The 115,343-nt window shown below is 72.9% G+C and carries 81 protein-coding genes and 4 pseudogenes (2 of these 85 running past the window's edge); 42 read left to right on the top strand and 43 right to left on the bottom strand.

The features are described 5' to 3' along the window. Window positions 1-662, top strand: the 3' portion of a protein-coding gene (locus OHS17_RS04805) for a LysR family transcriptional regulator (protein ID WP_330311194.1). 262 nt of this gene lie to the left of the window's left edge; 662 of the gene's 924 nt are visible here — the last part of the coding sequence; the start codon falls outside the window, past its left edge; its stop codon occupies window positions 660-662. Between the two features lie 13 nt (window positions 663-675). Here OHS17_RS04805 and OHS17_RS04800 read toward each other — a convergent pair. The 3 genes and pseudogenes from OHS17_RS04800 to OHS17_RS04790 all read right to left on the bottom strand — a co-directional run bounded on the left by OHS17_RS04800 (window position 676) and on the right by OHS17_RS04790 (window position 5,153). Continuing rightward, window positions 676-2,813, bottom strand: a pseudogene (locus tag OHS17_RS04800) (prolyl oligopeptidase family serine peptidase). A 68-nt stretch (window positions 2,814-2,881) separates the two neighbouring features. After that, the gene (locus OHS17_RS04795) at window positions 2,882-4,474 is read right to left on the bottom strand and encodes an MDR family MFS transporter (protein ID WP_330311193.1); all 1,593 of its coding nucleotides are present in this window, start codon (window positions 4,472-4,474) and stop codon (window positions 2,882-2,884) included. 76 nt (window positions 4,475-4,550) lie between these two features. Further along, complete coding sequence (locus OHS17_RS04790; RefSeq protein ID WP_073865076.1) at window positions 4,551-5,153, bottom strand: acyl-CoA-like ligand-binding transcription factor; 603 nt, start codon at window positions 5,151-5,153, stop codon at window positions 4,551-4,553. A 127-nt stretch (window positions 5,154-5,280) separates the two neighbouring features. Here OHS17_RS04790 and OHS17_RS04785 point away from each other — a divergent pair, with 127 nt between their 5' ends. Then, complete coding sequence (locus OHS17_RS04785) at window positions 5,281-6,069, top strand: maleylpyruvate isomerase family mycothiol-dependent enzyme (protein ID WP_330311192.1); 789 nt, start codon at window positions 5,281-5,283, stop codon at window positions 6,067-6,069. Between the two features lie 305 nt (window positions 6,070-6,374). Then, on the top strand, window positions 6,375-6,734 hold the full coding sequence (locus OHS17_RS04780) for a DUF1214 domain-containing protein (protein WP_330311191.1): 360 nt from the start codon (window positions 6,375-6,377) through the stop codon (window positions 6,732-6,734). A gap of 10 nt (window positions 6,735-6,744) precedes the next feature. On the opposite strand, the gene OHS17_RS04775 is transcribed toward OHS17_RS04780, so the two are convergent. The 5 genes from OHS17_RS04775 to chvE all read right to left on the bottom strand — a co-directional run bounded on the left by OHS17_RS04775 (window position 6,745) and on the right by chvE (window position 12,903). Next, entirely contained in the window at window positions 6,745-7,854 is a 1,110-nt protein-coding gene (locus OHS17_RS04775; RefSeq protein ID WP_330311190.1) for a DUF1214 domain-containing protein, read from the bottom strand. 38 nt (window positions 7,855-7,892) lie between these two features. Beyond that, window positions 7,893-8,864: a DUF6215 domain-containing protein gene (locus tag OHS17_RS04770; protein WP_330311189.1), complete on the bottom strand. Its 972-nt coding sequence runs from the start codon at window positions 8,862-8,864 to the stop codon at window positions 7,893-7,895. A gap of 93 nt (window positions 8,865-8,957) precedes the next feature. Further along, window positions 8,958-10,205 (bottom strand): multiple monosaccharide ABC transporter permease, encoded by a 1,248-nt coding sequence (gene mmsB / locus OHS17_RS04765; protein ID WP_330311188.1) that lies wholly within the window; start codon window positions 10,203-10,205, stop codon window positions 8,958-8,960. Further along, the gene (gene mmsA / locus OHS17_RS04760; protein ID WP_330315159.1) at window positions 10,202-11,749 is read right to left on the bottom strand and encodes a multiple monosaccharide ABC transporter ATP-binding protein; all 1,548 of its coding nucleotides are present in this window, start codon (window positions 11,747-11,749) and stop codon (window positions 10,202-10,204) included. The genes mmsB and mmsA overlap by 4 nt, the downstream gene beginning before the upstream one ends. A 44-nt stretch (window positions 11,750-11,793) precedes the next feature. Beyond that, entirely contained in the window at window positions 11,794-12,903 is a 1,110-nt protein-coding gene (gene chvE, locus OHS17_RS04755; protein WP_330311187.1) for a multiple monosaccharide ABC transporter substrate-binding protein, read from the bottom strand. Window positions 12,904-13,219: 316 nt separating this feature from the next. Between chvE and araB the strand changes: the two genes are divergently transcribed. From araB to araD, 3 genes are read left to right on the top strand one after another with little or no spacing between them, the layout of a single operon-like run. After that, window positions 13,220-14,926: a ribulokinase gene (gene araB / locus OHS17_RS04750; protein ID WP_330311186.1), complete on the top strand. Its 1,707-nt coding sequence runs from the start codon at window positions 13,220-13,222 to the stop codon at window positions 14,924-14,926. A gap of 43 nt (window positions 14,927-14,969) precedes the next feature. Continuing rightward, complete coding sequence (gene araA, locus OHS17_RS04745; protein WP_073865094.1) at window positions 14,970-16,478, top strand: L-arabinose isomerase; 1,509 nt, start codon at window positions 14,970-14,972, stop codon at window positions 16,476-16,478. Between the two features lie 35 nt (window positions 16,479-16,513). Beyond that, a complete protein-coding gene (araD, locus tag OHS17_RS04740) occupies window positions 16,514-17,221 on the top strand; it encodes an L-ribulose-5-phosphate 4-epimerase AraD (RefSeq protein ID WP_330311185.1) in 708 nt (235 codons plus the stop codon). Here the strand turns inward: araD and OHS17_RS04735 are convergent. Together OHS17_RS04735 and OHS17_RS04730 are read right to left on the bottom strand one after the other, a co-directional pair. Then, window positions 17,218-18,159: pseudogene (locus OHS17_RS04735) on the bottom strand (IS200/IS605 family accessory protein TnpB-related protein); the annotation flags it as partial. The gene araD and the pseudogene OHS17_RS04735 overlap by 4 nt on opposite strands. Window positions 18,160-18,263: 104 nt before the next feature. Beyond that, a complete protein-coding gene (locus tag OHS17_RS04730; RefSeq protein WP_073865095.1) occupies window positions 18,264-19,304 on the bottom strand; it encodes a LacI family DNA-binding transcriptional regulator in 1,041 nt (346 codons plus the stop codon). Between the two features lie 340 nt (window positions 19,305-19,644). Here OHS17_RS04730 and OHS17_RS04725 point away from each other — a divergent pair, with 340 nt between their 5' ends. From OHS17_RS04725 to OHS17_RS04695, 7 genes and pseudogenes are all read left to right on the top strand, one after another. After that, window positions 19,645-20,595: an ABC transporter substrate-binding protein gene (locus OHS17_RS04725; RefSeq protein WP_330315158.1), complete on the top strand. Its 951-nt coding sequence runs from the start codon at window positions 19,645-19,647 to the stop codon at window positions 20,593-20,595. A gap of 67 nt (window positions 20,596-20,662) precedes the next feature. Beyond that, a complete protein-coding gene (locus OHS17_RS04720; protein WP_330311184.1) occupies window positions 20,663-22,210 on the top strand; it encodes a sugar ABC transporter ATP-binding protein in 1,548 nt (515 codons plus the stop codon). Next, the gene (locus tag OHS17_RS04715) at window positions 22,207-23,214 is read left to right on the top strand and encodes an ABC transporter permease (protein WP_330311183.1); all 1,008 of its coding nucleotides are present in this window, start codon (window positions 22,207-22,209) and stop codon (window positions 23,212-23,214) included. Before OHS17_RS04720 ends, OHS17_RS04715 begins: the two co-directional genes overlap by 4 nt. Then, the gene (gene yjfF, locus OHS17_RS04710; RefSeq protein ID WP_330311182.1) at window positions 23,211-24,194 is read left to right on the top strand and encodes a galactofuranose ABC transporter, permease protein YjfF; all 984 of its coding nucleotides are present in this window, start codon (window positions 23,211-23,213) and stop codon (window positions 24,192-24,194) included. Before OHS17_RS04715 ends, yjfF begins: the two co-directional genes overlap by 4 nt. A 113-nt stretch (window positions 24,195-24,307) precedes the next feature. Continuing rightward, window positions 24,308-24,877, top strand: a pseudogene (locus OHS17_RS04705) (beta-L-arabinofuranosidase domain-containing protein); the annotation flags it as partial. Next, a pseudogene (locus tag OHS17_RS04700) lies at window positions 24,849-25,712 on the top strand (NAD-dependent epimerase/dehydratase family protein); the annotation flags it as partial. The pseudogenes OHS17_RS04705 and OHS17_RS04700, both read left to right, overlap by 29 nt. Window positions 25,713-25,820: 108 nt before the next feature. Continuing rightward, entirely contained in the window at window positions 25,821-26,621 is an 801-nt protein-coding gene (locus tag OHS17_RS04695; RefSeq protein WP_330311181.1) for an SAM-dependent methyltransferase, read from the top strand. Window positions 26,622-26,699: 78 nt separating this feature from the next. On the opposite strand, the gene OHS17_RS04690 is transcribed toward OHS17_RS04695, so the two are convergent. From OHS17_RS04690 to eccD, 12 genes are all read right to left on the bottom strand, one after another. After that, window positions 26,700-29,078, bottom strand: a complete 2,379-nt coding sequence (locus OHS17_RS04690) for a glycoside hydrolase family 65 protein (RefSeq protein WP_330311180.1) — start codon at window positions 29,076-29,078, stop codon at window positions 26,700-26,702. Next, window positions 29,075-29,815 carry a beta-phosphoglucomutase family hydrolase gene (locus tag OHS17_RS04685; protein WP_330311179.1) on the bottom strand — a complete coding sequence of 247 codons (741 nt, stop codon included), beginning with the start codon at window positions 29,813-29,815 and terminating at the stop codon, window positions 29,075-29,077. Before OHS17_RS04685 ends, OHS17_RS04690 begins: the two co-directional genes overlap by 4 nt. Window positions 29,816-29,907: 92 nt before the next feature. Beyond that, window positions 29,908-31,008, bottom strand: a complete 1,101-nt coding sequence (locus OHS17_RS04680; RefSeq protein ID WP_330311178.1) for an RICIN domain-containing protein — start codon at window positions 31,006-31,008, stop codon at window positions 29,908-29,910. 66 nt (window positions 31,009-31,074) lie between these two features. Then, complete coding sequence (locus OHS17_RS04675) at window positions 31,075-49,671, bottom strand: hypothetical protein (RefSeq protein ID WP_330311177.1); 18,597 nt, start codon at window positions 49,669-49,671, stop codon at window positions 31,075-31,077. Window positions 49,672-49,689: 18 nt separating this feature from the next. Further along, entirely contained in the window at window positions 49,690-50,058 is a 369-nt protein-coding gene (locus OHS17_RS04670) for a hypothetical protein (RefSeq protein ID WP_161211794.1), read from the bottom strand. Between the two features lie 7 nt (window positions 50,059-50,065). Next, window positions 50,066-50,515 (bottom strand): YbaB/EbfC family nucleoid-associated protein, encoded by a 450-nt coding sequence (locus OHS17_RS04665; protein ID WP_018105147.1) that lies wholly within the window; start codon window positions 50,513-50,515, stop codon window positions 50,066-50,068. Window positions 50,516-50,562: 47 nt separating this feature from the next. Next, complete coding sequence (locus OHS17_RS04660) at window positions 50,563-54,066, bottom strand: AAWKG family protein (protein ID WP_330311176.1); 3,504 nt, start codon at window positions 54,064-54,066, stop codon at window positions 50,563-50,565. Between the two features lie 61 nt (window positions 54,067-54,127). Continuing rightward, window positions 54,128-54,574, bottom strand: coding sequence for a type VII secretion system-associated protein (locus OHS17_RS04655; RefSeq protein ID WP_330311175.1), 447 nt, complete (start codon window positions 54,572-54,574; stop codon window positions 54,128-54,130). Window positions 54,575-54,689: 115 nt separating this feature from the next. Beyond that, window positions 54,690-55,013 carry a WXG100 family type VII secretion target gene (locus OHS17_RS04650; RefSeq protein WP_018105149.1) on the bottom strand — a complete coding sequence of 108 codons (324 nt, stop codon included), beginning with the start codon at window positions 55,011-55,013 and terminating at the stop codon, window positions 54,690-54,692. An 82-nt stretch (window positions 55,014-55,095) separates the two neighbouring features. After that, a complete protein-coding gene (locus OHS17_RS04645) occupies window positions 55,096-55,434 on the bottom strand; it encodes a hypothetical protein (protein ID WP_018522577.1) in 339 nt (112 codons plus the stop codon). Window positions 55,435-55,589: 155 nt separating this feature from the next. Beyond that, complete coding sequence (eccB, locus tag OHS17_RS04640) at window positions 55,590-57,074, bottom strand: type VII secretion protein EccB (RefSeq protein WP_330311174.1); 1,485 nt, start codon at window positions 57,072-57,074, stop codon at window positions 55,590-55,592. A gap of 53 nt (window positions 57,075-57,127) precedes the next feature. Further along, a complete protein-coding gene (eccD, locus tag OHS17_RS04635; RefSeq protein WP_330311173.1) occupies window positions 57,128-58,528 on the bottom strand; it encodes a type VII secretion integral membrane protein EccD in 1,401 nt (466 codons plus the stop codon). 403 nt (window positions 58,529-58,931) lie between these two features. Here eccD and eccCa point away from each other — a divergent pair, with 403 nt between their 5' ends. Then, window positions 58,932-62,867: a type VII secretion protein EccCa gene (eccCa, locus tag OHS17_RS04630; RefSeq protein WP_330315157.1), complete on the top strand. Its 3,936-nt coding sequence runs from the start codon at window positions 58,932-58,934 to the stop codon at window positions 62,865-62,867. A 48-nt stretch (window positions 62,868-62,915) separates the two neighbouring features. Here eccCa and OHS17_RS04625 read toward each other — a convergent pair whose 3' ends face one another. Next, window positions 62,916-64,145 (bottom strand): S8 family serine peptidase, encoded by a 1,230-nt coding sequence (locus OHS17_RS04625; RefSeq protein WP_330311172.1) that lies wholly within the window; start codon window positions 64,143-64,145, stop codon window positions 62,916-62,918. Beyond that, window positions 64,142-67,480 carry a right-handed parallel beta-helix repeat-containing protein gene (locus OHS17_RS04620; protein WP_330311171.1) on the bottom strand — a complete coding sequence of 1,113 codons (3,339 nt, stop codon included), beginning with the start codon at window positions 67,478-67,480 and terminating at the stop codon, window positions 64,142-64,144. The genes OHS17_RS04625 and OHS17_RS04620 overlap by 4 nt, the downstream gene beginning before the upstream one ends. Window positions 67,481-67,677: 197 nt before the next feature. On the opposite strand from OHS17_RS04620, the gene OHS17_RS04615 reads away from it, so the two are divergent. The 10 genes from OHS17_RS04615 to OHS17_RS04570 all read left to right on the top strand — a co-directional run bounded on the left by OHS17_RS04615 (window position 67,678) and on the right by OHS17_RS04570 (window position 76,695). After that, the gene (locus tag OHS17_RS04615; RefSeq protein ID WP_330311170.1) at window positions 67,678-68,763 is read left to right on the top strand and encodes a hypothetical protein; all 1,086 of its coding nucleotides are present in this window, start codon (window positions 67,678-67,680) and stop codon (window positions 68,761-68,763) included. A gap of 554 nt (window positions 68,764-69,317) precedes the next feature. Further along, window positions 69,318-69,743, top strand: a complete 426-nt coding sequence (locus OHS17_RS04610; protein WP_018105157.1) for a hypothetical protein — start codon at window positions 69,318-69,320, stop codon at window positions 69,741-69,743. 108 nt (window positions 69,744-69,851) lie between these two features. After that, window positions 69,852-70,484 carry a PASTA domain-containing protein gene (locus OHS17_RS04605; RefSeq protein WP_330311169.1) on the top strand — a complete coding sequence of 211 codons (633 nt, stop codon included), beginning with the start codon at window positions 69,852-69,854 and terminating at the stop codon, window positions 70,482-70,484. Window positions 70,485-70,642: 158 nt separating this feature from the next. After that, window positions 70,643-71,494 (top strand): HipA family kinase, encoded by an 852-nt coding sequence (locus tag OHS17_RS04600; RefSeq protein WP_330311168.1) that lies wholly within the window; start codon window positions 70,643-70,645, stop codon window positions 71,492-71,494. Then, window positions 71,491-71,874 (top strand): DUF3037 domain-containing protein, encoded by a 384-nt coding sequence (locus OHS17_RS04595; RefSeq protein WP_018105160.1) that lies wholly within the window; start codon window positions 71,491-71,493, stop codon window positions 71,872-71,874. The genes OHS17_RS04600 and OHS17_RS04595 overlap by 4 nt, the downstream gene beginning before the upstream one ends. A 212-nt stretch (window positions 71,875-72,086) precedes the next feature. Then, window positions 72,087-72,848 carry a 3-oxoacyl-ACP reductase FabG gene (fabG, locus tag OHS17_RS04590; protein WP_018105161.1) on the top strand — a complete coding sequence of 254 codons (762 nt, stop codon included), beginning with the start codon at window positions 72,087-72,089 and terminating at the stop codon, window positions 72,846-72,848. A 20-nt stretch (window positions 72,849-72,868) separates the two neighbouring features. Continuing rightward, a complete protein-coding gene (locus OHS17_RS04585; protein WP_161211349.1) occupies window positions 72,869-73,624 on the top strand; it encodes an SDR family oxidoreductase in 756 nt (251 codons plus the stop codon). A gap of 117 nt (window positions 73,625-73,741) precedes the next feature. Continuing rightward, window positions 73,742-75,328 carry an ABC transporter substrate-binding protein gene (locus OHS17_RS04580; RefSeq protein WP_330315156.1) on the top strand — a complete coding sequence of 529 codons (1,587 nt, stop codon included), beginning with the start codon at window positions 73,742-73,744 and terminating at the stop codon, window positions 75,326-75,328. 103 nt (window positions 75,329-75,431) lie between these two features. Next, complete coding sequence (locus OHS17_RS04575; protein WP_330311167.1) at window positions 75,432-76,115, top strand: uracil-DNA glycosylase; 684 nt, start codon at window positions 75,432-75,434, stop codon at window positions 76,113-76,115. A 94-nt stretch (window positions 76,116-76,209) separates the two neighbouring features. Next, window positions 76,210-76,695 carry a hypothetical protein gene (locus OHS17_RS04570; RefSeq protein WP_330311166.1) on the top strand — a complete coding sequence of 162 codons (486 nt, stop codon included), beginning with the start codon at window positions 76,210-76,212 and terminating at the stop codon, window positions 76,693-76,695. A gap of 25 nt (window positions 76,696-76,720) precedes the next feature. Here OHS17_RS04570 and OHS17_RS04565 read toward each other — a convergent pair whose 3' ends face one another. Continuing rightward, entirely contained in the window at window positions 76,721-77,161 is a 441-nt protein-coding gene (locus OHS17_RS04565) for a hypothetical protein (RefSeq protein ID WP_330315155.1), read from the bottom strand. Window positions 77,162-77,283: 122 nt separating this feature from the next. Beyond that, window positions 77,284-77,871: a TetR/AcrR family transcriptional regulator gene (locus OHS17_RS04560; protein WP_330311165.1), complete on the bottom strand. Its 588-nt coding sequence runs from the start codon at window positions 77,869-77,871 to the stop codon at window positions 77,284-77,286. Window positions 77,872-77,964: 93 nt separating this feature from the next. Between OHS17_RS04560 and OHS17_RS04555 the strand changes: the two genes are divergently transcribed. Next, window positions 77,965-79,179 carry an FAD-dependent monooxygenase gene (locus OHS17_RS04555; protein WP_330311164.1) on the top strand — a complete coding sequence of 405 codons (1,215 nt, stop codon included), beginning with the start codon at window positions 77,965-77,967 and terminating at the stop codon, window positions 79,177-79,179. A 19-nt stretch (window positions 79,180-79,198) separates the two neighbouring features. Then, window positions 79,199-80,098, top strand: coding sequence for a Gfo/Idh/MocA family protein (locus OHS17_RS04550; protein ID WP_330311163.1), 900 nt, complete (start codon window positions 79,199-79,201; stop codon window positions 80,096-80,098). Here the strand turns inward: OHS17_RS04550 and lnt are convergent. Both lnt and OHS17_RS04540 read right to left on the bottom strand, forming a co-directional pair. After that, window positions 80,095-81,666 carry an apolipoprotein N-acyltransferase gene (gene lnt / locus OHS17_RS04545; RefSeq protein ID WP_330311162.1) on the bottom strand — a complete coding sequence of 524 codons (1,572 nt, stop codon included), beginning with the start codon at window positions 81,664-81,666 and terminating at the stop codon, window positions 80,095-80,097. The genes OHS17_RS04550 and lnt overlap by 4 nt on opposite strands. A 92-nt stretch (window positions 81,667-81,758) precedes the next feature. Further along, the gene (locus OHS17_RS04540; protein WP_330311161.1) at window positions 81,759-82,628 is read right to left on the bottom strand and encodes a universal stress protein; all 870 of its coding nucleotides are present in this window, start codon (window positions 82,626-82,628) and stop codon (window positions 81,759-81,761) included. A 145-nt stretch (window positions 82,629-82,773) separates the two neighbouring features. Between OHS17_RS04540 and OHS17_RS04535 the strand changes: the two genes are divergently transcribed. After that, window positions 82,774-83,151 (top strand): hypothetical protein, encoded by a 378-nt coding sequence (locus OHS17_RS04535; RefSeq protein WP_330311160.1) that lies wholly within the window; start codon window positions 82,774-82,776, stop codon window positions 83,149-83,151. Between the two features lie 53 nt (window positions 83,152-83,204). On the opposite strand, the gene OHS17_RS04530 is transcribed toward OHS17_RS04535, so the two are convergent. Together OHS17_RS04530 and OHS17_RS04525 are read right to left on the bottom strand one after the other, a co-directional pair. Further along, a complete protein-coding gene (locus OHS17_RS04530) occupies window positions 83,205-84,077 on the bottom strand; it encodes an undecaprenyl-diphosphate phosphatase (protein WP_330311159.1) in 873 nt (290 codons plus the stop codon). A gap of 188 nt (window positions 84,078-84,265) precedes the next feature. Then, complete coding sequence (locus tag OHS17_RS04525; protein ID WP_330311158.1) at window positions 84,266-84,982, bottom strand: TVP38/TMEM64 family protein; 717 nt, start codon at window positions 84,980-84,982, stop codon at window positions 84,266-84,268. Window positions 84,983-85,345: 363 nt separating this feature from the next. Here OHS17_RS04525 and tuf point away from each other — a divergent pair, with 363 nt between their 5' ends. Continuing rightward, the gene (gene tuf / locus OHS17_RS04520; protein WP_018105175.1) at window positions 85,346-86,515 is read left to right on the top strand and encodes an elongation factor Tu; all 1,170 of its coding nucleotides are present in this window, start codon (window positions 85,346-85,348) and stop codon (window positions 86,513-86,515) included. Window positions 86,516-86,594: 79 nt separating this feature from the next. Beyond that, window positions 86,595-87,440, top strand: coding sequence for a spermidine synthase (locus tag OHS17_RS04515; protein ID WP_330311157.1), 846 nt, complete (start codon window positions 86,595-86,597; stop codon window positions 87,438-87,440). Here the strand turns inward: OHS17_RS04515 and OHS17_RS04510 are convergent. Next, on the bottom strand, window positions 87,402-88,715 hold the full coding sequence (locus OHS17_RS04510) for an MFS transporter (protein ID WP_330311156.1): 1,314 nt from the start codon (window positions 88,713-88,715) through the stop codon (window positions 87,402-87,404). The two genes, OHS17_RS04515 and OHS17_RS04510, sit on opposite strands and share 39 nt — an antisense overlap. Window positions 88,716-88,769: 54 nt before the next feature. After that, entirely contained in the window at window positions 88,770-89,867 is a 1,098-nt protein-coding gene (locus tag OHS17_RS04505; protein WP_330311155.1) for a hypothetical protein, read from the bottom strand. 156 nt (window positions 89,868-90,023) lie between these two features. On the opposite strand from OHS17_RS04505, the gene OHS17_RS04500 reads away from it, so the two are divergent. Beyond that, window positions 90,024-90,461 (top strand): DUF4442 domain-containing protein, encoded by a 438-nt coding sequence (locus tag OHS17_RS04500; protein WP_018105179.1) that lies wholly within the window; start codon window positions 90,024-90,026, stop codon window positions 90,459-90,461. 147 nt (window positions 90,462-90,608) lie between these two features. Beyond that, the gene (locus OHS17_RS04495) at window positions 90,609-91,271 is read left to right on the top strand and encodes a DedA family protein (protein WP_330311154.1); all 663 of its coding nucleotides are present in this window, start codon (window positions 90,609-90,611) and stop codon (window positions 91,269-91,271) included. Between the two features lie 7 nt (window positions 91,272-91,278). Here the strand turns inward: OHS17_RS04495 and OHS17_RS04490 are convergent, their stop codons facing one another. After that, window positions 91,279-91,809, bottom strand: a complete 531-nt coding sequence (locus tag OHS17_RS04490; RefSeq protein ID WP_018105181.1) for a gamma carbonic anhydrase family protein — start codon at window positions 91,807-91,809, stop codon at window positions 91,279-91,281. Window positions 91,810-91,948: 139 nt separating this feature from the next. On the opposite strand from OHS17_RS04490, the gene OHS17_RS04485 reads away from it, so the two are divergent. Next, complete coding sequence (locus OHS17_RS04485; protein WP_330311153.1) at window positions 91,949-92,686, top strand: acyltransferase; 738 nt, start codon at window positions 91,949-91,951, stop codon at window positions 92,684-92,686. A gap of 9 nt (window positions 92,687-92,695) precedes the next feature. Here the strand turns inward: OHS17_RS04485 and OHS17_RS04480 are convergent, their stop codons facing one another. After that, a complete protein-coding gene (locus OHS17_RS04480; RefSeq protein ID WP_161211817.1) occupies window positions 92,696-93,562 on the bottom strand; it encodes an EamA family transporter in 867 nt (288 codons plus the stop codon). A 92-nt stretch (window positions 93,563-93,654) separates the two neighbouring features. Between OHS17_RS04480 and OHS17_RS04475 the strand changes: the two genes are divergently transcribed. Together OHS17_RS04475 and OHS17_RS04470 are read left to right on the top strand one after the other, a co-directional pair. Continuing rightward, the gene (locus OHS17_RS04475; protein WP_330311152.1) at window positions 93,655-94,227 is read left to right on the top strand and encodes a helix-turn-helix domain-containing protein; all 573 of its coding nucleotides are present in this window, start codon (window positions 93,655-93,657) and stop codon (window positions 94,225-94,227) included. A gap of 43 nt (window positions 94,228-94,270) precedes the next feature. After that, window positions 94,271-94,843, top strand: a complete 573-nt coding sequence (locus OHS17_RS04470; protein WP_330311151.1) for a YbaK/EbsC family protein — start codon at window positions 94,271-94,273, stop codon at window positions 94,841-94,843. Here OHS17_RS04470 and OHS17_RS04465 read toward each other — a convergent pair. After that, window positions 94,840-95,247: a CoA-binding protein gene (locus OHS17_RS04465; RefSeq protein ID WP_330311150.1), complete on the bottom strand. Its 408-nt coding sequence runs from the start codon at window positions 95,245-95,247 to the stop codon at window positions 94,840-94,842. The two genes, OHS17_RS04470 and OHS17_RS04465, sit on opposite strands and share 4 nt — an antisense overlap. A 59-nt stretch (window positions 95,248-95,306) precedes the next feature. Between OHS17_RS04465 and OHS17_RS04460 the strand changes: the two genes are divergently transcribed. From OHS17_RS04460 to OHS17_RS04450, 3 genes are all read left to right on the top strand, one after another. Beyond that, on the top strand, window positions 95,307-95,933 hold the full coding sequence (locus OHS17_RS04460) for a YigZ family protein (RefSeq protein WP_330311149.1): 627 nt from the start codon (window positions 95,307-95,309) through the stop codon (window positions 95,931-95,933). Window positions 95,934-96,050: 117 nt separating this feature from the next. Further along, on the top strand, window positions 96,051-97,217 hold the full coding sequence (locus OHS17_RS04455; protein ID WP_330311148.1) for an exonuclease SbcCD subunit D: 1,167 nt from the start codon (window positions 96,051-96,053) through the stop codon (window positions 97,215-97,217). After that, complete coding sequence (locus OHS17_RS04450; protein ID WP_330311147.1) at window positions 97,214-100,267, top strand: SMC family ATPase; 3,054 nt, start codon at window positions 97,214-97,216, stop codon at window positions 100,265-100,267. Before OHS17_RS04455 ends, OHS17_RS04450 begins: the two co-directional genes overlap by 4 nt. Here the strand turns inward: OHS17_RS04450 and OHS17_RS04445 are convergent. After that, window positions 100,257-100,703 carry an Lrp/AsnC family transcriptional regulator gene (locus tag OHS17_RS04445; protein ID WP_330311146.1) on the bottom strand — a complete coding sequence of 149 codons (447 nt, stop codon included), beginning with the start codon at window positions 100,701-100,703 and terminating at the stop codon, window positions 100,257-100,259. The genes OHS17_RS04450 and OHS17_RS04445 overlap by 11 nt on opposite strands. Window positions 100,704-100,796: 93 nt before the next feature. Here OHS17_RS04445 and OHS17_RS04440 point away from each other — a divergent pair, with 93 nt between their 5' ends. Then, window positions 100,797-101,285, top strand: a complete 489-nt coding sequence (locus tag OHS17_RS04440; protein ID WP_330311145.1) for a rhodanese-like domain-containing protein — start codon at window positions 100,797-100,799, stop codon at window positions 101,283-101,285. A gap of 46 nt (window positions 101,286-101,331) precedes the next feature. Here OHS17_RS04440 and OHS17_RS04435 read toward each other — a convergent pair whose 3' ends face one another. Both OHS17_RS04435 and OHS17_RS04430 read right to left on the bottom strand, forming a co-directional pair. After that, window positions 101,332-103,017: a DUF885 domain-containing protein gene (locus tag OHS17_RS04435; protein WP_330311144.1), complete on the bottom strand. Its 1,686-nt coding sequence runs from the start codon at window positions 103,015-103,017 to the stop codon at window positions 101,332-101,334. A 38-nt stretch (window positions 103,018-103,055) separates the two neighbouring features. Further along, the gene (locus tag OHS17_RS04430; RefSeq protein ID WP_330311143.1) at window positions 103,056-103,574 is read right to left on the bottom strand and encodes an Lrp/AsnC family transcriptional regulator; all 519 of its coding nucleotides are present in this window, start codon (window positions 103,572-103,574) and stop codon (window positions 103,056-103,058) included. Window positions 103,575-103,633: 59 nt separating this feature from the next. Here OHS17_RS04430 and OHS17_RS04425 point away from each other — a divergent pair, with 59 nt between their 5' ends. Next, window positions 103,634-104,881: a trans-sulfuration enzyme family protein gene (locus tag OHS17_RS04425; protein WP_330311142.1), complete on the top strand. Its 1,248-nt coding sequence runs from the start codon at window positions 103,634-103,636 to the stop codon at window positions 104,879-104,881. Here OHS17_RS04425 and OHS17_RS04420 read toward each other — a convergent pair. From OHS17_RS04420 to pdxR, 4 genes are all read right to left on the bottom strand, one after another. Beyond that, a complete protein-coding gene (locus tag OHS17_RS04420) occupies window positions 104,808-106,202 on the bottom strand; it encodes a GNAT family N-acetyltransferase (RefSeq protein ID WP_443053196.1) in 1,395 nt (464 codons plus the stop codon). The two genes, OHS17_RS04425 and OHS17_RS04420, sit on opposite strands and share 74 nt — an antisense overlap. A 143-nt stretch (window positions 106,203-106,345) precedes the next feature. Further along, window positions 106,346-109,009 carry a DUF7824 domain-containing protein gene (locus OHS17_RS04415; RefSeq protein WP_330311141.1) on the bottom strand — a complete coding sequence of 888 codons (2,664 nt, stop codon included), beginning with the start codon at window positions 109,007-109,009 and terminating at the stop codon, window positions 106,346-106,348. Continuing rightward, complete coding sequence (locus tag OHS17_RS04410; protein WP_330311140.1) at window positions 109,006-110,379, bottom strand: SWIM zinc finger family protein; 1,374 nt, start codon at window positions 110,377-110,379, stop codon at window positions 109,006-109,008. Before OHS17_RS04410 ends, OHS17_RS04415 begins: the two co-directional genes overlap by 4 nt. Window positions 110,380-110,434: 55 nt before the next feature. Then, window positions 110,435-111,883 carry a MocR-like pyridoxine biosynthesis transcription factor PdxR gene (pdxR, locus tag OHS17_RS04405; protein WP_330311139.1) on the bottom strand — a complete coding sequence of 483 codons (1,449 nt, stop codon included), beginning with the start codon at window positions 111,881-111,883 and terminating at the stop codon, window positions 110,435-110,437. A gap of 47 nt (window positions 111,884-111,930) precedes the next feature. On the opposite strand from pdxR, the gene OHS17_RS04400 reads away from it, so the two are divergent. Together OHS17_RS04400 and OHS17_RS04395 are read left to right on the top strand one after the other, a co-directional pair. After that, a complete protein-coding gene (locus OHS17_RS04400; protein WP_330311138.1) occupies window positions 111,931-112,902 on the top strand; it encodes a DMT family transporter in 972 nt (323 codons plus the stop codon). Between the two features lie 152 nt (window positions 112,903-113,054). Next, window positions 113,055-113,825, top strand: coding sequence for a GntR family transcriptional regulator (locus OHS17_RS04395; protein ID WP_330311137.1), 771 nt, complete (start codon window positions 113,055-113,057; stop codon window positions 113,823-113,825). A gap of 36 nt (window positions 113,826-113,861) precedes the next feature. Here the strand turns inward: OHS17_RS04395 and OHS17_RS04390 are convergent, their stop codons facing one another. Then, entirely contained in the window at window positions 113,862-115,019 is a 1,158-nt protein-coding gene (locus tag OHS17_RS04390; RefSeq protein ID WP_330311136.1) for an ROK family protein, read from the bottom strand. A gap of 281 nt (window positions 115,020-115,300) precedes the next feature. Between OHS17_RS04390 and OHS17_RS04385 the strand changes: the two genes are divergently transcribed. Further along, a protein-coding gene (locus OHS17_RS04385; protein ID WP_330311135.1) for a hypothetical protein crosses the window boundary here: on the top strand, window positions 115,301-115,343 show its 5' portion. Its footprint extends 392 nt past the window's final position; only the first 43 of its 435 coding nucleotides appear in the window; the start codon lies at window positions 115,301-115,303; the stop codon falls past the right edge of the window.

Raw genomic sequence — 115,343 nt, 5'->3', positions numbered from 1 at the left:
GCGAGGTCGTGGGGGAGATCCGGCTCGGCGCGTTCCCCACGGCCGCGCGCGGCCTCTTCCCCGCCACGCTGCTCGCCCTGCGCACCGGCCACCCCGAACTGCGGGTGCGCACCCTGGAACTGGAGCCGGAGGCGGGAATCCGGGCGGTGCTCCGGGGCGACATCGATCTCGCCGTGGTCCTGGACTGGAGCAACAAGCGGCTCCCGGTGCCCGGTGGGCTGACCCGGGCCGAACTGCTGGACGACGCCCCGGACATCGCCATGCCGTCGGACCATCCGCTCGCCGACCGGTCCGAAGTGGACCTGGAGGACTTCGCGGACGACGACTGGGTGTCCTGGCCCGAGGGTGAGTTCTGCTACGACTGGCTGATGTTCACGCTCCGCTCCAAGGGCATCGAACCGCGCATCGCCCACCTCGCGGGCGAGCACCACACGCAACTCGCCCTGATCGCCGCCGGGATGGGAGTGTGCGTCGCGCCCCGGCTGGGGCGGGGGCCGGTGCCCGACGGGGTGCGGCTGGTGCCGGTGCGCCAGCTGATGCGCCGCCATGTCCACGCGGTGTGGCGGACGGACGCGGACCGGCGGCCCTCGGTCCGCGCGGCGGTCGCGGCACTGCGCGAGGCGGGGCGGGAACTGGACGACCCCATGGGGCCGGAAAGCTGACCCCACCCGGCCGTCAGCCCCCCAACGACCTCCGCAGGAAGTCCAGCTCAAGCCGGAGCAGCCCGCTCGCCGTGCGGTCCCGGCCCACCAGGTGACCGGCTCCGGACAGCGGGAGCACCGTGTGCGGGCGGCCGCGGCGAGCAGGGTCGAGGAGAGGCGCAGCGTGTGGGCCACGGTGACGTTGTCGTCGCCGAGCCCGTGCACCAGCATCAGCGGCCGGGTCAGCGAAGCGGCCTCGTCCAGCAGCGAGTTGCGGTCGTAGTTCTCCGGCAGCACGTCCGGGTGGCCCAGGAACCGCTCCTCCCAGTGGGTGTCGTAGAGCCGCCGGTCCGCCGGGGCCGCGCCCGCCACCGCCGCGTGGAAGACCTCCGGGTGCCGGAGAACCGCCGCTGCCGCCAGATACCCGCTGAACGACCAGCCGCGCATCGCCACCCGGGTCAGGTCCAGCTCGGGGCGGTCGGCGGCCACCGCGTGCAGGGCGTCGATCTGGTCATCGAGGACGGCCGTCAGGCGGTCGCCGTGCACCGACTTCTCCCACGCCTCGCCGCGCCCGGGCGTCCCCCGCCCGTCCGTGACGAGCACGGCGAACCCCTGCTCCGCGAACCACTGGGCCACCGCCGTCCACCACGTCCGCACCTTCAGCACGACCTGCATGCCGTGACCGGCGTACGGGCTCAGCAGCACCGGCAGCGGTCCGTCGCCCGGCGCGTGCCAGGACGGCAGATAGAGGCGGCTGCGCAGCTCGCGCGCGCCGAGGCTCAGGGCCAGGGGACGCGGGACGACGAGCGGTTCCTCGGCCAGGACGGCGATGCGCCCCGCCTCCACGCCGTCCCGGAGCACGGTCACCGTATGGCCGTCCGGCGTCCGGCTGTCGAGGACCACCACCGGGCCCCCGACCGCCGCGGTGTGCACACCGGGCATGCCGGAGACCCGGACCAGGCCGCCCCCGGCCGTGTCGTACGACCAGACGTGGACCTCGGTGGGCTCGTCGCCGCCCGTGAAGTACACCCGCCCGTCCGCCGCCCCCAGCACCTCGCGCACCTCCAGGCCCGGGGGCGTCGGAGCGCCGCCGAGGTCCAGGCCCTGGGTGTCGCCGCCGGGGTGCGCGGGTACGACGAGCGCGCCGGACGGCAGGCGCAGCGGAGTGCCCGGGCGCAGGGCCACCCAGGCCGGGTCGTGTGCGCGGTGCACGGTCGTCGTGTCCCCGGTCGCCTCGTCCACCGCGAGGACGTGCACGGAGCGCTGGTCCCGGGTCTGTACGGAGACCAGGGGACCCCGGTCGTCCCAGCCCGCCGCCACCACGTACTCGAACGCCCGGTCCGTCCAGGCGGCTTCGGGGTGCCCGTCGCCCGCCGCCTCGGGGAGCCGGACCGGGATGCGCTCGCCGGAGAGACGCACGAGGTGCAGCGAGACCTTCGCGTTGGGGGTCCCGGCGGCCGGGTACGCCAGCTCGCGGGGCGGCCGTTCGGGGTGCGCCGGGTCGGTGAGGTAGCGGCGCCGGACGCCGGAGGTGTCGGTGCGGGCGACCAGGAGGGCGTCGCCGCGCGGGGACCACCAGTAGCCGCGCGTACGGCCGATGGACTCCTGCGACACGTAGTCGGACAGGCCGTACGTGAGGTGCGCGCCGTCGGGTCCGGCGAGGGCGCGGTCGCCGGTGCCGTCCGCCCGTACCGTACGCAGCGCGCCGCCGGAGACGTACGCGATCAGCGAGCCGTCGGGGGAGGGGCGGGGGTCCACGGCGGGACCGGCCGTCGGCAGGCGGCGGGGGGCGGAGCCGTCGGTGGGGGCGAGCCAGAGGGTGCCCGCGAGGGCGAGGACCGCCAGGCGCACCGAGGCGTCCGTGGCGTACGAGACCACGCCGGACGACGTCTCATGGGCGCGTTCGCGCCGGGCCCGTTCCTCCGGCGGGACCTCGCCGGGGTCCTCCTCCGCGAAGCCCGGCCCGAGCGGGTCGGCGAGCATCCGCTCCGCGCCGTCCTCGTACAGCCAGAGGCGGCTCACCGGGTCGGTGCCCGAGGTGCCCCGGACGAAGAGGAGCCGCTCGCCGTCGGGGGAGACGGTGAACTGCCGGGGCACGCCCAGCGAGAAGCGCCGGGTGCGGGCGAACTGGTCGGGGAACGGGTCGTCGGGCGAGGGGGAGGGGGCTGTCATCTCGACACCATGACAGGTGGTGCGGCGGGTAAGCCGTCCGGGGCCCGGCGGGCCCCGGACGGCCGCCGTCAGTGCGCGGCGGGCTGGGCCGCCGCGGTTTCCTCCGCGAGGCGCTCCATGCCGCTCTGGGTGCGCAGCGGCTTCTCCTTGATGAAGAGCACCGCGACGAGCGCCAGGAACGCGAAGGGGGCGCCGATCAGGAAGACGTCGGCGGTGGCGACGCCGTACGCGTTCTCCACGATGACGCGCGCCGGCTCCGGCAGCTTGCTGAGTTCGGGGACACCGCCGCCGGTGCCGCCCCCGGCCGCCCCGCCGAAGCCCTTCTTCAGCTCCTCGGCCACCCGGTGGCCGAGGACCGCGCCGAGCGCGCTCGTACCGATGGCGCCGCCGAGGCTGCGGAAGAACGACAGGACCGAGGTGGCCGCGCCGAGTTCGGAGGCGGGCACGTCGTTCTGGGCGGCCAGCACGAGGTTCTGCATCAGCATGCCGACGCCGACGCCGAGGACCACCATGTAGACGCTGAGCAGGCCGAACGACGAGTCGGCGCCGATCGTGGAGAGCAGCCCCATGCCCGCGGTCATGATGACGCCGCCCGCGATGAGGAAGCCCTTCCACTTGCCCCGGGAGGAGATGATCTGGCCGGCCACGGTCGTCGAGACCATCAGGCCGAGGATCATCGGCAGGCTCATCAGCCCCGCGATCGTCGGGGACTTGCCCAGCGAGATCTGGAAGTACTGGGAGAGGAACACCGTGCCGCCGAACATGGCGACACCGACCAGCAGGCTCGCCACGGTCGTCAGCGCGACCGTGCGGTTGCGGAAGATGTCCAGCGGGATGATCGGCTCCGCCACCCGGGACTCCACCCACACCGCGGTGGCCAGGAGGATCACACCGGCGGAGACGAGCGCGGCGGTCTGCCAGGACGCCCAGTCGAAGCGGTTGCCCGCGAGGGTCACCCACAGCAGCAGCGAGCTGACCCCGCTCATGATGAGGACGGCGCCGACGTAGTCGATCCTCACCTCGCGGCGGATCGTGGGCAGTTTCAGGGTCAGCTGGAGCAGCACGATCGCGAGCAGTGCGAACGGCACGCCGATGAAGAAGCACCAGCGCCAGCCCAGCCAGGAGGTGTCCACCAGGACCCCGCCGATCAGCGGGCCCGCGACCGTGCCGACGGCGAAGACGGCGCCGAAGATGCCGGAGTAGCGGCCGAGTTCGCGCGGCGGGATGATCGCCGCCATCACGACTTGGGCGAGCGCGGTGAGACCGCCCGCGCCGATGCCCTGCACGACACGGCTGACGATGAGCAGCCCGACGCTGTGCGAGAAGCCCGCGACGAGCGAGCCGACGACGAACATCGACAGCGAGAGCTGGATGAGCAGCTTCTTGTCGTACAGATCGGAGAGCTTGCCCCAGATCGGCACGGTCGCCGTCATGGCGAGGAGTTCGGCGGTGACGACCCAGGTGTACGAGGACTGGGTGCCGTGCAGGTCGGCGATGATCCGGGGCAGGGCGTTGGAGACGACCGTCGAGGCCAGGATGGCGACGAACATGCCGGCCATCAGGCCCGACATGGCCTGGAGTATCTGGCGGCGCGTCATGCCTGACGCGGTCCCCTCGGTCGTACCGGCGGCGCCGGTTTCGGGTGTGACGGCAGCGGTCATCGGCTGACGTTCCTCATTCTCTGGTGACTGGCTCCGCGCCCAGTGGTACGGGCACGGAGGGTGGTGCGGTGGGGGCTCAGCCCTTCAGACCGGCGGCCAGCGAGGCGAACGCCTCGCGGTACAGGCTCTGGAAGGTACGGGTACGGCCCGTGGCCACCCAGACCTCGACGGCGGCCCGCACGGCGGCGACGGCCACGTGCGCGAGGAGCCGGGGATACAGGTCGGTCTCGGGGTCCTGGCCGAGGCGTTCGGCGACGACGGCGACCATGGCGGTCTCGTCGGCGCCCCGGGCGGCCAGGAAGTTGGGGAGCAGGGCCGGGCTCTTCTTCAGCACCTCCAGCTGGAGCTCCCAGCGCTCGTGGTCCTCCTCGATGGAGGCGAGCTCCTGGGCGATGGCCTCGCTGAGGGCGTCGAGCGCGGTGAGGTGCTCGGGGGCGTTGAGCACGGCCCGGCGGGTCCGCTCGGCGTTCTCCTGGGCGGGGCGCGTGATCGCGTCCTCCAGGCACGGGAAGTAGTTGAAGAACGTGCGCACGGAGACGCCGACCGCCTCCGTGACCGCTTCCACGGTCACGTGCTCGAAGCCCCGGTCCGCGGCCATGCGCAGGGCCGCGCCCGCCAGGGCGTCACGCGTGGCGCGCTTCTTGCGTTCACGCAGCCCCAGGGGCGGATCGTCGCTCATGAAAGTGCATGCTATGCAATTTTGCAGACTGGGCAAAATTCCGAACGGGCACGGTCCGGCGTGGGGTCGGGGGCGCGGGCGCGTAATCCGGTGTCCGGTGCGTGGATCTTGGTGATAGGCATTCCCGGTGACCTCACCTCATGACTTCCCCTCCCTGCTGCGGCTCATCGACGAGCGGTCCGCGGCCTTTCGTGCCGCGATAGCCTCCGCGCCAGGCTTCGACGCGCCCGTGCCGGGCTGCCCCGGCTGGAATCTGTACGACCTCGCCCAGCACCTGGGCGGCGGTGACCGCTACTGGGCCGACATCCTCAAGGCCGGCCCCGCCGCCGCCCCGCCCGCCGAGGCCCTGGCCGCCCGCGCCGCCCTCGTCGCGCCGCGCGACCCGGAAGCGCTGGTGGCCTGGCTCGCCGAGTCCACGGGGCAACTGCTCGACACGCTCCGGGACGCGGGTCCGGAGCACGGCTGCTGGACCTGGTGGCCGGCGGGCCGGACGCCGCAGAACGCCTGGGGTGTCGCCCGCCACCGGGTGCAGGAGAGCGCGGTGCACACGTACGACGCCCAGTGCGCCCTGGGTGCACCGGAGCCGCTGCCGGAGGCGGTGGGGCTCGACGGTGTCGAGGAGTTCCTGTTCACCTGCGTCGCGACGCCGAGCCCCTGGCCGCATGCGCCGGCGGCCTTCGACTTCCACGCCTCCGAGGGCCGCTCCTGGCGCCTCGTGGTCGACGCCGACGGCGCCCGCCCCGACCGCATTCCCGCGCCCACCGCCGAGGGCGCCGGCACGGCCGGGGTGGCCGCCCGGGGTCCGGCCGGCGACCTGGTCCTCTATCTGTACGACCGGATCCCGGCGGACGCCCTGCGGATCGAGGGGGACGGGAAGCTGTTCGACCTGCTGCGGGACTGGGAGCCGGAGGCTTAGGGGGCGGCGCCTCGGCTCAGCCCTCCGTCCTGACGAAGTCGCCCGGCTTGTAGCGGCGGGCGAAGAACGCCTGCTCGGGGCCGTACCAGCGGATGAGGGAGAACCAGCCGCGGCCGGGGACGGTCCTGATCCAGTTCCGGGCCTCCTGCGGGCGGTCCGGGCCGATGTGGAGGGTACGGAACTCCTCGTCCAGCAGCGTGTGCCAGAAGTCGTCCTGGGTGGTCTTGGCGTGGGCGACCCACTGCCGGTCCTCCCACCACAGGGCGCCGCAAGGCCGGCTTCCTCGCTCTACTGGCTGGGCGCGCGTGACGCCGACGGGGCTTGGCTGGACGGCTCCCCGTACGTACCGGCTGCGCGTCCCGGGCCCGGTCCCGGCCGGCCTCTTCTGGTCGCTGACCGTCTACGACAGCGAGACCCGCTCCCAGGTGGTGACCGGCCAGGGGCGGGCGGCGATGCGCTCCCTGTACGAGAAGCCCGCGCCGGACCTCGACGGCACCGTGGACCTGTACGTCGGCCCGACCCCGCCCGCCGGACAGGAGGAACGCTGGCTGCGGACCGTCCCCGGCCGGGGCTGGTTCGCCTACTTCCGGATCTACGGGCCCGCCGAGCCGGCCTTCGACGGCAGCTGGCGGCCCGGCGACTTCGAAACGGTGACGTCCGCCTGACCGGCCCGCGTCAGCCGGCCGTCCTGGTGACGGCCGGCGGGCGCCAGGTGCCGTCCACGACCGGCTGCTCGGGCCAGTACGCCCGCAGGTACAGCGAGAAGCGCCCTTCAGGGGCCGGCAGCCAGTTCGCGCTGGGCCCGTCGACGGGCGGACGCGCACCCGCGTACAGGGTCAGCGAGCCGTCGTCCCCGTAGACCAGGCTCTTGTTCTTCGTCCCCAGCGAATACCGGTTCAGCTCGTTGGGGTGGAAGAAGTGGTGCTCGTTGTAGAGCGTCACCGACCAGAAGCCCTTCACCGGGGGCAGCGAACCGGCGGGAAAGGTGACCGCGTAGCCGTGCTCACCGGTGAGCAGTTCGCCGCCCGCGTCGCAGTCCTGGTAGAAGTACGCGGTCTCCCGGGGCGTGTTGACGAAGATGTTGGCCCGGGCCATCGCCGTACGGCTCAGGTAGTCCCCGCCGAAGGCCGCCCCGTTGCGCTGGGTGGTCCAGTGGTGGTCCAGCGGCACCCCGATGTTGCGGAACTCGAACAGCTCACGCATCAGGGTGCCGTCCGCGTCGATCGCCGTGTCCCGCAGGACGTCGGCCGCCCCGGGATTGCGCGCCGCCTCGTCCACCAGCGAGCGCAGCACTCCGTACAGGGCGTCCTCGCCGGGGCGCGGCGGCACCTCGTCCAGGATCGCGGGCAGCAGGTCGAAGAACACGGCCGGATCGACCCACTTCGTCTCCTGCTCGCCCCCGGTCGCGTCGCCGGCGGCGTACGACGGAGCCTGGGACCAGTCCGTGGTCCGTGGCTCCCCGGTGAACTCGGCGAGCGGATAGGCCATGATCCGGTTCACCAGCGGCTGGATCGCGGCCCGGTCCTCGTCGGTGTCGTTCAGGAAGACACGCGGGATGCAGACGGCGATCCGGGTGTCGAACCGGAAGACGCCCGCGATGCCGTCCGGGACCTGGCCGTCCCACTCCACGGGCGCCAGCAGATAGCATCCGGGCTTCGTGCCGTACGGCGCACCGAGCGGCGCGAAGGAGTCGGTGCGCTGGTCGACGGACTGGTACACCCAGAACCGGTCCCCGAAGTCGGGCACCTGCACCACCGAGGGCCCGCGCCGGGCGGAGGACGTCATGGCTCCACGGTAGGAACGCCACTCCGGTGGCTCACAGCTCAGCTGGGCTGTCCGGGGAGCGTCGGGAGGATCTTCTCCACGATGCCGAGGATGACGTCGTCCTCGGGCAGGACCGCCCCGGACTTGCTCCACACCGTGAAGTCGAAGGTGCCTCCCGGGTCCTTGCGGTCGAGGGCCACGGTCAGCGTCCTCGCCAGGGGGCCCTCCGTGGCGGTGCTGCTGGATCCCCCGCCCCCGATGCGGAACTGCATGAGGTGGTCCGAGGTGAAGACCGCGGGCCGGCCGAGGACCTTGTCCTGCTTGTGGTCCAGGGTCTGGGGCGCCAGCACCTTCGCGTACAGGGCGATCGTCATGTGGTTGTACGTGGCCGAGAACTCCACGGTGTAGGTGTCGAACTGGACCCGGGCCTCCGGCTCGGCGACCTTGTCGGCGGTCAGGGACGCGGTGCCGCTGTTGCCGTACGCCACCAGCGGCGTTTCACCGGGGGTACCGAGGAGGTCCGCCAGGTCGGAGCGGTTGAGCGCCTTGCACAGGTCGTCGCCGGTCACCGCCCCCGGCGTCAGGGCGTACGCCTTCGGCAGCTTCTTCCCGGCGGCGTGGTCCGAGCAGGTGGCGGGCTTCCGGGAGGTGGCGGTGGCGTCCCCCGTGACGCGGGGAGCCAGCCACACCGCGCCCACGAGGGCCCCGACCAGGGCCAGGGCCACGAAGACCTGCACCGCGGCGTTGGGCTCCTTCTGCTGCGGAGCCGCCGGGCCGCCGACGGGGCGCGGCTGCACCTGTGGCGCCGGGGCGCCGGCCGCCCCCCTGCGGGCGCGCCAGGCGTGGCGCACCGTACGGATGCGGAACGCGGTGACGGCGAGGAGGGCCACGCCGAGACCGGCCATGATCCACCGGGATTCCGATTCGGTGACGGCGTTGAGCACCATGCCTACGCCGAAGAGGGAACCGCCCAGGATGAGCAGGGGTTCGCGTACCCAGAAGGGCAGAACGCGGAGTATGAGACCGAGCATCCGGTGATCTCAGCAGAGCGTGATCATCTGCGCAATGGACTTCCGGGAATGGTTGGTGCCGCCGGCCCGGCGGCACCAACCATTCCCCGCGGGTCAGGCGCCCGCCCTCCGCTTGTTCCACACGTCGAAGCCGACCGCCGCGAGCAGCACCAGGCCCTTGATGACCTGCTGCCAGTCGGTGCCGACCCCGACCAGGTTCATCCCGTTGTTGAGCACACCGAGGACCAGGCCGCCGATGATGGCCCCCAGCACGGTGCCCACACCGCCGCTCATGGACGCACCACCGATGAACGCGGCGGCGATGGCCTCCAGTTCGAAGTTCACCCCCGCCTTCGGCGAGGCCGCGTTGAAGCGTGCCGCGAAGACGAGACCGGCCAGTGCGGCGAGCATCCCCATGTTGAGGAAGACCGCGAAGGTCACCTTCCGGTCCTTGACCCCGGACAGCTTCGCCGCGGGCAGGTTGCCGCCGATCGCGTACACATGGCGGCCGATCACCGCGTTCCGCATGACGTAGCCGAAGCCGACCAGCAGCACGGCCAGGATCAGCAGCACCACCGGCGCGCCCTTGTAGCTCGCCAGCAGCAGCGTCGTGACCAGCACGGCGGCGAGCAGCGCCGTCACCTTCAGGGCGAACAGGCCCGTGGGCAGGGTGTCCAGCGTGAACTCCTGCTGGCGCCGGCGATCCCGCAGCTCCTGGAACACGATGTACCCGGCCAGTCCCAGGCCCAGCAGCAGGGTGATGTTGTGGTAGTTCGTCTCCGGCCCCACCTCGGGCAGGAAGCCGTTGGCGACCCGCTGCATGCCCTCCGGGAACGGGCCGAGCGTCTGCCCCTTGAGGAAGATCTCCGTCAGCCCCCGGAACAGCAGCATGCCCGCGAGCGTCACGATGAACGAGGGGATGCCGACGTACGCGATGAAGAAGCCCTGGAGCGCTCCCGCGACGGCCCCGAGCAGCAGGGTGAGGACCACGGCGACCGGCCAGGCCACATGGTGCTCGACCATGAGCACCGCCCCGACGCCCCCGACCAGCGCCATCAGGGAGCCCACCGACAGGTCGATGTGCCCCGAGATGATGACGATCATCATGCCGATGGCCAGGATCAGGATGTAGCTGTTCTGGAGCACCAGGTTGGAGACGTTGCGCGGCAGCAGCAGGTCGCCGCCCGTCCAGATCTGGAACAGGAGCACGATCAGGCCGAGCGCGAAGAGCATGCCGTACTGGCGCATGTTCCGCCGTACACCGTCCAGGAGCATCCGGACGACCGGGACTCCCGTCGGCGGTGACCCGCCCTCGCCGGAGGGCGGGGTGGCCTTCGTGTGGGTGCTGACGTCGGTGCTCATGCCTGGTGTCCTTCGGGTGGAACGGGGGTGGTGTCCTGGGTCATGTGCCGCATCAGCACTTCCTGGGTGGCGTCCGCGCGCGCGACCTCACCGGTCAGCCGCCCGGCGGCCATGGTGTACACGCGGTCGCACATGCCGAGCAGTTCGGGCAGCTCGGAGGAGATGAAGAGGACCGCCTTGCCCTCGGCGGCGAGCCGGTCGATCACGGTGTAGATCTCGAACTTGGCGCCCACGTCCACACCGCGCGTGGGCTCGTCCAGGATGAGGACGTCCGGACCGGTGAGGATCCACTTGCTGAGGACGACCTTCTGCTGGTTGCCGCCGGAGAGCCGGCCGACCGGTTCGAGGACGTTCGGCGTCTTGATGTTCATGCTCCGCCGGTACCGCTCGGCCACCTTGCGTTCCTCGTGGCCGTCCACCACCCCGCGCCGGGCGAGGGTGCCCAGCGAGGCGAGCGAGATGTTGCGGCCCACCGAGTCCCCGAGGTCGAGACCGTAGTGCTTGCGGTCCTCGGTGACGTACGCGATGCCGTGGGCGACCGCCTCGGGCACCGTACGGGTACGCACCTCGCGGCCGTCCCTCAGCACGGAACCCCGCTCGTAATGCCCGTACGAGCGCCCGAAGACGCTCATCGCGAGCTCGGTCCGGCCCGCGCCCATGAGCCCGGCGATGCCCACGATCTCGCCGCGCCGGACCTGGAGCGAGACGCCGTCGACCACCTTGCGGGTGCGGTCGAGCGGATGGCGCACCGTCCAGTCCCGGACCTCCAGGGCGGGCCGGGCGTCGGTCTCGCCGGTGTACGGGGTGCGGTCGGGGAAGCGGCTGTCGAGGTCCCGGCCCACCATGCCGCGGATGATGCGTTCCTCGGTGGTGGCCGGGTCGTTGACGTCCAGGGTCTCGATGGACCGCCCGTCGCGCAGGATGGTGACGGAGTCGGCGATCCGGGCGATCTCGTTCAGCTTGTGCGAGATGATGATCGAGGTGATGCCCTGGTCCTTCAGCTCCCGCATCAGCCGCAGCAGCTTCGCGCTGTCCTCGTCGTTGAGCGCGGCGGTGGGCTCGTCCAGGATCAGCAGCCGGACGTCCTTCGCCAGCGCCTTCGCGATCTCCACCAACTGCTGCTTGCCCACACCGATGTCGGCGACCCGGGTCTCCGGATGGTCGTCCAGGCCGACCCGCTTGAGCAGCGCGGACGCCCGGCGCAGCGACTCGCGCCAGTCGATGATCCCGCGCCGGGCCGGTTCGTTGCCCAGGAAGACGTTCTCGGCGATCGACAGGTGCGGGACGAGCGCGAGTTCCTGGTGGATGATGACGATCCCGCGCTGCTCGCTGGCCCGGATGTCCTTGAAGCGGCACGGTTCGCCGTCGAAGAGGATTTCGCCCTCGTACGAGCCGTGCGGATGGACGCCGGAGAGCACCTTCATGAGCGTCGACTTGCCGGCACCGTTCTCCCCGCACAGGGCGTGCACCTCGCCGCGCCGCACGGACAGGGTCACATCGGAGAGCGCCCGGACACCGGGGAACGTCTTGACGATGGACCGCATGTCGAGGACCGGGCCGGGTGCGGCGGGGGATTCGGGCGCGGCGGTCACCCGAGCTCCTTGGCGTCGATGTAGCCGGAGTCGACCAGGACCTTCCGGTAGTTCGACTTGTCGACGCTGACCGGGTCGAGCAGGAAGGCGGGCACGACCTTCTTGCCGTTGTTGTACGTCGTTTCGTCGTTGACCTCGGGCTTCTTGCCGTTGAGGACCGCGGTCACCATGTCCGCCGCGACCTGGGCCAGCGCCCGGGTGTCCTTGTAGACGGTCTGGGTCTGCTGGCCCGCGATGATCGACTTCACCGAGGCGACCTCCGCGTCCTGGCCGGTGACGACCGGGAGCGGCTTGGCCTTGCTCCCGTAGTCGTCGGACTTCAGGGCCGACAGGATGCCGATGGAGATGCCGTCGTACGGAGAGAGCACCGCGTCGACGTGTGCGGTGGAGTACGCGGAGGTGAGCAGGTCGTCCATGCGCTTCTGCGCGGTGCCGCCGTCCCAGCGCAGCGTGGTGACCTGGTTGAGCCGGGTCTGCTTGGAGCGTACGACGAGCTGCTTCTTGTCGAAGTAGGGCTTCAGTACCTTCATGGCGCCGTTGAAGAAGTACTTGGTGTTGTTGTCGTCGTTGGACCCGGCGAACAGCTCGATGTTGAACGGGCCCTTCTTCGCGCCGTCCTTCAGTCCCAGCTTGTCGACGATGTACGTGGCCTGGAGCTCGCCGACCTTCTCGTTGTCGAAGGAGGCGTAGTAGTCGACGTGCGGGGAGCCCAGGATGAGCCGGTCGTACGAGATCACGGGGATGTCGGCGTCCGCGGCCTGTTGGAGGACGTTGGACAGGGCCTCGCCGTTGATGGCGGCCACGACCAGGGCGTCGACGCCCTGCGTGATCATGTTCTCGATCTGGGCGACTTGCTGGTCGGGGTCGTCCTCCCCGTACTGGAGCGTGGTCGCGAATCCGGCCTTCTTCAGGCTCGCCGTCATGTTCTTGCCGTCGGCGATCCACCGCTCGGAGGACTTGGTGGGCATGGCGATGCCGATGGTGAGGTCCTTCTTGTCCTTCCCCTCCTGGCTGCCCCCTTCACTGTTCTGTCCGCAGGCGGTGAGGAGCAGGGCGCAGCCGGTGGTCACCGCCACGAGGGCGGACGCGGCTCGGAAGTTCTTCATGGGCATTACCTGACAATCCCGTCGTGCGGCGGCCTTGGTGGAGCTCGATTGTTAGCGCTCGCATCAACCCCGTGCAAGGGGCCTCCACGTCTTTTCTTGTGTCGGCGCACGGCCGTAACCGGAGGAAAGGGAGGTAATCGTGGCGCATCCCGCAGGTTCAACCCGCTGGCCGCGCTACGCGCGGGGCCGGGTGGCGCCGCCGGGCCGGACCGGAATGACAAAAGTGCACGCAACCCTTGCCCCCAGGGATTGTGAGCGCTAACAATCAACGGGGGCCGTCGGCGCCCCGTTCACCCCTGACGAGAGAGACCGCATCGTGACGCCACACGCCTCCTCCGGCCCCGTCGACCGTCACCATCCCGACGCCTGCACGGTCGGGGTGGACTTCGGCACCCTGTCCGGGCGCGCCGTGGTGGTCAGGGTCCGCGACGGCGCCGAACTCGGCTCGGCGGTCCACGACTACCGCCACGCCGTCATCGAGGACCGCCTCCCGCTCACCGGCGTACCGCTGCCCCCCGACTGGGCGTTGCAGCACCCCGAGGACTGGCGCGACGTGCTCCGCACCGCGGTCCCGGCGGCGGTCGAGGCCGCCGGGGTCGACCCCGCCCGCGTCATCGGCATCGCCACCGACTTCACCGCCTGCACGGTCCTGCCGGCCACCGCGGAGGGCGTCCCGCTCGCCCTGCTCCCCGAGTGGGCCGATCGCCCGCACGCCTGGCCGAAGCTGTGGAAGCACCACGCCGCGCAGGAGCAGGCCGACCGCATCAACGCCCTCGCGCACGCCCGGGGCGAGACGTGGATCAGCCGGTACGGGGGCCGGATCTCCTCCGAGTGGCAGTTCGCCAAGGCCCTCCAGGTGCTGGAGGAGGACCCCGCGGTCTACGCCGCCTGCGCCCGCTGGATCGAGGCGGCCGACTGGATCGTCTGGCAGCTCACCGGCGCCGAATCGCGCAACACCTGCACCGCCGGCTACAAGGGGATCCACCAGGACGGGGCCTACCCCTCACCCGAGTATCTCGGCCGGCTCCACCCGGACTTCGCGGACTTCCCCGCCACCCGCCTCGACCACCCGCTCGCACCCCTGGGCTCCCGCGTCGGCGGGCTCAGCGGCCGCGCCGCCGGGTGGACGGGCCTGCCCGAGGGCATCGCCGTCGCCGCGGGCAACGTCGACGCGCATGTGGCGGCCCCCGCCGCCGGAGCCGTCGAGAACGGGCGGCTGCTCGCCATCATGGGCACCTCCACCTGCCACGTGCTCAACGGCGCCACCCTCGCCGACGTCCCCGGCATCTGCGGCGTGGTCGAGGGCGGCATCGTGGCGGGCGCCTACGGCTACGAGGCAGGGCAGAGCGCGGTCGGCGACATCTTCGCCTGGTGGCTCCGGCAGGGCGTACCGGACGACTACCGCACCGAGGCCAGGGACGCAGGGGAGGACCTGCACCAGCTGCTGACCCGCAAGGCCGCCGGACAACCGGTCGGGGCGCACGGACTGGTCGCCCTGGACTGGATGAACGGCAACCGTTCCACCCTCGTCGACCACCACCTCTCCGGGGTCGTCGCGGGGCTCACCCTCGACACCCGCCCCGAGGACGTCTACCTCGCCCTCCTCGAATCCACCGCGTACGGCACCCGGGTGATCGTGGAGGCGTTCGAGAACGGCGGAATCCCCGTCGAGGAGTTCATCGTCACCGGCGGCCTGAAGAAGAACGCCCTCCTCATGCAGATCTACGCCGACGTCCTGCGCCGCCCCGTCTCCCTCGGCACCTCCGAGCAGGGGCCCGCCCTCGGCTCCGCCATCCACGCCGCCGTCGCCGCGGGCGCCCACCCGGACGTCCGGACCGCCGCCGCCGCGATGGGCAGCGTCCAGCGGCACGCGTACACCCCGGACCCCGCCCGCGCGGACGCCTACGACGCGCTGTTCCGCGAATACCGCGCCCTGCACGACCACTTCGGCACCGGCGCCGACCTCCTCCTGCACCGCCTGCGCCGCATCCGCAACGCCGCGCGCACCACGACCGCCGGCTGACCGGCAAGAACCCTTTTCCCGCACAACGAGGAGCACACCCGACATGACGCTCGCCCAGCCCGACCGCGAGATCTGGTTTCTCACCGGCAGCCAGGCCCTCTACGGCGACGAGACCCTGGCCCAGGTCGCCGACCAGTCACGCGTCATCCGCGACACCCTCGCGGACCAGCCGCAGATGACGGTGCGCGTGGTCTGGAAGCCCGTCCTCACCGACGCGGCCGCCATCCGCCGGGTCTGTCTCGACGCCAACGCCGACGACCGGTGCATCGGCCTCATCGCCTGGATGCACACCTTCTCCCCGGCCAAGATGTGGATCGCCGGCCTCGACGCGCTCAGCAAACCCCTGCTCCACCTGCACACCCAGGCCAACCGCCAACTTCCCTGGTCCACCATCGACATGGACTTCATGAACCTGAACCAGGCCGCCCACGGCGACCGCGAGTTCGGCTTCGTGCAGACCCGCCTCGGCGTCCCCCGCAAGACCGTCGCCGGCCATGTCACCACCCCCGAGGTGACCGACCGCATCGCCGGCTGGGCGCGTGCCGCCGTCGGCCGCGCCGAACTCGCCGGACTCAAACTCGCCCGGTTCGGCGACAACATGCGCGACGTCGCCGTCACCGAGGGCGACAAGGTCGAGGCCCAGCTGCGGTTCGGCGTCTCGGTCAACACCTACGGCGTCAACGACCTGGTCACCGCAGTCGACGCCGCCGACGAGGACACCGTCACCGCGCTCGTCAAGGAGTACCAGGACCTCTACGCCCTCGCCCCCGAGCTGCGGCCGGGCGGCGAACGCCACGACTCCCTGCGCTACGCCGCCCGCATCGAGGCCGGGCTGCGCGCCTTCCTCACCGAGGGCGGCTTCCGCGCCTTCACCACGAACTTCGAGGATCTCGGCGGCCTGCGCCAGCTGCCCGGGCTCGCCGTCCAGCGCCTGATGGCCGACGGCTACGGCTTCGGCGGCGAGGGCGACTGGAAGACCTCCGTCCTGCTGCGCACCCTCAAGGCCATGGCGCACGGACGGCCCGGCGGCACCTCGTTCATGGAGGACTACACCTACGACCTCACGCCGGGCCAGGAGCTCATCCTCGGCGCACACATGCTGGAGGTCTGCCCCTCGCTCACCACGGCGACCCCCAGCTGCGAGATCCACCCGCTCTCCATCGGCGGCCGGGAGGACCCGGTCCGGCTGGTCTTCGACGCGGCCCCCGGGCCCGCCGTCGTCATCGGGCTCGCGGACATGGGCGACCGCTTCCGGCTCGTCGCCAACCACATCGACGTCGTCACCCCGCCGGAGCCGCTGCCCGCACTGCCGGTCGCCCGCGCCGTGTGGCGGCCCAGCCCCGATCTGCGTACCTCCACCGAGGCATGGCTGACGGCCGGAGCACCGCACCACACCGTCCTCACCACCGCACTCGGCGGCGAGGAGCTGGAAGACCTCGCCGAGATGCTGCGCACCGAACTCGCCGTCATCGACCGGGACACCACCATCCGGCGGTTCACCCGCGAACTGCGCTGGAACCAGGCGTACCACCGGCTGGCCCAGAGCCTGTGACCGCCGCCGACACCTCCACCAGGACGGAGCCCCCCGTGGCCGGGACCGTATCGAACGAGCTGCGTCGAGAAGTGCTCGAAGCCAACCTCCGCATCCCCCTGGCCGGGCTCGCCACCCTCACCTGGGGCAACGTGAGCGGCGTCGACCGGGAGGCCGGTGTCTTCGTCATCAAGCCGTCCGGGGTCTCCTACGACGCGCTGGGCGCCGACGACCTCGTCGTCGTCTCGCTGGCCGACGGAAGCGTCGTGGAGGGGCGGCTGCGCCCGTCCACCGACACCGAGACGCACCGCAGCCTCTACCTGGCCTTCCCGTCGATCGGCGGGGTGACGCACACCCACTCCACCCATGCGGTCGCCTTCGCGCAGGCCAGGCGCCCGATCCCGGTGCTCGGCACCACCCACGCCGACACCTTCAACGGGCCCGTCCCGGTCACCGCCGCGCTGACACCCGAGCAGTGCGCCAAGGACTACGAGTACAACACCGGGCAGGTCATCGTGGACCTCCTGGAGGGCGACGACACCCGGGCCGGGGAGGTTCCCGGCGCCCTGGTCGCCCATCACGGCCCGTTCACCTGGGGCGCCGACGCCACCAAGTCCCTGGAGCACGCCATCATCTGCGAGGCGGTCGCGGAGATGGCCCTGCACACCATCGCCCTGGGCACGGTGGAACCCCCGCAGCACCTGCTGGACCGCCACTTCACCCGTAAGCACGGTCCTGACGCGTACTACGGCAACCGTTCCTAGCCAGTGTGCATGAGTGAGTCCTGGACCCACTGATGTGTTCTGGGCGCATCCCGAACGGTGTTGGATGCGCCGGGTCGCCGCTTTCGCATCCCGCTCGGTGGCGCGCCTCCGGGGGCGTGGTCCGTTGCGGGTGGGCGGGTTCCCTCACGCCCTCGTGCACCTGATGCGGTCTGGACGGTCCGATGCCCCGCACGACCACTCCGGTCGTGTGGGGGCGGTGTCGTCCGACGCCGGATCGGGTGTCCGAGGGCGCGTCTCCCGATCGCGATACCGGCGGCATCGTGACGGGACATCTTCCGGTGCGGGGTGGCCAGCGGCTTCTGCCAGTGCTGAGCACCCCACCGTGAGGTGTAGGCGGGGTCGACCGCGATGATCGGGAGACCGTGTTCGGCGGCCATGGAGACGAGGCGGGCCTTGAGCTTGCCGGTGGGCATGCCGGAGATCAGCTGCCGGAAACGCTTTCGGCGGCCGTGCTTCTCCCGGGTCTTCTCCGCGCTGAAGTCGAGGTCTTCGATGGCGATCGCGGTGACGCGGGTCTGGCGGGCCCAGTGCAGGAGGCGGGGTGAGGGCGTGGCGGAGCTGCACGTCACGGTGTGCGGTGGTTCCGCCGAGGTCGTACGGGAAGCGGTGGGGTTCGCCGACGTCAGGTACCAGCGGTCCCGGCCGGTGTCGTCATGGATGCGGTGGGCGACAGCACGGTTGCCTTCGACGCGGTCGGCCCACTCCCCACCCCGGTGCGCGAACGCCACCGTTGCGGTGAGGGCGTAGCGGCCGTGCAAGGAGTTGGCCAAGTGAGCCAGAGGGGCGGGCAGTTTGATGCTGACCTGGCCTTCCGGGGTGACGCGGATCGTTTCGTTGCCGTACCGCTTGCCCGACTCACCGTCCGCCCCCAGGAACCACCGCTCCGCCTCGCACTCATTCGACCCCGAAGCATCCGTTCCCACCCTCACCCACCGCACCGCCCGACTCACACACAGGCGCTACAACTCACTCATGCACACTTCGAAGACAATGGCTCACCACCCCGGGGCCGCGTGAGCCTTCAGCGGCCGGCGGGCGGCCGCACGCTCTCCCGGCGGACGAGCTCCGGGGTGATGACGGGCTGCGCGCCCTTCGTCTCGGCACCGTTGATCAGCCCGAGCAGGAGGTCGAGCGTCGTGGTGGCGACCGCGCCGAAGTCCTGGCGCACGGTGGTCAGCGGCGGCGAGTAGAACGCCGACTCGGGCACGTCGTCGAACCCGGCGATGCTCACCTGGTCCGGGACCGAACGCCCCCGCTCGGTCATGGCGCGCAGGGCGCCCAGCGCCTGGTGGTCGTTGGCCGCGAACACCGCGGTGACCTCCGGCATCCGGGCCAGCATCTGCCCCGCCCGGTACCCGGAGGCGGCGGACCAGTCGCCCGTGCTGACCGGCGGCACCTCCGCCCCGGCCTCCTGGAGCGCCCGGCGCCACCCGCGGATGCGGCCCGCCGCGTCGAACCAGTCCGGCGGGCCCGAGATGTGCCACACGGTCTCGTGGCCCGCCTCCAGCAGGTGCTTCGTGGCCTCGTACGCGCCCTGCTCCTGGTCGACGGCCACCATCGGCGCGCCGCGCTCGGGGTCGCCGTCGATGGTGACCAGGGGGACCTCGGCGGGCACCCCGGCCAGCGCGGCGTCGGCCGAGGCGGTGGGCGCGATGACCACGATCCCGGCCACGCGCTCGTCGCGGTGGCGCTCGACGGCGGCGGTGATCGAGGACTGCCCCAGCTCGGGCACCCGGTGCACGCTGACCGCGAAGCCCTGGCGGGCGGCGGCGATCTCGAACGCGGCCAGGAGCGAGGAGGGTCCGTACAGCGTGGAGTTCTGCGCGATCACGCCGATCAGCTGCGAGCGGCCCGTCACCAGGGCGCGCGCCGCGCGGTTGGGCCGGTAGCCCAGCTCCTTCACCGCCGCCAGCACTCGCAGCCGGGTCTGCTCGCGGACGTTGGGGTGGCTGTTGAGTACCCGGGACACCGTCTGATGCGACACGCCCGCGAGCCGTGCGACATCGGTCATCGCCGGTTCCCGCACCACTGGACTCGTCACCGTGGCGTCCTCCACACCCATCTCCTCCTGACGGTGACCGCCCCGCCCCGACGGTCCGCCGGCGGCCGTGAGTGATCCGCGTTGAACGTTCAATCTACGCCCCGGCCACGGTGCGGCCCCCGCGGTGCGGGCTCCCACCGCCCCGCCGAGGCCGGCCCCCGTCAGCCTCCGAGCCCATAGTGAGCGCTAACAGTCTCGTTCACAACCAGTTCGCCGCGATGCCGAATTGTGGTTGCGCCAGGGGTTGACGCGGTAAATGTTAGCGCTCACTGTTGACGCCCGTGGCCCCCGATCGAAGCGGTCGACGGGCAGGGACGCACGGTTCACGATGGAGGACGACGCTGTGTTCAAGAGAATTGCCATGGCCGGCTGCGCACTGGCGCTGGCCGCACTGACGGCCTGCGGGAGCGGCGACGGCGGCGGCTCCAAGGGCTCCGGCGGCGACAAGCTGGTCATGGGCTTCGCCCAGGTGGGCGCGGAGAGCGGCTGGCGTACCGCCAACACCAAGTCGGTACGGGAGTCGGCGAAGACCGCCGGGATCGAGCTGAAGTTCTCCGACGCGCAGCAGAAGCAGGAGAACCAGATCAAGGCCATCCGCTCCTACATCCAGCAGAAGGTCGACGTGATCGCCTTCAGCCCGGTCGTGGAGACGGGCTGGGACGCGGTCCTGCTGGAGGCCAAGCGCGCGAACATCCCGGTGATCCTGACCGACCGGGCCGTCGACTCCTCGGACACCTCGCTGTACAAGACGTTCCTCGGCTCCGACTTCGTGGAGGAGGGCCGCAAGGCCGGGAAGTGGCTGACCGAGAACGCCAACGGTCCGGCCAAGGTCGCGGAGATCCAGGGCACCACCGGCGCCGCCCCGGCCATCGACCGGCAGAAGGGCTTCAAGGAGGCCATCGCCGGAAAGTCCGAGATCAAGATCGTGGCCTCGCAGAGCGGTGACTTCACCCGGGCGGGCGGCAAGCAGGTCATGGAGGCGCTGCTGAAGTCGCACCCCGACATCAACGTCGTGTACTCCCACAACGACGACATGGGCCTCGGTGCCATCGAGGCGATCAAGGCGGCCGGCAAGAAGCCCGGCACCGACATCAAGATCATCACCGTGGATGCGGTCAAGGCCGGGATGCAGGCCCTCGCGGACGGCGAGATCAACTACATCGTGGAGTGCAACCCCCTCCTCGGCGACCAGCTGATGGACCTGGCGAAGAAGGTCGTCAAGGGCGAGAAGGTCCCGGAGCGCGTGGTCACGGAGGAGACCGCCTTCACCTCGGAGCAGGCGGCCAAGGTCCTCAAGGACCGGAAGTACTGACAGGCGCCGCGGTCCCGCCACAGGCACGGGTGGCGGGGCCGCTCCACCCTTGACGAAAGCACGGGTCATGACCGATTCCCCAGCGGCCGGCGCCAGCCCGGTCGTCGACATGCGCGGTATCACCGTCGAGTTCGCCGGCGTCAAGGCGCTCGCGGGCGTCGACTTCCGCCTGTTCCCCGGTGAGGTGCACGCACTCATGGGTGAGAACGGCGCGGGCAAGTCCACCCTGATCAAGGCCCTCACCGGGGTCCACCGGCCGGCGGCCGGCACCATCCGACTGCACGGTGAGCCGGTCGAGTTCACCACCCCCGGCCAGGCGCAGGCCGCCGGGATCAGCACCGTCTACCAGGAGGTCAACCTCTGCGCCAACCTGTCGGTGGCGGAGAACATCCTTCTCGGCCACGAACCGCGCAGACTGGGCGCCATCGACGGCCGGGCCATGCGGGCCCGCGCCACCGGACTCCTGGCCCGGATCGGTCTGACCATCGACCCCGGCTCCGTACTGAGCAGCCACTCCATCGCCGTGCAGCAGCTGGTGGCCATCGCCCGGGCGCTGGTGGTGGACGCCCGGGTGCTGGTCCTGGACGAGCCGACCTCCAGTCTCGACAGCGACGAGGTCGAGGAGCTGTTCCGCATCGTGCGCGTGCTGCGGGACGAGGGTGTGGCGATCCTGTTCGTCTCGCACTTCCTGGACCAGGTCTACGCGTTGTCGGACCGGATGACGGTGCTGCGCAACGGCACGCTGGTGGGGGAGTACCTGCCGAAGGACCTCGACCGCATGGCGCTGGTCTCGGCGATGCTGGGCCGCGAGCTCGGCGTGCTGTCCGAGGTGGAGCGCCGCTCGGAGGAACGGGCCCCGGGCAGCGCCCCGGTCCTGGTCGCCCGCGGCCTCGGCCGCTCCGGTGCGATCGAGCCGTTCGACCTGGACATCCACGAGGGCGAGGTCGTCGGTCTCGCCGGGCTGCTGGGGTCCGGCCGGACCGAACTCGCGCGGCTGCTGTGCGGCGCCGACCGCGCGGACAAGGGCACCCTCTCGGTCGGCGGCGAGACGGTACGGGCCCGGGGGCCGCGCTCCCTCATCGCCAAGGGGGTCGCCTTCTGCTCCGAGGACCGCAAGGCCGAGGGGGTCGTCGCCGATCTGAGCGTGCGCGACAACCTGATCCTCGCCACCCAGGCGGCCCGGGGCTGGGCGCGACCGGTGCCCCGGCGCACCGCCGAGGCGATGGTCGCCGAATACATCGAACGGCTGGACATCCGCCCGGCCGACCCCGAGGCCGTGATGGGCAACCTGTCGGGCGGCAACCAGCAGAAGGTGCTGCTCGCCCGGTGGCTGGTGACCCGGCCCCGGCTCCTCATCCTGGACGAGCCCACCCGGGGCATCGACGTCGGCGCCAAGGCACAGATTCAGAAGGTGGTCGCCGAACTGGCGGCCGAGGGCATGGCGGTGCTGTTCATCTCCGCCGAACTGGAGGAGGTGGTACGGGTGTCCGACCGGGTCGTGGTCCTGCGGGACCGGCACAAGGTGGCCGAACTGTCCGGTGGTGACGTCTCCGTGGACGCCGTCATGTCGGCCATCGCGGCCGACGCCCACGCGGACGCGGCGGTGGCCTCATGATCCGCGGACGCCTGCTCTGGCCGCTCGCCGCGCTGGCCGGCCTGCTCCTGCTCAACGTCGTCTTCACCCACTCCTTCCTGGAACTTCGCATCCAGGACGGCCACTTGTACGGCAGCCTGGTGGACATCCTCCGCAACGGTGCCCCGACCATGCTCATCGCCGTGGGCATGACCCTGGTCATCGCCACCCGGGGCATCGACCTCTCCGTGGGCGCGGTCGCCGCGATCGCCGGCGCGATCGGCTGCACCTGGATCGCCGACGGCGGGGACGTGCCGACCGCCCTCCTCCTCGCCCTGGCCGTATCCGTGCTGCTCGGCCTGTGGAACGGCTTCCTGGTCTCCGTCCTCGGCATCCAGCCGATCATCGCGACCCTCGTCCTGATGACGGCCGGACGCGGCGGCGCGATGCTGCTCACGGAAGGCCAGATCGTCACCGTCGACAGCTCCGCGTACCGGCAGATCGGCGCGGGCTTCCTTGTCCTGCCGATCGCGATCCTGATCAGCCTCGCGGTCCTCGGCGGCGTCGCCCTGCTGACCCGTCGCACCGCGCTCGGCATGCTGATCGAAGCGGTGGGCGCCAACCCCGAGGCCAGCAAGCTCGCCGGGGTCCGCTCGCGCACGATCACCTGGACCGTGTACGTCTTCGCCGCGTTCTGCGCCGGTGTGGCCGGGCTGATGATCAGCTCCAACGTGAGCGCCGCCGACGCCAACAACGCCGGTCTGTGGATCGAGATGGACGCCATCCTCGCGGTCGTCATCGGCGGCACCTCGCTCGCCGGCGGCCGCTACTCCCTGGGCGGCACCCTCGTCGGCGCGCTCGTCATCCAGACGCTGACGACGACCGTCTACTCCATCGGTGTGCCCACCAACGTCACCCTGCTGTTCAAGGCGGTCGTGGTGATCACCGTCTGCCTGCTCCAGTCCCCGCGCACGGCGCGCATCATCGGCGGCCGGCGCAAGCCCCCCGTCACCGCACCCCGATCCGAGAAGGTGGCCGCCGGATGAGCACTTCGGCCCTCGCGTCCGTACGACCGCGCCTGCCCCAGCGGTTCCTGCCCGTCGTCGCCACCGTCGTGGTGTTCGCGGTGACCTTCGGCATCGGCTCGGTGCGCTACCAGGACTTCGCCTCCGGCCAGGTCGTCGCGAACCTCTTCATCGACAACGCCTTCCTCATCGTGCTGGCCGTCGGCATGACCTTCGTCATCCTGACCGGCGGCATCGACCTCTCCGTGGGGGCCGTCGCCGCACTGTCCACCATGATCGCCGCGTCCACCCTCAGGGCGGGCTGGCCGGTGCTGCTCTCCGTCCTCGCCGTCCTCGTCTCCGGGACCGTCCTCGGCCTGCTGATGGGCCTGGTCATCCACTACTTCGACGTACAGCCGTTCATCGTCACCCTGGCCGGGATGTTCCTGGCCCGGGGACTCTGCTTCCTCATCAGCGTCGAGTCGGTGTCCATCACCAACACGTCCTTCCGCGACTTCGCCACCGGCACCGTCGTGCTGCCCGGCGACGTCACGCTCACCTACAGCGTGCTCGTCGCGCTGGCCGTGGTGGCGGCGGCGGTGTACGTCCTCCACCTCACCCGCTTCGGCCGCACGGTGTACGCGGTCGGCGGCAGTGAGACCTCGGCGCGGCTGATGGGCCTGCCCACCACGCGGGCCAAGGTCGGCGTCTACGCGGTGAGTGGCTTCTGCTCCGCCCTGGGCGGCCTGCTGTTCGCGCTGTACATGCTCTCCGGCTACGGGCTGCACGCGGTCGGCATGGAGCTGGACGTCATCGCCGCCGTGGTCATCGGCGGCACGCTGCTGGCCGGCGGGGTGGGCTATGCGGCCGGTTCCACGGCGGGCGTCCTGGTCCTCGGCACCGTACAGGCGCTGATCTCCTTCGAGGGCACCCTCAGCTCCTGGTGGACCAAGATCGTCATCGGCGCCCTCCTGCTGGCCTTCATCGTCCTCCAGCGCCTCATCGTGCGGCAGCCCAGGTAACCGGCCCGGCTCGCACACACCCCCGCCGAGCACACCTCTGTGAACACCGAGGAACAGCGCATCCGCCCCACCGGACCACCCCCACCCGACGGCGAGTCGAGGAGCGCACACCCATGAGCCCAGCACTCTCCCGGCGCACCCTGCTGCAAGCCGCGGTGTTCACGGCGGCCGCACCCGCCATCGGAATCGCCCTCCCGCCGGCGGCCGCCGCCGCACCCCGCGCGGCGGCCGCCCCGGCCCTCCCCGCGCCATCCACCTGGTCGGTCCGCCCCTTCGCCCTCCAGGACGTCACCCTCGGACCCGGACTCTGCGCCACCGAGCGGCAGTTGATGCTCGACCACGCGCGCGGCTACGACGTGAACCGGCTGCTCCAGGTCTTCCGCGCCACCGCCGGACTGGCGACCGGGAACGCCGTCGCACCCGGCGGCTGGGAGGGGCTGGACGGCGAGGCCAACGGCAACCTGCGCGGCCACTACACGGGCCACTTCCTCACCATGCTCTCCCAGGCGTACGCGAGCACCGGCGACACCGCCCACGCGGACAAGATCCGGACCATGGTCGGCGCGCTGACCGAGGTGCGCGAAGCCCTGCGCCACGAGCCGCGCATGCTCGCCGTCCCCGGGAAGTTCGGCACCGGGCAGGACAACGTACGCGTACCGCACCTTCACACGGGACATCCGGCCGGTCAGCCGCAAACCCGCGAAGATCCACGACACCGACCAGCTCGTCGCGGCCGACCTCACGGACCCCGGGGCCACCGACCGTGCCGTCGAGGGCAGCGAGGTCGCCTACCTCACCGTGGGCCTGCCGATGGACTCCGCGCTGTGGGAGCGGCAGTTTCCCGCGATGATGCGCAACGTCATCGACTCCTGCGCGAAGTACGGCACCAAGCTCGTGTTCTTCGACAACACCTACATGTATCCGGGGACCACCACCCCGCAGACCGAGACGACCGGCTTCGAGCCCAACGGCCGCAAGGGCCGGGTGCGCGCGCAGATCGCCACGACGCTGCTGGACGCGATGGCCGGGAAGTCCGTCGAGGCCGTCATCTGCCGGGCGCCGGAGTTCTACGGCCCGGGCAGGACCAAGAGCCTGACCAACTCGCTCGTCTTCGACCGCATCAAGGCGGGCAAGCAGCCGCTCGTCCCCGTCGCCGCGCACACGGCCCGCTCGCTCATCTGGACCCCGGACGCCAGCCGCGCCATGGCCCTGATCGGCAACACCCCGGACGCCTACGGCCAGACCTGGCACCTGCCGGTCGACCCGGACCGCCGCACCTACGCCGAGCTGGTCCAACTGGCCGGAGAGATCACCGGCCGCCGCCTCCGGTATACGGTGCTGCCCGAGGCCCTCTTCCGGACCGGCGGCCGCTTCGTCGGGCAACTGGGCGAGGTGCGGGAACTGTTGCCGCGCTACCGGGGCGACAACATCTTCGACACCACGAAGTTCACCACCCGCTTCCCCGGCTTCCCCGTCACCTCCTACCGCGAGGGAATCACCGAGATCCTGGGCGCCTGAAGGGAGTTGCCCCCCTTCGGGCTGGTGCGGATGTGACCCGTGAGGAAGCATGGGGCCCGCGTGGCACGGAGTCGCCCGTGCCGCCGTCGTACGACGTGAAGAGGGCGGATGACTGACGGGCAGGGCACCCAGGTGGCGGTGGACGGAATCGACACGGGCACACCGCATTCGGCGCGCGTGTGGAACTACTGGCTGGGCGGCAAGGACAACTACGAGGTGGACCGCCGGCTCGGCGCGATGATGGAGGAGTCGTACCCCCAGATCATCGAGATAGCGCGCGCCTCCCGGGCGTTCCAGGCGCGGGCCGTGCGCTATCTGGCCGCCGAGGCGGGCGTCCGGCAGTTCCTGGACCTCGGCACCGGCCTGCCGACGGCCAACGCCACCCACGAGGTCGCCCAGGGCGTCGATCCGGCGGCACGCATCGTGTACGTGGACAACGACCCGATCGTCCTCGCCCACGCCCGGGCCCTGCTGACGAGTCGGCCCGAGGGCGCCACGGACTACGTGCACGCGGACCTGCGGGACGCGGCGACGGTCCTGCGCGCGGCCGCCCGCACCCTGGACCTCAGCCGCCCGGTGGCCGTGATGCTGCTCTCGACGCTGGGACACGTGGCGGAGGCGGACGACGCCGCGGCCCTGCTCCGCGGCTATCTGGACGCGCTGCCCGCCGGCAGCCATCTGATGCTGTGCGACACCATCGAGACCCCGGAGACCCGGGCCGCGTCCGACGATTACGCCGACGGTGGCGCCATGCCGTACATCTCGCGGCCCAAGGAGATCGTCGCGACGTTCGCGGACGGGCTCGAACTGGTGGAGCCGGGCTTCGGCTCGATCAGCCTCTGGCGCCCCGAGGAGCCCTTCACCGGAGACCCGGTCGACCAGTGGGGCTTCGTGGCCGCCAAGCCGTAGCCGCCGCGGCCCGGGGTGGCCGGGCCGGGCCCCGGGCCGCTCGGGCGGCTGTCCGGGAGCCCGGCCCGTGGCCCCGGCTCACCCCTGCTCGGGGCCCGGCCGGTCGGTGGCGCCCGGACTGCGGTGCAAGGGCTGTTCGGGCGTGGGCCGCCGCTCCGGCGGGGCGATCGCGAGGGTGACGGGCCCCTCACCGTTCACATGGGCCTCCGTGCCGTGGTGGTGGATCGTCAGGGGATCGCCGAGCAGCAGCGAGTACGTCGCCTTGTCGGGCCCGATCTCCACCTGGAGGCACCGGCCGCGGAACTGGAGCCGGAAGGCGAGGCGGCTGAACTTCTCGGGCAGCCGGGGCGCGAAGCGCAGGCTGTCGCCGTCCCGGCGGGTGCCGCCGAATCCGGCGACCAGCGCCATCCACGTACCGGCCAGCGAGGCGATGTGCAGTCCGTCGCGGGTGTTGTGCTCCAGGTCGGCCAGGTCCATCAGCGCGGCCTCGGCGGTGTAGTCGTACGCCAGCCGCAGATGCCCGGTCCGGGCGGCGACGACGGCCTGGCAGCACGCCGACAGGGAGGAGTCCCGTACGGTCAGCGGCTCGTAGTAGGCGAAGTTCGCGGCCAGTTGGTCGTCGTCGCAGTGGGCGTCGAACCAGGTGCCGCAGGTGTACATCGCCAGCACGAGGTCCGACTGCTTGATCACCTGCTTGCGGTAGAGGTCGAAGTAGGGGAAGTGCAGCATCAGCGGGTACTGGTCGGCGCGGGTGTTCGCGAAGTCCCAGCGCTGGTGGTGGGTGAAACCGGCGTGCTGCTCGTGCACGCCGATCTCCTCGTTGTAGGGGATGTGCACGGCCTCGGCGGCGTCTCGCCAGGCGGCGCTCTCCTCCTCGTTCACACCCAGCCGGGAGGCCTCCTCCGGGTGGCGTTCGCACACGTCGGCCGCGGCGAGGAGATTGGAGCGGGCCATGAGGTTGGTGTACGTGTTGTCGTCCACGACGGCGCTGTACTCGTCCGGCCCCGTGACGCCGTCGATGTGGAACACACCGTGCGGGTCGTGATGGCCCAGCGAGCGCCACAACCGCGCCGTCTCCACCAGGAGTTCCAGGACGGTCTCGCGTTCGAAGGCGGTGTCGCCGGTCACCGCCGCGTGCCGCACCGCGGCGTGCGCGATGTCGGCGGCCACATGGAAGGCGGCGGTGCCGGCCGGCCAGTACGCGGAGCCCTCCGAGCCGTCGATGGTCCGCCACGGGAACGCGGCACCGCGCAGCCCGAGCTGGGTGGCCCGGTCCCGGGCGGCGGGCAGGGTGGCCTGCCGCCAGCGCAGCGCCTCGGCGACCGCCTTCGGCTCGGTGTAGGAGAGGAGGGGCAGCACGAACATCTCGGTGTCCCAGAAGGCGTGGCCGTCGTACCCGGAACCGGTCAGCCCCTTGGCCGGGATGGCCCGTTGTTCGGCGCGGGCACCGGCCTGGAGCACATGGAAGAGGGCGAAGCGGACGGCCTGCTGGATCTCCTCGTCACCGTGCACCTCGACGTCGGCACGGGCCCAGAAGTCATCGAGGTAGGCCCGCTGCTGGGCCACCAGTCCGTCCCAGCCGCCGTGGGCGGCGGCAGCCAGTGCGGCCTCGACCTGATCGCTCATCGCGGGCCGGGAACGGGCCCCCGACCAGCCGTGGGCGACGGTCTTCTGCACCCGCAGCCGCTGTCCCGGCTCCAGGACGGAGGTGATGGTCAGGCGGGCGACATCCGGGTTGCTCTCGCTGCTGGTGGTGATCTCGCCGGGGGCTTCCACGACGTGGTCGGCGGCCACGGCGACCCTGAGGCCGCTGCGCCGGGTGCGGTGGACCAGACGCAGCCGCGACCCGACGGCCTGGTCCTCCTCCGGCTCCAGCGGGGACTGCAGGGCCTTGGCCGTCCGGGGGTCGCCGTCGGACGAGGGCAGGCTCTCGTTGGTGACCAGCTCCGACTGGATGACCACCCTGGTCCTGCTGTCGACGGGCTCCACCTCGTACTGCACGGCGGCGATGGCGCGCTGGGTGAGGGAGACGAGGCGGGTGGAACGCACCCGGACGGTCGTACCGGCCGGGGAGGTCCACTCGCAGCTCCGCTCCAGCACCCCGCGCTTGAAGTCCAGGGTGCGCTCGTGCTTGCGGAGCCGCCCGTAGCGCAGGTCGAACGGCTCGTCGTCCACCAGCAGCCGCAGCAGCTTGCCGTTGGTGACGTTGATGACGGTCTGGCCCGACTCGGGGTAGCCGTAGCCCGCCTCGGCGTAGGGCAGCGGGTGCAGTTCGTACACCCCGTTGAGATAGCTGCCGGGCAGGCCGTGCGGTTCGCCCTCGTCGAGGTTGCCGCGCCAGCCCACATGCCCGTTGGACAGGGCGAACACGGATTCGCTCTGCGCCAGGAGATCGAGGTCGAGAGCCGTCTCGCGCACGCGCCAGGGCTCCACGGTGTACGTCCGGTTGGTGATCACGCGCTGCCTCCGAGCTCGGCGAGGTCCTTGACGACACGGTCGGCGCCGTGGGCGTACAGCGCGTCGGTCTGCCCGACCCGGTCGACGCCGACGACGAACCCGAAGTGCCCCGACCTGCCCGCGTCCATGCCGGCCAGCGCGTCCTCGAAGACGGCGGCCCGGGACGGCTCGACGCCGAGGTCCCGGGCGGCGGCCAGGAAGGTGTCGGGGTGCGGTTTGCCCGGCAGCTTCCGTTCCCGGGCCACCACGCCGTCGATCCGTACGTCGAACAGCCGCTCGGCGTCGATGGAGTGCAGCACGTCGCGGGTGTTGGCGCTGGAGGAGACGATCGCAGTGGCGAGCCCGGCGGCGCGGACCGCGTCGATGTAGCGCAGCGTGCCCTCGTACGGCTCCACACCGTCGGTACGGATCTTCTCCAGGAGGAGCTCGTTCTTGCGGTTGCCGACCCCGTTGACACTCCGCGTGTCCGGTGGATCGTCGGGGGTGCCCTCGGGCAGTTCGATGCCCCGGGAGGCGAGGAAGGAGCGAACGCCGTCGGCCCGGGGGCGGCCGTCGACGTACTCGTCGTAGTCCGCGTCGGAGAAGGGACGGAAGTCCGCTCCGTCACGCTCGCGCAGAAAGGCGTCGAAGGTCGCCTTCCAGGCGGCGGCGTGCACCACCGCCGTCCTGGTGACCACTCCGTCGAGATCGAAGAGACAGGCCTGGATGCCTTCGGGAAGTCCGAGCTGTGTCGTCATGACCCCACAGTTCCCCGCCGGGGCGGGTCCGATCGGATGACACGCTGTGAGGTACGCCGCCTACCTGCCCGGACCCGGGGCCGTCGGCCGGCTCAGCGCCTGCTCCACTTCTGGTTGTCCTGGCCGTTGCAGTCCCAGAGCTGGAGGCGGGCGCCGCCGCCGGTCTGCGCGTTCTTCACGTCCACGCACTTGTTGGCCTGCGGGTTGACCAGGTCGTGGTCGGCGCTCAGCACGAACTGCTGGGCCGGGTTCCCGCTGCACCACGCGATCTGGATCACCGCGCCGTTGTCGTGCGAGCCCCACGCCACGTCCATGCAGAGCCCCATCGAGCGGATGGTGCCGTCCGGGCGGAAGTCCCACTTCTGCCAGTTCTTGCCGGTGCAGTTGGCTATCTGGAGAGGGGAGCCGTCCGCCCCCTTGTGGGCCACCATCTCGATGCAGCGGTTGGAGGCGTGGCCGAAAAGCGTGGTGCCCGGCGCCGCGGTCACCGTGGTGGTGACCGCGGGCTTCGGGGGCGCCTTCTTCGGCTTCTTCGACGGCTTCGGGGTCTTCGGCGCCTCCTCCGTGCTCTTGACCACCGCCGGACCCGCCGCCACGGCGCCGGTCCTCGGCTCGCGCTTCCCGTCGCCTCCCGCGCCCTTGCTCCTGCTCGCGGAGGGCGACGGGGACGGGGACGACGGGGCCGGGTCGGCCGATCCGTAGACGCCGGGTGCCGCGCCGTTGCCCTGGTTGTTCAGCACCGTGCCCGCGTCGGCCACCCGGTCCGCACCTCCGCCGTTTCCCGGGCCCGATCTGTCCAGGGCGCCCGACACCAGGAACGGCACCCCGACCAGCAGCGCCCCCGCGATGGCCGCACCGGCCAGCAGGCCCCGGGACGGGCGGCCGGAGGGACGGGGGGCCGTGGACTTGCCGTCGGCCGCTTGGGCCTCGGGCTCGGCTTCCGCGTCGGGCTCCGCCGTGGCTGTGGCTGTGGCCGTGGCCGTCGGTTCGGGGTCCGGTGCCGTCGCCTGCGCGGCCGCAGCGGCCGGTGTCTCCGGGGCGGGCGTGCTTTCCGGGGTGGCGGGCCCCGGCTCGGCGGTCTTCGCCGGTTCCGGGGCGGCCGCTGCCTCCGGCGCCTCCGGCTCCGGTGTGGTCGGCGTCGCCGCCGACTCGGCCGCCGCGGCCTGGTGCTGCGGTTCGTTCTTGCCGGACATGGTCTTCCTTTCGGGGGGTGGTGTCGCGGGGATCGGGTGGTGCCCGTGGCCGGCGGCCGGGTGGTGTTACGGAGTCAAGCGGCGTCCGTGGTCAGCCCCCGGTGGGTTGGGCGAGAAGCGGCGGCCGTCGAAGTACAGGTCCAGCGGGTCGCCCTCCTCGGGGCCGAACTCACGGACGCCGTCGCCGGGGCCGAGCACCCGCACCTGGCGTCCGGTCTCCCGGGCGACGAGTGCGGCCAGGGTCGCGATGTACGCCGGGGAATCGGGGCGCGCCAGGACCAGGGCGAGGCGCGCGGCGTCGTCGAGTCCGGCCTCTGCCACGGTCACCCGGCCGCCCTGGAGGATCGACTGGGCGCGCAGCGCGTCGGTGAGGGCGTCGATCCGGGCCAGGTCATCGATGCTCACCAGCGTCCCGTCCTCGGGGAGTTCGGCGTCCTCCGGGGCCCGGCGCGCCGTCACGTCCGTACGTGCCCACGCGCGCAGCGCGCCGTGCGGGTCGCGCGCTCCGGTCCACGCCGGGGCGCCGCCCGACGCGGTGAGCAGCCGGGACAGCGAGGCCACGAAGGAGTCCGGACGCTCGCCCCGGGGAACGGGCGGCGGGCCGCCCGCGTCCTCGTCTTCGTCCCCGTCCTCGTCGTCGTCCTCCGAATCCGTGTCGGACGAGTCGGACGCGTCGGACTCCTCCTCGATCCTGGGCGGCGCCGGCCGCCCCGTGCGGATAGGCCAGCCGGCCGGTGTGCGGGCGAACGAGCCCGTCGGGAGCGGCACCGTGCCGTCGCCCGCCGCCGCGCGCTCCGCCTCCAGGAGGGTCACGAGGTCGGTCAGGTCGTTCTGGGCGTTGCGCTGCCGGTCCGCCTGGCGGGCCTGTTCGGCGAGGGCTTCGCCGACCCGGCGTTCGAGGCCGTTCACCCCCTGCTGGGCCGTGTCGAGCGCCGTGACCGCGGCGTCGTGGCGCTCGGTGGCCGCGGTCAGGGCGTCGTGGGCCTCACGGTCGGTCCGCGACGCCGTCGTGGCCGTGTCACGGGCGCGGGTCAGCGCGGCGGCCGCGGCGCCGGCCGCGTCGCGGGCCATGTCGCGGCGGCGGACGGCGTCCTCGGCGGCGTGCCGGGCGGCGTCGGCGGCGCGCTCGGCCGCCCCGGCCGCCGTGACGGCCGCCTCCAACGCGGTGCGGGCACCGTCCCGGCGGACCGTACGGCGGTCGACCGACCCGCTGGAGCGACTGGACCTGTCGGACCGGCCGGACCGGTCCGACCTGCCGGAGCCGCCGGACCTGGCCCCGCCTCGCGCGGCCGCCTCGGCCAACGCCTCCCGCAGGCTGCGTTCCGTCGCCTCCAGGTGCTCCCGCGCGGCGCGGACCGCCTCCTGGGCCTCCTCCGCCGCGTGGGTCGCCGCCGTCGCGCGGGACCGGCGGTCCTCGGCGTCGGCCGTCAGCTCCGCGACGCGGGTGCGCCGTTCCCGGTCGGTGCGTTCGGCGGCGGTGACCGCGCGCTCGGCGGCCGTACGGGCGTCCCGGGCGTCCCGCGCGGCGGCCCGGGCGTCGTCCAGGTCCCGCCTCGCGCGCGCCACCGGGGGGCGGGCCTCGTCCAGGGCCCGGCGCGCGCCGGGCAGTTCGGCCTGGAGCCCCGCCTCCTCGGCGCGGGCCGTCTCCTCCGCGTGCGCCGCCGCATCGAGCGTGCCGACCTGCTCCCGGACGGCCGCCCAGCCGGCGCCGTCCTCCCCCGGGCCGGCCGGCTCCGGTTCGCCGTCGGCGTCGAAGCGGCGGAAGCGCACGCCCTCGTCGTCGCGCAGCGCCAGCTCGACCGGACGGTGCACCAGCGCTGCCGCGCCGGCGGCCGCGTACAGCGCGCGGGCCGTCTGCCCGGGGCCGCCGTCCACGGCCAGCCATATCTGCACGCCCTCCACGGCCGCCCCGTCGTCCGCCCGGACGCCGTCCGCCAGCAGCGTCGGCAGGTCGCGCAGCGGCACCGTACGCCAGTCGCGCAGTACGGCGTCGGCGGCGGCACCGGCCGGGGCGCCCGCCGCGTGGGCGCGGGCGTCGGCGGCCTCCCGCACCAGGGCGGCACCGTCGAACGTCCCGGCGTCGGTGCGGGCGCCGGTCACACCGAGGCCCAGCAGATCGCGCTCCAGGGGGCGCATCCGCACCGTGCCCGTCACGTACCGCACGCCGCCCGGGCCGTGCACCGTGATCAGAGCGTCGGCGAGGATCTCGTGGCTGCGGGTGCCGCGCGAGCCCTCCGGGGCGCTGGTGTTGCCGTGCTTGAGCCAGTCCCGGCGGGTGCCGCTCACGGCGGCGCCGGGGCCGGGGGCCTGCGGCTGGCGGGCCAGCACCGGGACGGTGAAGTTGACGATCTGCCGGTTGTCGTCGGTGGCGGCGAGCCCGCCCTGTGCCGCGAGCCCGGCGGTGACGCCCGCCTGCGAGGAGGACGCCGCGCCGAACGTGCTCAGCCGCAGCCGGTCCACCGTCACATCCCCCGTGTCGGTGACCGGGCGCGGCCGGTACAGCTCCACCGTGAGGCGGGGCGGGGTGCCCGGCGCGCCCTGGAAGGGGTAGGCGCCCGGCATCGTCGTAGTCGGACCGGCCGGGCCGCGCGGGTGGTCCAGCGAGACGGTGCCGGACTGGATCAGCTCGCCCATGCGCACGGCCGTGGCGTCCGCCGATCCGGAGGCGGTCAGGGCACGCCAGGAGCGGGTCAGCGCCGGGGCGACCTCGCCCAGCGCCGCGGCCAGTTCCGCGCCGCCGTCGAAGGCGTACACGGGGGCCGGGCCGTGCGGCACGAACCGGTCCCCGGCGACCGCGGGCCGCGCGGTGTGCCGGGCCACCGGCAACGGCGCGGGCGCGGGGGCCGGTTCGCCGGTCTCGCTGCCGGTGAACCGGAGCGCGGCGGCGGTGTGCACGGTGGTGGTCCGCGCCGGCCGCCCGCCGAAGAGGCGCGCGATGCGGTCGGCGAGCGTGGCGTCCGCCTCGGTGAGGCTCAGCACGCCGTGCTGGAACAGGCTGCCCGGCAGGTCGAGCAGCCACTGCGCGGCCGGGGTGGACCGCACCTCGGCGACCACCCGGTGCGGCACGCCCTCGAAGTCGGCGGCGTTGTCGGTGCGCTGCCAGAAGCGGTCCTCGGCGGAGCGGGTGACGCGCGCCGCGTTGCCGCGGGTCGTGTCGGCGCTGAGCAGCGCGCCCGCCCGGTCGGTGCGCGGGCCGCCGGTGGGCCGCGGGAAGCGCGACTGGAGCTGTACGAACCCGGCGTGCCGCACACTGCGCGCCGTCCGGTCGGTCACCGAGGAGGGCACATGGCCGAGGAACTGCTCGATGCCCGAACCCGTCGCCGCCGGATGCCCGCGCAGCGCGCGCAGCGCGTGGTCGTCGGCGTCCGGCTCGGTGCGCAGCGTCACCTCGACCAACTGGGCCCCGCCGTAGCCGAGATAGCGGAACCGGAAGCGCTGCACATGGCCGGGGCCGCGACCGGCGAGAGTGCGCAGGCCGGCCGTCGAGGACAGGTCCGCCACACGGGTCGCCACGCCCGGCAGATGGGAGGAGTGACCGGGCCGGGTGATACCGGGCGCCTCCTCCTCGATCAGGGCGAGGAGCCGCTGCCGCAGCACGTCGGGGCGCTGCACCGTGCGCGTCGCGTCGGTGAACTGGTCCACCGCGAGCACACTGCCCAGACCCACTTCGCGGGAGACCGTGAAGCGGCGCGGCAGCGGCACCGAGCCCACCGCCGGGCCCGGTACGGCAAGACCGGGCACGCCCGCGAACCACGCGGCGTGCCGCCGGATCTGCGCCGGGGTGGCCAGGAACCGCACCCCGTCCGCCAGGTCCAGCGCCACCGTCACCGCGCGGCCCTCGCCCTGCCCGAACGCGTTGCCGACGACGTTGCGGCGGCCCCGGCGGAAGGTCACCAGCAGCGTCGCGTCGGCCGTGACCCGGTGCTGGGTGCCGCTCTCGGTGGCGGTGCGGTAGGCGGTCGTCGTGGAGCCCAGCGCCCGCGACCGCTCGCTCCGGGCGGTACGGGTGTAACGGCCCGACGGGTTCAGCGTGCCCGGCCGGGACGCCGGTGGCTTGCTCTCCTCCTGCCCGGTGGGCTCGGCGCGGGTCACCAGCACGTCGTCGAAGTCGTTGCCCGCCGCCTGGTCGGCGGCCGGTGTCTGCGCCGACGACGTGTTGCGGACCGCGCGGAAGCCGCCCGCCCACTGCGAGGTGCCTGCCGCGCCCCGCTGCTGCGCCGCGCCGTCGGTGGCGCTCAGACCCGTCTCGAAGTACTGCGCGAAACCGTCCGTTGCCCGGGGCCGCCGCAGCACGCCGCGGATCTCCACCGACAGCACTTCGTCCGAGGCGAGCCCCGGCAGCGTCAGGCCCTCCACCACGTAGGCGCCCTTGAACACCTGGTGCCCCCGGGCCAGCAGCGCGGCGGGGTTGCGCGCGGCGGACAGCATCTCCGCCGCGACCGTCGTCGGGTCGGTGGCCGCCGCGCCCGCCAACGACTCGCCCAGCGCCCGGCCCGCCCGCGCCACCGGACGCGGGGTGCGCCCGGCGACCGCGTCCCGCACGTCGTCCAGCAGACCGCGCGCCGGATGCCCCGGATAGGTGTTGCCGAGCACCGCGCGGAACGCCGAGTCCAGCGCGGCGGACGCCTGGAACACCTCCATGATCGCGTCGTCCGGCAGCAGCACCGTACCCGGCAGCGCGGCGCCCGCCTCGTCGGTCAGGTCGAGCAGGTCCCGGTCGGCGTCCGTGGCCGCCCGCAGCACCGGCGCCGGGGGAGCCGCCGGCACCGGCGCCCCGGCGGGAAGCGTGCGGTGCGTCGGCACCGAGAGGCGCAGGGTGCCCGGCACCCGGTCCGGCGGCGGGCCGGGCGGCTCGGCGGGCGGGGCACCGTGCGGTACGAACGGCACCGCCACCGTCTCGTGCGCGAAACGCACCGACGGCTGCTCGCCGGGGCCCTCGTACAGGTCCAGCGCCAGATCGGCCGGTACGTCGAAGACCTCGCTGCGCTGCCCGGCGCCGCTGCCGATGAACAACTGGTCGTGCCCGACGCCCAGTTGCACGCTGTTGTCGTGCCGCACCTGGTTGCCGCGCACATAGTCGCCGCTGCCGCCCAGCGTCCACGATCCCTTCGGCAGCCCGAACGAGCCGCCACCGCCGTACGAGAGCCCGTACGACGAACCGCGGTGGTCGGCGCCCGCCGCCGACAGCGACGCCACGCCCATGCCCTGCACGTCCGGCAGCACCCGGCTGTGCACACTGTCGCCGCCGCCGCGCACCGCGCTGAGCACCAGCCGCACCCGCCGCGTCCCGGTCGCCGTCGGGATCTCCAGGAACAGCGAGTGGCCACCGTCCAGCATGGCGTCCGTGGCGGCCCGCTGTCCCACCTCCGAACGGCCCTGCTCGAACCGGCGCAGATTGTTCAACTGCGCCTGCACCAAGGCCTCGTCGGGCAGCACCCGGTTGCGCCCCGGTGTGTCGCGGGGCAGGAAGCCCTCCCGCCGCAGCCAGTTCTCGGCGTGCACGAAGAGCGGCGCGGCACCGTCCACGGCCAGCGGTGTCGCCGTCGTACCGACCGACCGCAGGTGCTCCAGCTCCGCGGGCAGCCGTCGCAGCTCGTCCGCCGACGGCGCGTGTCCGTTGGCGTCCTCGGCGGTCAGCAGCCGCAGGTGCATGCCGCGCGGCCAGGCGTCCGGCGTGAACTCCCGCCGCCCGCCGCCCGGCAGGTGCAGCACCAGCGTGTGCCGCACCTCGGCCGGGGCCAGCAGATGGCTGCGGTTGGTGCGCACCGCGTGCATCAGCGCCGTACTGCCGCTCTGCACCAGTTCCTCGTGCGTGCCCGCCTGCACCGACGCCCGGCCCAGCACACCGCCGCCGGGCCGGTGCGAGGCGTTCGGATGCCCCTGCGACCGGTCCGCGGTGAGCGCCGGTCCGACGCTCCCGGACAGGGAGAGCCCGCTGCTGAACCGCGACTGCGAGTCCAGCTTGACCACCTGGGTCAGATGGCTCTCCAGGTTGATCTTCCCGGCCACGCTGCGCCGCAGCGGTTCGCCCACGACGACGTCGGTCCGCAGCTGGAACATGCCCAGGGCGCGCCCCGAGGTGTCGAGCAGCACCGGCGAGAACACCCCCCGGTCCCGCTGCATCGGCAGGGTGCCCCGCAGCAGCGGCTCCGACAGGAACGTCTCCAGCTCCGCCGCCGAGTCCTCGTCCAGGGCGCTCAGCTCGGTGCCGAAGAAGCCCAGCGCCTCCGCGAGCAGCCGCTGCGGCTCGGCGACCGTGTCCACGCCCCACACCGGCAGGTCGTCCAGACCGGCCGCCTCCGGCAGCTCCTCCGCCTCGTCCCGCGCCAGGTGCTGCGGGAACCAGAACGTCACCGGCCCGTGCGCCCGCGGCGGCCCCCAGGTGACCGGCGGCGCCAGCCTCGGCGCGTCCACCCGCACCTCCCACGAGGCCGTGAAGTCGTACGGCTCCGAGGGCTCGTTGCTGCGCTGCGCCGACGTCGTCTGCACCACCGTCGTCACCGACGACGTCGAGGACAGCTGGTTCAGCGTCATCGCCAGGGTCAGCGCCACATCGACACCCCGCACCGGGATCGCACGCGTCACCGGGAACAGGCCCGTCCACGGCAGCAGCAGGGTGCGGATCGTGCCCGACGCCTCCGCGGACACCGACTCCTGGGTGCCGATGCCGCGCCGCTCCACGCGCACGTCCCGCTCGGCGCCCTCCGTCTGCCCGTACCGGGCTGACGCCACCGGGTCCGACAGTCGCATCCGTACGTCCACGGTCCGGTCGCGGCCGTCCACCCGGACGGTGAACCGGAAGCCCAGACTGCCGCGCACATACGGCAGGTTGAGGATCAGCTGCTCACCGCTCGCCACCGCCCGGAGGTGTTCCCTTACCGGGTGCGTGTCCGGGGCGTCCGCCAGGCCCAGGGCGCCCATCACCTGCTGGTGCAGCCCTTCCACCACCGCCGGTGGCAGCGGCTCCAGGTACACCAGGCCCACATTGCCGTCGAGTTGGGCGCCGTAGGCGAGCACATAGGTGGAGGAGGGTGCGGGCACCGGGGCCCGGGAGGTGGGCCAGGCGGGGGCTTCGGTGGCCGGGACGGGGGTGGCGTCGGGGTCGGTGGGGGTGTCGGTGACCGCTTGCGTGTGGTCGTGGAGCTGCGGCCCGGAGTCGGTGACGTCCTCGATGGTGGCGAGGTAGCGGTGGGGGAGCGGTGCGGGGGTTTCGATGGTGGCCATGAGGCCGTCGGTGTGCACGGCCGTGGCGTCGGGGTGGTTGCGGAAGAGGAAGTCGTTGTCGCGCTGTTCGTCGGGCAGGCCGAGGTAGTGCAGGAGTTCGTGCAGGAGCTGGCTGTCGGTGTGGTTGAGGTCGAAGTGGGTCTGGTCGGGCCGTGCGGGGGTGTCCGTGTGCGTCAGGGCGATGGCTTCCGGGTGCTCCGGGCTGTCGACGAGGTTGACGTCGACATGGAGCTGGTCGCCCGAAGTGGGCAGCGCGTAGCCGGTGTTGAGGTGGCGGTCCACGAGTTTGCCGAGGCGCTCCGCGAGCCGGGCGGTGTGCTGGGTGTCGGCGGCGTTGACGGGGAGGTTGAGGGTGTAGTCGCGTACCCACTGGCCGCTCGGGGCCTGGATACGGCGGACCTGGGCGCGGATGAGGGTGGTGGCGCCGGAGAGGAGTCCGGGCCGGGGAGCGTCGGCGGTGGGGTCGGCGTGCGGGTCGAAGCGTTCGGTGCGGAGGGTGGCGGGGCGTGCGTGCGGGCGCAGGTGGTGCCAGGTGTCGGGGTGCGCGGGCCGGGCGACCCGGGGTGCGGGCCGGTCGTCGCGGGGGTCGCGGCGGGGTGCGGGGCGGCGGCGTCCGGCGGGCCGGGTGCTGGGCGCGTCCTGCGGGCCGCGCGGCGCACTGGACGTCGGGAGCGCGGTGAGCGGGGCCGCGTCGCTGGCGGTGTAGTGGTTCAGCCCCCAGTAGTGGACCTCCAGGACCCGGCCCGCGGTGGGTGAGCCGACGCGGGTCACCGTGCCGAGGCCTGTCGTGGGATCGGGCCGCAGCACCTCCACCGTGACGCCCAGGGTGTCGGCGAGCAGCGGCAGGAACATCTCGCCCTGGTCGCTCTGCCAGGCGCCGGACCAGTTCCGCACGGCGGTGAGGGCGTGGTTCAGCTCCTCGTCCGTGAAGGGGACGGTGCTCTCGGTGTAGGCGGAGTCGATGACCTGACGGAGCTGGGCGTCGTCCAGCTCGGCGAGGGAGGGCAGCCGGCCGGTGTCGTGCAGGTGGCTGAACATCTGGATGACACCGGGGTCGGCCGGGCGGTCGGTCACCCCGTCCTCGGTCAGCGCGGCGTCGAAACGGGCGTTGAGGTCGTTCAGCTCCTCCGGCCGGCGCACCCCGTCGATGCCGTAGCGCCGGGCGGTGGTGAGGAGCTGGGAGCGGTTCATGGCGGCCGTGGTCCGGGTGAAGCGCGGTGCCAGCGTCTGGCGGACCTGGCCCACCACGTCCTGCGGCAACGGCCGTCCGCCCCGGTGCGCGTCGAGCAGCCGCTGTTCGGCCGCCGAGCGGAGGTGGTCGGCGGCGATCAGCAGATGGTGGCGCGCCTGCCGGGCCGCGGGGGAGGTGTCGCCGCGGGCGGCCAGGCTCAGACCGGTGCGCACGTCGTCGGTGCGGCCCAGCCAGGCGTACGTCTCCGGGGCCCGGGTGCTCAGTCCGGGCACCCGCTCGCGCACACGCTGCGGGTCGGTGCCGATGAACGTGTAGAGGATGCAGCGGCCGTCGCCGATCGTGGGCACGGTGTTGCCGCGCGGCGCGCGCACCTGGAAGGGCTCGGAGGGGGGCGGCGGCGGTGCCGTGCTCTCGGGCTCGGGCTTGGATTCGAGCTCGGGCTCGGGCTCGGGCTCGGATTTGGGCTCGGGGTCCGGGTCGGCGTCGGATTCGGAGCGGGCGTCGCCGTCCTTGCTGTCCTTGCCGTGCTCGGAGGTGCCCTCGCTCTTGGGCGGGACCGGAGGCGTCGGCTCCGGCACGGTGAGCGCGGTCTCCACCTCGGACGGGTCGTCACGGTCGTCGGAGTCGCGGTCGTCGGAGTCGTGGTCCGAGACGACCGAGGCGGTGGAGTCCCGCTCGGCGTCGGAATCGGCGTCGGTATCGGTGTCGTCCCCGGTGGCGGGGGTGTTGCCGGTGGACGGGGCGGCCGTCCTGGGCAGCCCGGAGCCCGGCGGGTGCGGGGCCATGGCGGACAAGGACGTCCGCGAGGGCGCCACCGCCGCGGGCCCGTTCGCCAGGACCGGCCCTGCCGCCGCGGGCAGGGCGCTCTCCGCATCGGCGCGCCGGGTGGCGGCGTCGTCGCGGCGGCCGAGGATGCCGGCCAGTGCACGGTCGATCTCGCGGAGGCTCAGCTCGGCCCGGTCGTGCGCCTCCTGCGCGTCCTGGCGGGCCAGGTCGGTGTCGTCGGCGTGGCCGCGTGCCGTGTCGGCGTCGGCGCGGAGGTCGCGTGCGGTGTCCCGGAGGTCCGGGAGCTGGGCTTCGAGCTCCTTGAGGGCCGCGTTGTCCCGGGCGAGGGAGACCTCGGACTGCCGGAGGTTCGTCCGGTCGAGCGCCATCTTCTGGCGGACGCTGTCCAGTTCGCCGTCGATCCGGTCGACCTCGGCGGTCGCGGCGTCGATCCGCTCGGTGAGCCGCGAGTCGACGGCGGGGGGCGTCGCGGGGGCGGTCGTGGGCGTCGTCGAGGTGCCGGTTCCGGTGGCCGGGTCCGGCGCGGGGGGCGCGGCGGCGGATTCGTTCAGGGCGTCGAGCCGGGCCTGCGCCGCCTTCAGGTCGGCGTCGAGACGGGTCTCCCGGAGCCCGTCCTCGGTGAGGGATGCGGTGAGTGTGTCGATCGTGCCGCGGGTGGTGGCGATGTCCGTGGTCAGCTTGTCGATCCGGCCTTCGAGGTCGCGGACGTCCTGCTCGGCCCCGTCGGCCCCGGTCTCCGCCGAGGTGGCCGCCCGGTCGGCGTCGTCGGCAGCCTTACGCGCGTCGTTCAGCGCCGTGACCGCGTCGCGCAGGCCGTCCACCGCGTCCGTCCGCAGGTTCCGCATCCCGGTCTCGTCGGCGAGGGCCTGCGCGTGGTCGCCGTGGGCGCGGTGCAGGTCGTTCGCGACGGTCTCGAAGCCGGACCAGGCGCGGTCCAGCGCCGGATCGCCGAGGGGCGGCGTGCCCTCCGTGCCCGGCGCCCCGGACGGGGTGGTCCTCAGAACACCGTCCGGGCCGAACGACCAGAACCGCAGCCCCTCCGGCCCATGCGTCACCAGCTCCACCGGACGCCCGGTCAGCCGGGCCGTACGGGACGACCCGTACAGCGCGAGGGCGAGCCGGGAGCCGTCCGGGTCCGTGCCGGTCGCCAGCCAGAACTGGTACCCGTCGTCGTCCGGATCGACCCCGGCGATCAGGGCGTCCGGCAGGTCGCGCGGCGGTGTGGACGCCCACTGCCCCGGTGCCGCGCCGGTCTGCGAGGCCAGCAGCGCGGGCAGGTCGTAGACGCGCGGGAGGGGCCGGGGCGGCGTGATGCCGTGGCCCAGCGCGTCGCGCTCCTCGATGCGGAGGGTGGCCGTACCGGTGACGTGCCGCACCCCCTCGGGGCCGCTGACCTGGATGTGCACGTCCGCCTGGACCTCGTACCCACGCGTTCCGCGACCCTCGGCCGGGGCACTGGTGCTGCCGGTCTTCAGCCACTCGCGGCGCCCGCCGGACACGTTGCCGCCGAAGTTGCTGGGGTCGATGGGCCGTTGCAGTACGGGCGGAGTGGCGCCGACCAGATTGCGGTCGGGGTCGTCGGCGCTCAGCACGAACGGCAGGGACAGGCCGAGGCCGGTGTCGTTGCCGGAGACCGTGCCCGAGGTGTCGGTGACGATACGCAGCCGGTCCACGGCGACGTCGCTGCTCTCGGTCACCACCCGGGGCCGGTACAGGGACACCGTCAGGGTGGGCCCCTCCGGGGAGTCCAGGAGCGGGAAGGCGCCCGGCATGGTCGGCAGCATCCCGCCGACCTGACGCGGGTTGTCCAGGGTGATCGAACCGGCCTGCAGCAGCTCCCCGAGGCGCACCGAGGCGTTCTCGTCGGAGGTGGACGCGGGCTGCGCGCGCCAGCCGCTGCCGGTGGCCGGCGCCACCTGGTCGAGGGCCGTGTAGAGCTGGTCCCAGGCGTTGAACCCGTACACCGGGGTGTTGCCGTTCGGGTGGAACAGCCCGTCGTCGCGCAGCCCGGGCTGCCCGTGCGGCGCCGGACGCGGGTCGACCCGGGACACCGAGACGGGGACCGGCAGCGGGTTGCCCCCGCGCGGTGCCTCCGTCTCGCCGCCCGCGAACCGCAGGCTGACGTGGGCCGGGACCCGGGCCCGGCCGCCGATCTCACCGGCCAGGGTGCGGCTGATCCAGCTCCGGGTCTGCGCGTCGGCGTCGTTCCAGGCGATGAAGCCGCGCTGCACCAGCGCGCCCACCACGTTCGGCGGCCAGTCCGTGACCCAGGTGGAGCGGACGGTGGCGACCAGTTCGTAGTCCAGGCCGTCGAAGTCGGCGGCGTTGTCGGTGCGCAGCCAGAACCGGTCCTCGGCGGTACGGCCCCGCTTGTCGGTCTTGACACTGGCCGACGTCCACTGGCCGGAGGGGCCGAGCCGGTCGGTGCGGTCGTCCGCGTCGGGCCGGGTGAAACGGGCCGTCGGATTGACGGTCACCCGGTGCTGCCGGCTCACCGTGTCCGCCGTGGACCGGCCCGCCGGGGTCTGCGACGTCCAGCTCTCCAGACCGGACTTGTCGCCGGGGGCGGCCGTGCCGCGGCGCGCTCCCCGGTTGGCGGCGGTGGTCGTGGGCCGGGCCGAGAACGTCACCTCGACCAGCGCCGCGCCGCCGAACCGGTGGTGCCGGAAGCCGAACCGGGCCTGTCCGCCGCCGCGTCCGATCAGCGCGCGCTTGCCCGCGGTGCTCGTCTGGTCGGCGATCAGGGCCGCGACGCCCGGCAGGTAGGAGGCGTGGCCGGGGGTGGTCACGCCGGGGGCGTACCGGTCGAGGAGGCCGCGCACCTCGTTCTGGAACCGCTGACGCTGCGCGGTGCCCGGCAGCCCGGCCGGGCCCAGCTCGGTGACCGAGGTGACCGCGGCCAGGCCCAGCGTGCCGTCCCGCACATAGCGGCTGGGCAGCGGCGGGCTCGCCAGACCGGTGGGCGGCACGTCGGCGGGCAGCCCCTCGACGCCGCCCATCCACGGCCGGTCGCGGCGCAACTGGCTGTCGGTCATCAGGAATTGCAGACCCTGCGGCACGTCCACGGCGAGTTGGACGGTCTGCCCGTGGGTGTAGCCGACGAAGTTCGCGAACGCGTTGCGGTGCCCGGAGCGGACGGTGATGACATAGGTGAGGTCGGCCGTGACCCGGTGCTGGATGCCCGTCTGGGTCGGCACCCGGTTGGTCGTCGTCGTACTGATCGAGGTATCGGACTTGTCCGTCTTGCGGTCGTACTGGTAGCGCCCGGACGGGTTGAAGCGGGACGGCTGCCGGGTCTCGGACGTGCTGGGCTGCGCTGTGGAGGTGGCGCCGTCCTGCTGCGGGTTCGGCTCCGGGTCGGTGGCGGGTGCGGGCGACTTCGGGTTGTTCTGTGTCGCCGTGCCCGCCAGCCCGAACTGGTGCGTCTTGCCGAGGCCCTTGAGCTGCTGCGCCGAGTCGGCGGCGGAGACGTCCGACTCCATGTACTGGCTCGGGCCGGACGTCAGCCGCGGGTGGTGCGCGACGGCCTGTATCTCCACGGAGAGCTGTCCGTCGGCGCCGAGACCCGGCAGGGTCAAACCCTCCACCACGTAGCTGCCGCCGAGTATCTGCTGTCCGCGCGCGACCAGCGAACCGGGCGACAGCGCCGCGGTCCGGGACTCGGCGGCCACCGTGGTGGGGTCGGCGAACGGGTTGCCGGTGAGCGAGTTGCCGAGGAACCCGGTGAAGCGGCCCAGCAGCGAGGGCGCCGGGGTGAGGGAGACCGGCCCGGGGGCCGGAGCGGTGGTGCCGGTGGGGGGCGCCGCGCCGGTGACGATGCGCTGGAAGGCGTCCTGGAGAGCCGCCGCACCCCGCATCACGTCCACCAGGGCGTCGTCCGGGACCCGCACCACGTCCGGGCGCGGCCGCCCGGCGCCGTCCGTCAGCGCCAGCCGGTCCCGGTCGAGCCGGGAGACCGGGCGTACGGTGAACGGCTCGCCGGCCGGCGCCGGGGGCGGGGCGTCCAGGGTGCGGCCGTGCGGCACGCCCAGCCGGACCGTGCCCGGCACCCCCGCCGGTACGGTGCCCGGCGCGGACTCCAGGTCACCGGGCGGGTGCGGCCGGGGCTCCGGGGTGCCGAAGCGGACGCGAGGACCGGGGCCCGTGCCCTCGTACAGATCGAGCGTGAGGCGGGCGGGCACGTCGAACTCGTGGGCGTCCTGGCCCGAGCTGATGAAGAACTGGTCCTGTCCGACCGTCGAAGAAGTCGTGTTGCCGAGCGAGGCGTTGCCGACGTACTGGTAGTCGCCGGTGCCGCTCAGCGTCCAGGCGCCGTTCGGCGTGGGGAAACTGGGGCCGCCGCCGAAGCCGAGGCCGCCGCTGTAGCTGTTGCCGAGCCTGCCGTTGCCGCCCGCCGTCGAGGACGACACGCTGATGACGGCGATGCCGGGGAGCACCCTCCTGTGTACGGGCGGCCGGTCCCGGTCCGCGGTCGCGCCGAGCACCAGCCGCACCCGGCGCCGCCCCGCCGACGAGGGCGTCTCCAGGAACAGCGAGTGGCCACCGTCCATCATGGAGTCCGTCGCACCCCGCAGCCCCAGCCCGGAACGCAGCTCCTGGAGCCGTCGCAGGTTGTTCAACTGGGCCTGCACCAACGTTTCGTCGGGCAGCCGGCCCCGGCGCGGCGCGCTCGCGGGAGGCGGCAGGAAGCCCTGTTCGCGCAGCCAGGTCTCGGCCTCCGCGAAGAGCGGGGCCGTGCCCTCCACGCCGAGCGGCGCCGTCGACTGCCCGATCGAGCCGAGCGACGCCAGCTCGGCGGGGAGCTGCCTGACCTCGGACTCGGTCGGCGCGTGGCCTCGGGCGTCGTCCGCGCTGAGCATGCGCAGGTCGAGGCCGTGCTGCCAGGTTCCCGGCGTGTACGAGGCGGTGCTGCCGTCCGGCCGGATCAGGGTGACGGTGTACGAGACGTCGGCCTCGGTCAGCAGATGGCTGCGATTGGTGCGCAGCGCGTGCACGGAGGCCGCCGAGGAACTCGTACCGAAGGCGTTCTGCGCGCCGAGCTGGACGGTGCCCTTGCCGCTGAAACTCCCGCCGATGGAGCCGGCGGCGTCCGGGTGGTCCTGCCGCGTATCGCCGGTGAACGACGGGCCGATGCTGCCGGCGAAGGTGACACCGCTGTTGAACGTGGTGTTCTGGTCGTTCTTGACCGTGTTGACGAGGTGGCTCTCCAGGTTGATCTTCGCGTCGATGCTCTTGGCGACCGGCGCGGTCGGTGTGACCCGCGCGTCCAGCCGCACCATGCCGACGGCCCGGCCGTTGCCGTCCGTCAGCACCGGCGAGTACAGGCCGCCGTCGCGCTGCATCGGCAGCGTGCCCCGTAGCACCGGTTCGGAGAGGAAGTCGGCGAGCTGCGAGGAGGAGGTGGCGTCGAGGTCGGCGCGGAAGTGCGCCGCCGCGCCCTCGTACAGCCGCCGGGGGTTCAGCACCGAGTCGACGCCCCACAGCGGCAGGTCGTCCAGGGCGGCCGGGGCGGGCAGCTCCTGGGTGGGGTCGGCGTCCGCGTCCACCAGGTGCTGCGGGAACCAGGCGGTGACCGGCCCGTGCTGCCGCACCGGCGACCAGCCGTCCGTGGGATCGCCGTCGGTGGAGTCGCTGTCGGGGGTCGGGGCGGTCGGCGCGGGAGCGTCCACGCGGACCTGCCAGTTGCCGGTGAAGTCGTAGGCCCGGGACGGCTCGGCGCTGCGCTGGGCGGTGGTGGTCTGCGTGACCTGGGTGACGGTGAGGGAGCCGTCCGCCTGGTTGTGCGTGAGGGTCGCGGACAGCGCCATGTCCAGCGAACGGACCGGACCCGGCGCGTTGATCGGCAGCGAACCCGTCCACGGGACCGGGATGGTCGAGAACGTGCCGGACGGCTGCGCCGAGACGTTCTCCCGGGTGCCCTGGCCGCGCCGCTCCACGTGCTTGTCGGGGTCGCTGGTGTCCAGCTCGCCCTGCCGCGCGGACGGCCGCCCCCCGTCCAGGGCCAGCCGTACGTCCACGCTCCGGTCGGTGCCGTCGACGCGCAGCGTGACGCGGTGGCCGCCGAGGCTGCGCAGATACGGCAGGTGCTGGGTCATCTGCGACGCGGACAGCACGTCCCGCAACTGGGCGAGGACCGGGTCGTCGGGGCGCGGGGCGGGGCGGCCGAGGGCGGTGATCACCTGCCGGTGCACGGCGTCCACCACGTCCGGCGAGAACGGCTCCATGAGCACGAGCCCGACCTGCCCGTCGTGCCGCCGCCCGTAGCCGCCGAGATACGAGGGGCGGGGCCCGCGTCCACCGGTCGTCCCGGACTCCGGCTCGGGGTCCGGGTCCGGATCAGGCAGGGGTGTGGTGTGACCGTCCGTCGTGGTCAGCGTCAGCTCCGGCACCAACGGCGGGGGCGTCGCTTCCTCTGAGGTGACGACGGGTGGCGGCGTGGCTTCCTCGGAGGTGACCACGGGCGGGGGCGCCGCTTCCTCGGCGGTGACGACGGGCGGGGGCGCGGTCGTGTCGGCCGGGACCGGCGCCGACGTGGTGCTGATCGGGACCATCGGCACGGCTTCCGGGTCCGAGACCGGGTCGACGGGCTTGGTGACGGGCGGGACGACCGGCGCCGGAGGGTCCGCGCCGAGGTCGCCGGTGACCGTTACGGGCGGCGTCGCGGCGTCGCGCCGCTCACCGTCGGGGCGCGGCCGGGGGGCGTCGGCGGGGTCGCCCACCAGCGTCCCGATGAGCTGGAGGTGCCGGGGCCGCAGCCCGCCCGGCTGGTAGCCGGCCGGGTCCGACGGGTGGGCGAGGACGCCGGTGACCGGGGGCGCGTCGCCCATCAGGCTCTCGTTGCCGCCGCGGTGCGGTGCGGCGGGGTCGAGTCCGCTCTCGTCGCGCAGGCCGAGCTGGTGGCCGATCTCGTGGGCCAGCGCCGAGTCGGAGATGTCCGCCGGCCACGCGTGGTGCGTGGTGGGCACGCCGTCCGCCGGGTCGGTCAGGGTGACGTCCAGGTGCGGTGTCTGCCCCTCGGCGGCCGGAACGACGGTGACGTGCAGCCGGCTGCCGTCGGGCAGGCGGTGGTCCGGGGCGTTGAACACCCGCTGCACGCCCTCTTCGAGCCGCTGCCGCACCCCGTCGGCCTGCGGACCGAGCTGCGGGTCGCCCGTCACGCGGTAGGTCACGGTGAGATCGGTGACGGGCTCACCGCCGTGCGTGAACTGCCGTACGTCGAAGGAGGAACGCACCACGTACTGCGTCGGCCTGCCGTCCGGGCCCGTGGGCCGCGACACCGGGTCGACCCAGGTGTGACTCCGCGGCGACGGCGTCGCGCCGTCCCGCGCCTCCCCGAAACTGCCCGGCGCGTGGTGGGGCGCCGGGGCGACGGGCGGCGTCGGGGTCAGGACCACGGGCTCGGGTACGGCGTTGGGCACCGGGTCCGGTATGTCGTTCTGTACGGGGTCCGGTGCTTCGTTCCGGACGGGGTGCGGTGGCTCGTTTCGTACGGGGTGCGGGGGCGAGTCCGAGGACGAGGTGTGCACGGGCGTCGGGTGTGGGGTGGCACCGACGGTCGGTGCGTTGCCGGGTGTGCCGTCCGGGGCGGTTGTCTGGGGGAGGCCGGTCGGCGGCGGTGTCGTGCTGCCGGTGACGATCGGCTTGGGCGCTTCGGTGACGGGGTCGTGGGCGGTGGTGTCTCCGGTGGAGTCGGGGTCGGGGTCGGTGACGTCACTCTCGGCGATGCTGTCGGTGTCACTGAACACGGAGTCCGTGTCCGAGTCGCTCTCGGTGTCGGTGTCGGTGTCCAGGCCGGTTCGGGCGTCCGTGTCCGTGTCCGTGCCGGTCGTCGTCTTCGTGCCGCCGGGCTGCGGTGAACTCCCTTGGTGCGGTGCACCGTTGGTGGTCGGCGGCTGCTGCTGAACGGTCTGCACCGGCGCCGGATTGCCGGTCGCCGGGTGGGTGGCCGGGCCGTTGCCGTCGAGGTTCGGGGCATCGCTGTGGACGTTTACCCCGTCGATCTTGACGGGCTCGATGTGCACACCGTCGAAGTGCACGTCCGGCGGGCCGTCGGTGGTGACCTTGCTGCCGGTCACCTCCACGTCCAGGTCGGGGGACTGGGTCGGAGGCCGGACGGCGACCGGTCCGTTCCGTCCGCCGCCCGTGGGGGACGGGCCCGGTGTCGTCACACCGTCGCCCGGTCCCGGGGTGGGCGCGCCGGGGTCGGGGCCCTTGCCGTCGCCGTTGCCGTTGCCGGGGCGGGGAGCGCCGTCCGCCGAGGAGTCGTCCGGTGTGTCCGGGAGGTGCGCGGTGTTCACGGTGGGCGGCTTGGTGAAGTTGAACTTGTTGCCCAGGGCGGACGCGCCCTGCCCCAGGTGCCGTTCGCTGACCGCGCTCAGCCCGCCGCCGAGGAAGGTCATCGGGCCCTCGACGGGGAGGTGGAAGATCGCTGCCGTGGCCAGCTCGCCCAGCGCCTCCGCGCCGCCCTCGGTGAGGAAGTGGCCGATGTCCTCACCGAACTCGTGCTTGATCCGGTCCCCGAGTCCGGGCGTGGGGGTGTGGGGCGGCTTGGGCAGCGGGACCGGATTGGGCTTGGGCGTGGGGGTCGGCTCGGGGCCCGGCTTCGGCGTCGGCTTGGGGTCCGGCTTGGGCGTCGGCTTCGGGTCCGGCCTGGAGGAGGGCCCGTCGTTGAGGTGATGGTGGTCGAACTTGTTGTTGTGGAACTTGTTGCCGTTGCCGTCGATGTTCTTGAACGGGTTGTTCCCGTGGCCCCAGAGGTCCTTGAAGTTCTTCTTCAGGTTCTTGAGGATGTCGTTGAGGAACCCGTGGAACAGTCCGGTGAACGCGCCGAAGACACCGTCCTGGACGATCTGCGACCAGTCGAAGCCGTGCGGCCGCCGCCCCTTGGGCGCGCCCAGCATCATCGCGAGGCGGACCGCGAACGTCGTGAACGCCTCTTCGATCATCTCGGAGAGGGTCGGCAGCAGATGGGTGCGCTTCATCAGCCAGTCGAGCAGCGTGAGGATCGCCACCCGGCTGCGTGCCTTGGCGACCGCCGCCTGGCTGGACGCCGAACCGCCGGTGAAGATGGACAGCGCCATGATGATGGCCAGTTCGATCAGCAGCCGGATCAGCTCGGCGATGATCTGCCACTTGGCCTCCATGATGTCCATGGAGGACTTGGTGCGCGCCTTCTCCAGGTCGTCGAGCTGGTCGGCGAAGTCCTTCAGGTAGTTCTTGCCACCGTTGTCCAGGAACAGGTGCATGGCCTTGACGTACTGGTTGCCCACCTGCGGCGGCAGCGAGCGCCCGACGCCACCCGCGGTCTGCTCGATCAGATCAGACAGGTCCCGCACCCGCCGCCCCAGCCGCCCGTACGGACGGCCGTTGGCGTAGGCCATGTCCTCGTCGGCCTGCAGCATTTTCTCACCGATCAGCACGAAAAGGAGATTGTTCAGCTGCGGCGAAACCTGGATGCTCATCGGGCGCGGTCCGGTCCGTCAGTGCCTGCCGCCGCCGTGCGTGCCGCCGGAGACGTTGCTGTTGTCGATGTGGGACTCGTGGATCGCGTCGAGGTTGCCGCCCAGCGTGGTCAGGACGCTCTTCAGGTTGGCGAGCGTGCCGTCGCCCACACCGACGATGGCCTCGGTCAGGGCCTTGCCGGTGTCCACCGCGCCCTCCCGCTGCTTCTTCTCCTGCGGGATCATCGTCTTGGCGTAACTGTCGTCCTTGCCGGGCCAGTCGCTGGTCTCCGACACGTCGTGGAAGAACTCGTTGAACATGTCGACGGCGTAGTCGCTGATCGCCTGGAGCTGCCGGGTACCGCCGGCCAGGCCGGGAATGCTGGCGTAGTACGCGTTCTCCGTCATCGTCTCCTCAGTCCTCCGGGTCTTCGCTGATCTCGTCACGGAGCCGGCCGGAGCCGCGGCGGCGATCGCCCTTCGGGCCCTCCAGCACGCCGGGCCCGAAGATCTTGTTCCAGTCCACGTCGAAGCCGGTGAGTTCGGGCGCTTCCGCGTGCGCCTGGGTGAACGGCTCGAAGGTGGACATCACCCGCCTGGCCATCCGGGCGCGCGCCTCCTGCGCCGCCTCCAGCACGCTGGCAGCGAGCTGACCTGCGGGCATCGTACGGTACTTGTCGTCCAGGAAGGTCAGTGCGGTCATGTCGCCCTGGGCGGAGACGGTCACCTCGACCGAGCGGTCCGCCGAGCGCACCGTCGCCTCGGCGTGGGCCAGTTCGCTCTCGGCGCGCGCCACCGCGGCCTCGGTCTCCTCCAGCTCCGCCATCGCCTTGGCCAGCCGCTGTTCGATCGACTCACTGTTCACCGCGCACTCCCTCTCCCGTTCTCTCCTGCCTCGCCCCGCGTGCGTCCTCAGCGCCCGATGACCGCCGGGGCGCCGCCGTCGTCGGTGCCCCACACGTCGTCGTCCTCGGCCAGCCATGCCTCGCGGGCGCGGTCACCGCTCTCCGTGGTCGTGCAGCCCTGGCCGGCGCCGCCGGGCCCGCCCACCGGGTAGGGCGAACTGGAGGTGGTCGGGCGGGTGTACACGATCTCCTCGTCCTCGTCGGCTCCCGCCGCGGCGCGTCCGACGCGCCCGCCCCGGGCGCTGCCGACCGGGTCGGTGAGGACGGCACGGGTGCGTTCGCTGGTGCCCTGGCCGCCGCCGCCCGCGCCGCCCATGCCGGGCATGCCGCCACCCCCCATGCCCATCGGGTTGAGCGGGGTGCCGTTCGCGGACTGCGCCGGCGAGTTGCCGGCGAGCGCGGCGGTGGCGGGGGTGTTCGACCCCAGGGAGCCGCCGCCGTACGGGGTGCTGTCGTAGTCGTCGTAGTAGTCGTCCAGGCCGCCGTCCGGGCCGCCGGACGCGTTCAGCGAGCCGCCCGGTCCGTGGGCGTTCAGGCCGGACGTGTGGGTGAGCGGCGACGAGGTGTGCGGGCCGTCGAGGCCCTGGGTGTTGAGCCTGTCGGTGTCCGGACCGTTGTGGTTGAGGCTGTCGAGGTCCGGGATACGGGTGTTGAGCGACGACGGGCCGTCGCCGTTCAGGTCGGTCGTGGTGGTGTGCCCGGCGGGGTCGGTGGTGGTCAGCCGGCCCGTATCCGGGTCGAGGACCTGCTGGGAGCCGTCCGGGAACTTCGTGGTCAGCGTGCCGTCGTTGTTCAGGGTGGTGGTGGACCCGTCCGGGTTGGTGAAGGACTCACCGGGGTTGAGCTGGTGGGTGGTGACGTGGCCCGAGGGGTCGGTGACGGTGACCTGGCCGGTGTCCGGGTTCAGGACCTCCGTCGAACCGTCCGGGAAGTGCGTGCTGACGGTGCCGTCCGGGTTGAGCTGCGCCGTGGACCCGTCCGGTGTGGTGAAGGTGTTCGGGGCCGGATTCAGGTCGGTGGTGGTGACGTGTCCGGCGGGGTCGGTGGTGGTGAGCTGCCCGGTGTCCGGGTTGAGGGTCTCCGTCGAGCCGTCGGGGAACTTCGTGGTGAGGGTGCCGTCGTTGTTCAGGGTGGTGGTGGACCCGTCCGGGTTGGTGAAGGACTCACCGGGGTTGAGCTGGTGGGTGGTGACGTGGCCCGAGGGGTCGGTGACGGTGACCTGGCCGGTGTCCGGGTTCAGGACCTCCGTCGAACCGTCCGGGAACTTCGTCGTCAGCGTGCCGTCGCCGTTGAGCTGGGACGTGGAGCCGCCCGGGTGGGTGAAGGCACCGTCGGTCGGGTCGAGCGTCGACTCGGACAGGCTGCCGTCCGGGTTGAGGGTCTCCACGTGGCCCGTCTTCGGGTCGAGGGTCTGGCTCGAACCGTCCGGGAACGTGGTGGTGAGCGTGCCGTCGTCGTTGAGCGTGGTGGTCGATCCGTCCGGGTTCAGCAGGCTGGTGCCCGGGTTGAGCTGCGAGGTCGACGTCACACCGTCCGGCGAGGTGCTGGTGACCAGGCCGGTGCGCGGGTCGATGGTCTGCGTCGAGCCGTCGGGGAATTTCGTGGTGAGCGTGCCGTCGTCGTTGAGCTGGGTGTTGCCCCCGGTGGGGGAGTTCAGCAGTGAGGAACCCCCCTTCTTGTCCGGGTTGTTCAGGCCGTCGTTCAGGCCGTTGTTCAGCAGCGAGGTGATCGGAGGCACCAGCGCGGACGGGTTCGGCCCACCGAGCGGGGAGTTCGGGTCGCCGTTCGGGCCCAGGCCGTCGCCCAGGCCGTTGTTCAGCCCGTCGTTGAGCGTGCTGAAGTTGTTGTTGAGGCCGTCACCGAGGTTGTTGACGCCGTCGCCGAGGCCGTTCAGGCTCTCGTTGAGGTCGTCCCCGAGCCCGTTGAGGTTGTCGTTGAGCCCGTCGTTGAGGTCCTTGAACCCGTCGCCGAGGCCGTTGAGGTTGTCGTTGAGCCCGTCGTTGAGGTCCTTGAACCCGTCGCCGAGGCCGTTCAGCCCGTCGTTGAGGCCGTCATTGAGGTCCTTGAACCCGTCGCCCAGGTTGTTGAGGCTGTCGTTCAGCCCGTCGTTGAGGTCGTTGAGACCGTCACCGATCGTGTTGATGTTGTCGTTGAGTCCGTCGAGGTAGTCGTTCAGCTTGTCGTTGTTCGCATTGGCCTCGTCCTCCGCGATGTCGGCCTCCTCCTTGGCGAGGACCTCGGCCAGCGTCTCGGAGTTCTTGTCGGTGACCTCCTGGTCGAAGGCGTCCGTCACATCGGCCCAGGCGGACTTCACGTTGCTGAGGGCGTCGATGGCCGGCTGCTTCAGCATCGAGTCGGCATGGTCCGACCAGCTCTTGACCGCCGCGTCGGCGATCTTCTTCCAGGTGGTGTGCTGGGTGAGGTCGCCGTACTCGGAGGTCTGCTTGAACTCGGCCGTGGTCGAGTACGTCTTGTACGAGCCGCCCCCGCCGTAGCCGCCGTAGTACTGGGTCTTCACGTTCACGTGCTGGATGTTGTCCTTGAGGACGAAGCCGGACACGTCGTCCAGGACCTTCACCAGGTGCCTGTGCGGATCGTGCTGGCCGTCCTTCGCCCAGTTGTTCCACGCCGTCTGGAGGTCGGTGACCGCGTCCTTGAGCGCGGTCTGCGCGGCGGCCAGGGCGTCGCTCAGCTTCGACTTGGGGACGTAGCCGCCCACCGTGGTGTTCTTCGGGCTGTAGTCACGGCCGCCCAACTGGGAGACGTAGCCGTCGTAGTTGGTCTTCAGCTCCTTCAGCAGGTGCCAGAAGAGGCTGGCCGCCTTGCCCTTCCACGCGGCCTGGTCCTCGCCGAGCGACTTCATCCACCCGTTGACGACGTCCGAGTGGTCCTTGAAGAACTGCATCGCCCGGTCGAAGGACTGGCCCGTCTCCTCGAAGGACTTGAACTCGACAGCGTTGCCATCGAGGACCGACAGGTTGCTGAAGCTCCAGCCCTTGGTGGTGTGGTTGTTCAGCAGCTCGTCCAGGGCCAGTTTGCTGCCGGAGATGTATTGCGCCATCGGGCCGGAGTCCCACTGGACGTGCGAGTACGAGCCCTCGAACTCACCGCCGCCGGAGATCGCCCCGTCCCCCCACAGGTCGGCGCGGCCGTCGTCGCCCACGCCCACACCGATCATCACGATCCGCGCCTTCTTCAGGCTCACGCTGTTGTGCGCGCCGTCGCCGCCCGCGTCGTAGAAGGCCAGGTCGTAGTCCTCGCCCTTGCTCTTCTGGAAGCCGCTGAGCGCCGTGTAGTCCTCCGTGGACACCGCGCGCATGGTCTGCCCGGAGATCTCCATCCGGAACAGCTTCAGGTCGGAGAAGTCGTCGCCGCTGTCGCTGCTGAGGGAGTTGAACAGGCTGGACCGGGCCGGGATGGTGTAGCCGGTGAAATTGGTGATCGCCTGGGCGTAGTAGTCGTCCGGGTCGTAGGTGGGCGTTCCGGAAGTACTTTTGCCGTCGTCGGCCATGGCACGGACTCCGCTGCTGGGGCTGAGGGGGGTGGGGGAGAGGAGGACGCGGGGCCCGGCGTCAGCTGTCGGAGCCGGTGCCGCTCATGTCGTCGTCCACCGTGTCGAAGATGTCCATCAGCTTCTCGCCTTCGATCGAGGCCAGGGTGTCGCCCTGCGTCTTCAGCAGCGTGGTGATGGTTTCCTCGAGAGCGGACTCGATGTCGTCGAAGAGGACCTTCTGGCTCTTGAAGATGCCGTCCAGCGCGCCGCCCTGCGTCTTCAGCGCCTCGATCAGTGCCGAGCCGCCGGTCGGGTCCTCGCTGTCGCCGCCGCCCATCAGGCCGATGCGCAGCATCTTGGCGTCGCCGGACGCCGAGCCCGTACCGGTCTCCGCGACCAGGTTCTTCAGCGAGCGGACACCCGCGTTGTCCTTGCGGATGTTGAGCAGGTCGGTGATGAAGTCCCCGACATCGTTGTTCTTGAAGTTCTTGAGCGCCGTCGCGTCCAGATGGGTCAGGTCTGCCATGGGTGCCTCCGGTGGCGGGATACGCCGGACCGGCGTGCGGCACGGCGACGGTACGGGGAGATGCCTCTGCCGCGCCGACCGAGGGCGGACCGGTCGGCGCGGTCGGGACGTCCGCTCAGCGGCCGATGGTCACTTCGGACCACATCTGGCTGAGCGAGTTCTCGCTGTACTTGTAGTTGCCGGAGATGTCGCTCAGAAGCTGCGCGTGCGAGGTGAGCAGCGTCTCCATGTTCTGCACCGCACCGTCCCAGGCGGCCTGCTTCTGGCGGTACGTGTCGCCGTCGTTGCCGTACCAGGTCTTGGACAGCTCGCTGAGCTCTGCCTCAAGGTTGGACAGCGTCTGGGCGATCGCCTTGGTCTGCATCACCATGTCGTCTGCCGCGTTCGACATGTGGTTGTAGCTGACGTAGATGAAACCGTCGCTCAGGTTGTCTGCCACGGTCTGCCTCTTTCACACGGTTGAGGGGGGCGGCCTGTCCGGTGGGTCACCGGGAGGCCCTGGTGCCGACGAGGCGTCCGGGTCAGCCGGCCAGCTGATCGAAGGCCGACTGGGAAGCGTTGTACGCCTGGTTGATCGCGTCGTTCGAAGAACCCTGGGTCTTGTTGTGCTCGACGAGGCTCTGGTTCAGCCGGTCGATGACGTCCTCGAGGTTCTTGAGGATGACGTTGCACTGGCCGTCCCACTGAGCGAGGAGCTGGCCGTACTGGCCGCCGTCGCTGCCCTGGTAGCCGGAGCCCAGGGTGGACTTGGTGCCGTCGACATCCTGACGGATCTTCATGATTCCGCTGAAGGCCGATTCGAGGGCCTGGATGCCGTTCCGGGTTGATGACTCGCTTGACTGCTGGCCGTCTCCCGCCATCGTCCCACCTTTCGTGAGTCGGATCTTGGTACGAGCAACTTGAGCCTAAAGTGAGGCAAGTTGAGAAGACAACAAGCTGAGGTAGATCTGAGGTTGAAGCTCGATGTCTTCCCGGGTCGTTAACCGGCGGGAAACCTGTCCGGCGCCGGAAGCGCTCACGGTCCGGACGTGACGTCCCCGGTCCGGCACTGCGTCGCGGGACCCGGCGCGGCCCTCCCCGCACCCGTGCCCGGGTTGGACCGCGCCGCGGCCTGCGTGCTCAGGTCCGGGCCGGTGGGCAGCAGCGACAACAGCGTGGACGGCACCTTCACCGCATCGCCTTCGGAGTACCCGAGGGCGGCCAGCGCCTCCGCGTCCGCGACCCGGTACTTGACCCCGTCGTCGCCCACCAGGAACGTGCTGTTGCCGACCGTCGCCCCGGCCGCGCCCAGCACCCGCACCAGCGTGCCGTGCCCCGGGCGCGTCACCACGTGGTCCACCGCCACACAGGCCGGGACCAGCGCCGCGGAGTCGGCCGCGGCGTAGGGCGACAGCGCCGCCCGGTCGATCCGCACCGAGGTCACCCGCACCTCGCCGCCCTCCGGATCGACCCGCGTGCACGCCGCCTGCCCGGCGGGCAGCCGCAGCGCCGCCGGGGGACTGTCCGGCAGCCCGGCCAACGAGGGGTCGCTGCCCGCCGTGCCCGGCGCCTGGTGCGCGCGCAGATCGGAGACGCCGATCGCGATGGCCTCCGGGGAGGCGCCGTCGTACGCCTTCTCGCGGGTCTCCGGGTCGCCCAGCAGCAGCGCCGCCTGAGTGGCCGTCACGGCGTGCAGGCCGTCCTTCTGGAGCACGTAGTCCTGGCTCACGGAGCCCGCCGTCATCCGGAACACCTGTCCGACCCGGGTCTTCCCGGCCGCCAGCGCCGGACCCTGCGCGCCCCGGTCCGCGACCTTCAGGGTGGCCAGCTTCGGGCCGCTGACCAGGGCGTCCAGGAACGCCGCCGACACCGGGCGGGGCGTCACCGCGCCGTAGCCCAGCGACTCCGCGGCACCCGACTTCCGGTCCAGCTCCAGCCGGCTGCCCTGCCACATCAGGTACGTGCGGTCGTCCGGCCCCCGCACCACCAGCGCCGAACCCGCGCCGACCGGCCGGGTCTCCACCGGCGCGCCCGGCACCAGGGTCGTCTCCTCGCCGTCGCCCGTGGAGCACACCTCCCACGCCGACGTCTCCAGGTCACCCGCGCCCGGTACGCCGTCGGGGGCGCCGGCGATGCCGACCGGTGTGCCCACCGGGGTGCCGCTCAGCGACTTCGTGCCCACCGCGGTCGTGTCCAGGTCCGCGCCGCCGATCAGCAGCGCCGACGCGTAGTTGCGTACGGGACGCAGCCGGCCGTCCGCGTACAGGTAGCGGGCGCCCGTGTCCTTGTTGACGATCAGGGTGTCGCCGCTGCGCCAGGCGTCGTTGCCGCCCGGCCGCAGCAGCCCGTAGACGAAGGCACCGGCGGCGATCAGGATGCCGACGATGATGCCGATCAGCGCACCCCGGGTGGTGCGCCCCAGCGGGCTCTCCGGGGCGTCCGGGTCGGCCAGCAGCATGCCCGAGGTCAGCCGCCCCATCATGAACGTGTGCGCTTGCACCTGGTCGCGCTTGGACCGCACGGTCGCCTCCTGCTCTCAGTGGTTCGTCGTCGTCGCGGTGCCCGGCCGGTCCGTCATCCGTTCCAGCCGCGCAGGGCGCCGAAGACGCCCAGCAGCCAGAGCGTGAGCGGCAGCAGGGAGACCGCCAGAAGGGTGTGCAGGAGCTCCGCGGCCCGGCCCCAGTACGGCACCAGACGACGGCCCGGCACCGTCCACACCGCGATCGTCAGCGCCGTCGCGACCACCAGCAGACCCACCACCAGGAGCACCCGCTCCACACCGGTCAGTGCCAGCCCCCAGCCGAACGCCAGCAGCAGCAGACCCCACGCGCCGGGCAGCACCAGCACCAGCCGCTGCGTGGTGTTCACCAGGCCCCGGCCGTGCAGGAGGAGCAGCAGCGACAGCACCAGCGCGCACAGCAGCGCGGGCAGCGTGGGCCGGTGCGCGAGCGCCACCAGGCAGGCCGACGCCAGCACGCCCGTCGCCCCGTACAGCGCCGTCATCCACTCGCCGGCCAGCTCGGTGCGGAGTGCGACATCGTTGCCGCGGTAGGGCTCGATGCCCTCCTGGAGCTGCTGGGCGTTGGTCGGCAGCGCCGGCATCCGCATCCCCGCGAACCGGAACGACAGCGCCGGCACCAGACCGCCGAGCAGCACCGTCAGCATCGCCACCACGCCCGCCGCGGTGGCCGCCCGCAGGTCGAAGAGGGTCATCACCGCACCGCCCACCGCCGCGGCGAACGCGGTCAGCGCGGAAGCCAGGAAGACCGGCGTGCGCACCGCGGTGGCCGCCAGCGCCAGCACCGCGCCGCCCGCCCAGGCCGCCGCCGCGCCCAACAGCCGCGCGCCCAGCACCTGGTGGGCCTGGGGCCCGCTCAGCTCGCCGCCCGGCACCAGCCAGCCCGCCAGCGCCAGCGCCGGGGAGGCCAGCAGACCGAGGACCGCGCCGGTCGCGCCGTCGTCCACCGCCCGGCTCGCCGAGGCCGCACCGGCCAGCAGCAGCGCACCGGCGGCGACGGCCGCGCCCGCGCGCAGCGCCACCGGTCCACCCGGCCAGGCCAGCAGCGCCAGACCGGCCAGCACGGCCACCGCGACCAGGGCGCGCAGCAGGTGCCGCGCCGCTCCCTCGCTCCAGTCGTGCAGCCGGTCGCGGGTGACCGAGGCGATCCCGTCGACCAGATCGTCCAGGCGCACCTCGGGCAGCGCGTCGGTGCGCGGCCGCAGATGCAGGACGTCCCCGTCGGTCAGCCCCAGGGTCGCCAGCGTCGCCTCGTCGTCCAGCGGCCGTCCGCCGAGGCGCTGGAGTATCCAGCCGTCGTGTTCGAGGCCGGTCTCCTCGATGTCCTCGCCCGCGTACCGCAGCACCGTCGGCAGCAGGTCGGCCACCGGCACGTCGGAGGGCACGGAGAGGTCGATGGTGCGGCCCGGGGCGCGCACGGTCAGGTGGCACAGGTCGGCCACGGAGGTGTCGGTCATACCGGGGCTCACGTCTCCTGAGCGTCGGAACGGAGGGCGTGGCGTGCGGTGTTGCAGGCCACTGAGGGGGAGGTGGCGCGATTGAGAGGGACGACGGCTGGAACGGTGGGGAGCGTGGGGAGGGAGGGGGTGACGTGGACTTACGGAGTTGACGGGGTGCACACTACTGTCACTCCCGGAGGCCGTCGTAACGGGAGCCCCCGGCAACGTGCACGGCACACATACCGGCTGTACGGCCCAGGACTCCGCCGTCCGTACGGCCTGCCCGTACCGTGCCCGCCGGCGTCGGCACCCGGACCGTGAGCCTCCCCCCACGTACCGCCGCGTGCGCGAAGACCACTAAGGAGCCCCAGCGTTGAGCGTGGTCCTGTTCCGTCGTCCGGCCCGTCGCCGCGGACCCGACATGCCGAGCGGCGAGCTGACGCTGCAGGAACCGCCGACCCTGATGGAGACCGTGCCGGACACGTCCGCGGTGTGGACGTACCTGCCGATGGCCATGATGTCGGTCTCGATGATGCTGATGTTCCTGCGCATGGGAGGCCAGGGCTCCGGCATCTTCATGTACATCGCGCTCGGCATGATGGTGCTCGCCGCCGCCGCGATGATGGTCGGTCAGGTCATGCGCAAGGCGGGCGACCGCAAGCAGCGGCTGCGCGGCGAACGCCGTGACTACCTGCGCTACCTGGCGCAGAGCCGGCGCACCGTGCAGCGCACCGTGGTCGAGCAGCAACTCGCCCTCGCCTGGCGCCACCCCGAGCCCGCCGTGCTGCGCTCCATGGTGCGTACCACCCGCCTGTGGGAACGCCGCACCAAGGACGTCGACTTCGCCGAACTGCGCATCGCCGTGGGCGACCAGCAGCTCGCCCTGCGGCTCAACCCCGTCTCCACCAAACCCGTCGAGGACCTCGAACCGCTGTGCGCGCACGCCCTGCGCCGCTTCATCCGCGCCTACAGCACCGTGCCCGGCCAGCCCATCGCGCTCTACCTGCGCTCCTGGTCCCGGGTGCTGCTGCGCGGCGACCAGGACGCCGCGCGGGGCATGCTGCGCGCCGCGCTGAGCCAGCTCGCGCTCTTCCACCCACCGGAGGAGGTGTGGATCGCGGTGTGCGCCGACGACGAGCACCGCGCCGAGTGGGAGTGGGTGAAGTGGCTCCCGCACAACCAGCACCCCCAGGAGACCGACGGCGCCGGACCGCTGCGCATGGTCGCCTCCGCCTTCACCGATCTGGAGAACCAGCTCGGCAGCGAGTTCTCCGAGCGGCCCGCCTTCGACCCCGACGCCGTGCCCGGCCGCGACGAGCCGCTCGTCGTGGTCGTCGTGGACGGAGCCACCGTTCCGGCCGGCCACCGCTTCGACGGCCCCGGCTACCGCAACGCCGTCATCCTCGACCTCTCGGGCACCCTCACCTGGCGCCCCGGCCGCACCACCCTCCGCCTCGACGTCACCCCCGAGTCCGTCGCCCTGGTGCGCACCGACCGCAGCCGCAAGGAGCAGACGACCGTCCTCGGCCGCCCCGACCAGGTCGGCCCGGTCGCCGCCGAGACCCTGGCCCGGCTGATATCCCCGTACCGGATGAGCCTCACCGCCGACGCGGTCGAGCCGCTCTCCGCCGACATGGAGCTCACCACCCTGCTCGGTATCCCCGACCTGCACCGCCTCGACCCCGAGACGCTGTGGCGGCGGCACAACGGCTCCGCACGGCTGCGGGTGCCGGTCGCCGTCGGCGCGGACGGCCGCCCGGTCGAGCTGGACATCAAGGAGTCCGCGCAGGGAGGCATGGGCCCGCACGGCATGCTCATCGGCGCCACCGGGTCCGGCAAGTCCGAACTGCTGCGCACCCTTGTCCTCGGCCTCGCCCTCACCAACTCCTCCGAGACGCTCAACTTCGTCCTGGTCGACTTCAAGGGCGGCGCCACCTTCCTCGGCCTGGACGAACTCCCGCACACCAGCGCCGTGATCACCAACCTCGCCGACGAGGCCGCCCTGGTCGAGCGCATGCAGGACGCCCTCCACGGCGAACTGCTGCGCCGCCAGGAACTGCTGCGCTCGGCCGGCAACTACACCTCCGCCCTGGAGTACGAGCGGGCACGCGCCGGTGGCGCCGACCTGGCCCCGCTGCCCAGCCTGTTCGTCGTCGTCGACGAGTTCAGCGAACTGCTCGCCGCGCACCGGGAGTTCATGGAGCTGTTCGTGATGATCGGCCGCCTCGGCCGGTCCCTGGGCGTGCACCTGCTGCTCGCCTCGCAGCGCCTGGACGAGGGCCGCATGCACCAGCTGGAGTCGCACCTCTCCTACCGGATCGGGCTGCGCACCTTCTCCGCGATGGAGTCCCGCGGCGTTCTCGGCGTCCCCGACGCCTACGAACTGCCTTCCCAGCCGGGCAGCGGCTTCCTGAAGAGCGGTGTCGAGGCGCTGACCCGGTTCCGTGCCGCCTACGTCTCCGGCCCCTACCGCCGTCGCGGCGGCGCCGTCGCCCAGGCCCGCGTCGCCAGCCAGGTCGTGCCCTGGTCCGCCGGATACGTGGTACCCCGCGCGCCCGCTCCGGCGGCCGTCGAACCGGAGGCGGAGGAGGAGGCGGACGACAGCTCCAGCCTGCTGTCGGTCGCCCTGGACCGGCTGCGCGACGCCGGGCCGCCCGCCCACCGCGTGTGGCTGCCGCCGCTGGACACCCCGTCGCCCCTCGACGCCCTGCTGCACGGGCTGACCGTCGACCCGGAGCGCGGCCTGACCGCGCCGCGGTGGAACGGCACCGGCAAGCTGCGGGTCCCCGTCGGCCTCGTGGACAAGCCCTTCGACCAGCGCCGCGACCCCCTCGTCGTGGACCTCGCGGCGGCCGGCGGCCACGTCGCCGTCGCGGGCGGCTCGCAGAGCGGCAAGTCGACCGTGCTGCGCAGTCTCATCATGGGCCTCGCGCTCACCCACACCCCGCGCGAAGCGCAGTTCTACTGCCTCGACTTCGGCGGCGGCACCCTCTCCCAGCTCACCGGGCTGCCGCACGTCGCCGGCGTCGCGGCCCGCCTCGACGCGGACCGGATCGGCCGGACCGTCGCCGAGGTCACCACCGTGCTCACCCGTCGGGAGCAGTTCTTCCTGGAGCACGGCATCGACTCGATGGCCACCTACCGGCGCCGCCGCGCCGCCGGGGAGTTCCCCGACGAGCCGCACGGCGACATCTTCCTGGTGATCGACGGCTGGTCCACGGTCCGGCAGAACTTCGACCAGTTCATCCCGACGTTCAACCAGATCGCCACCGGCGGCCTCAACTACGGTATCCACCTGATCGTCGCGACCTCGCGCTGGCTGGAGCTGACCGCCCCGGTGCGCGACCAGGCCGCGACCCGCCTGGAACTCCGGCTCGGCGACACGATGGACTCCGTGGTCGACATCCGCAAGGCCGCCGGAGTGCCCCGTACGCCCGGCCGGGGGCTCACCGTCGACTCCAAGCTGCACTTCCTCTCCGCGCTGCCCCGGGGCGACGGCTCCAGCGACCCGGAGACGCTGAGCGAGGGCGTCAGCGATCTGGTCGAGCGCATCGCCGCCGCCTGGCAGGGGCCGCGCGCACCCCAGGTGCGGATGCTGCCGCACCGGCTGCCGGCCTCGGAGCTGCCCGCACCGGAGCTCGGCCAGGGGCAGAGCCTCAGACTGCCCCTCGGCCAGGACGAGGAGACGCTGGACACCGTCTGGCACGACTTCTCCCGCACCCCGCACCTCGTCGCCGTCGGCGACACCGAGAGCGGCAAGACCAACCTGCTGCGGGTGGTGGCGGACGCGATCGTCGCCCGCTACGCGCCGACCGAGGCCCGCATCCTCGTGGTCGACTACCGCCGCGACCTGGTGGAGGCGGTGCCCGAGGAGTACCGGCTCGGGCACGCCGTCTCCATCGACGCCCTCAAGCAGCTCGTCGGCGGTTCCGCGAAGGCGTTGCTGACCCGGCTGCCCGGCCAGGAGATCACACCGGCCCGGATGCGCAGCGCCGACTGGTGGACCGGCCCCCGGTTGTTCGTCCTCGTGGACGACTACGACATGGTCGGCGGGGGCACGGTGCTGGACCACCCCTTCGCGCCGCTCTTCGACCACCTCGCGCTCGGCCACGAACTGGGCGTGCACATCGTCGTCGTACGGTCCGCCACCGGCGCCGGACGCGGCCTGAACGACCAGCTGCTGCGACGCCTGGACGAGGTCAACACCCCGGGCGTCCTGATGTCGACACCGCCGTCCGAGGGGTACGTCTTCGGGAACGTGAAGCCGCGCGTGCTGCCGCCGGGGCGCGCGCTGCACATCGTGCGCCGCAAGCCGGTGCTCATCCAGACGGCGCTGGCGGCGGGGACGGAGGAGTAGACGGCCCTGCCGCCCCGCACCCCTGCGAGAGGCGCGGGGCCGTCTCCCTCAGGGGCGCCGGGCGGACGGCCGCCAGCCCGTGCGGCGGCCCCGGGGGATGATCACGGCGAGCCAGACGACGGTGACCACCACGGCCACACCGGCCAGCGTCGGCCACATCGCGCGGCGCAGCGGCCCGGCGGCCCGGTCCTCCGGCATCCGCACCGGAGCGGCCTCTTCCGTGGCCGCGGCCGGGCCCCCCGGCGCCTTCGCGGCGGTGGAGGCGGAGGTGAGGACCGTGGTGACGGCGGCGTACGGGTCGAGCCGGGGCACGGCGTCCGGGTAGGCCGAGGAGCGCAGCAGAGCGGCGGTCTGCGCGGCCGTCAGCTCCGGGTGCACCGATCGCACCAGCGCCGCCGCCCCCGCCACGTACCCGGCGGCCAGTGAGGCCCCCGAACCGATGTAGTGGCCGTGCTTCGACGGACCGATTCCGACCACCCCGTCCCCGGGCGCCGCGAGCTGGGCGCTCCCGGTGGTGTACGAGCCGGTCGGCCGCTCACCCTTGACGTCCACGTCGAGTACGGACAGCACCCCGTCACTGGCGGCCGGGTAGTAGTCCCGGGCCGGAACCTCCTGGCCCACCCCGCCGGTCGGCGAGTCGGGCACGGCGGCGGCGACGAGCAGGACGTCCTTCTTCGCGGCCAGTCGCACCGCGGACCTCAGTGCGGCCGAGTCGTCCGCGAACGCCGCGGACACGGTGACCACCCGGGCCCCGGCCCCGATGGCGGCCTCGATGCCCGAGGCGACCCGCCCGGCCGTGGCGGCGCCGCGCTCGTCGGTTCCGCGTACCGCGACGATGGCCGACTCCCGGGCGACACCCGCGAACTTCACACCCTGGTCCGCTTGCGCGGCGATCAGCCCGGCCACGAAGGTGCCGTGCCCGACGCAGTCCTTCCCGGCCGCGCCGACCGCCGTCACCCGGCCCTTCAGCGCGGGCGCGGAGGCCGAGACGCCGGTGTCGACCACGCCGACCTTGACCCCGGAGCCGGAGGCGAACTGCCAGGCCCGCCCCAGCTGGAGGCTGACCTGCTCCCACGGCACTGCGGTGGCCTGCCGCGCCGAACCCCCGGCGCAGTCGGCGTTGTCCGTCAGCTTCGTCCTGAGCACCGGCAGCTCGACCGTGTTCCCGCCGTCCGCCGCGGCGCTCACGGCACCGGCGCCGCTCAGCGCGGCCGTCAGCAGCAGCGCCAGCGCTCCGGCGGCGGCCCGGGGCAGCGTCCTCCCGCGCATCGCCGTCACGCCCCCGCCCCGCCGGAGGCGGACGCCGACACCGGGTCGGCGAGGTCCTCCGGGAGCAGCAGCCGCAGATCGTCCAGGCTGGGCGCGGCCACGCGGCTGAGCCGTCCGGCCTGCCGGGTCATCATCCGCTCCAGCACCTGGCGCGCGGTGCGCGCGTTGCCGAACGACCGGTCGCGCGGCAGGGTGTCGAAGTGGTGCCGCAGGACCGAGCCGACCCCGGTGCCGCACTCGTACCCGGCCAGCAGCGCGTGCTGGCGGACGATGGTGACGAGCTCGTCGGACGAGTAGTCGGCGAACTCGATCTTCCGCGAGAACCGCGAGTGCAGACCGGGGTTGGAGGCCAGGAAGCCCTCCATCTCGCGGGTGTAACCGGCGACGATGACGACCACCTGGTCGCGGTGGTCCTCCATCAGCTTCAGCAGCGTGTCCACGGCCTCCCGGCCGAAGTCGGCGCCGGACGCCTCCCTCGGCGTGAGCGTGTACGCCTCGTCGATGAAGAGCACACCGCCCAGCGCCCGCTCGAAGACCTCCTTGGTGAGCTGCGCGGTGTGGCCCACGTAGCGCCCGACCATGTCGGCGCGGGACACCTCGACCAGCTGGCCGCGCGGCAGCACGCCCAGGGAGACGAGGAGTTCGCCGTAGAGCCGGGCCACCGTGGTCTTGCCGGTGCCGGGTGGTCCGGTGAAGACGAGGTGGTGGCTGAGGCGCGGCACCGGCAGCCCGGCGGCCGCCCGCTGCCGGGCCGTCGAGACCAGGTTGACCAGGTCGGTGACGTCCCGCTTGACCGCGGAGAGGCCGACCAGGGCGTCCAGGCGGCTGAGCGCGTCGTCCCCGGCGTCGGCACCGTCCGGACCGGCCTCGGAGTGGCGGGCGGCCTCCTCGCTGATGTCCTGCGGCAGCAGCAGCGTGAGGTCCTCCTCGGTGACCTGGGCCAGCGAGGCCAGCCGCACCGCCTGCCGGTCCACCATCTCCTCGAAGACCTGCCGTGCCGCCCGGCCGTTGCCGAAGCCGGCGTCCTTCGGTATCCGGTCGAAGTGTGCCGCGAGCGCCGTGCGGGTCTCGTCGTTCAGCACGTACTGGTGGCGCCCGCACATGCTCTCCACGATCTCCACCAGCTCGGGGACCGAGTAGTTCTCGAACTCCACCGTCCGCGAGAACCGGGAGGCCAGACCCGGGTTGGAGCCGAGGAAGCCGCGCATCTCACCGGAGTAGCCGGCGACCACGACCACCACGTCGTCGCGGTGGTCCTCCATCAGCTTCAGCAGCGTGTCCACGGCCTCCCGGCCGAAGTCGGCGCCCGAGCCGCGCGAGTCGGAGGTGAGCGCGTACGCCTCGTCGATGAACAGCACACCGCCCAGCGCCCGTTCGAAGGTCTCCGTGGTCTTGATGGCGGTACCGCCGATGACCTGCGCGACCAGATCGGCCCGGGAGACCTCGACCAGATGCCCGGAGCGCAGCGTCCCGAGCTCGGCCAGGATCGTGCCGTAGAGCCGCGCGACCGTCGTCTTGCCGGTGCCGGGCGGGCCCGCGAAGACCAGGTGGCGGCTCATCGGCGGCGCGGACATGCCCAGCTGGGCGCGGCGCCGGGCGAGCTGGGTGAGGTTGACCAGCGTGCGGACCTGTTCCTTGACGTTGTCCAGGCCGATCAGGTTCTCCAGCGCGGCCATGGGGCCGTCCGGGCGGCTGGGACCGTCCGACTCGGGGACGGTGCCCGCCGGGTCGGTGCCCTCGGCCTCGCCGTAACCCCAGGCGTCCCGGGCCTCGTTGCCGGTGCTGTTCAGGTTCTCCACCGCGAGCCGGCCACTGGCCCTGGACTGGACGAGCCCGCCGCCCTTGTTCTCGCGCACCGTACAGCCGACCACCGACACCGGCGACTCGGTCTCCACCCGGATGCCGTCCCGGCCGTTGCCCGCCGCCTCGCAGCCGTTGAGGTTGGCCCGGCCGCCCTCGCGGACCAGGAAGCCGTAGTCGGTCGCGGCGGCGGCCCGCACCCGGGTCGCGGTCAGCTCGCCGCCGCTGTCCACGACGACACCGCAGCCGCCCGCCGACACCAGCTCGCCGTCGCGCAGCGCCGCCGTGCCCTCGCCGCCGATCTCCAGACCGGCGCCGCCGGGACCGGTCACCTGCAGGCCCGCCAGATAGACGTTGCCGCCCGAGGCCACCGTCACTCCGGCGCCGCCCGGCGACTCCACCGAGCAGTCCTCCACCCGGCCGCGCCCGCCGTCGGTCACTGAGACGCCGGTGCCGCCCGTGCCGGTGATGCGGGCCCTGCGCACCAGCGGGTTGGCGCCGCCCCTGACCACCACGCCGGTGCCCCTGACGTCCAGGATCTCCACGCGGTCCAGCTCGGCCGCCGAGTCCTCCTCCAGCAGCACGGCCTCGGCCTCGCCGTCCCGGACGGTCAGTGAGGTCAGGGTGGGGGAGGAGGAACCCGCCACGCGCAGCGCCGGTGCCTGGGCGCCGCTCAGCCAGCAGTCCTCGTACGTGCCCCGCGAACGGTCGGTGACGAAGAGGCCGTTGCCCGCCGTGCGGGAGGTGCGGCAGCGGCGCAGCACCGGGTCGGCGCCGTGCGAGACGATGATGCCCTGGCCGGTGGTGCCGTTGACCCGCACGTCGTCCAGCTCGACCCGGGCGGCGCTGGTCAGGTGCGCGCCGATCGCGGTGTCGTGGATCACGGTCCGCAGCACCCGGACCGCGCTGCGCTCCTCCAGCGCCAGCGCGGGCTTGTCGGTCGAGGAGAGGTCGCAGTCCTCGACGGAGACCTGGGCGTCGCCGTTGGCCAGCAGGCCGTTGCCGCGTGCGTCGCGCACGGTGCAACCGCGTACCGTCGCCCTGCCGCGCTCGCCGATCACCACGCCGCTGGTGCCCAGGTGCTCGAAGGTGCACGACTCCAGCGAGCTCTCACTGGCGGAGGTGACGACGACGCCCGCGCCGGTCCGGCTGGAGACCCGGCACTCGCGCATGGCCAGCGAGCCGGAGTTCCGGGCGAGGACGGTCGCCCAGGAAGCGCCGGAGACGTCGCAGCTCTGCATCGCGACCTGCCCGTGCGAGGCGTCCACGACGGGCGCCTCCTCGTCCTGGCCCTGCACCACCAGATCGGTCAGCATCAGCGCGTCGGCGCGCAGCGAGATCACGGTCCCGGTGCGCGGCGCAAGCCGGACGCTGCCGCGTGACTGCTCGGCGACGATGGTCACGCGGGTGGTGACGACGAGGTTCTCCTCGTACGTTCCCGGGCGCACGCTGAGCACCGCCCCGCCGCGCGCCCTCGCCAGAGCCTCTGCGATCGTCCGGGCGTCCCCGGTGCCCTCCGGACAGATCGTCAGTACCTGGCGCACTCCGCTGACCTCCTCGTATCGGCACCCGTGGGTTGCGGTCGGCCCCATCATGCCTTCCTCCCACCTGCGATCCCACCCCGGAGGGCGGCGGACCGCGCATTACGGGATGATCTGTAACACCCGTGCCCGGCCCGGGATTTCCCCGAGACCCATTGTTCATTCCAGAGATATGACGTGTCCCCCACATGTGTGCGTGAATGAGAGCGCTCACGGGGACGTACGACGAACTACGGGACGGATGGGGCCAGATGACGGACCGGACCGGAACGGCAGCGAACGCGACGACGGAAGAGGCTGCGGCGGCTTCCGATCCGGAGACGGCGCCCGGGACCGCCGCTGCCGTTCCCGAGGAGGCCTCCGCCGGTACGCGCCCGGCGCAGGCGCCGGATGAGCGGGCGCCGGACAAGAACGACGGGACCTCGGCCTCCGAGCCCGAGGCGGAAGCGGCTCCCTCCGCCCCGGAGGCGGAGACCTCCGGTTCCGCCCCCGAGGCGGCGGCGGAACCGGGGGTCGCCGAGGCGCTGGCGGCTTCGGCGTCGGAGGACCCGCCGCCCGGTGCGGCGGCCCCCGCGGGGCGCCCGAGCCGCCCCCTGCTGGCGGGCGCCGCGCTGTTGGGCGCCGCCCTGGTCGCCGTGCCGGTCCTCCTCATGAGCCGCCACGGTGAGCCCGAGCGGCACGACACCACGGTCGCCAACCAGGCGGGCACGCTCCTCGGCGGCGGCGAACCGACCAGGGAGGGGGCGCAGGCGTACGCCTCGTCGAGCGCGTCGCCCTCGAAGCCGGCGAAGCCCAAGAAGACACCGACGCCGAAGGAGGTCGTGCCGAAGCAGGCCCCGGTGGCGCCGCCCCCGCCCTCCCCGACGAAGAAGCCCTCGCCGAAGCCGAGCCCGAAGCCGAGCCCGAAGCAGACCGCGAAGCCGAGCCCGAAACCGGTGAAGAAGCCGTCCCGGCCTACGGACATCACGGTCACGGCCACCAGGGTGCTGCGAGCGGGCGAATCCATCGAGGCGAACAGGACGAGGCTGCGGATGCAGCGCGACGGCAACCTCGTCGTCTACGACGAGAATGACAAGCCCCGCTGGGCCACGATGACTTTCGGCCACAACTACCAGGCGGTCTTCCAGGCGGACGGCAACCTGGTCGTCTACACCGCCGACAGCCGCCCGGTCTGGGCCAGCAAGACCCAGGGCCACCGCGGCGCGATCCTGCGCCTCCAGAAGGACGGCAACCTGGTCATCTACTCGGGAGGCGCACCGGTCTGGGCGTCGAAGACACAGCACTGAACGCGCCCGCGAGCTCATCGGCGCCGCGTTTGGTGACTGGCCGTCATCCCGGCTGATCGGCTGCCCTGAAGACGCGAGTCATATGACGCCAGCACTCTCCTGATTGCGAGGGTTGGAAACAAGCCAATCCGTTCGGCGCTTCCCGGACACCGGAACCTGACCTTCTGTCATCAGCGCAGGTAGCGCCCGGTCCCCAGGTGGATCTGGAATCAAGGGATCCGTTCACGAAACCAGCCATTCATGATCGCTGAGCGCGCCGATGCGGCTTGAGGCGCTTATGGTCTGGACCGGCGTACGGGCCGGTACCGCTCTGCGCGCCATCGAACAGGTCACCGACTGTGACGACATGGGAGTCGGTTCGCGGTCAGCTGTCCTCTGGGGAGGGGAATTCTTCATGGCGAGAGTCACGTGTCTGCCGCCTTGACCGTCCGGTCGCTCACCAACATGCCGCGACCCGATGGGCGCGCGCATGGACAAGACCCCGCGCGAACGGCGTGCGAGTTTCACAAGACCTTCAGTTGCAGCATGCAGCTACTCGTTTCATGGGAGTTGAAATGAACAAGATCACGAGAGCCCTCAGTGTCGCGGTCGCAGCCCTCGCATTTACGATGACGAGCGCAGCCACCAGCCACGCGGACGGCAGCCAGGACGGCACGGCGTACGCCAGGCCGGTCGGCGGCGATTTCCCGGCGAAGGCACACTTCAAGGCCTACGGCGAGATATTCACTATCTACGACCTCAAGAAGGACGGCCGTTCCGGTATCGGTGTCCTCAGCTACGGGAGCGCAGCGAGCACCTACTACTACTGGAACCACAGCGGCGCCGGCACCACCCTCACGAAGAACCTGGACATCGCAGAGGGAAGGCCGCTGGTCATCTGGTCGTGCACCGGTAACTACCAGGGCACGCCGACCGGCGGACTCGACTGGACCTCCGGCTGCAACCCGAACACCGATGTCGGCACCGCCGTTTGGGCCTGAGCCCTAAGCAACCAGGACGGGCATGGCGATCGTATGAGGACGCGCCATGCCCGTCGGCCTGCGCGACATCGATCCCTTGATCACGATCGGTACCGAGGGATCGCCGGCGTGGCCGCCGCGCAGCGCACAGGAACGGGAAAGTGGGCCATGAAACTGAAATCGTTCGGCGGGACCATGGCTTCGATCTTGGCCGTTGCCGCCTTGAGCGCAGGCTGCTCGAACCATACGTCCGACGGCACGGCATCGGCCGCACGAAGCAAACCCGCGTCCACGCCCCTGCCTCCGGACAGCCTGCCCATAAAAATGAAAGAAGCCGCCGGGAAGGGCCTGGGCTTCTCCGTCCGAGATGCGACAGACCTCGGCCGGACCGTGGATTTGCAGCACACGGAACTGTGGAGGGCGTGCCTGACGAGAAAGGGAATGGCTCCGGACTCCATTGATTTCGCTGCTGTCCCGCGTGGGGAGAAGTGCCCGGATCATTGGGACGCCCATGTTCCCACCCCCAAGACACCTGACCTCATAGGGAAGGATTTCGAGGAATCCTATGAGCGGCTGCTGAAGAAGGGGTACAACAGCCAGTTCATTGCCGTGTTCTACGGAAGCCGCGGCGCTGTTGGCCCGGAGGGCGTCCCTCAGGTGCACGGAGAGATCTGCAGCCAGAGCCCGAAACCTGGCGCACCGTACAAGGCCTCGGAACACGTCGAACTGCACGTCGCGACAGGAAAGTGCCCCTCGGCCTGAATCCGCGTCTCTGAACCGGCGTCCAGGCACCCCCGCTCGCCCACTCTTCGTCAGCGGTCACCCTCGGTTACTATGCTCACTTCATACCGGAGGGGGCAGCGGGCGACGCGGCGCCCTCGACGGTCCGCTCGGGCAGAAGAGATGGGTGGCCTGGGAAAGTGTTGCAAGAGGTTGTAGCGACCCGCTATGTCACGCCCCTGCGTGAAGGCGGCTCGCTCCCCGGGATCGTCGAGGCCGACGACCTCGGCACGTACGTCATGAAGTTCACCGGAGCCGGGCAGGGCCGCAAGACCCTCGTCGCGGAGGTGATCTGCGGGCAGCTCGGGCGGCGGCTCGGGCTGCGGGTGCCCGAGCTCGTGCAGATTCAGCTCGACCCGGTCATCGGGCTCGCCGAGCCCGACCAGGAGGTGCAGGAGCTGCTGAAGGCCAGCGGCGGACTGAACCTCGGGATGGACTTCCTGCCCGGCTCGCTCGGCTTCGACGCGCTCGCCTACGAGGTCGACCCGCACGAGGCCGGGCGGGTCGTCTGGTTCGACGCGCTGATCAACAACGTCGACCGGTCCTGGCGCAACCCGAACATGCTCGTCTGGCACGGCGACCTCTGGCTCATCGACCACGGCGCCACCATGATCTGGCACCACAACTGGCCCGGCGCCCAGGCGTCCGCCGCCAGGCCGTACAACGCCTCCGACCACGCCCTCGCGCCCTTCGGCCCCGACATCGCGTCGGCCGCCGCCGAGCTCGCCCCGCTGGTGACGCCCGAGCTGCTCGCCGAGGCCGCCGCCGACGTCCCCGACGAGTGGCTGGTGGACGAGCCGGGCTTTGGCTCGACGGACGAGCTGCGGCAGGCGTACGTGGACGCGCTGGCCGCCCGCGCGGCCACCATCCACGAGCGCATCGTCCTGGACGCGCCCACCCCCGACAAGCCGTCCCAGGCCCCGGGCTGGATCACCGAACGGCTCGCCCCGCGCGGCCACGCCGCCGACGGCGAGAAGGGCGGCCGGGCATGAGCGGGCGCGATGTCTTCGAGTACGCGCTGCTGCGCGTCGTCCCCCGCGTCCAGCGCGGGGAGTGCTTCAACGCCGGGGTGGTGGTCTACTGCCGCGCCAAGGGCTTCGTGGCCGCCCGCACCGAGCTGGACGAGACCAAGCTGAAGGCGCTCGACCCCGGCGCCGACGTGACCGGCGTCCGGGCCGCGCTGCACGCCGTCGAGGGCGTCTGCCGCGGCGGTACGGACGCGGGCCAGGCCGCCGGTGACGACGCGGGCCGCCGCTTCCGCTGGCTGATCGCGCCGCGCTCCACCGTCGTCCAGCCCGGTCCCGTGCACAGCGGCCTCACCGCCGACCCCGAGGCCGAGGTGGAGCGGCTGCTCGACCTGCTGGTGCGCTGATTCCCGCCCCGGCCGCCGTCCGCCCTCGCGTGACGGCGGCCCGGCGGAGTGTGACATGCACCGCTGCGCCCGTGGCCCGTTGACACCGGGTGCCAGGGCTTCTAGCGTCTCGTCTGCTGAAGGTACTAAGCGGTTGCTCAGTCATCGGGCGGTTTCTCTCCGGAGCCCCCGACGTCCGCTGAGCGGCTATCCAAGGGCGAGGAGAGCCAAGCATGTCGACCAGCGAGCAGCGCGTAGCCATCGTGACGGGGGCGGCCCGGGGCATCGGTGCCGCCACCGCGGTACGTCTGGCGGCCGAGGGCCGCGCCGTCGCCGTACTCGACCTCGACGAGGCGGCCTGCAAGGACACCGTCGAGAAGATCACGGCCGCCGGGGGCAAGGCCCTCGCCGTCGGCTGCGACGTGTCGGACAGCGCCCAGGTCGAGGCCGCCGTCGCGCGGGTCGCCGCCGAGCTCGGCGCCCCGACCATCCTCGTCAACAACGCGGGCGTGCTCCGCGACAACCTCCTCTTCAAGATGAGCGAGTCCGACTGGGACACCGTGATGAACGTGCACCTCAAGGGCGCGTTCCTGATGGCGAAGGCCGTCCAGAAGCACATGGTGGACGCCAAGTTCGGCCGTATCGTGTCGCTGTCCTCCTCCTCGGCGCTCGGCAACCGCGGCCAGGCCAACTACGCGGCGGTCAAGGCCGGCCTCCAGGGCTTCACCAAGACCCTCGCCAAGGAGCTCGGCAAGTTCGGCATCACCGCCAACGCCGTCGCGCCCGGCTTCATCGTCACCGAGATGACCGCGCAGACCGCGGCCCGCGTCGGCATGGGCTTCGAGGAGTTCCAGGCGGCCGCCGCCACGCAGATCCCGGTCCAGCGCGTCGGCGTCCCCGACGACATCGCCAACGCCATCGCCTTCTTCGCGGGCGACGCGGCCGGCTTCGTCTCCGGCCAGGTCATGTACGTGGCCGGCGGACCGCTCAACTGACCCGAAGGGCTGCGGACATCATGACTGTGCAGGACAGCGGCAAGGTCGCGCTGATCACCGGCGCGAGCCGGGGGATCGGCTACGGCATCGCGCAGGCCCTCGTGGAGCGCGGCGACCGGGTGTGCATCACCGGGCGCAACGAGGACGCCCTGAAGGAGGCCGTCGAGACGCTCGGCGCCGACCGGGTCATCGGCGTCGCCGGCAAGGCGCACGACGAGGCGCACCAGGCGGTGGCCGTCGCGCGCACCATGGAGGCGTTCGGCCGGGTCGACTTCCTGGTCAACAACGCCGGCACCAACCCGGTCTTCGGGCCGATCGCGGAGCTCGACCTGAACGTCGCCCGCAAGGTCTTCGAGACCAACGTGGTCTCGGCGCTCGGCTTCGCCCAGCAGACCTGGAAGGCGTGGCAGAAGGAGAACGGCGGGGCGATCGTCAACATCGCCTCGGTCGCCGGGGTCTCCGCCTCGCCCTTCATCGGCGCGTACGGCATGAGCAAGGCGGCCATGGTCAACCTGACCCTCCAGCTGGCGCACGAGTTCGCGCCGGTGGTCCGGGTCAACACGATCGCCCCGGCGGTCGTCAAGACCCGCTTCGCCCAGGCGCTGTACGAGGGCCGCGAGGAGGAGGCGGCCGCCGCCTACCCGCTCGGCCGGCTGGGCGTTCCGGAGGACATCGGCGGCGCGGCCGCCTTCCTCACCTCCGGCCAGTCCGCGTGGATCACGGGCCAGACCCTGGTGGTCGACGGGGGCATTTTCCTGAATGCCGGAGTCGGCTGATCCGGCCTGGGCCGATATGGCCCCGATTGCCTCAAGTGCCCCGCCAGGCCAGCGGATTGACCCGGTGGGGCGCTGCGGTATGGTCTGCCGACCCATGGCTGATCGAGGAGCGTGCACGTGTTCTACCGGGCCAGTCTGCAAGCCGCTGCAGCCCTTGCGTCCCTGTCCTTGCTGGCCGGCTGCGGGCTGTTGCCCGGCGGCGGCTCGGAGGTGGACCAGAAGCTCGCTGTCGGCACGACCAGTGAGCCTTCGACCCTGGACCCGGCGGCGGCGTGGGACGGCTCCTGGGAGCTGATGCGGAATGTGTTCCAGACCCTGGTGAGCTTCCCCACCGGCAGTACGAAGCCCGAGCCGGACGCGGCCGAGGAGTGCAGGTTCACCGATCGCACCAGCACCGCCTACCGGTGCACGCTCCGCCAGGGGCTGAAGTTCTCCAACGGCGACAAGCTGGACGCGGCGGCCGTGAAGTACTCCATCGACCGGATCTCGGAGATCGGCGTCAAGGGCGGACCCGTCGGCATGCTCGGCTCGCTGGACCGGGTCGAGACCAAGGGCGACGACGTCGTCATCTTCAACCTGAAGAAGCCCGACGCCACCTTCCCCTTCGTACTGGCCACCCCGGCCATGTCCCTGGTCGCGCCGAGCGCGTACGCGAAGCACAAGATCCGGAACGACGGCAAGGTCACCGGCTCCGGCCCCTACCTGCTGGACTCCTACAAGCAGGGCGACCGCTCCGAACTGGTGAAGAACCCCGACTACAAGGGGTTCGCCGACCGCAAGAACGACGCCGTGACCATCCGGTACTTCAAGGAGTCCGGCGCCATGGTGAAGGCGCTCCGGAACAACGAGATCGACGCCACCTACCGCGGCCTGTCCGCCGAGGACGTCGTCAGCATCGAGGACAGCAAGACCAACGGCGGGGGCAGTGACCTCCAGATCGTCGAGTCCACCGGTGCCGACATCCGCTTCCTGGTCTTCAACCCGGCCGACCCCGCCGCCGGGAAGCCGGCCGTCCGGCGGGCGATAGCCCAGCTGGTCGACCGGGACGCGCTGGTCGCCAAGGTCTACCGGGGCACGGCCGAACCGCTGTACTCGATGGTCCCGAAGGGCATCGCCGCGCACACCACCTCCTTCTTCGACACCTTCGGCAACCCCAGCAAGGACAAGGCCCGCCAGATTCTGGCCGACGCGCACATCACCACGCCCGTCCCCATGACCTTCTGGTACACCACCGACCGCTACGGCTCCTCGACGGAGCCCGAGTTCGACGAGCTCAAGCGTCAGCTGGAGTCGTCCGGGCTCTTCCGCATCACCCTGAAGCACCGGCCGTGGAAGACCTTCCAGGAGGGCTTCACCAAGGGCGAGTACCCGGTCTTCGGCCGCGGCTGGTTCCCGGACTTCCCGGACCCGGACAACTTCATCGCCCCCTTCGTGGGCAAGAACAGCGTCACGGGCACGCCCTACGCGCAGGACGAGATCACCAAGCAGCTGCTGCCCCAGTCCCGCAAGCAGAGCGACCGGGGCACGGTCGGCAAGGAGTTCGAGCGGGCCCAGGAGATCCTGGTGGACGACGTGCGGCTGCTGCCGCTGTGGCAGGGCAAGCTGTACGTGGCGGCGGGCGAGGACATCGGCGGCGGCGAGCGCGCCCTGGACCCGCAGACCGTCATGCAGATGTGGGAGCTGTACCGCAAGGCCAGCTGGTAGCACCGCGCGCGGGCGGGCCCCGGTGGCCCGCCCGGACCGCGTTGTCAGTGGCGCCCGGTAGGTTCTGGGAGCAAGAACGGATTGCTTACCGGAGGTTGTTCACGTGACCGACACCGACCTGCTGCCCGAGTCCTGGCGCGGCGTCCTCGGCGAAGAGCTGCAGAAGCCGTACTTCAAGGAGCTCACCGAGTTCGTGGAGGAGGAGCGCTCCGCGGGACCGGTCTACCCGCCCCGGGAGCAGGTGTTCGCGGCCCTGGAAGCGACCCCGTACGACAAGGTGAAGGTGCTCGTCCTCGGCCAGGACCCCTACCACGGCGAGGGCCAGGGCCACGGCCTGTGCTTCTCCGTGCGGCCCGGCGTGAAGACCCCGCCCTCGCTGCGCAACATCTACAAGGAGATGAAGGAGGAGCTGGGCCTGCCCGTCCCGGACAACGGCTATCTGATGCCGTGGGCCGAGCAGGGCGTCCTGCTGCTCAACGCCGTGCTCACCGTCCGCGCGGGCGAGGCCAACTCGCACAAGGGCAAGGGCTGGGAGAAGGTCACCGACGCCGTGATCCGCGCCGTCGCCGCCCGCCCCGACCCGGCGGTCTTCGTCCTCTGGGGCAACTACGCGCAGAAGAAGCTCCCCCTGATCGACACCGAGCGCCATGTGGTGGTGAAGGGCGCGCACCCCTCGCCGCTGTCGGCGAAGAAGTTCTTCGGCTCCCGGCCGTTCAGCCAGATAAACGAGGCCATCGCCCAGCAGGGCCACCAGCCCATCGACTGGCGCATCCCCGACCTGGGCTGATCCGGCCCCGAGCCTCCACGCGTCCGCCCGTCCCGGCGGCTAGCGTCGGAAGCCGGACCGCCGGTTTCGGGCGGACGGGCGCGAGGAGGCCGTGGTGACGGAGCAGCGGGAGGCGTCGGAGGACGTCTTCATGACCAGGATCGGCCAGGCGGTCATGCTGCTGCACGGAGGCGACCGGGAAGAGGCCCGCAACCGCTTCACCGTGCTCTGGACCGAGATCGGCGACGAGGGCGACGCCCTGCACCGGTGCACCCTGGCGCACTACATGGCCGATACGCAGGACGACCCCGCCGACGAACTGGCCTGGGACCTGCGCGCGCTGACCGCCGCCCGGGCCCTGGCCGACGAGGGCGCGGCCGGAGACCGGGACGCGCTGGCGATGCGCGCCTTCTACCCGTCACTGCATCTCAACCTCGCCGCGGACTACATGAAGCTCCAGCGCCCGGGTGCCGCCCGGGACCACCTGGAGCGGGCCCGGGCGGCCTCGGCGGTGCTGGCCGACGACGGCACGGACGACGGTTACGGGGGCGGCGTCCGGGCGGCGATCGGCCGGCTGGAACGGCGGCTGCGCGAGTGGTGATCTGCGCCTCCGGAGCGCCGCCGCCTCACCGCCCGTACGTGCGGTCGCAGATCCGGGACTGCGGGCTGCCCGCCGGCCAGTGGCCGTAGCCCCTGCCGAGATCGCAGACCCCGGCCCCGCTGCCGGGCGCGGGCAGGACGGGTGCGGGCGGGGGCGGGGCGATCCGGCGCGGCAGCGGCATGTCCGGGGCGGGCGCGGGCCGCTGCGGCAGCGCGAGGCGCGGTTCGCCGAGGGGAGCGGCCGGGCGCTCCGGCGACGGTTTGTGCGCGGCGGACGGCGAGGCCGTGCGGGACGGCTTCGCCTTCGGTACGGCCTCCAGCGTGTCGTGGACCGGCGGCCCGGCGGTCTGCGGGGCCAGGTCGTGGGCCGGCCGGCCGGCCCCGGGGCGCGGCGGCGCGGCCGGATGCGGCTGGACGGACACGCACCCGGTCAGGGTCGCGACCGCGAGGCAGACCAGGAGTTTCACGGCGGTTCTCGTTCGTTGCACGTGATCAACTCTGCGGGCCCGGTGGCCGGTCCATGCCTCCGTCGCCCCCGATCCGCCCGCACGAGTGACGCCGGTCAGCACGGCGCCGCCGCAACGGCGTGTCAGGGCCCCAGCATTCCGCGCAGCAGCTCGCCGAAGCCGGTGCGCAGCTCCGCCTCGCTCGGTACGGAGCGGTGGTAGGAGCCGGCCGCGCACGAGAACATCAGCCCCTCGCACCAGGCCACCAGGGACAGCGTGTGCCGCTCCGGTTCCGGCGACCCGGCCGCGGTCATCAGCGCCACCAGGGGCGCTCGGAACTGCATGCCCGTCGCGTCGAAGAACTCCCGCAGCTCGGGGCGGCGGGTGGCCTCCAGCGCCAGTTCGTACCGGCAGACCAGCAGCTCCGGGTGGTGCGTCAGATAGCGGTGCAGCGCCCGGGCCAGCCCCGCTACCAGCTCGCCGGTGTCCGTGCCCGCCCCGAGTCCGCCGGGCGCGAGGACCCGCGCCTCGCGCTCCGCAAGGCGTCGCACCGCCGTTTCGAGGAGGGCCTGCCGGGTCCGGGCGTGGTTCGACGTCGAGCCCTGGGGCAGTCCGGCCCGCTCGTCCACCGCCCGGTGCGTCAGCCCCCGCATGCCGCGCTCCGCGAGGAGGGCGAGCGCGGCGTCGGCGATCAGTTCGGCCCGGTCGGAGCCGGTGGGGCGTGCGGTCATGGGGTCAACCTACCGCCGGAACTACAGCTGTAGTACGTTGGGCGGTGGTACTACAGATGTAGTTTCCGCGCACCTCGAACCGGAGGGAAAGCCATGGACAAGCGCCGTGCGGTCGTCATCGGCAGCGGGATCGGCGGACTCACCGCCGCCCTCGCCCTGCACCGGTCCGGCTGGCAGGTCACCGTGCTGGAACGCGCCGGGTCCCTGGAGCCCGTCGGCGCCGGTATCGGCCTCGCCCCCAACGCCCAGCGCGCGCTCGACGTCGTCGGGCTCGGCGACGAGATCAGGTCCCTGGCCGCCTGGCAGGGCGAGGGCGGAATGCGCGCACCGTCCGGCCGCTGGCTCGCGCGCACCGACGCCTCCGCGGCGGCCGAGCGCTTCGGCGGCCCGCTCGTCCTCGTGCACCGCTCCCTCCTCATCGACCGCATCGCCGCCCGGCTCCCCGCCGCCGCCCTCCGCACCGGCTGCCCGGCCCGCCTGGCCGACCCCGGCACCGCGGGCGGCGCCCCCGCCGTCGTCGGTACGCCGACGGGGACGATCGAGGCCGAACTGGTCGTCGGCGCCGACGGCATCCACTCCGGCGTCCGGAGCGCCCTCTTCCCGGACGCCCCCGGCCCCTCCTACGCGGGCTTCACCACCTGGCGCGTCGTCGCCCCGGCCCCGGACCGCCCCTTCCCGCCGCACGAGACCTGGGGGCGCGGCGCGCTGTGGGGCACCCAGCCGCTCAAGGACGGCAGGATCTACGCCTACGCGGCGGCGACCGCCCCCGCCGGGGCCCGGGCGGCCGACGACGAGAAGGCCGAACTCCTGCGCCGCTTCGGCGACTGGCACGACCCGGTCCCCGGGATCATCGCCGCCACCGCACCGGAGGAGATCCTCCGCAACGACGTGTACCGCATGGCCGACCCGCTCCCCGCCTTCCACCGGGGCCGTACCGCGCTGCTCGGGGACGCCGCCCACGCCATGGCCCCCACCCTCGGCCAGGGCGGCAACCAGGCCATCGAGGACGGCATCGTCCTCGCCCACCACGTGACCCCCGGCCGGGACCTGGGCGCCGGCCTCGCCGCATACACCGCCGACCGGCTGCCGCGTACCGCCGCCGTCGTCCGCAAGGCCGACCGGGTCTCCCGGCTCATGAGCCTCACCGGCGCGCCGGCCGTCGCCGCCCGCGACTTCCTCATGGCCACCGTCTCGCGGCTCGGCCCCGGGCTCGTCCTGCGCACCTTCGACGGGATCGCCGACTGGCGGCCCCCGGGCGCCACGTATGCTGCCGGGACGACGGAGGAGGCGCCCGGCACACGGCGCTGACCAGCGAGAGGAACACCCTGTGAAGGTCGGCTGCATCGGGCTCGGGGACATCGCGCGGAAGGCGTACCTGCCGGTGCTCGGCAGCCTGCCGGGCATCGAACTCCACCTCCAGACCCGCAACCCGGCCACCCTGGCCGAGGTCGCCGCCGCCCACCGCGTCCCGGCGGACCGGTGCCACCAGGACCTGGACACGCTGCTCGCCCAGGGGCTCGATGCCGCGTTCGTGCACGCCGCGACGGCCGCCCACCCCGAGATCGTGGGCCGGCTGCTCGAAGCGGGCGTCCCCACGTACGTCGACAAGCCGCTCGCGTACACGCTGGAGGAGTCCACCCGCCTGGTGGAGCTCGCCGAGGCGCGCTCCACCGGCCTCGCCGTCGGCTTCAACCGCCGGCTGGCCCCGGGTTACGCCCAGTGCGCGGAGCACCCGCGCGAGCTGATCCTCCTGCAGAAGAACCGGGTCGGGCTCCCCGAGGTGCCCCGGACCATGGTCTACGACGACTTCATCCACGTCGTGGACACCCTGCGCTTCCTGGCGCCCGGCCCCGTCGAGCGCACCGTGGTGAGCGGCCGGCTCGTGGACGGGCTGCTGCACCACGTGGTGCTCCAGCTGTCCGGCGACGGCTTCACCGCGATCGGCGCGATGAACCGGCTCAGCGGCTCGACCGAGGAGCGGCTCGAAGTGTCGGGCCAGGACTCCAAACGCGAGGTGCTCAACCTCGCGGAGGTCATCGACCACAAGGGCCAGCCGAGCGTGCGCCGCCGCGGCGACTGGGTCCCGGTGGCCCGTCAGCGCGGCATCGAGCAGGCCGTCCTGGCGTTCCTGGACGCCGTCCGCGACGGCCGCCGGCTGAGCGCCCGGGACGCCCTGGAAACCCACGAACTGTGCGAACGCGTCCTCAGGGAGCTCGACGCGGCCTAAACGGCCTGCGCCGCCGCCCGCGTACGCCTCCGCGCCCGCACCCCCCGCACGCCCTCCGCCGCGCAGAAGACCGCCAGCACTGCCAGCGCCCCGTACACCGGCCAGTCGCCCAGGCGCACGTACAGCGTCGTGCCCTTGGCCAGCGGCACCCCGTAGACGGCGGTGCCGCTGGTGTCCGTGCCGAGGCGCGGCCCGACCGCCTCGCCGTGCGGGCCGTACACCGCGCTCACGCCCGTGAGGGTGGCGTGCACCATCGGGCGGCCGCTCTCCGCCGCGCGCAGCGCGCCCAGCGAGGCGTGCTGGCCCGGCGCCCAGCCGTGCTGGAAGGAGGAGGTGGAGGACTGGGCGACCAGGAGCCCCGCCCCGTCCCGGACCAGACGCCGGCTCATGTCCGGGAACGCGGACTCGAAGCAGACCAGCGGGCCGAGACGCAGCCCGTCCGCGCCGGACACCCGCATCGTGACCGGGCCCGTGCCGCGCAGCCGGTCCTCGCCCGCCGCCCGGCCCATCGAGGTCGCCCAGCCGAGCGCCGAGCGGGCCGGGATGTACTCACCGAACGGCACCAGCCGCATCTTGTCGTACCGGTCACCGGTGAGCCCGTCCGGCCCGACCAGCACGGCGCTCTTGAAGATCCCGGTGCGCCCCGCCGCGTCGGTCTGCCGGGCGTCCACGTTCACCAGGACGTCCGCGCCCACCGCCCGCGACAGCGCCGCCAGCCGGGCCGCGATCTCCGGCCGCCGGACCGGATCGACACCGACGCTGCTCTCGCCCCACACCACCAGGTCGACGCCCTTGCCGGCGAGCGACCGCGTCAGTTCCTCGCTGAGGGCGAACCTGCGCTGAATGCTCCCCGGACCCTCCACGATCCCCGGCTGCACGACGGCCACCCGGGCCGTGCCCGTCCGCTCGGGCTGCGGCGCCCACATCCAGGCCGCACCGGCCACCAGCGCGCCCACCAGGAGCGACACGGCGGCGACGGCCCGGGCGGCGGAGTGCACCAGCAGCACGGTCACCGCCGTGTTCACCGCCACCACCAGCAGGCTCACCAGCCACACCCCGCCCACCGAGGCCAGCCGGAGCGCCGGTTCCACCTGCCACTGGCTCGCCCCGAGCAGCCCCCACGGCCCGCCCAGCGCCTCCCACGACCGCACCAGCTCGATCATCAGCCAGCCGCACGGCACCACGACCACCGCCGCGGCCGCCGCCCAGCCGCTCACCGGACCCCGCAGCAGCCGGTGCGCCAGCAGCCCCCACGGCGCCCACAGCAGACCGAGCAGCGCCGCGAGGATCACGATGAACACATGCAGGCTGGGCATCAGCCAGTGGTGCACGGCGATCATGTAACCCGTGCCGCCCAGCCACGCGTCGCGCGCGGCCCCGCGCCCCGTCCCGGCGGACCGGACCAGCAACAGCAGCGGGACCAGGCAGACATAGGCGAACCACCACAGCGAGGGCGCGGGGAAGGCCAGGGCCGGCAGCGCACCGGCCACCAGCGCCGCGGCCACGCGCCACGGAGTCCGGTCCAGCACGCGCGCGCCCCGCTCGCGCCACCCGGTCCACGCATCCATGCCGCACCTCCTCACCCCGCCCGCCGGCAGGGCCGTCCGCCGTCCGGTCCCGGTCTTCTGCCCAGTGTGCGGCAGCGGACGCGGCCCGGCTCTCAACAGGGGACGACGGCCACCGGGCCCATCGCGTGCGTGAGGGTCGTGTGCGCGACCGGCGAAAGCCCGAGGCCCAGCGACTCACCGCCCCGCCGCCGCCCGATGACGGTCAGCGAGGCCGTCGCGGACGCGGTGACCAGCGTGCGTGTCGCGGAACCGTTGACCGGCTCCTTCATGACCTCGACCTGCGGAAACCGGGCACGCCAGCCCGCGGTGAGCTCGGCCAGCGACCGCTCGGCCGCGTCCGCCGCCGCGTCCCGGTCGAAGACCGGCCCGCCCGACAGCATGGATGAGAACATCGTCCAGCCGTGCACGATCCGCAACCGGGCGCCCCGGTGCGCCGCCGCCGTCTCGAAGGCGAAGTCCAGCACCCCTTCGCTGCTCTCGTCGGCGGCCACCCCGGCGACGATGTCCGCGAAGACCTCGCCCGCCCCCGCACCGGCCGGCTCCTCGTCGTCCCGGCCGCCGTGCACGATCACCACGGGACACTTCGCCATGGACGCCGTCGCCAGGCTGTTGGACCCCAGCATCAGGGACCGGAACCCGCCGAGCCCGCGCGAGCCGAGCACCAGCAGGGAGGCGTCCCGGCTCAGCGAGACCAGCGCCGCCGACGGGAAGTCGAGCGGTGCCAGCGTGGTGGGCCGCAGCCCCGGAGCGACCTGTGCCACCCGGCGCACGGCCGACGCCAGCAGTTCGCCCGCCTCCCGCTCCTGCACTTCCTGGTCGGTGCGCCGGGCCAGCTGCCGGACATGCACGATGAGCAGCGGCCGGTCCCGTACGACCGCCTCACGGGCTGCCCAGTCCAGTGCGTCGAAGCTGTGCGAGGAGCCGTCGACCGCCGCGATCACGGGAAGCTCGGTGCCGCTCATGGGTTCCTCTCCGCCGTCCGGTCCTGCTTCGTACGCTACGGCGGCGCGGGCGCCGGTGCCGAGGCGGAGGCGGCCGTCCGGGCCCCGGCACGGCATACCGTCGCACGTCGTAGTGCGGGTGGGCCGGGCCGCCTATGCTCGCGGGATGGAGCAGAGCGAAGTGGTGAAGCGTGTGGTCGGCATCCTCACCGAGGCGGGGGAGATGCGCCGGTTGCTGGAGGAGAACCCGGACCGCGAAGACGCCGACACCGACTCGACCGTGGTGACCGCCCTACTCAACGAGACCATGCCCCGGATCGCCATCCCGGAGGACGCCACCGTCGAGGACGTGGTGGTGGTCGTCGGACGCGAGGTCGGGGGAGCGGTGGAACAGCTCGTCGGGGCGTTCACCCTGGCGTTCGCCATGCTGGCCCAGATCCACGACTCCGGGCAGACGGACGTCACCTCGGCGGACGTGCTCCAGGACCTCGCCCTGCGCGCCGAGCAGTTCGGCGCCGAGGGACCCGACGACACGGAGCTCTGACAAGAACGCCGCCGCCCCCGGCCGAAGCCGGGGGCGGCGGCGTTCTGCGGAGGTCAGCCCGCCGACTCACCCGCGTGCGGGCTCAGCGCATCGGCGCCGACGAGGATGAAGAGCAGCACGCCCAGGACGATCCGGTAGATCACGAACGGCATGAAGCTCTTCGTCGTGATGAACTTCATGAACCACGCGATGACCGCGTACCCCACCCCGAACGCGATGACCGTGGCGAAGAGCGTCGGGCCCCAGGAGACGTGCCCCTCGCCCGCGTCCTTCAGCTCGAAGACGCCCGAGGCGAGCACCGCCGGGACCGCCAGCAGGAACGAGTAACGCGCCGCCGCCTCCCGGGTGTAGCCCATCAGCAGACCGCCGCTGATCGTGGCGCCGGACCGCGAGACGCCGGGGACGAGGGCCATCGCCTGGCAGCAGCCGTAGATGAGGCCGTCCTTGACGCCCAGTTCGCGCAGGGTCTTGCGCTGCTTGCCGGCCCGGTGCCTGCCGCCCTTCTCGTCGCGGGCGGCCATCCGGTCCGCGATGCCCAGCACGATGCCCATCACGATCAGGGTGGTGGCGATCAGCCGCAGATCGCGGAACGGGCCCTCGATCTGGTCCTGGAACGCCAGGCCGAGCACGCCGATCGGGATGGAGCCGACGATGACCAGCCAGCCCATCTTGGCGTCGTGGTCACCGCGCATCGAACGGTTCGTCAGCGACCTGAACCACGCCGAGACGATCCGCGCGATGTCCTTGCGGAAGTAGATGAGGACCGCGGCCTCCGTGCCGATCTGGGTGATCGCGGTGAAGGCCGCGCCCGGGTCCTGCCAGTCGGCGAACGCCGCGGTGAGCCGCAGATGCGCGCTGGAGGAGATCGGCAGGAACTCGGTCAGTCCCTGGACGAGGCCGAGGACGAACGATTCGAACCAGCTCATGGGGCTTGGGCCATCCCGGGGTACTCGTGCACCGGCCACCGGCGTCGGGCGCAGGCGTCGGGCGGTTTGCGGTCACGCGAGGACAGGGCCCGGCCGGGGCCCTGTCTCGTCTGTCGGTCGCGGGCAGCGTATCGCCCCCGGGTGAACAGCCGGTCACACCCCCCGCGCGGCCGGGCAGGTCGCGGTCCTCAGGCGCCCAGGCGGTGGCGCCGACGCCAGGCGACCACGGCCGCCCCGGCCCCCGTCAGCACGATGAAGCCCATCGCCGCCAGGAACGCGGGCGAGGTCGGCGACGACGCCTCGCTGCCCGCCACCACATAGGCGGCGGTGTTCGGGACCGAGCCCAGGCCCGTCGCCACGAGGAACGGCGGATAGCCCATGCGCGAGACGGCCGCGCAGTAGTTGGCGGCGGCGAACGGCACCCCGGGGAAGAGCCGCAGCGCCAGCATCGAGCGGAAGCCGTGCCGGCTCAGCTGCCCGTCCGCCGCCCGCAGCCAGCGCCCCCGCACCAGGGTGCGCAGCGCGTCCTGGCCCAGCACCCGGCCCAGCATGAAGGAGACCCCCGCGCCCAGCACCGTGCCGCCGATCGCCGCCGCGAGCCCCGCCTGCGCCCCGAACAGAGCGCCCGCCGCGAGGTTCAGCAGCGGACGCGGCACGAACGCCACCGTGCAGACGCCGTACACGAGCCCGAAGAGCACCACCGCGGTGGAACCGCCGCTCAGCTCCCCGAGCCGGCCCGAGGTCAGCAGCCGCTGCGGATCCAGGAGCAGCATGGCCGTCGCGGCGGCCACCAGCACGGCGACGAGCAGCGAGAGCCGGGACCACGGCGACAGCAGCACCCGCGTGCAGCGCACGGCGAGGCCGGGGGCCGGGGCGGGCCGGGCGGCGGCGACGGTGTCGAGCATTCGGGGAGACTAACCGACAAAGGTGTGTGATCGCCGTAATGCGTCCCCGCCGGACCACGGCCGCCCGCGCCCAATCCCCGTACGGCCCGCCGTAATTCGCTCGACGGGCGGGCGGCCCCTCGGAGATGATCGGCGCATGTCCCGGTACGCCTTCCCCGCAGCGCCGTCCGCAGTCGCGGACGCGCCGAAGGCTGCCGTGTGCACCCTCGCGGCAGGTGGCGCCGCAGCGGTCACCGCTGCCGCAGCGCCCCTCGGCGGCGCCCGAAGCTGACCCTCCCCCGGCCGTCCGGCGGACCCCGCGAGGGGAGGGTCGGCCGGCCCCGGGGTCCTCACGTCACGCTTCGCATCCCAAGGAATGAACCCATGCCCAAGACGGCATACGTGCGCACCAAGCCGCACCTCAACATCGGCACCATGGGCCACGTCGACCACGGCAAGACGACCCTGACCGCCGCCATCACCAAGGTGCTCAGCGACCGCGGCACCGGCACCTTCGTCCCCTTCGACCGCATCGACCGCGCGCCCGAGGAGGCGCAGCGCGGCATCACCATCAACATCGCGCACGTCGAGTACGAGACCGGCACCCGGCACTACGCGCACATCGACATGCCCGGTCACGCCGACTACATCAAGAACATGGTCACCGGGGCCGCCCAGCTCGACGGGGCGATCCTCGTCGTCTCCGCGGTCGACGGGATCATGCCGCAGACCGCCGAGCACGTCCTGCTCGCCCGCCAGGTGGGCGTCGACCACATCGTGGTCGCGCTGAACAAGGCGGACGCGGGTGACCCCGAACTGACCGACCTGGTGGAGCTGGAGGTCCGCGAGCTGCTGTCCGCGCACGGCTACGGCGGCGACACGGTGCCCGTCGTACGGGTGTCGGGGCTGCGCGCGCTGGAGGGCGACCCACGCTGGACGGGGGCCGTGGAGGCGCTGCTCGACGCCGTCGACACCTATGTGCCGATGCCGGTGCGCTACACCGACGCGCCGTTCCTGCTGCCGGTGGAGAACGTCCTGACCATCACCGGCCGGGGCACGGTCGTCACCGGCGCCGTGGAGCGCGGCACGGTCCGCGTCGGCGACCGGGTGTCGGTGCTCGGCCCGGACATCGAGACGGTCGTCACCGGCCTGGAGACCTTCGGCAAGCCGATGGAGTCCGCCGAGGCCGGCGACAACGTCGCGCTGCTCCTGCGCGGCGTCGAGCGCGACCGGGTGCGCCGCGGCCATGTCGTCGCGGCGCCGGGCAGCGTCACCCCGAGCCGGCGCTTCACCGCGCGGGTGTACGTCCTGTCGGGGCGCGAGGGCGGCCGCACCACCCCGGTCACCACCGGATACCGGCCGCAGTTCTACATCCGCACGGCCGACGTGGTCGGCGACGTGGACCTCGGCGAGGCGGCGGTCGCGCGACCCGGCGACACGGTCACCCTGACCGTCGAGCTGGGCCGGGACGTCCCGCTGGAGCCGGGCCTCGGCTTCGCGATCCGCGAGGGCGGCCGCACGGTCGGCGCGGGCACCGTCACGGAGCTGCTCTGAGCCGTACGGGCCCTGGGGCCCGCCTTCCCCGATCCCGGGGGAGGCGGGCCCCCTTCGCGTCAGCCCGCACAATGGGGGAGTGAACGAGTCGATACCCGTCATCCGGGACGTGGACCACGGCACCGCACGCCTCCTCCCGGACGTGGACCGGGAACGGGCCTGGCTGCTCACGGTCGACGGCGCCCCGCAGTCCTACGTGGACCTCGACGCGCCCGAGCACCTGGAGTTCGAGTACGCCCGTCGGCTCGGCCATGTCGTGGACTGCGCGGCGGACCCGGGCGAGCCGCTGGACGTCCTGCACCTGGGCGGCGGCGGCCTCACCCTGCCCCGCTACGTCGCGGCCACCCGCCCCGGCTCCCGGCAGGAGGTGGCGGACGCGGACCGCGGTCTCGTCGGACTCGTCGCGGAGCACCTGCCGCTGCCCGCGGACTGCGGGATCGCCGTGCACGCGGCGGACGCCCGCGCCAGGCTGGAGGCGACCGCTCCCGGCTCGGTGGACCTGCTGATCGCGGACGTCTTCGGCGGGTCCCGGGTCCCCGCCCACCTCACCTCGGTCCCGTACGCCCGGGCGGCGGCGCGGGCGCTGCGGGCGGACGGGATCTACGCCGCGAACCTGGCCGACGGGCCGCCGTTCGGCTTCCTGCGCTCGCAGCTGGCCACGTTCGCCGCGGTCTTCGAGGAGCTGGCGCTGATCGCGGAGCCGGGCGTGCTGCGCGGCCGCCGCTTCGGCAACGTGGTCCTGGTCGCCTCCCGTGTCCCGTTCGACGTACCGGCCCTGGCCCGCCGGTGCGCGGCGGACGCGTTCGCGGCGCGGGTGGAGCACGGCGCGTCGCTGGCCGCGTTCGTCAACGGGGCGCGGCCGGTCGGGGACGAGGACGCGGTGGCGTCACCCGAGCCGCCCGACGGCGCCTTCAGCCTCGGCTGAGGTGGGTGGCATGAGCGGGGCGGTGGCCACCTCGACCGTCTCGGACCTGCGGGTCAGGTTGCGTACATCCGGAACGAACAGCACCGCACCCGTGACGAGCACGACCAGGCCCGCGCACCCCCAGAGCGCCTGGGAGCGCCCGACCAGCGACTCGACCGGTCCGGCGAGAGCCGTGGCGACCGGCACCATGGCCACCGAGCCGAACCAGTCGTAGGCCGAGACGCGCGACAGCTTCTCCTCCGGGATCTCCTGGTGCATGGCCGTCATCCAGGAGACGCCGAACACCTCGATCGCCGTACCGGTGACGAACATCACCAGGCAGAGCCAGTACGCCGACAGCGGCACCGCGAGCCCGGCCGACGGCAGGGCCAGCGGGAAGACGCAGAGCGTTCCGGCCAGCAGTAGCCGGCGCGGTTTCCACCGCATCATCAGCAGTGCCCCGGCCAGGTTGCCGACGCCGAACGCGGCGAGTGCGAAGCCCCAGGGCCGGGCGCCGCCGAGTGAGTCGCGGGCGACCAGCGGGCCGTAGACCGCCTCGGCCGCCCCGACGGCGGCGACCACCACGGAGAACTGGGCGACGATGGCCCACAGCCACGGGCGGCCCGTGAACTCCTGCCAGCCGTCCCGCAGGTCCGCGAGCAGCCCGCCCCCGGGCTCGCGGGCCGGGATGTGGCTGACGTCGAGGAAGGCGCGCAGGGCCCCGGCGACCGCGAAGGCGGCCGCGTCGACGGCGAGCACCCAGCCGGGGTCCATGGCCGCGATCATGGCGCCGCCGAGGGCCGCGCCGCCGATCGCGGCGCCCTGCGTGGACATCCGGAAGAGCGCGAAGGCGCGGCTCGCCTGCTCGCCGCTGACGCTCGACATCAGCATGCCCTCGGCCGCCGGGCCGAAGAACGCCTGCCCGGTGCCGCAGAGCGCGGTGAGCAGCATCATCTGCCACAGCTGCGGGTCGCCGGCCAGGACCAGCAGGGCGAAGAGCGCCTGCGAGACGCAGTTGAGGGTGTTGGCCGCGACCATCACCCGGTGGCGCGGTATCCGGTCGGCTATCGCCCCGCCGATGAGCAGGAACAGCACCAGCGGCACGGTCTTGGCGGCGGCGACGAGACCGACGTCACCGGCGTCGCCGCCCGACTGGAGAACCGCGAACGCCGCCGCGATCAGCGCGCCGTGGGTGCCCAGGGCGGTGATGATCGAGGCGGCGGTCAGCAGCCGGTAGTTGCGGCCCGCCGGAACGGGTCGGGTGGTGCGGGGGGCGGGGGCGGCTGCGTCGGTCACTCAGGGACTATCGCGGCCGCCGCCCGGTTGTGCAAATGGGTTCCCGGACCGGGGTCAGGAATCGCCGTCGGTGTCAACGACCGGCACCAGACGGACGGTGCTGAGGATCTTCTCGATCGTCGCGTTCGGCAGCTCGTCGTCCACGCCCGCGGCCGCGTACAGCACCCACGAGGCGAACTCGTTCTTCTTGTTCTTGAACGTGAAGGCGTACGTCTTGCCGTCGCTGCTGCACTTGGAGCGCTTGGTGACGTTGGGCGCGGTCGCCGTGACCAGGCTCCCGGTCAGCCCCGACTTGGTGGTGTACTGCTTGGCCTTGCTGATCTTGATGGTCTTCTTCGGCATGTGCTGCGCGAACGCGGCCCAGGCCCAGGTGCCCGCCTCGTTACGGGCGTTCACGTCGGCGTCCGTGGCGCCCTGCGCCCCCCGGGTGCCGGTGCCGGCCAGGCTGTACTTGTCCTTGGTGCCGTCCTTGTCGGCGTCGTCGGTGCACCACTCCTGCTTGAGGTCCGCGGGCGCGCTGAAGCCGATGAGCGGCATGCCGTCGTTCTTCTTCTCGTCCTCGAAGAAGGACTGCACGCTGGGAGGGGACACCTCCCAGTCGCCGGGCACGTCGAACTGGGTGCCCCACTTGGGGTTCGTCACGACCTTCCAGCCCGCGATCTGCGGCTTGGCGTCCTCGCCGCCGCGCGGGTTGGCCTCCGGCGAGGAGGGGGAGCCGGACGGCTTGGCGGGCGCGGACGACTTCTTGTCGTCGGCGACGTTCTTGCCGTCCTTGTCGTCGTCCTTGTTCAGCACGATGACACCGGTGACCGCGGCGGCCACCACGACCGCGGTCGCGGCGACGATGGCGATGACCGTCGTCTTCTTCTTGTCGTTGCCCGGCTGCGGGTCGCCGGGAGGGCCGGGCACCGCGTACTGCGGAACGGTCGGCTGCTGGTACGGGTTGGGCTGTCCGTACCCGCCCTGCCCGCCCTGCTGCGGGTAGCCGTAACCGGGCTGCTGGCCCGGCTGCTGGTTCGGCTGCTGACCCTGCTGCCGATATCCCGGCTGCTGATAGGGATTCGGCTGCTGGTACCCCGGCTGCTGGTACGGGTTCTGGTTCTGGTCCTGCGGGTTCTGCTCGCCCCCGGGCGGCTGCTGTCCTGGCCACATGGCGAGTAACGATAGAGGGGCCCCGCCCCGCGTGCTACGTCCGCCCCCGTGTGCGAACGGTGAAGGAGCGGCGGCGGCCCGCCCCGTGCGTGTCCGCAGGGGCATGGCCAAAGCTGTCTACCCATGAGTAACATCCCGTCCATGAGCGCTGAACAGATGACCGCGGGCGAGATGCTCGCCGCAACGGTTCCCATGGTCCGGACCCTCAACCTCGAATTCCTGGAGTCCACCGCCGAGCGCGCGGTGATCCGCATGCCGGACCAGCCCGACTACCACAATCACGTGGGCGGACCGCATGCCGGAGCGATGTTCACGCTGGCCGAGTCGGCGAGCGGCGCCATCGTCATCGCCGCCTTCGGCGACCAGCTCTCCCGGGCCGTGCCGCTCGCGGTCAGCGCCGAGATCGGCTACAAGAAGCTGGCCATGGGCGAGGTCACCGCGACCGCCGTCCTCGGCCGTCCCGCCGCCGAGGTCGTCGCCGAACTCGACGCGGGCGAGCGCCCCGAGTTCCCGGTGACCGTGGAGATCCGGCGCGGCGACGGCGCCGTGACCGGTGAGATGACCGTGATCTGGACGCTGCGCCCGAACTCCTGAGCCGCGGAACCGCATCCGTACGAGAAGGGCCGCCCCGTACCGGCGGCCCTTCTCGCTGTCCGCCTCCGTGAAGCTGAGGGTAGGCTTCCCGCGGTGCGCCGATGAGTGTCCGGCGGGCGACAGGACATCACTACGGAGGAACCGGCGTTGCACATCCAGGAATGGCTGGAGACCGTCCCCGCGATCAGCGTCTACATCCTGGTGGGCGCCGTCATCGGGCTGGAGAGCCTGGGCATCCCGCTGCCCGGCGAGATCGTCCTGATCAGCGCCGCGCTGCTGGCCGCGAGCCACGACGGCATCAACCCCTGGATCCTCGGCGCCTGCGCCACCGCCGGAGCCGTGATCGGGGACTCGATCGGCTACGCCATCGGCCGCAAGGGCGGACGGCCCCTGCTGGCCTGGCTCGGCGGGAAGTTCCCCAAGCACTTCGGCGAGAGCCAGATCGGCATGGCCGAGCGCTCCTTCCAGAAGTGGGGCATGTGGGCCGTGTTCTTCGGCCGCTTCGTCGCCCTGCTGCGCATCTTCGCCGGTCCGCTGGCCGGTGTGCTGCACATGCCGTACTGGAAGTTCCTCATCGCCAATGTGCTCGGCGGGATCGCCTGGGCGGGCGGCACCACGGCCGTCATCTACTCGGTGGGCGTCGTCGCCGAGGCGTGGCTCAAGCGGTTCTCCTACCTGGGCCTGGCCATCGCGGTCCTGATCGGCCTCGCCTCCATGCTGGTCCTCAAGAACCGCGCGAAGAAGGCCGCCGCCGCGCACTCCGCCGCGGCCGCCGAGCCGGAACCGGACAACGTGCCGGTCGCGGACTGAGCCGGTCTCAGCCCTCGCAGGCTTCGCGGTGGGCCTTGGCCAGCTCCACGTAACCCACCGCGTTGAAGCGGACGCCCGCCAGCTCCTCCTCGGTCAGCTCCCGCTTCACCTTCGCCGGGACGCCCGCGACCAACGACCCCGGCGGCACGCGCATCCCCTGCGGTACGAGGGCCTGCGCGGCGACCAGCGAGCCCGCGCCGATGTGGGCGCCGTTGAGCACGGTGGCCCCCATGCCGATGAGGACGTCGTCCTCGATGGTGCAGCCGTGCAGGACCGCGTTGTGGCCGACCGAGACCCGCTCGCCGACCGTCACCGTGAAGCCGGGGTCGACGTGGACGCTGCAGTTGTCCTGGATGTTGGAGTCCGCGCCGATCACGATCGGCCCGCAGTCCGCGCGCAGCACCGCCTGGTACCAGAGGCTGGAGCCCGCCGCCATGGTGATGTCGCCGATCGCCACCGACGTCGGGGCGGTGAACGCCTCCGCGTCGATGACCGGCTCCTTGCCGCCGATGCCCATGATCATCGCCTGCTCCGCCATCGCCCGTTCCTCCGTGCTCCGGTGCCGTCGGTCGCCGCCGGGGAAACCGTATGCGACGCGACGGCACGGCCCCCTGTTGGGGTGAAGATCACAGGCCGGTCCCGCCGCCCGCCCGGTGGACGCGGCTTACGGTGAGCGCGTGCCGAAGAACCGGAATTCGCTCGCCCCCCTGACCGCCTGGCGGCGGCGCGCCCTGTCCGGCGCCGTCCACCGCTGCTGGCGCTGGGCGCGCGAGGCGGGCGCGGTCACCGCCGAGCACCCCGGAGGGCTGCGGTTCGCCCGGATCGGCGCGGGCACCCGGCTGGCCTTCCCGCAGGGCACGGTCTTCGGGGAGCCGTGGATCCGGCTGGGCGACCACTGCATCATCGGCGAACAGGTCACGCTCACCGCGGGCCTCATGCCCGGCCTGGACCTCGGGCCCGACCCCATTCTCACCCTGGGCGACGGTGTCGTGCTGGGCCGGGGCAGCCATGTCGTCGCCGACACGACGGTGACCATCGGCTCGGACACGTACTGCGGTCCGTACGTCTACATCACCTCGACCAACCACAGCTACGACGACCCGCACCAGCCGATCGGCAAGCAGTGGCCCCGGATGGAGCCGGTCTCCATCGGCCCGGGCTGCTGGATCGGCACCGGCGCGGTGATCCTGCCCGGCGCCCGCCTCGGCCGCAACGTCGTCGTGGCCGCCGGAGCGGTGGTCCGCGGCGAGGTGCCCGACCGGGCGGTGGTGGCCGGAGCGCCCGCCCGTGTCGTACGCGGCTGGGACCCGGAGAAGGGCTGGCAGCCGCCCCTGCGGACACCGGCCCCGGTTCCGATCCCCGAGGGCGTCACCCCGGAACAACTCCTCGCCGTGGCCCAGCTCGAAGAGGGCTGAGGACAGGCCCTACCCCGTCGCGAGCAGCACCGTGCCGACCAGGGCCAGCCCCGCGCCCGCCGCCTGCACGCCCCGCAGCCGCTCCTTCAGGAACCCGCGCGCGGCCAGGGCGGTCACCACGGGGTACAGCGAGGCCAGCACCGCGGCGACGGTGACCGGGCCGTGCTGGGCGGCCATGGAGTACGTGCCGTTGGCCGCGACGTCCGCGAGGCCGACGAACGCCAGCGCCGGAAGCGCCGCCCGGACCGCCGCGGCGCCCCCGTCCTCCGGCAGTGCCCGGCCGCCGCGCCGCACGGAGACGTACAGCGCCCCGCCGCCCACCGCCACGTTGGTGACGCGCTGCACGAACAGGGCGAGGAACAGCCCGGTCACCGTGGTCGACGCCTGGGAGATCAGTGACATCACGGCCCCGAAGCCGAAGGCCGCCACCAGGGTCAGCAGGACCGCCCGCCGCTGCACCGGCGCCCCGCGCAGCTGCGGACCGCCCGCCAGCACGACACCCACGACGGCCACCGCGACCCCGGCGCCCTGGAGGAGGTCCGGGCGCTCCCCGGCGATCAGCCCGATGCCCACCGGCACGGCGACGCCGAGCGAGCCGAGCGGGGAGACCACGCCCATCGGGCCGAGCGCGAGCGCCTGGTAGAAGCAGAGCATCGCCACCGGTCCGACGACGCCCGCCGCGACCGCGTACCAGAGCCGGGGCCCCGCCTCGCTCCAGCCGCCCGTGGCGATCACGATCACGCCCAGCACCGTCGCCGTGATGATCTGCGAGACCACGACCACGGTCAGCGCGGGTGTGCGCCGGGTCAGCAGGCCGCCCCCGAAGTCGGCCAGCCCCCACAGGAGGCTGGTGGCCAGGGCGAACAACGCGGTCATGGGGGCCTCGCAGTACAGTGCGGCGAACGAACGGGTACACCGCACCGTAGTGCAGGATGCTGGACCGTGTCATACAGAATATTGGACGGAATGTGACGGACCTCGATCAGCTGACCCAGTCCCTCGCGCGCAATCTCAAGCGCTGGCGCGGTGAACGCGGCTTCACCTTGGACCAGTTGGCCGCGCGCGCCGGGGTCAGCCGCGGCATGATCATCCAGATCGAGCAGGCCCGCACCAATCCGAGCGTCGGCACCACGGTCAAGCTGGCCGACGCGCTCGGCGTCAGCATCACCACCCTGCTCGACTACGAACAGGGCTCCCCGGTCCGCCTGGTCCCCGCCGACCAGACCGTCCGCCTCTGGTCCACCGAGGCGGGCAGCTCGACCACGCTCCTGGTCGGCACGGACGCCCGGGGCCCGCTCGAACTCTGTGCGTGGCGGCTGATGCCCGGCGAGGGCAGCCGCTCCGACCCGCACCCCGAGGGCACGGTCGAACTCCTCCACGTCACCGCCGGAACGCTCACGCTCGTCGTCGCCGACACCCCCTACGAGATGGGCGCCGGAACCTCCGCCACCTTCGAGGCGCACCATCCGCACGCCTACCGCAACGAGGGCACCGAACCGGTCGAACTCACCATGGCCGTAAGCGTTCCGCCCGTCAGGTGAGACGGCGCAGACCCCCGTCCGCGGCGCTGTTAGCGTGACGCGTATGCGCGCACCCATCGGCTCCTTCGAGGACGCCAGCCCCGCCGTCGACCGTCAGGACCTGCTCACCGCCCCGGTGGCCGAGGCAGTGCGCACCGGCTGGGGCGGCATCGCCCCCGACCAGGTCCTGCACGTCGACACCGACCCGGAGATCGCCGACACGGCGGCCTTCGTCGCCCACCACGGCCCCGGCCTGCTCGACCACTCGGCGAACTGCGTCGTCCTCTCCGGCAAGCGCGGCACCGACGTCACCCTCGCCGCCTGCCTGGTCCTGTCGCACTCGCGCGTCGATGTGAACGGCGTCGCCCGCAAGCACCTCGGCCTCCGCAAGGCGCGCTTCGCCTCGATGGACACCGCGGTCGGCGAGACCGGCATGGAGTACGGCGGCATCACGCCCATCGGGCTCCCCGCCGCCTGGCCGCTGCTGATCGACTCCGCCGTGGTGGACGAGGAGTGGGTCCTCATCGGCAGCGGTTCGCGCCGGGGCAAGCTGATCGTGACCGGCAAGGCGCTGGGCGCCCTGCCGGGCGCGGTGATCCTCGACGGACTGGGGATGCGGGCCCCCGAAGCGCCCTAACCGAGGCGCGGGATCTCGATGGCGGGGCAGCGATCCATGACCATGTCGAGCCCGGCCGCACGGGTGCGTTCGTACGCCTGCTCGTCCACCACGCCGAGCTGGAACCAGACGGCCCGGGCGCCCTTGGCGACCGCCTCGTCGGCCACCGCGCCCGCCAGCTCGCTGTTGACGAAGACGTCGACCACGTCCACCGGGAACGGGATGTCCGCCAGCGAGGCGTACCCGTCCTCGCCGTGCACCCGCTCGGCCTTCGGGTGCACCGGCACCACGCGCTTGCCGAAGCGCTGAAGCACCTCGGCGACCCCGTAGGCCGCGCGCGAGCGGTTGTTGGACAGGCCCACCACCGCCCAGGTGTCGCCGGTGTCTTCCAGGATCCTGCGGATCGTCTCCGTGTCTGCGTACATGATCCGCACAACCGGCGGCCCGCTCCGGCCATTCCCGCAGGTGCGCATAGGGTGGCGGGATGCAGGAGGAGTACCGGACCGTCGCCCGCGCGGGCGTGCACGAGAGCGAGATCAACCGGTCCCGCTTCCTCTGCGCGCTCGCCCCCGCGGCCACCGAGGAGGAGGCGCAGGAGTTCATCGCCCGCGTCCGCAGGGAGCACCCGACCGCCACGCACAACTGCTACGCGTACGTGATCGGCGCCGACGCCTCCGTACAGAAGGCGAGTGATGACGGCGAGCCCGGCGGCACCGCCGGAGTCCCCATGCTCCAGATGCTCACGCGCCGCGAGGTCTGCTACGCCGTCGCCGTCGTCACCCGCTACTACGGCGGAGTGAAGCTGGGCGCGGGCGGGCTGATCCGGGCGTACGGGGGAGTGGTCGGTGAAGCCCTCGACGCACTCGGCACCCGCACCCGCCGCCGCTTCCGGCTCGCCACCGTCACCGTCGGGCACCAGCGGGCGGGCCGGCTGGAGAACGAACTGCGCGCCACCGGACGCACCGTGCGCGAGGTCCGGTACGCGGCCGACGTGGCCATCGAGATCGCGCTGCCGGACGCCGACGTCGAGGCGTTCCGCCGCTGGCTGGCCGACGCGACGGCGGGCGAGGCGTCGGTGGAACTGGGCGGCGAGGCGTACGACGACGCGTGACGCGGGCCCGGACCGGCGGGACCACCCGGACGCGCCCCCGGGCCCCCGGCGGGATGGGACACTGTGGGACGTGAGGGCACAGGGGCGGAGGAAGCGCATGCGGACCGGAGCCGGGTCTTGAGGATTCTGCACACATCGGACTGGCACCTCGGCCGGTCGTTCCACCGGGTCCCCCTGCTCGACGCCCAGGCCGCCTATCTCGACCACCTGGTCGCCACCGTCGCCGCGCACGAGGCCGACGTCGTCGTGGTGGCGGGTGACGTGTACGACAGGGCGGTGCCCCCGCTCAGCGCGGTGCAGCTCTTCGACGACGCCCTGCACCGGCTCGCCGCCGCCGGGGTGCCCACGGTGATGATCTCCGGCAACCACGACTCCGCCCGCCGCCTCGGCGTCGGCGCCGGACTGATCGGCCGGGCCGGCATCCACCTGCGCACCGACCCCGCGCACTGCGGCACCCCCGTCGTCATCCCCGACGCGCACGGCGACGTGGCGTTCTACGGGTTGCCGTACTTGGAACCCGCCCTGGTCAAGGACGTCTTCAAGGCCGAGCGCGCCGGGCACGAGGCCGTGCTGACCGCCGCCATGGACCGCGTCCGCGCCGACCTCGCCGCACGCCCCGACTCCACCCGCTCCGTCGTCCTCGCCCACGCATTCGTCGCCGGCGGCGAGCCCAGCGACAGCGAGCGCGACATCACCGTGGGCGGCGTCGCGGCGGTCCCGGCCGGGGTCTTCGACGGCGTCGACTACGCGGCCCTCGGCCACCTCCACGGCTGCCAGGCCGTCACCGACCGCGTCCGGTACTCCGGCTCCCCGCTCGCCTACTCGTTCTCCGAGGCCACCCACCGCAAGACCATGTGGCTCATCGACCTGGACGCCTCCGGGGCGGTCACCGGCGAACGCATCGACTGCCCGGTGCCCCGCCGCCTCGCCCGTCTGCACGGCCGCCTGGACGACCTCCTCGACGACCCCGCGCTCGACCGCCACGAGGACGCCTGGGTCGAGGCCACCCTCACCGACCCGGTCCGCCCCGCCGACCCGATGGCCCGCCTCACCGAGCGCTTCCCGCACACCCTCGCCCTCGTCTTCGAACCGGACCGGGCACCCGACGACCCGGACCTGTCGTACGCCCGCCGCCTGCGCGGCCGCGACGACCAGACCATCGCGGAGGACTTCGTGGCCCACGTGCGCGGCGGCTGGGGGACCGACGAGCAGGAGCGGGCGGTGCTGCGGGGCGCCTTCGACCACGTCCGGGTGGACGACGGCGTGCGCGAGGTGAACCGGTGAGGCTCCACACCCTCCGCGTCACCGCGTTCGGCCCCTTCGGCGCCACCCAGGAGATCGACTTCGACGCGCTCTCCGCCGCCGGTCTCTTCCTGCTCCACGGGCCGACCGGGGCCGGCAAGACCTCCGTCCTGGACGCCGTCTGCTACGCCCTGTACGGGGCCGTGCCCGGCGCCCGGCAGAGCCCCGGCACCTCGCTGCGCAGCGACCACGCCCCGGCGGACCTGCCGACCGAGGTCCTGCTCGACCTCACCGTCGGCGGGCGCCGCCTGGAGATCACCCGGCGCCCGGCCCAGCCCCGCCCCAAGAAGCGGGGCGGCGGCCACACCACGGAGAAGGCGCAGAGCTGGCTGCGCGAGTACGACCCCGAGGACGGCTGGCGGGCGCTCAGCCGGTCGCACCAGGAGATCGGGGAGGAGATCACCCAGCTCGTCGGCATGAGCCGCGAACAGTTCTGCCAGGTGGTCCTGCTGCCTCAGGGCGAGTTCGCCCGCTTCCTGCGCGCCGACGCCGAGGCGCGCGGCCGGCTCCTCGGGAGGTTGTTCGACACCCGGCGCTTCGCGGCTGTCGAGGACCGCCTCGCCGAGCTGCGCCGGGTGGCCGAGGCCCAGGTCAAGGCCGGTGATGACCAGATCCTCGCGCTCGCCCAGCGCATCGCCCAGGCCGCCGGACCCGCCGCCCGCGAGTGCCCGCTGCCGGACCTCCAGCCCGGCGACCCCGGGCTCGCGGACGCGGTCCTCGGCTGGGCCGCGAACGCCCGCAGCGGCGCCGCCGAACGCCACGACATCGCCGCTTCGGTCCTGGCCACGGCGGAGCGACGGCACGCCGCCGCCCGTATCGCCCTGGACGCCGAACGGGAACTCGCCGCGCTCCAGCAGCGGTACGCCGAGACCCGGCACCGCGCCGACGCCGTGGAGACCGGCCGCGCCGCCTGCGAGGAGGCGCGGGACCGCCTCGCCCGCGCCCGCAAGGCGGACCTCGTCGCTCCGGCCCTTGAGCTGCGCGAGGCGGCGGAGCGGGCGTACCGGCGGGCGCGTGAGGAGCGGGACCGCGCCCGGGGCCGGCTGCCCGAGACCCTGGCCGAGGCGGGCGCCGAACAACTGGCGGCCCTGGAGCACCGGCTCCGCGAGGACCTGGGCGGACTCGAATCGGCCCGGCGCGCCGAGCAGCGGGCCGGGCAGATCGCCGACGAGCGGGCCGCCCTGGACCGGCAGGCCCGGGCCGACGAGGAGCTGGTCCGCGAGGCCGAGGACTGGCTCGCCGGCTGGGAGACCACCCGGCAGGACCTCCAGGCCCGCCTGGACGCCGCCCTCGAAGCCGCCACCCGCACCGAACTCCTGGCACGCCGCCTGGACCCGGCCCGCCGCCGCCTGGACGCGGCCCGCCGCCGCGACGCGCTGGCCGCCGAGGTGGCCACGGCCGGGCAGGCGCTGACCGCTGCCCGTGAACACGCCGCCGCCGCCCATGAGTTCTGGCTCGACCTGCGCGAACGCCGCCTCCGGGACATCGCGGCCGAACTCGCCGCCCAGCTGGCCGACGGCACCCCCTGCGCGGTCTGCGGCGCGACGGACCACCCGGCCCCGGCCCGCCCCGCCGACGGTCACGTGGACCGCGCGACGGAGGAATCCGCCGAACGCGCCCACCGTCAAGCGGAACAGGCCCGGGCCACGGTGGAGCAGGAACTGGCGCTGGTCCGCGAACGCCACGCGACGGCCCGCGCGGCGGCGGGGGCCGCCGACACCGAGCCGACCGGGGGCGCGGCGGCCGACGACGATCCCACCGTCGCCGAACTCGCCGCCCTCGTGGACGGCCTCGCCGTCGAGCACGCCGAGGCGTACCGCCTTGCCGCCGGGGCGCACTCCGCGCGGGAGGCGCTCGCCGGGGCCGAGCGGGAGCAGCGGCGGCGGGCCGAGGAGCGGCAGCGCGTCGGACAGCGTGGCGCCGCGCGGACCTCGCGGCGCGAGTCGCTGGACCGGGAGCAGACGGACATCGATACCGTGCTGGACCGGGCGCGCGGGGGCCACCCGAGCGTCGCCGAGCACGCCGCCGTGCTCCAGCGGCGGGTCGCCCTGCTCGCCGGGGCGGGCGGGGCGGTGCGCGAGGAGGAGAGCGCGGCGGCCCGGCTGAAGGAGGCCGACGACCGGCTCGCGGACGCCGCGTTCCGGGCCGGGTTCGACACGCCGGAGGCCGCCGCGGCGACGCTGCTGGACGAGGCGGCGCAGCGTACGCTCCAGCACCGCATCGACGCCTGGCAGGCCGAGGCCGCCGCAGTCGCCGACCGGCTCGCCGAGACCGGTGCCCGGGACGCCGCGGACCGCCCGCCCGCCGCCCCGGAAGCCGCCCGGGAACGCTTCGACCGGGCCGAGCGCGCGCTGCGCGAAGCAGTGGCCGGGCTCGACGCGGCGCGGGAACGCCGTACCGAACTCGCCAGGCTCTCGCGCCGCGTGGCGGACGAGGTGCGCGGCCTGGGTCCGGTGCGCGAGGAGTACGAACGCGTCGCCCGGCTCGCCGGGCTCACCGCCGGCACCTCGGCGGACAACGCGCGCAAGATGCGGCTGGAGTCGTACGTGCTCGCGGCCCGTCTCGAACAGGTCGCGGCGGCGGCCACCGCCCGCTTGCAGCGGATGTCCTCGGGCCGCTACCAGCTCGTCCACTCCGACGCCCGTACCGGCGGCCGCCGGGCCGGGCTCGGCCTGCACGTCATCGACGCCTGGACCGGCCGCGAGCGCGACACCGCCACGCTCTCCGGCGGTGAGACGTTCTTCGCCTCGCTGGCCCTGGCGCTCGGCCTCGCCGACGTCGTGACCGACGAGGCCGGAGGCGTACGGCTCGACACGCTGTTCATCGACGAGGGGTTCGGCAGCCTGGACGACCAGACGCTGGACGAGGTGCTCGACGTGCTGGACTCGCTGCGCGAACGGGACCGCAGCGTCGGCATCGTCAGCCATGTCGCGGACCTGCGCCGCCGCATCCCCGCCCAGCTGGAGGTGGTGAAGGAGCGGCACGGGTCGGCCGTGCGGCTCCGGTCCGGGGCGGACGGGCTCAGCGACTGATCGGGCGCCCCGGCAGCGGCGAGGAGTAGACGACGCTGGTGGTGACGGAGCCGAGTGCGCCGATCTTTCCGGAGACGGTCTCCAGATGGCTCATCGAGCGGGCCGTCACCTTGAGCACGAAGCAGTCGTCGCCGGTGACGTGATGGGCCTCCACGATCTCCGATGTGGTCTCCAGGAGATCGTGGAACGGCTTGTAGTTGCCGTTCGGATACCGCAGCCGTACGAAGGCGAGGATCGGCAGCCCGAGCCGTTCCGGATCGACCACGGCCGCGTAACCGCTGATGACCCCGGCCTCCTCCAGGCGGCGGACCCGCTCGGTCACGGCGCTCGGCGACATGGCCACCGCCCGCGCCAGCTCCGCGAACGAGGCACGGCCCTCGCGTTGCAGCACGTCGAGAATGCGCCAGTCGGTGGCGTCCGGGGAATAGTCGCTCATCCGCACAGAGAACCGTGGAATCCCCGGCGGATCAAGGCAGCTGCCGGGAATCCCACCTTCCGGACCGAGGCCGCCGCTCATAGATTTTCAGGCATGACCCCCCAGCCCGGCGGCCTCGCCGCCCACCCCGTCCTGAGCGTCCCGCCCGCCGAACCGGCCGACGCGGTCGCCTACTTCGGAGCCTCGCTCGCCTTCCACGCCGACGTCTCGGACGTCGCCGCGGCCCTCGCGGGCGCAGGCGACCCCGGCTTCGTCCTGCTCGACTCCCGGTCCACCGAGTCCTGGGACCAGGGGCACATCCCGGGCGCCCTGCACCTGCCGACGGCGCTCATCGCCGCGCAGGCGCCCCGGCTCCTCGACCCGGCCGTGCCGGTCGTCACGTACTGCTGGGGCCCCGGCTGCAACGGCGCCACCCGCGCCGCCCTCGCCCTGGCCGGGCTCGGCTACCGGGTGAAGGAGATGCTCGGCGGCTTCGAGTACTGGGCGCGCGAGGGATTCCCGTACGAGACCTGGGAGGGCGAGGGGAAGCGGGCCGCCGATCCGCTGACCGCACCGGCCGGGACGGACGACTGCGGCTGCTGACGGCGGCGGGCCCCGGGGACGGCGCCCCGGGGCCCGCCGCACCGGGTCAGAGCTTCGACAGCTCGTCCACCAGGTCGTCCAGGCCCAGCGGACCCTGGGACAGGGCCGCCATGTGCCACGCCTTCAGGTCGAAGGCGTCTCCGTGCGCCGCCCGGGCGTTCTCCCGGCCCAGCAGCCAGGCGCGCTCGCCCAGCTTGTAGCCGATGGCCTGGCCCGGCATCGAGAGATAGCGGGTCAGCTCGCTCTCCACGAAGTCCGCGGGCCGGCCGCTGTGGTTGCCGAAGAACTCCTGCGCCAGCTCCGGCGTCCACCGCTCACCCGGGTGGAACGGCGAGTCGGCCGGGATCTCCAGACCCACGTGCATGCCGATGTCCACGATCACCCGGCAGGCGCGCATCATCTGCGCGTCCAGGTAGCCGAGCCGGCGCTCCGCGTCGGGCAGGAAGCCCAGCTCGTCCATCAGCCGCTCCGCGTAGAGCGCCCAGCCCTCGGCGTTGGCGCTGACGATGCCGATCGACGCCTGGTAGCGCGACAGGCTCTCCGCCACGTGCGCCCACTGGGCGAGCTGGAGGTGGTGGCCGGGAACGCCCTCGTGGTACCAGGTGGACACCAGGTCGTACACCGGGAAGCGGGTCTCGCCCATGGTCGGCAGCCAGGTGCGGCCGGGCCGCGAGAAGTCCTCGGAGGGGCCCGTGTAGTACGGCGCGGCGGCGCCGCCGGGCGGGGCGATCCGCGACTCCACCCGGCGCACCCGCTCGGCCAGCTCGAAGTGCGTGCCGTCCAGCGCGTCGATCGCCTCGTCCATGAGGTTCTGGAGCCACGCCTGGACCTCGTCCACGCCCTCGATGTGCTTGCCGTGCACGTCGAGATGGGCCAGCGCCTCCCAGGGGCCCGCGCCCGGCAGCACCTTCTCCGCCTCGGTCTTCATCTCGGCGAGCAGCCGGTGGTATTCGGACCAGCCGTACGCGTACGCCTCGTCCAGATCCAGGTCGGTGCCGTTGAAGTAGCGCGACCAGCGGGCGTAGCGCTCCCGGCCCACCGTGTCGGGCTCGCCCTCGATCCCGGGGGCGTACACCTCGCGCATCCACCTCCGCAGCTCGTCCAGCGCGCCGGTGGCCTGCGCGGCGGCCTCGTCCAGCTCCGCGCGCAGGCTGTCCGGGCCACCGGCCGCGAAGTCCTGGAAGAAGCCCTTCGTACCGTCGCCGACCCACTCGTCCAGCTGGCCGACGAACGTGGCGGTGGCGCGCGGACCGCCGTACAGCTTGCGCTCCAGACCGAGCGCCAGGGACTCCTGGTAGCCGCCGAGCGCCGCCGGGGCCGCCCGCAGCCGCTCCACGACGGCCGCCCAGTCCTCGTCGGTCTCGGTCGGCATCACCGTGAACACCTCACGGATCGAGTGCGCGGGGGAGTGCAGGTTGGAGACGGCCCGCAGCGCCTCGTCCGCCTCGTGGACGGCGAGTTCGGCCGTCAGCCGCTCCCGCAGCAGCCGGCCGCAGCGGCGCTCGGCGTCATCGGCGGCCCCGGGCAGCTGCTCCGCGCGGTCCAGCCGGGCGAGCGTGTCCCGCGCCAGCGCGGCCAGCTGTTCCTGGCCGGCCGGGGAGAAGTCGGGAAGGCGGCGCGAGCTTGCCGCGACACCGAGGTAGGTGCCGGAGATCGGGTCGAGTTCGATGAAGGCGTCGACGTAGGCGTCGGCGATCTGGCGCGGCAGTGCGCTGCTGGAAGATTCTGACATGTGTACATCCTCGTACGGGGAGGGCCTCCGCGTCACCATCAATCGCCAGGACGGACCTGACCCGGGACCGGTCCCGCCGCCCCCGGCACCGGCGGGAGCAGCGGCCCGCACTCCCACTGCTGGAAGATCAGCCGCGTCTCCACCCGGGCCACTTCGCGCCGCGAGGTGAACTCGTCCAGCACCAGCCGTTGCAGATCCGCCGTGTCCGCCACGGCCACATGCACCAGATAGTCGTCGGGGCCGGTCAGATGGAACAGCGCCCGGGACTCCGGCAGCGACCTGATCCGCTCCACGAACGGCCCGATCAGCTCCCGCCGGTGCGGCCGCACCTGTACGGAGAGCAGGGCCTCCAGGCCCCGGCCGAGCCTGGCCGGATCCAGCCGCAGCTGGTGCCCGAGGATGACCCCGGTGCGGCGCAGCCGGGTCACCCGGTCCAGACACGTCGAGGGAGCCACACCGACCTCGGCCGCCAGCTCCCGGTACGTGGTCCGGGCGTCGTTCTGCAACAGCCGCAGAATGTGCAGATCCACCGTGTCGAGAGCGACGGAATCAGTCATTCGGCGAACGTAGCACGGCCCTTGGGGCTGAACTTCCGGTGAGCGTTCAGAGTGCGCGCATGGACAACGAATCCGTGCTGCCGCCCTCGACCACCCCGTCCCGGGCGCTCGCCACCGAAGCCGTGCACGCCGGACGCGACGACCTCGCGGCCCTCGGCCTGCACGCCGCACCGATCGACCTGTCGACCACCTACCCCTCGTACGACTCCCGCGCCGAGGCCGAGCGGATCGACGCCTTCGCCACCACCGGGGCCCGCCCGGACGGCCCGCCGGTCTACGCGCGGCTCGACAACCCCACCACCGGCCGCTTCGAAACGGCGCTGGCCCGGCTCGAATCCACCGCGAGCGCGGTGGCGTTCGCCAGCGGTATGGCCGCGCTGACCGCCGTCCTGCTGGCGCGCGCGAGCGTGGGGCTGCGCCATGTGGTGGCCGTGCGGCCGCTGTACGGATGCAGCGACCACCTGCTGGGCGCCGGGCTGCTGGGCACCGAGGTGACATGGACGGACCCGGCGGGCATCGCCGAGGCGATCCGGCCCGACACGGGTCTGGTGATCGTGGAGACCCCGGCCAACCCGACCCTGGCCGAGGTGGACATCCGGGCCGTCGCCCACTCCTGCGGTGCGGTGCCGCTCCTGGTCGACAACACCTTCGCGACGCCCGTCCTCCAGCGTCCCGTGGAGCTCGGGGCCCGGATCGTGCTGCACAGCGCGACGAAGTACCTGGGCGGTCACGGCGACGTGATGGGCGGGGTCGTCGCGTGCGACGAGGAGTTCGCCTCCCTGCTGCGCCGGGTCCGCTTCGCCACCGGCGGGGTCCTGCACCCGATGGCCGGCTATCTGCTGTTGCGCGGCCTGTCCACCCTGCCGGTGCGGGTCCGGGCCGCCTCCGCGAGCGCCGCCGAACTCGCCCGCCGGCTCTCCGCCGACCCCCGGGTGGCCCGGGTGCACTACCCGGAGATCGGCGGCGCCATGGTCTCGTTCGAGGTGTACGGGGACCCGCACCAGGTGATCGCCGGGGTGCGGCTGATCACCCCCGCCGTCAGCCTCGGCAGCGTCGACACCCTCATCCAGCACCCGGCCTCCATCAGCCACCGCATCGTGGACGAGGGAGACCGGCACGCCTCCGGCGTCGGTGACCGGCTGCTGCGGATGTCGGTGGGTCTGGAGGACGTCGAGGACCTGTGGGCCGACCTGTGCCAGGCGCTGGGCGGCGGGGAGCCCGTACGCGGTGGGGTCAGCGCTCGGCCTGCTCGTACGGCGGCAGCTGCGGCAGGGGGCGTGCCGGGGTCGCCGCGAGGCGTGCGGTGATCACGAGGGTGCCCTCCTCGATCTGGTAGTCGAGCGGCAGCGAGAGCGCGCGCATGGCGGCGACCATGCCGGTGTTGGACGCCTGGGTGACGGCGTAGACGTTCTCGCAGCCGGCCTCCTCGGCCAGCGCCACCAGGCGGGCCAGGAGCTCGGAGCCGATGCCGCGCCGCTGCCAGTCGTCCTCGACCAGGAGGGCCACCTCGGTCTCGTCGCCGTCCCAGAGCAGATGGCCGAGGGCGACCATCCGCCCGGACGCCGTCTGCACGGCGAGGGTGCGGCCGAAGCGGGGGCTCAGGAGGTGGTCCAGATAGCGGTCGGCGTCCCGGACCGGGCCGTGGTAGCGCAGCCGCAGGGTCTGCTCGGAGCACCGCCCGTGCATCGCCACGGCCGCGTCGAGGTCGGCCCGGTCCGCCCGGCGCACGGTGATCTCGTTGCCCTCGGGCAGCGTGAGCACGTGCTCGCCGCGCGGGACCCGGGGGCCGAGCCGGGCGTCCAGCTCCACCAGGGCACGGGCCCGCGCGAACTCCGTCGGCGTGAACGGCAGATGGGGCCGCTCCACCGTGATGACCCCGCCCGACGGGTCGCGCAGCCGCATCACCGTCTCCTCCAGCACCCCTTCGACCGGGGCGGTCTCGCCGGTGGCGCGCCCGGTGACCGAGACGGCGGGCAGCGAGTGGATCGTGCACCGGCCGAGCAGCTGGCGCAGGGCGAGCGGGAGTTCGGCCGCGTCGAGTGCGGTACGGGTGGCGAGGCCGAGCACCCGGGTCGGCGCGTCCACCAGGTCGTGGGTGTCGGCCCGCTCCGTCCAGGTGGAGCTGCCCCCGGCGGCGGCCACCGCACGGGACAGCTCCCGGGCCGGCAGGGAGGCCGGGACCCTCAGCAGGAACTCGTCCACGGTGCCCTGCGCCAGCGGGTGCGTCTGGAGCGTGAGGATGTCGATGCCGTGCCGGGCCAGCACGGTGCACAGCGCGGCCAGGCTCCCCGGCACGTCCCGCACCGTGGTCCGCATCCGCCACAGCACGGTCTCGACGGGGGCGGCGGAGGTGTCGTCGGGGGCATCGGATGCGGCGGTGGTATCGGCGGCCGGTGCGGGGGGCGGGGCGTGGCTGTGGCGCCGGGCCCACCAGGTGTGGAACGCGGCCGTGGCGGTCAGCGCCACGGCCGAGGCCACGAGCAGGTAGGGGCCGTCCGGCTGGTGCCCGATCAGGTTGGCGATCGCGTCGGCGACCGCCACCGCCGTGAACAGCGCGGCGAGTTCGATCACGTCCCGCCGCCAGTGGTGGGGGCGGCGGGCACTCTTCGCGGATGTCACATCAGTCATGAATCCACTGTGACCGTACGGTGTTGCCTGATCACGAACGCTTTGTGACCGATGGGTTAAAGGGCAACCGGCCTTCCTGTCGTCGATTTCGAAGGCGTTGGGGATCTGTTTCGAAGGGTGCCCGGGGAGCGGGCGCGTGGGGCTCAGTCGGCCGCCGCCCGGCAGGCGGTCTCCAGGCGTATCGCCTGCCGCACCAGCTGGGTCGTCCCGCCGCGCGCGGCCGTCTCCGCGAGCCCCGGGACCGGCCCGGTTTCCGGCGGCCCGCTGCGCTCCGCGCACTCCGCCGCCACCGCGAGCAGATCGCTCAGCCCCCGGGGCGCCTTCTCCCGGGCCAGCAGCGCGGGCAGCACCGGCACCAGGAAGGACAGGACCGTCCCGTACGCCCCGGTCTCCGCCGCCGTCCGCGCCGCGTCCGCCAGCCGGTTCGGCTTGACCGAGCCCTGTTCGATCAGCACGGCCAGCTCGCCGCCGAGCCGCCCGGTGTCCAGCCGCCCCCGCGCCGCCAGCACCAGGAGCGCGTCCACCGCCGCGAGCCGGTCCTCCGCACGGCGGGCGCCGAGCCCGTAGGCCAGGGCGAGGTGGATCGCCCCGGCGGCGGGTCCGCCGGTCTCGGCGAGAGCGGGCAGCAGCCAGGTGGTGCCGCGCTCCTCGTGCACGGACGCGGCGACGGAGGGCAGCAGCCAGGCCGCGAGCGCCTCGCCGTCCTCGGGGAGGGTGGCCACCCACTGCGGGGACTCCGCTATCCAGCAGTAGCAGCTCTGGTTCCGGGGGGAGTGCGCGCTCCCGAGCCAGTGGAAGGGGCGCGGGAACTTCTGCCGGACGAGCGGGTTCTCCCGGGTGGTGAGCAGCGCGCGCCGCGCCTTGACCACCGTCTGCCGCACCCAGTCGCGGCCGATCTGCACGTCCGTGTCCACATGACGGGGGACCACGGCCGCCACCGGTTCGTCGGCCCGGAGCCATTCCGCCAGGCGGTCGCCCTCCTCGGTGCCCAGCGCGGACGCCTCCTGCGCGGCCTGGCTCGCGTCCGTGCGCCGGACCCTCAGGAGCGCCTGGGCGAAGTCCACCGGCCCGGCCGCCACACCCAGCGCGCGGTAGCCGCGCAACCGCTCGACCAGTTCCCCCGCGTCGATGGTCCCCGTGTGCCACGTGGGGGTGGCCAGCAGATACGGCAGTCTGCCCGACCACATCTCGGCGGCCGCCTCCCACAGCCGGGCGTACAGAATGCCGTTGAGGGCGCTGTGGCAGCAGCGGCCCTCACCCGTCCGGCGGGCCTGGCCGTCGTGCACGCTCCGCCGCGAGACCCGCCCGAGCAGGGCCGCCACGACGACACTCATGCCGTCGTGGTTGCGGGACATCCGCCACTCGACCTCGTCCTCGCCCTCGGAGGCCCACCACTGCCCGGCGAGCGCGGACTCCAGGGCCCCGACCAGTTCCTCCCGGTCCGTGCGGGCGTACCGGACGAGCCCGTCCAGGGCCCGTTCGAACGCGGGGACGTCCTCCTCCCGGTCCGACCGGAGCAGGACCGCCGTCACCTCCTCGGTCAGCTCGGCCACCGAGCCGGGCGGTGCACCTAGGGGGCGCGGGGCGGGCGGCGGCGGCAGAACCTCCTCGTACGCCGCCTCCGGCTCGTCCTCCAGCAAGTCACCGAACACCGCGCGCGCCGCCTCCCGGTGCACCGGCGCCAGCAGCGAGGCCGACCGGGCCGCCTCCTCGCGGGCCTCCGGCGACACGGCGGGCAGGGCGCGGGCGGCCAGCTTGAGCGCGCGCTCCTGCGCGTCGGTGTCCGGATGCCCGAAGACGTCCGCGAGCACCGGCAGCAGCTCCTCGGCCGCCGAGGAGTCCCGGCGGAGCACCTTCCCCAAGTGGATCAACTGGGCGCGCACCAGCTTCTTCTCCGTGCGGAAGAGCACCGCGCCGGACACCTCGGCCAGCTGCCGCACCGACAGCGCACCCCGCGCGTCGAGCCGGGCCAGCACCTCCTGGGCGTGGCCGGCCACCGGGGAGGGCCCGTCGGCCGCCATCGCCATCCAGTCGGCGACCCGCGCCGCCTCCTCCTCCGAGGTCGGCTCAAGTCCCCGCACGACGAGCAGACAGAAGCGGAGATCGGTGGGCTTCCCGCCGCGGAGCAGCCGCGCGGTACAACTGTCGAGCAGGGCCGCGCGGTCGAGCAGGCCCTCCGCCACCAGGGTGGTCAGCGCGGCCGGCCAGGAACCGGCGGGGGAGCGGGTGTCCACCCAGGCCACCACCGAAGGCAGCTCCGGCAACGTCAGGAGATGCGGCACGAGGACGTCGAGCCGCGCGTCCGCCCGCAACAGGTCGATCAAGGGCTTCTCGGCCCCGCGCTGCCACCGCGCACTGTCGACCCGCTCCGCCCACGTCCGGACCATGCCGTCCGAGACGGGCAGCGGACAGCCCGCCCGCCGGGCCAGCTCCTCGACCAGCCGGTACTCCGCGTCGGACTCCACGGCCCGGGCGGCCAGCCGGCGGGCGACATCGGCGAGCCATTCCGGCTCGCGGTCACCCAGCACCTCGAGCACCCACGGGTACGGCGAGTGCACCCAGTCCCGCATGTCCCGGGCGCCGAGCCACGTCGCGCAGCCCGCCGCCCCGGTGTGGCAGCCCGCACCGGCCACCAGGATCGCCTTGCGGACCCGGGTGCGCTCGCCCCAGCTCCAGCCACGGGCCTCCTTGCGCAGGGCCTTCAACTCATCGAGGGCGGCCTTGCGTCCGCCCCGGTCGAGCCGGGCCAGCAGGGAGCGGATGTCGTCCATGCGGCCCTCGCGGACCGCGTCCAGCAGGGTGGTCATCGCGCACCCCCGGCGACCGCCGCGCCACGGCGGACCATCCGGACCGCGAGGGCGTGCTTGCACGGGCCCCGGCGGCCCCGGTAGTCCGCCCACCACTGGCAGGTGCAGCTCAGCGCCCCCGCCTGCTCACGGACCTGGTAGCTCCGGTCGCCCGAGCGCACCGCGGCCAGCTCGCCGTCCAGGACCACGGCCCCCTCCCGGGCCAGCCGCCGGGCCGCGACCAGCCGGGGGTTGTGGCGCTCGGCCCGGTCCGCGTCGTACGGCAGCTCGCGGTGGAAGTACGCGGCGTCCGCGAGGTCGTAGCCCACCCGGCCCGCCGTGCCCAGCCGGACCAGCGCGGCCCGGACCCGCGCCACCGGAAGGCCCGCCTGCTCCGCCAGCCGGTCCGGCTCGATCCGGGGCTCCCACGCCAGCAGCACCGACACCAGCTCCGCGTCCGCCGCGGCGTCGTCCGTGGCCAGCGCCTCCAGGACCCCGCCCTCGCCGGAGAAGCCGCGCGAGGCGTCGGGCGACAGGGTCAGCGTGAGCCGCATCCCGGGCAGCACGACCTCCCAGGCGCTCGCGGCGGCCGCGCCGTCGGCCACCGGCCCGTACACGCGGAGCGCCGACGCGTACCGCAGGACCCGCTGGAGCGTGGTCAGCCGCTGGGGGCCGGGAAGGCAGACGGCACCGGGCACCGGCCGGGTCGTGGGCCGGAGCGTCCGCCCGGCCGGCACCACCCACCGCGCGCCGCGCGCGGCCGCCCCCGAGGACGTGGGCAGCGACCTCAGGAACCGTACGGCGTCCGCCGCCGGGAGCTCCGCCCGCAGATCGAAGGCGGCGGAGGCCACCTGCGCCTCCGCGAAGCCCCGCAGCCAGCGGTCCGGCAGCGGCACCTTCTTCTCCACGACGGAGCCGGCCGTCGTGGTCACCGCCATCTCCTGCGGGCCCACCCGCAGATGCAGCGGTTCGTCGCCGCCCATCCGCGAAAGCGCCTCCCGCAGCGGATGGTTCACGTCCACATTGGTCGTGCCGTGGCCCGTCTCCATCCCCTCCAGCCCCTCGCTGAGCACATCGAGCCGCGCGTACACGCCGCAGCAGCCGGAGAACGACTCAAAGCGCAACCGGTCGCCGTTGCCCGTCACCACCGGGTCCAGGGACGACAGCAGGGTCCGCTGGTAATAGCGCGCGGCGGCGACGTCGGCGACGGCGAGCAGCCCCCGCGCCGCTATCTGCGGCGAGGCCAGGAACCCCGAGAAGAACCGGGGATGCGCCTCGGCGCCATGCGGTGTGGAGCCGCCGGCCGTCTCCAGGCCGAGCGACCGCCCGGCCTGTGAGGAGGCCAGGGCGGAGGGACGTGAGTAGGCGAGCGCCTGCAACGTTCGGGTCATGGAAAAACCGTAGAACCCGCCACTGACAATCGGTCATCACCGCAGGTCAACAGGGCTATTGAACAAGACCGGCCAGCGCCCTCACCCCGCGCACGATGTCGGCCGGTGCCAGATGGGCGTAACCGAGAACGAGGCGTACGCAGTCGTCCTCCGGCCGCTCCGTCCCGTACTCGCGCAGCAGCCGCACGGCCACCCCGGCGGCCGCCGCGCGCTCCGCGAACTCCTCCTCCGGGCCCCGGCGTCCGGGGAGCCGTGCGATGGCGTGCAGTCCCGCCGCGACCCCGCTCACCTCCGTGCCCGGGATGTGCTCGGCCAGGGCCCGCGTGAGCACGTCCCGGCGCTCCCGGTACGCGCGCTGACAGCGCCTCAGCTGGCGGTCGTAGCCCCCGCGGGTCACGAAGTCGGCGAGCACCGCCTGTTCCAGGGACGGGTTGCCGAGGTCCATCATCCGCTTCCGCTCCACGAGCTCGGCGGTCATCGAAGCGGGCGCGATGAGCCAGCCCAGACGCAGCCCGGGAGCCAGTGACTTGCTCACCGAACCGGTGTAGGCGACGCGTTCCGGATCGAGGCCCTGGAGGGCGCCGACCGGGGCGCGGTCGTACCGGAAGTCACCGTCGTAGTCGTCCTCGATCAGGAGCCCGTCCGTCTCCCGCGCCCACTCCAGGAGCCGGCTGCGACGGGCCGCGGAGTACGCCACTCCGGTCGGGAACTGGTGGGCCGGAGTCGTCACCACGGCCCGCACCCCGGATCGTTTCAGCGGCTCCAGCGCCAGGCCCTCCTCGTCCAGCGGAACCATCGAGGTCGCCACCCCGGCGGAGGCGAAGAGTGCCGTGTGCTCCGGGCTTCCCGGATCCTCCACACCGACCGTGCGCACCCCGCGCCCGTGCAGGACGAACCCGAGCAGCGTCGTCGCCTGCGCGACCCCCGAACACACCAGGAGCCGTTCCGGATCGGCCACCACCCCGCGCCGCCGCGTCAGCAGCGCGGCCAGGGCCACGCGCAGTTCCGGCAGACCGCGCGGATCCGGATAGCCGAGCGCCCCGTGCGGCAGCCGCCCGAGCACCGAGCGATGGGCGGCGGCCCAGGCACTGCGCGGGAAGAGGGACAGATCGGGCGTCCCGGGCCGGAAGTCCACCCGCACCCCCAGGGCGCGCGGCGCCAGGTCCCGCGCACCGCCCGCCGCCGCCCGCGCCGAGCCGCTCACCCACGTCCCCGCACCGCGCCCGCTGCGCAGATAGCTCTCCGCCGTCAGCTGCTCGTACGCCTCGGTCACCAGGCCGCGCGAAACGCCCAGATCGGCGGCCAGCTCACGGCTGGACGGCAGCCGCGTCCCCGGCGCCAGACGGCCGGAGCGGACCGCCTCCCGCAGCGCCGACTGAAGCGCCCGGCCACGCCCACGCGCCGGAGCCGACGCCACCGGAAGCAGCAACTCCCAGGCCGCCGAGACGGATGCGCGGTCCGGACCGCCGCCACCGGAAGGCGAATTGGTCCCCGAAGCTGTCATGGAAGTGGACCTTAAACCGAGCCACCCCGCTCCCTAGCGTCGGTCCCATGAACGCGACCTCCCTGCGCGGCGCCCTGCTCGCCGCCTTCGCCTGCGTCCTCGTCGGCGCCTCCTTCACCGCCAACAGCGTCCTCGGCGACTACCCCTACGCGGGCGGCCAGGCGCTCCGCTACGGCCTCGCGGCGCTCCTCCTGCTGCCCCTCATCCACCGCCCCGGCGAACCCCGCCCCGCCGCCACGCTGCGCCTGCTCACCGGGCGCCAGTGGGGGCGGCTCGCCCTGCTCGCCGCCGTCGGCATGGTCGGCTTCAACCTCGCGGTCCTGGCCGCCGAACGCTCCGCGGAACCCGCAGTTCCGGGCGTCTTCGTCGGCTGCGCCCCGATCCTCGTCGCCGTCCTCGTCCCCCTGCTGGAAGGGCGCAGGCCCGCACGGCCCGTGCTGTACGCGGCGGCGCTGGTGGCCGCCGGAGCGTTCACGGTCCAGGGCTGGGGGCGCACCGACCTGAGCGGCCTCCTGTGCTCCGTCGGCGCGCTGGCCGGCGAGGTGGGCTTCGCCGTGATCGCGGTACCGGTGCTGCGCCCGCTGGGTCCGAAGCTGCTGTCCGCGACCGTGTGCGCGATCGCGGCGGCCGAGTCGGCGGTCCTGGGCCTGGTGCTCGACGGCGGCGGCTTCCTGCGCGTGCCGACCGGGGCCGAGGCGCTGGCCCTGATCTGGCAGGCGGCCGTGGTGACGGTCATCGGATTCGTCTGCTGGTACATGGGCATGCAGCGCATCGGCGCCGAGCGCGCCACCCTGTTCTCCGGCCTCATCCCCGTCTCCGCCGCGCTCACCGCCCCGCTCGTCGGCACCGGTTCGTACGGTCTCGCCCAGGCCGCCGGATCCTGCCTCGTCGGCCTGGGGGTGGCGATCGGCTCGGGCGTGCTGGGGAGGCGCGCCGCTACGGTCCCGCAGGTGGAAGCCCCAGCTCCGAAGGCGGACACCGGGCCGCGCGCGGTGCGCCGGTCCGCGAACGTCCTGTGAACGCTGTGCGGCACACCGTCCATTCACAGGGTCTTCGACGCAGGATTGGTCTTGACCAAGGGGTTGCGCCGTCCTATGGTCTCAACGTTAAGACAGGAACCTTTAATAAATAACGTCGCGGAATAAGCCGCTGGGTGATTGCGGAGGACAGGGTGGGGACCACGCAGCTGGAAACGGTGCAGGAGCCGAAGTACTGGCACCTCAAGACCGTGCTCAGTGAGGCACTCGACTCGGACTTTGCGGTGGGGGAGATCCTTCCCAACGAGCGCGAGCTCGCCGCCCGGTTCGGCGTCGCCCGGGCCACGCTCCGGCAGGCTCTGGAGCAGCTCGAACTCGAAGGCAGGCTGCACCGCCGCCGGGGCGTCGGGACCACGGTCGCCCCGCCCCGCGTCGGCGTGGCCGTCTCCACCGCCCGCAACGACTGGACCGACGGCGGGGCCGACACGGCCTGGCAGCCGGTGGACTGCGAGAGCGCTCCCGCCCCGGCCGCCGTCGCCGCCACGCTGAACGCCGGCGCCGAGGAGCCCGTGCACATCGTGCGCCGCATCCGCACGAGCCACGGCCAGGTGGTCGCCGCCGAGCTGCTCTACGTGCCGTCCTCCTCGGTGCCCGAGCTGTCCGGGATAGCCGCCCCGTCCGGCGCGGCCCGCGCCCGCAACGTCGTCCGCGAACTGCACCGGCTCGGCCTCGACGGCCAGGACCGCTCCGTCGAGCTGGGCTCCGCCCGCGCCGACGACGCCAGGGAGCTGGACCGGCTCCCCGGTGCCCCCGTCCTCGTGGTCACCACCCGCTACCTCGCCGCGGGCGGCACGGCGGCGGTCTCGGTCGCCACCTACCGGGCCGACACCTGCCGGCTCACCTTCGGCGACTCGGGCGACCTGGAGATCAGCCACCCGGCCCAGGAGGAGCGCCAGGCGTCCTGACGCCAGGCGCATCGAGCACCCCACGGCCCGTCGCGTTCAGCGGCGGGCCGTCACCGTTCCCTCGACCGCGAACAGCTCCTCCTCGACGTGGTCGAGCGCGAGCCGCAGCGCACCGGTCGCCACCGCCGCCTCCCCGAGGAGCGACAGGCACACCCTGGGCGGGCGCAGGCAGTAGCGGGCCAGCTCGCTCCGCAGCGGGTCCAGCACCCCGTCCAGACCGGCGGCCCAGCCCCCGACCACCACCAGCTCGGGGTCGAGCGCCAGCACCAGCGCCGCCACGTCGTGCACCAGACGCTGGATGAACCGCTCCACCGCGGCCTGCGCCTGCTCGTCCCCGTGCCGCGCCTTCGCGAACACCGCGGCCACCGCGTGCTCGTCCAGCGGGTCCAGCGGGGTGTCCGTCGTGGACAGCAGGTGCTCCGGCGTCACATCCCGGCCGAGCAGGTGCAGCGCGCCGATCTCCCCGGCCGCGCCGCCGAACCCGCGGTGCAGCCGCCCGCCGATCAGGGAACCGGCGCCCGGGCTCAGCCCCGCCAGCACGAACACGATGTCGTCGGACTCCGTCGCCGCGCCCTTCCAGTGCTCCGCGACGGCGGCGGCGTTGGCGTCGTTCTCCACGAGCACCGGGCAGCGGAAGGAGCGCCGCAGCCGTTCGCCCAGGGGCAGGCCTGTCCAGTCCGGCAGCGCGGTGCCCAGCCGCACGGTCCCGTCGGCCTCCACGATGCCCGGGCTGCCCACCCCGACCGCGCGCAGGCTGCTGCGGGCCACTCCGGTGCAGCGCAGGACGTCGGCGACCACGGCCCGTACCCGGTCGAGGCGGTCGTCGGCACCGGCGGTCTCCGACACCTCGCGGGAGCCGGCGCCGATGATCCGGCCGTCCAGCCCCGACAGCAGGGCGGAGACGCGGTGCGGGCCGATCTCGATGCCCAGCAGGTGCCCGGCCTCGGCGCGGAAGCGGAAGCGGCGGGCCGGACGGCCCTGACGGCGGGTTTCGGCCCCCTCCGGAGCGCACTCCACGACCAGGCCCGCCTCGAAGAGCCCTTCCACGACGCCCTCGACCGTCGGACGGGACAGGCCCGTGATCCGGGTCAGGTCCGTGAGGGTCGAGGAGGCCGTGCCCCTGAGGGCATGAAGCACCACCGCGGAATTGATCCGCCGCAGCAGCGAGGGGTCCCCGCCGGTCAGCCGGCCCACGGTGTGTCCTCCCAGCTAGTGCGCATGTCAGGCGGATCGTACTCGCTGCTCAGGGGGTAGGCGACCGAGGGATGCGAAGCCGTTAGGAAGGGGTGGGGCACGCCGGGCGCGGCTGCCGCGGAGCCGGATGCGACGACCCGTGCCATCTGCTGCCGGGCTCCGGTCAGTTGGTCCCCGGGCGGTGCCAACTGGGGGCGCGGCAGGCGGAACGAGGTGGCCGAAATCATCTCAAAGTACGGAGCGGAGTCCCGATTGTCAGTGGGGGAAGGTTTACTGACGGCATGACCACCGCACATCACCTCCGCCTCATCGACGGGATGCGCG

Origin of the sequence: Streptomyces sp. NBC_00523 (genome assembly GCF_036346615.1) — a bacterium.
GTDB lineage: Bacteria > Actinomycetota > Actinomycetes > Streptomycetales > Streptomycetaceae > Streptomyces.
Note: the sequence above shows the minus strand (reverse complement) of the source record. Positions and strands in the feature narration are given on the sequence as shown.

Bases quoted from the DNA above. Each gene is read 5' to 3' on its own strand.
- OHS17_RS04795 (WP_330311193.1), bottom strand. From the start codon at position 4,474: ATGACCGCTGCCGTCACACCCGAAACCGGCGCCGCCGGTACGACCGAG.
- OHS17_RS04790 (WP_073865076.1), bottom strand. From the start codon at position 5,153: ATGAGCGACGATCCGCCCCTGGGGCTGCGTGAACGCAAGAAGCGCGCC.
- OHS17_RS04775 (WP_330311190.1), bottom strand. From the start codon at position 7,854: ATGACGTCCTCCGCCCGGCGCGGGCCCTCGGTGGTGCAGGTGCCCGAC.
- OHS17_RS04770 (WP_330311189.1), bottom strand. From the start codon at position 8,864: ATGCTCGGTCTCATACTCCGCGTTCTGCCCTTCTGGGTACGCGAACCC.
- mmsB (WP_330311188.1), bottom strand. From the start codon at position 10,205: ATGAGCACCGACGTCAGCACCCACACGAAGGCCACCCCGCCCTCCGGC.
- mmsA (WP_330315159.1), bottom strand. From the start codon at position 11,749: ATGCGGTCCATCGTCAAGACGTTCCCCGGTGTCCGGGCGCTCTCCGAT.
- chvE (WP_330311187.1), bottom strand. From the start codon at position 12,903: ATGAAGAACTTCCGAGCCGCGTCCGCCCTCGTGGCGGTGACCACCGGC.
- araA (WP_073865094.1), top strand. From the start codon at position 14,970: ATGACGCTCGCCCAGCCCGACCGCGAGATCTGGTTTCTCACCGGCAGC.
- OHS17_RS04730 (WP_073865095.1), bottom strand. From the start codon at position 19,304: ATGGGTGTGGAGGACGCCACGGTGACGAGTCCAGTGGTGCGGGAACCG.
- OHS17_RS04725 (WP_330315158.1), top strand. From the start codon at position 19,645: ATGGCCGGCTGCGCACTGGCGCTGGCCGCACTGACGGCCTGCGGGAGC.
- OHS17_RS04720 (WP_330311184.1), top strand. From the start codon at position 20,663: ATGACCGATTCCCCAGCGGCCGGCGCCAGCCCGGTCGTCGACATGCGC.
- OHS17_RS04715 (WP_330311183.1), top strand. From the start codon at position 22,207: ATGATCCGCGGACGCCTGCTCTGGCCGCTCGCCGCGCTGGCCGGCCTG.
- yjfF (WP_330311182.1), top strand. From the start codon at position 23,211: ATGAGCACTTCGGCCCTCGCGTCCGTACGACCGCGCCTGCCCCAGCGG.
- OHS17_RS04695 (WP_330311181.1), top strand. From the start codon at position 25,821: ATGACTGACGGGCAGGGCACCCAGGTGGCGGTGGACGGAATCGACACG.
- OHS17_RS04685 (WP_330311179.1), bottom strand. From the start codon at position 29,815: ATGACGACACAGCTCGGACTTCCCGAAGGCATCCAGGCCTGTCTCTTC.
- OHS17_RS04680 (WP_330311178.1), bottom strand. From the start codon at position 31,008: ATGTCCGGCAAGAACGAACCGCAGCACCAGGCCGCGGCGGCCGAGTCG.
- OHS17_RS04675 (WP_330311177.1), bottom strand. From the start codon at position 49,671: ATGAGCATCCAGGTTTCGCCGCAGCTGAACAATCTCCTTTTCGTGCTG.
- OHS17_RS04670 (WP_161211794.1), bottom strand. From the start codon at position 50,058: ATGACGGAGAACGCGTACTACGCCAGCATTCCCGGCCTGGCCGGCGGT.
- OHS17_RS04660 (WP_330311176.1), bottom strand. From the start codon at position 54,066: ATGGCCGACGACGGCAAAAGTACTTCCGGAACGCCCACCTACGACCCG.
- OHS17_RS04655 (WP_330311175.1), bottom strand. From the start codon at position 54,574: ATGGCAGACCTGACCCATCTGGACGCGACGGCGCTCAAGAACTTCAAG.
- OHS17_RS04645 (WP_018522577.1), bottom strand. From the start codon at position 55,434: ATGGCGGGAGACGGCCAGCAGTCAAGCGAGTCATCAACCCGGAACGGC.
- eccD (WP_330311173.1), bottom strand. From the start codon at position 58,528: ATGACCGACACCTCCGTGGCCGACCTGTGCCACCTGACCGTGCGCGCC.
- eccCa (WP_330315157.1), top strand. From the start codon at position 58,932: ATGCCGAGCGGCGAGCTGACGCTGCAGGAACCGCCGACCCTGATGGAG.
- OHS17_RS04615 (WP_330311170.1), top strand. From the start codon at position 67,678: ATGAGAGCGCTCACGGGGACGTACGACGAACTACGGGACGGATGGGGC.
- OHS17_RS04610 (WP_018105157.1), top strand. From the start codon at position 69,318: ATGAACAAGATCACGAGAGCCCTCAGTGTCGCGGTCGCAGCCCTCGCA.
- OHS17_RS04595 (WP_018105160.1), top strand. From the start codon at position 71,491: ATGAGCGGGCGCGATGTCTTCGAGTACGCGCTGCTGCGCGTCGTCCCC.
- fabG (WP_018105161.1), top strand. From the start codon at position 72,087: ATGTCGACCAGCGAGCAGCGCGTAGCCATCGTGACGGGGGCGGCCCGG.
- OHS17_RS04585 (WP_161211349.1), top strand. From the start codon at position 72,869: ATGACTGTGCAGGACAGCGGCAAGGTCGCGCTGATCACCGGCGCGAGC.
- OHS17_RS04560 (WP_330311165.1), bottom strand. From the start codon at position 77,871: ATGACCGCACGCCCCACCGGCTCCGACCGGGCCGAACTGATCGCCGAC.
- OHS17_RS04555 (WP_330311164.1), top strand. From the start codon at position 77,965: ATGGACAAGCGCCGTGCGGTCGTCATCGGCAGCGGGATCGGCGGACTC.
- lnt (WP_330311162.1), bottom strand. From the start codon at position 81,666: ATGGATGCGTGGACCGGGTGGCGCGAGCGGGGCGCGCGCGTGCTGGAC.
- OHS17_RS04540 (WP_330311161.1), bottom strand. From the start codon at position 82,628: ATGAGCGGCACCGAGCTTCCCGTGATCGCGGCGGTCGACGGCTCCTCG.
- OHS17_RS04535 (WP_330311160.1), top strand. From the start codon at position 82,774: ATGGAGCAGAGCGAAGTGGTGAAGCGTGTGGTCGGCATCCTCACCGAG.
- OHS17_RS04530 (WP_330311159.1), bottom strand. From the start codon at position 84,077: ATGAGCTGGTTCGAATCGTTCGTCCTCGGCCTCGTCCAGGGACTGACC.
- OHS17_RS04525 (WP_330311158.1), bottom strand. From the start codon at position 84,982: ATGCTCGACACCGTCGCCGCCGCCCGGCCCGCCCCGGCCCCCGGCCTC.
- tuf (WP_018105175.1), top strand. From the start codon at position 85,346: ATGCCCAAGACGGCATACGTGCGCACCAAGCCGCACCTCAACATCGGC.
- OHS17_RS04505 (WP_330311155.1), bottom strand. From the start codon at position 89,867: ATGTGGCCAGGACAGCAGCCGCCCGGGGGCGAGCAGAACCCGCAGGAC.
- OHS17_RS04500 (WP_018105179.1), top strand. From the start codon at position 90,024: ATGACCGCGGGCGAGATGCTCGCCGCAACGGTTCCCATGGTCCGGACC.
- OHS17_RS04490 (WP_018105181.1), bottom strand. From the start codon at position 91,809: ATGGCGGAGCAGGCGATGATCATGGGCATCGGCGGCAAGGAGCCGGTC.
- OHS17_RS04480 (WP_161211817.1), bottom strand. From the start codon at position 93,562: ATGACCGCGTTGTTCGCCCTGGCCACCAGCCTCCTGTGGGGGCTGGCC.
- OHS17_RS04470 (WP_330311151.1), top strand. From the start codon at position 94,271: ATGCGCGCACCCATCGGCTCCTTCGAGGACGCCAGCCCCGCCGTCGAC.
- OHS17_RS04465 (WP_330311150.1), bottom strand. From the start codon at position 95,247: ATGTACGCAGACACGGAGACGATCCGCAGGATCCTGGAAGACACCGGC.
- OHS17_RS04460 (WP_330311149.1), top strand. From the start codon at position 95,307: ATGCAGGAGGAGTACCGGACCGTCGCCCGCGCGGGCGTGCACGAGAGC.
- OHS17_RS04445 (WP_330311146.1), bottom strand. From the start codon at position 100,703: ATGAGCGACTATTCCCCGGACGCCACCGACTGGCGCATTCTCGACGTG.
- OHS17_RS04440 (WP_330311145.1), top strand. From the start codon at position 100,797: ATGACCCCCCAGCCCGGCGGCCTCGCCGCCCACCCCGTCCTGAGCGTC.
- OHS17_RS04435 (WP_330311144.1), bottom strand. From the start codon at position 103,017: ATGTCAGAATCTTCCAGCAGCGCACTGCCGCGCCAGATCGCCGACGCC.
- OHS17_RS04430 (WP_330311143.1), bottom strand. From the start codon at position 103,574: ATGACTGATTCCGTCGCTCTCGACACGGTGGATCTGCACATTCTGCGG.
- OHS17_RS04425 (WP_330311142.1), top strand. From the start codon at position 103,634: ATGGACAACGAATCCGTGCTGCCGCCCTCGACCACCCCGTCCCGGGCG.
- OHS17_RS04420 (WP_443053196.1), bottom strand. From the start codon at position 106,202: ATGACTGATGTGACATCCGCGAAGAGTGCCCGCCGCCCCCACCACTGG.
- OHS17_RS04415 (WP_330311141.1), bottom strand. From the start codon at position 109,009: ATGACCACCCTGCTGGACGCGGTCCGCGAGGGCCGCATGGACGACATC.
- OHS17_RS04410 (WP_330311140.1), bottom strand. From the start codon at position 110,379: ATGACCCGAACGTTGCAGGCGCTCGCCTACTCACGTCCCTCCGCCCTG.
- pdxR (WP_330311139.1), bottom strand. From the start codon at position 111,883: ATGACAGCTTCGGGGACCAATTCGCCTTCCGGTGGCGGCGGTCCGGAC.
- OHS17_RS04400 (WP_330311138.1), top strand. From the start codon at position 111,931: ATGAACGCGACCTCCCTGCGCGGCGCCCTGCTCGCCGCCTTCGCCTGC.